Source organism: Ruegeria sp. CH8 (assembly GCF_056536985.1).
Window position 1 is genome coordinate 113,294 of the sequence record NZ_JBQFQR010000001.1, and the last position, 112,398, is coordinate 225,691.

Here is a 112,398-nt window from a genome sequence, read left to right on the forward strand (position 1 = left end):
TCGGTCAGGTCCTGAACCTCGGATTCCCAGAACTTCTGATCGTCTTCGGACATACCGTCTGCCTTGGCTTTCTTGATTTGGTCCATGCCGTCGCGGCGAACGTTGCGGATCGAAACACGGGCATGCTCGGCATATTGACCAGCGACCTTGCCCAGTTCACGGCGGCGCTCTTCGTTCAGCTCCGGAATCGGCAGCATGATAATGGTGCCGTTCAGCTGAGGGTTGATCCCCAGACCACTTTCACGGATGGCCTTTTCGACCTTGCCGACCAACCCTTTGTCCCAGACATTAACCGTGACCATACGCGGCTCGGGTACGTTAACTGTTCCGACTTGGTTGATTGGTGTCATAGAGCCATAAGCATCCACCATGACAGGCTCCAACATCGAAGCCGACGCGCGCCCGGTCCGAAGCGAGGCGAATTCGGTTCTGAGATTGGACATTGCGCCTTCCATGCGCCGTTTCAGATCATCGGTATCCAGTACAAAATCGTCAGACATGCTGCTCACTCCCCGTCTTCAGGTGCTGTTTGCATGGCTCATAAGCCATCGCAGTTGGGATGTATAGCAATGATGATGCGGAAATGCGCCAATGACCAGAGGTGTTTCCGGCATTTTCTGGGAGTTTCAGAGACAAAAAGACTGATCGGCGCGCGGGTCGACCGGTCTTGATGTAAGTCTTGCCGATCAGGCGTTTACGTCGACGACGACGCGGCCCTTTACCTGACCCTTCAGGATATCCGCTCCCAATTGCGGCAGATCATTCAGGGTTGCGGGGTGAACCATAGCTTCAAGCTTGTCCATGGGCAGGTCCTTAGCGATGCGCTGCCAGGCACGAACGCGGTTGTCGTACGGCTGCATGACGCTGTCGATACCCAGCAGATTAACTCCGCGCAGCAGGAACGGAATCACCGTTGCAGGCAAGCCAGCACCACCGGCCAAGCCAACCGCAGCAACCGAAGCGCCGTATTTCATCTGGCCCAGCACGCGCGCCAGCATTTCGCCGCCCACCGCATCGACACAACCGGCCCAGGTCTCACTTTCCAGCGGGCGTTTGGTGGTCTCGTTCAGTTCCTCACGCGGTACGATCGTGGTCGCCCCCAGAGACTTCAGGTAATCACCTGTTTCAGGGCGCCCGGTGACGGCTGCGACTTCATAACCCAGATTGGCCAGAATGGCGGTTGCCACCGAGCCGACGCCACCCGCGGCACCGGTCACCAGAACCGGACCGTGGTCGGGCTTCATACCATGATCTTCCAGCGCCATCACCGCCAGCATCGCCGTGAAACCAGCCGTGCCCACGGCCATTGCCTGCCGCGCAGTCAGTCCTTCGGGCAGTGGCACCAGCCAATCGGCACGGGCGTTTGCCTTTTGCGAATAACCGCCCCAATGGGCTTCACCCACACGCCAGCCGGTCAGAACCACCTTGTCACCGGGCTTGTATCGATCATCCGAGGACGCCTCGACCGTACCGGCATAATCGATCCCCGGCACATGCGGGTAAGAGCGTACCAGCCCGCCGCCTTTGGAGGACGTGCACAAACCGTCCTTGTAATTCACCGTCGAGTACTCGACAGCCACCGTGACCTCACCCTGAGGCAGGTCTTCCATCGAAAGCTGTTTTACTGACGGGCTGGCCAGCCCGCTTTCCTCGTCTTTTTCCATGACCAATGCGTTGAACATCATATTTCCTTTCGTTTTCTACAAAACCAGGCCCGGTCTTCGCCTGACTAAAAATATCCCGGGGGAGTCGCGCAGCGACGGAGGCAGCGCCCCTAACCGCGCTCAAATCCAGAACTTCTCCTGTACAGTCGCACGGCGCATACCGTCCGGCGTTTCCACCTCGACAATTGTCCCGGCGTCCCAATGGCTCAACCGCAGCATTCCTATCGACACGTTGGTCGCAAAATCCGGAGACCAAGCGGCGGAGGTCACCTGCCCCACCCGTTTACCACCGGCGAATACTAGCCACGGACGGTCACAGGGCGGCACAGCGTCGCCCTCGATGGCGATCGGACGGAGCTGCTGTACGGGACCTTCCTTGGCCACGCGAAGCAAGGCGTCGCGGCCAATGCATCCGATAGCCGTATGGGTATTGCAGAACTTGCCCAACCCGCATTCATGAGGTGTGTTGTCATCGGTCATGTCATTGCCATAGGACAGCAACCCGCCTTCGATCCGTTCGATCAGGTTGGGACAGCCCGCCCGTACCTGCAGGTCTTCGCCAGCGGCAAACAGAGCATTCCACAACGGCATTCCGATGTCTGAGCCTTCGACGTAAATCTCGAACCCACCCTGTTTGGAATAGCCCGACCGCGCCACCGCCAGATCGCGGCCCTGAAATTCGAACATGTCGAATTTAAAGAACCGGATATCGCGTACACGGTCACCAAAGACACGCGACATCAACTCATCCGCCTTCGGCCCCTGTACGGCCAGCGGAGACACGTCCGGTTCATCCACCAGAACGTCCAGACGATACCCGTTCGCGATACCCTTGACCCACAGCAACAAGTCACTGTCGGCAATGGAAATCCACCAGCGGTCATCTGAAAGCTTCACCGCGACCGGATCATTGAGCATCCCACCAGTTTCATCAACGATGGGCACATAATAACACTGCCCTGGCAGCATCCCCCGCAAATCGCGCGGCGTCAGCATCTGCATCAGTCGTGCGGCGTCCGGCCCACGCAGTTCTACCTGCCTTTCACAAGACACATCCCAGACCTGAACATGGGATTTTAGGTGGCGGTAGTCGGCCTCGACACTTTCGAAAACTGTCGGCAACAACATACGGTTATACACCGTATATCCTTTGACTCCGGCCGCTTCGACCCCATCGGAAAACGGAGTCCGACGCAACCGGCGGGATAGGGAAATCTGCGGCATTCAAGCCTCCTCAGGCATAAAAACCAAATCGCTTACAGGCGCAGCCGATCCGGTTTCGGTCAGCATCTGGTGCAACTGTCCACGATGGTGGGTCTGGTGGTTAAACATGTGGATCACACATTGCGCGTAAGGCAATGTAACATCAGCCTCTTTTGCCGCTGAGAACCAGGTGAAGTCACCGGTCAGCGGCGTGTCTTTCAGCGATCCCGCCCATTCGGAAATACGGGCATCAACGGTTTCCCACAGAGGCACCCAATCGGCCAGATCGGTGCATAACGAGACACTTTTGGGGATACCTCCGCCCGGCCCTTCACCGTTGTCAAAGCGCGACACCCAGATCCAGTTGCCCCACAACAAATGGTTCGCCGTCCCCATGATTGAGCCAAAAAATGCGCCCCGCTCCTTGGTTAGTTCTTCGGGTGCTAGTGCTTGCAGAAACCCCGATGACTGGCTGTTTTGCCATCGGTTATAACGTGCCATTTCTTGCGCATAGACCCCGTTGATCATCACTTTGGTCCATGCCAGTCGATCGGGCAGATCTCAGCCGACTTGCCACCGAAATCCCAGACGCGGCCATAGTCACGCACTTTGGACTTTGTTCCGCGCGCGACAATGATATCCGGACCCATCCAGTATTTCGAGTTCGACACCATCACCGGATGCTCAGGGTCCTTTCCCGACAGCATCTCAATCTCACCCTGAATCTTGCGGCCAATTGCAATCCGACGCTTGTTGCCGTTACGCTCAATCTGCACCGGAGCCCGCTCGGCGCCGATGATCTCACTCACCAGCATGGTGAACAGCCCGGTGGTGCCACCTGCCTGACCACTGAAGATTTGCAGCAGACCGTTATAGGCCTTGCCGCTGGCACGTTCGTCCACATAGGCCGCGACTTTCCACTGGCCCTCTCCCATGCGGCCCGGAATATCGACCAATAGCCCCACGTTCAGACCGGACAGGTCTTCGCCTTCATAATGACCTTCGTCGATGATAACCCCCATCCACGCGTGGCAGTGGCCCTCGGTTGGAGGATGCGCCCCAAGCGACACAACACACGGACAGAACACGTCGCATGAGCAATTCAGGATCAACTCACCCTTAATGGCCCAGTCCGTTGGACTCATCTCTCGCCGCTTGGGATTGGGCATACGGCTGTCAATGCGTTGGCTGATCGGCAGCCTGTCTGCTTCGGGTTTCCTGTTTTTAGCCATATACTTATCCTCCGTAAGTAAAGGGAAAGATCAGCAGGACAAGACCCCCTGCGATCAGTGCAAACCCCATCGGTCGTGTAATCGCATGACCTATCTGAGGCAGTTTCTCGAGAACCATGAACAGTGTCGCCAGACCCATCCACAACAGGCTCATGACGCCACCAACAAAGCCAAGCGCCATGAAGCCCCAGCAGCAACCGACGCAGAACGCACCCAGCCCCAGCCCCATACGCAGACCGCCAGTGAAGCCGGTTTTCCAATGGCCCAGGAAATAGGTCATCGGGGCGTGGCAGACACCGTGGCAGACCTCTTTCGCGCGGGTGAATTGAAAGGCGCCAGCTGTGATCATCAGGCCGCCGGCAAACCAGCCGGACTTTGCAATGCCCAGCATGTCAACGACGCCGCCGAACAGTAGAGCCAGTTGGACGCCGGTGATCAAAGCTGCGAATCCGACCCAGACGATGAAGTAACCGGCCAGGACACCGATCCAACCCGCTCGGGTGCCATTGGCGCTGCGGATCAGGTCCTCATAGCTGCGCAGAGTCGGTACCAGCGTCGGCAGCATCATTGCAGCCATCATGATTGCCCACATCCAGAACAGCGGGCCGAATTTGGCCATGGGCATATACATGTCCATGCGGGGGTCCATCGCGGCCATCGCTTGCCCCATCGGGCCTGGCCGACCGATCCAATCCAGATCCATATCGCGGCTCATGGTGAACATCATCCACCAGGCCCACAGGATCAGAATGTAGAATCCTAGCCACAATCCGCTGCGTAGAACTGCGCGACTCACGCTTCCCTCCCGACTCAGTCCTTGCTTTTCAAATGTCAGACTTTTAAATGTCAGACAAATAAAAATTTCACCGACGGCCTCTTGAACATGAAAATCGACCCTCAGAAACCAGCGGATTTATCGGCCCAGATCGCTCAGGCCATACGAGATGCTATCATATCGGGCGAGTTGATCGTGGACGAAAGGTTGCCCTCCGAGGCCGAGCTGTCCGACCAGTTCCAGGTGTCGCGCCCAACGGTGCGAGAGGCCCTCAAGCGTCTAGCAGCGCAATCGCTGATCCGAACACAGCGCGGCGCCAGTGGTGGTGCCTTCGTAAACCGGATCAGCTTTGAGGATGCCTATTCGCAGCAAATCACCACGTCCACGCTGCTGCTGTCGATGAATGCGATCAGTTTCGACACCGCCTGCGAGGCTCGCTTTGCGCTGGAACGCGCCTGTGCCCCACTGTCGGCGCAACGCCGCACCGCCGATCAGTTGGCCACCATGCGGGCCGAGATTTTTCGGCAGGCTCAACCTGGCCTGACGGATGAGGCGTTCTGTTCTTCCGACGTCGCCTTCCACCGTGCTCTGGTCGACGGGGCCGAAAACCCGGTTTTGTCCTATCAACTCGCCGGGGCGGTTGAGGCGATGCAGCCGCTGATGAACATGATCACGTTTACCGCCCGGTCCCGCGAGGAGATCATTGGCCTACACAACCGGATTGCCGATGCGTTGGAGGCCCGCGACGAGGCAAAAGTTGACGCCGCGCTGGTTGAACTAGAAAACTACACACGCAAACTGGCGCAGGACGTAGCCCAGCAACACCGCAAACCTGCGTGACGGAGATATGATGGTAACAGCGCTAAATGTAATCGCAGCCTTGTTGACGATAGGCTTTGGCCTGTTTGGCTTCCTGGCTCCGGCTTTTACCGCCGCATCACTGGATCTGACGCCGACCGACAGCAATATGGGCCTCAGCGAGATGCGTGCCTCGGTCGGCGGTTTGTTCGTGGTGACCGGTGCAGCTGTGCTGTGGCTGAACAACCCTATGGCCTACGCGATGCTGGGGGTTGTCTATGCGGGGGCGGCGTTGGGTCGGTTTGTCTCGGTCGTTCTGGACAATCCTCCAATCGTCAAGGCGGTAACGTTTGGAGGAATCGAACTGGCCCTGGCGCTGTGGCTGATCCTAGCGAACTTCAACAGAACCGCCTAACCGGTTGTTTTTTCAATCTCCGCCGTTCGAAAATCCCGGTTTGCATCCGCGCGTCTGCTCACCTATATAGAGTATGTCCTTCGGGACTATGGACATAAACGCGCTCGTAATAAGCGGATCGGACCCGGGGGCGGTACCCGGCGGCTCCACCAAAATCCTTCGTTTGAGGATCATGGGGCCGAAACAGGATCGACGAACGTCTAAAGGGGTTAGCCTTGTCTCGGCTGTCTGCCACCGTTATCGGCGAAACTAGTACAATTGCAAACGACAATCGTGCTCCGGTTGCAGTTGCTGCGTAAGCAGTAACAAGACCGAAACTTAAGCCCTTACGCCTAGCCGCGTAAGGCGGGGTTCGCAGGTACCTGGCAACAGAAACCTGCATTTTCCCTGTAATGTCTGTGGTTTAACTCTGATCTTGTGCACGTTCAGAGTTTTTTCACCCTTTCGTTTCATTCTCAGCCTAAAAGGAAAAGGAGAGCTGGGATGTCACACGCAGATGTACTCAGAAACTGGTATGCCGAGGTTTGGGAAAACGGAAACATTGATGCCATCGACCAGTTCTTTGCCCCCGATACTATGGCCGAGGGGCTGATCCCCGAAATGCAGGTCGGCGCTGACGATTTTCGCGATCTGGTTATGGCTTTTCGACATGTGCTGGGGGACATAAAGGTAGATCTTCCGAAAATCATCGAAGACGGCGATTGGGTGTCCGGGGTTTTGAATGTCAGTACCACCCGGGCGGATAACGGGGCTCCGTTGCAGGCCACCGGCAGCGTCATCGCGCGCATCAAAGATGGCCGCATGGTCGAGGCATATAACCAGTTCGACTTCATCTCGCTGTTCGAACAACTCGGGCAATTTCCGCAAGACACCCTGCCCGTCTGCATGACCGGGCAAAGGCTGGACTGGGCCTGACACAAGCAACGCAATCTTGACCCCTCGGGCGCTTGATCGTAAGCAGAAACCATGGGGTAAGATTGCGAACGCCCCGTGAGGCGCCAGCCCAAGTTTCGCATGTATCCGTTTGCACTAGGAGACATGCCATGCCCGCGCCTAACTCTATTACACCGAAACAGTTGCTGCGCCTGATCGGAACGCCACAGGCTCCGGTCTTAGTCGATATTTGCTTGGAACAGGACTTTGAGGACGATCCGTTTCTGATCCCCGGTTCCGTACGCCATGCCGCGATGGATATCGACGGCATTGCCCACCTTATAGGCAATCGTAAAGCAGTCATTATTTGTCAAAAGGGTAAGAAGCTCAGTCAGGGGGTCGTATCTTGGCTGCGCGGCAAAGGGTGCGAAGCCGAATTTTTAGAAGGTGGAATGTTTGGCTGGCGCGACATGGCGGATGCCCCAAGGATACCAGCCTCAGCATTGCCTGCAAGAGATGATGGCGGATCCGTCTGGGTCACCCGCCACCGGCCAAAAATCGATCGGATCGCCTGCCCATGGCTGATCCGCCGTTTCGTAGCCCCCGACGCGCAGTTTCTTTTCGTTGCCCCGTCCGAAGTTGAATCCACCGCTCAAGCCTTCGATGCGACACCGTTCGATATCGAAGGTACATTTTGGTCGCACCGAAACGACTACTGCACCTTTGACACCATGCTGGACGAGTTTAAGTTGCGAACTCCTGCCCTCGACCGGCTTGCCACGGTGGTCCGTGCCGCTGATACCAATCGTCATGAACTTGCACCCGAGGCGGCGGGTTTGCTAGCGGTTTCAGTGGGCCTCTCGCGCCAATACCGGGACGACCACCAGAACCTGGAGGCGGGTCTGCACTTTTATGACGCTTTGTATCGTTGGGCTAGGGACGGTTTCGAAGAACAACACGACTGGCCGACGGATCACAGATCATGACACCATCGATTGCGGAACTCGTCCGGGTGTTCGGCCGCATCGGATTGCTTTCCTTCGGAGGCCCGGCGGCGCAGATTTCGCTGATGCATCAGGAACTGGTCGAAAACCGTCCCTGGCTGGATGAGCAGACCTATCTGCGAGCCCTGTCGCTGTGCATGTTGCTGCCGGGTCCCGAGGCAATGCAACTGGCTACTTACGCAGGCTGGCGTCTGCGCGGAGTGACAGGCGGTTTGATCGCCGGAGCCTTGTTCGTGCTGCCCGGAGCCTGCGTTATCGCGATTCTAGTGGGGCTTTACGCCGCCTATGGTGATCTGCCTTTGGTTCAGGCCGGATTTCTGGGCGTAAAGGCGACGGTGATTGTGATCGTCCTGCAGGCGCTTCGGAACTTGTCGCGCAAGGCGCTTACCGATACGCAGCATCGCGCCATCGCGGGGCTTGGGTTTCTGGCTATATTTGCGCTGAACCTGCCCTTTCCACTGATCATTCTGGCCGCAGCGCTTTGGGGGTACGTAACGTTTGACGGTCAGCCACGAGCGGAGGCCATAACCCCTGCGCCCAAAGTCACAGGTACGTTTCGCACCGCTGCCTTTTGGCTGCTGATGTGGCTGGGGCCGCTGCTGGCACTGACCCTTACAGGGCAAAAGCTGCTGAGCGATCTGGGCTGGTTCTTTGCCCGCCTCGCTGTCGTCACTTTTGGCGGAGCTTATGCCGTGCTGGCATATATGACCCAGACCGTCGTGGACAAGTATCACTGGGTCAGCACGGATCAGATGATCGACGCGCTGGGTCTGGCGGAAACGACTCCGGGGCCATTGATTCTGGTGACCCAGTTTGTTGCCATGCTGACTGGCCAGATGACAGGTGGCGCCTCTCTGGCAATCGCGGCCGGAGCAGTTGCCTTATGGGCCACCTTTGTGCCTTGTTTTCTCTGGATTTTTCTTGCGGCGCCGTATCTGGACCAACTGGCCGCCCGTCCCAGATTGTCCGCCGCGCTGCACGGGATTACGGCTGCTGTGGTGGGTGTGATTCTCAATCTATCCGTATGGTTCAGTCTGAACGTTCTGTTTCAAAAAATCCCAGAAGCATCATTGGGACCGGTGACACTGCCCTGGCCCGACCTGAGCAGCCTGAATCCAGCCGCCCTGATCCTGACTTTGCTTGCTGGGCTATTGATTTTTAAGTTTAAATTTGGAATGGCAACAACATTGGCGATCATGGCCGCAATAGGAACGGGACTACATTTCGTTTAAACAATCCTCACACAGGCGGTCTTTCGTTTCCGATGAAATCCCCTATGCTGAGGTAACCACTTTTGAGGATGACACATGTCGCAAGACATCGACTATGGGAACCTGATGCACACCGCCATGCGCGGGCTCATCAAGACTGTTCTGACCAGCGTTTCCGACAATGGCCTGCCCGGGGCGCATCATTTCTTTATCACTTTCGACACCCGCCAGGACGGCGTCGAACTGGCCGATTGGCTGCGCGAGCGGTACCCCGAGGAAATGACTATCGTCATGCAGCACTGGTTCGAAAACCTTGAAGTTGGCGATGACGGGTTTGCGATCACGCTGAACTTTGGCGATGCGCCGGAACCGCTGTATATCCCCTATGCGTCGATCAAGACCTTCGTTGACCCCTCGGTCGAATTCGGGCTGCGGTTTGAAAGCCCCGAGGATGAGGAAGAAATTGAACCCATCGTCGAGGAATCGATTGAGGTTGAAGAAGAACCCAATCACCAGGACGCCGAGGTGGTCTCGCTGGACAGTTTCCGCAAGTAACCGCCCGGGGCTACTGCTTTTTCAGAAACGTCTCGACCGAGCGAGACTTTATCCCGTTGCGGAACCGTGAGAATGACAAGTCCAGACCGCCCTCTGCCAGAGTGCGGTCGAATTGCTGTAGCTCATAATCTCCGGTCTCGCCGATAAACAGCGAGAATACGGTCAGAGTGTTACCCTCAATCCGCCCCCAGACAAACGGTTCACCCTGCATCGGGTCCAACGGGACCTCATGCCCAAAAACGTTGCGCTTCATCGCGGCAGAATAGACATCGGCCCTGTCTGACTGCTTGAAATCTATCGAGAATTTCTGATCTTTGACCCGACCATCCGCCTTGTAGGTTGTGGTTGTCCAACTGACGTTGAAGCCATCTTTCAACTCTTCAATCGACACGCTCATGTCACGTGGCGTTTGGCTTCCGTCTTCATCCACAACATTGGCAGACCCTACGTAGCTGCCGACAAAGGGCGCAATATCCGCGGCGTAGGCTTTTAGACCCGTCAGAGCGAACAAAATCAGTAAGCCCAATGAAAAGGCAATGATTTTCAGGGGATAAGCTCGAACCAATGTACCCACCTTCGCCTCCAACATGTTGATCCGTCTATTGTAGCTGACCCGATAGCGCATACAATGCGTTTCGGACCGAATTTACCAATCCCTTCCTGCTATACCTCTGGCACCCTTGCGTTTATGGTGCGCGCAACTGGCCGATTGCACGATGACATTGTTACGGGTAAACGGCATGCGACTGCATACACAACGGAGTGACCGATGTCTCAGACCCGCACCGAATCCGACAGCTTTGGCCCGTTGGAAGTCCCCGCTGACAAGTATTGGGGCGCGCAGACGCAGCGTTCGATCATGAACTTCCCCATTGGCTGGGAAAAACAGCCCGTCGCCATCGTGCGCGCGCTGGGCGTGATCAAGAAAGCCTGCGCCATGGAGAACAAAGCCATCGGCAAGCTGGATGCGAAAATCGCCGACGCCGTCATTCAGGCCGCCGGAGAAGTGATCGAAGGCAAGTTTGACGACAATTTCCCGCTGGTCGTCTGGCAGACCGGGTCTGGCACCCAGTCGAACATGAACTCGAACGAGGTGATCGCCAACCGCGCGATCGAGATTCTGGGCGGCGTGATCGGATCGAAAGACCCGGTGCATCCGAATGACCATTGCAATATGGGTCAATCCTCGAACGACACGTTCCCGACCGCCATGCACATCGCCACCGCGATGAGCGTGCGTGACGTGCTGCTGCCGGGTCTGGAGAAATTTGCCTCGGCTCTGGAAGCCAAGGCGAAAGAGTTCACGGGTATAATCAAGATCGGCCGGACGCATACTCAGGATGCGACACCGCTGACGCTGGAGCAGGAATTCGGTGGTTACGCGCACCAGATCCGTCAGGGTATTGCCCGTGTTCACGCCTCGATGCCCGGTATCTATGAACTGGCCCAAGGCGGTACTGCCGTTGGCACCGGCCTGAACACTCATAACGGCTGGGATGAGGCTGTGGCCAAGAACATGGCGGACATCACCGGCCTGCCCTTCGTGACCGCACCGAATAAATTCGAAGCCTTGGCAGCGCACGACGCCATGGTCTTCCTGTCGGGCGCTTTGGCGACCATTGCGGGCTCTTGCTACAAGATCGCCAACGACATCCGCCTGCTGGGCTCTGGCCCCCGCTCGGGTCTGGGGGAGCTGATCTTACCGGAAAACGAGCCCGGCTCGTCCATCATGCCCGGCAAGGTAAACCCAACTCAGGCCGAAGCGCTGACACAAGTAGCAGCGCATGTGATGGGCAACGACGCGGCGATGAAATTCGCCGGTTCGCAGGGGCACTTCCAGCTGAACGTCTACAACCCGATGATGTCCTACAACCTGCTGCAGTCCATCCAACTGCTGGGCGACGCCACTGACAGCTTTACCGAGCGGATGCTGCTGGGCATCAAGGCCAATGAACCGCGCATCGACAAGCTGATGAAGGAATCGCTGATGCTGGTGACCGCTCTGGCGCCGACCATCGGCTATGACAACGCCACCACCGTCGCCAAAACCGCGCACAAGAATGGCACGACCCTCAAGGAAGAGGCCATCGCACTGGGCTTTGTCGATGAAGAGACCTTTGACGCCGTGGTTCGCCCTGAACACATGATCGGTCCCAAAGACTGATGGGCAAGCCGGTCAATCTGAACCGGTATCGAAAAGATAAAGCGCGGGCCGAGAAAAAGGCCCGCGCGGATCAGAACGCTGTCAAATTCGGCCGCAGCAAGGCTGAAAAGATCGAAGACAAATTCCACCAAGACAAACAGCGTCGCGACATTGACAATCACGAGTTGGATGAATGAGCGGCCGTCCGGTCAAACGATCACTGACCCTTAAGGGCCACCGCACTTCGGTGTCTCTGGAAGACGAATTCTGGCAGGCCTTTCGCGACATCGCCAAGTCAAAAGAAACCGCAATCAACGCCTTAGCGGCTGAGATTGACGTAGAACGCGACCCCGAGGTCGGGCTGGCCTCAGCCATTCGGGTGTTCATTCTTAACTGGTTCCGCGACGCCTCTTCTTCGTAGTTTCGAAGTGTATTGACGCTATAGGACGATTGTCCTACGCTCGCATTAGGACAATCGTCCTATTAGAGGAGAGCGGCGTTACATGTCAGGTCTCAGTACCAGCGAACAGATTGTCCAGGTCGCGGACGAGTTGTTTTATCAGAGCGGTTTTGCCCAGACCTCTTTCGCGGACATTGCCAAGGCGGTCCACATCTCTCGTGGAAATTTTTATTATCATTTCAAGACGAAGGATCAGATTCTCAAAGCGGTGATTGACCTGCGGTTAAGCACGACAAAGCAGATGCTGGACGATTGGGAGCAAGATTTCCCGGGCCCGAAGCAACGTATCCGGCAGTTCATCGGGATTATGATCATGAACCGCGCAAAGATAGCGCGGTACGGCTGCCCTGTCGGCACTCTGTGCACCGAATTGTCGAAACTTGAACACAGTGGACAAGACGACGCCAACCTGTTGTTCAACCTGTTCCGCGACTGGCTGGAACGGCAGTTTTCTGCGGCTGGCCTTTCGGAAGATGCACCGGAATTGGCTATGCGGCTGTTGGCACAAAGCCAGGGCATCGCAACGCTTGCGCAGGCTTATCAGGACGAGGCCTTCATCAACCGCGAGGTGCAGCAACTGAATATCTGGCTGGACCATCTTTTGCCACAACCCGACGCGACCTGAGGAAGGTTTCTCATGTATATAATTTTACTGCGCTTTTCCGAAAACAAGAACCTCGCCCCTGATCATATGGACGGGCACCGCGCCTGGCTGAAACAGGGTTTCGACACCGGTATGTTCCTGCTTGCCGGAAGTTTGAAGCCGGGCGTTGGTGGTGGCATTCTGGCCGTCGCAGACAGTCAGGATGCGGTGACCCATTTCGTCGATCAGGATCCTTTTGTTGTTGCCAATGTGGTGACAGCCGAGGTTCTTGAGTTGGAACCTGCCCACGCAGACACCCGCCTGAACTTTCTTTTGACCTGAGGTTTCCATGACCAAAATCGTTTCGGGCCCGGATGGCCAACCACGTTGTGCATGGTGTCAGGCAGCACCAGAGTTCTTTGAATACCACGACAACGAATGGGGTTACCCGGTGGCTGACGATCAACGCCTGTTCGAAAAACTGTGCCTTGAGAGCTTTCAGTCAGGCCTCAGTTGGCGCACTATTCTGGCCAAGCGTGAAAACTTCCGCAAAGCGTTTAAGCAGTTCGATTTCAACGCGGTAGCCAGGTTTGAGGAAGCGGATGTTGGACGTCTTCTGCAGGACGCGGGCATCATCCGGCATCGCGGCAAGATCGAAGCGGTCATCAACAACGCCCGCCGCGCGCAGGAGCTTGTGGCGACTGAAGGATCCATCGCCGCTTACGTCTGGCGGTATGAGGCAGACAATCCACCCGAGCCACAGACAGCGTCGACCTCAGCCGAATCCATTGCGATGTCGAAGGATTTGAAGAAACGCGGCTGGAAGTTCGTTGGCCCAACCACGGTGTTTGCCTTCATGCAGGCCATAGGGCTGGTGAACGACCACGCCATTGGGTGTTCCATGCGTGAAAAAGCGGCGCAAATGCGCCGCGAATTCACCAAGCCGGTTTAACGCCCCTTAGACCGAGGCGCGGAAGATCTTGTCGATGTTGCCACCCAGCGCAGCATTGAACTCGGCATCCGATTGCTGCTTCGACAGCCCCTCGGTCAGCGCGCGCGAGAACGAAGCAATCATCTTGCCGTTCTGATCCAGCAGATCACAGGCCTGCTCGGTCGAATAGCCGCCCGACAGCGCTACGACGCGGACCACGCGCGGGTGATCGGCCACTTCGTCATACAGGTTCGCCTGGCTGGGGATGGTCAGTTTCAGCATGATGTCCTGACCCTCGCCCAACTGATCGAGATTCTTCAGAATTTCGGCCTTCAGGATATCCTCGGCTTCGGCTTTGGTGTCCGAGTTGATGTTCACTTCGGGCTCGACAATCGGAACCATACCGGCGGCGACAACTTCACGGGCCACGTCGAACTGCTGGGCCACCACAGCGGCGATACCTTCGGCATTGGCTTCGTGGATCACCGAACGCTCTTTGGTGCCGAATACGCCATCGGCCTTGGCCAGAGTATCCGCCAGACCTGGGATCGGTTTCATCATCTGAACGCCGTTTGCCTGATCCTCCAGCCCTTTGTCGATCTTCAGGAACGGAACGATGCCTTTCTGCGACCACAGGTAATCTGCAACCTTGCGGCCGTCGATCTCTTCGCCCAGCGTGCGTTCAAACAGGATCGCGCCGATCACTTTGTCCTTGGTAAAGTCATCAGCCAGAATGATGCGGGCACGCATTTTCTGGATTTCACCGAACATCTCTTCGTCCGAGCTGTATTCCGAGGCCTCAACCCCGTAAAGCGCCAGCGCCTTGGGTGTCGAGCCGCCACTTTGATCCAGGGCTGCAATGAAACCCGCGCCGTTGGACATTTGTTCGCGCTGTTCTGCTTTGGACATAAGACTTTCCCGTTTAATGATGATTCCGCGTTTTCCATCGCATACAGCAAGGCGCAGAGTGATGGTAGTTTGTTAGCGCTCAACCACGCGCAGCCAAATGCCGTCCTTCGACCGCACCGTCAGATGTGCCACCGGAACGGGCGTGCGGCCCTCGACCAGTTCAAATCGGAAGTACCGCAGTAACATCGACAACAACAAGGGCCCTTCGACCATCGCAAACCCAGCCCCGGTGCAGACACGCGGGCCTGCCGAAAACGGGATAAAGGCCTGCCGCTGGCATGACTTGCCGTTGTCGGTGGACCAGCGGGTGGGGTCAAAATCGTCGGGGTGGTCCCAGAGACGTTCCTGCCGGTGCAGATGCCAGGGGCTGATTACGATCTGCGACCCTTCGGCGACCTCCCTGCCCCGGAATTGTTCCGGACAGGTCGCCTCTCGCACCATCATCGGCACCGGAGGATACAGGCGCAGCGCCTCGCGGAAGACATCCCGGCTAAGGCGCAGTTTGGATACGGTGGCAAAGCTGGGATCGTCCAGAAAGCCTGTCTCAGCGCTCAGCTTTTCCTGCCATTCAGGGTACAGCGCCATTAAGTAGAGGGTCCACGCTAATGCCGATGCACTGGTCTCATGCCCCGCTAAGAAGAAGATAGCGACCTGATCCACCATCTCTTGCGTGTCAAAACACTGTCCGGTTTCGGGGTCGGGCGTGGTCATGATCTTGGTGGCGAGATCGTCGGGAGCCTGACCCAAGGCAATCAGTTTTGCCCGCTCCGCTGTAAGGTGTTGGATCAACGCGCGGATATCCTTGGCGTTGTGGCGCGTTTTCCGAGCGTGCAAGCGCGGCACCCAACGCGGCAACGGGATAAATGCTGCGATGTTCAGCAAAGGTTGTTGCCGCTGATAGGCCCGAAACTTTTCGAACACCTGTGACGCCACCTCATTTTCGATAGGCACCGAGAAAAGGGTTCGGAAAATCACATCTGCAGCGGCGTGGCTTGTGAGTTCCTCGCATTCGATCACCTCACCCGCCTGCCCTTTCAACCGTGAAACGCAGGCTTCGGCGGCCTCCAGCATGGCCGGAAAGGTATCCTTCAGCCGTCCGCCCTCAAATGCCGGATCGATGATCCGGCGCTGTCTTTTCCAGGTCTCACCATTGGTCAGAAAGACCGAGTCTCCCAGCAGCGGGCGCAACCCCTCGCTGATGCGACCGGATTTGGGAAAATCGTCGGGGCGTTTCTTGAGAACCGTTTCCACAAGCTCGGGCTGGTTGATCATGTAAGATCGGAAGAACGGCGTGCGAAACTCAGCCATCCATGCGCGATAAAGCCGTTGCGGCTGCGCCGACAGCAGGTCCTTGCGGAACAGTTTCAGATACCGCCACAACGATACCTTGTCCGGACGAGGCGATGGCTTTGGCGGTTTCATGATCGCACCGATCTGTATTTCGAGATTGGCTGCTCGATCCGTGATTTCGAAGGCGCGCGCCCGTCAAACCGCTGGCCCAGGGTCAAAGGGCCTGCGGTGATACGGAAATAGTCGTAGTCTCTGGGGCGATCAAATGCGCAGAGATACTGGAAATGTAGCCGGAAAAAGCGCCAGCGCAGTTCCTGCCAACGCTCTGGTGACAGGGTTTGCGTGAATGCTGCCGAAAGGACCAAAGGCCAGCGCTTTTGGTCGATCGCCACGCCGCTGACACTCACCGGGTCACATAGGGCAAACGCACACCCGTCGCCAGGCGCGGACACATCAACCCAGGTGATATCGGGTTGCTCGGACAGGAATTGCAGATCAGTGCGCAGGTCTTCCGCGTCGGGCAGAAACGAAACCATCGGCACCACCTGCCCCAAAGTCAGAAAGGACAGTGCCGGTCGGGTATCAGACAGCCCGGCTTCGCGGATCAGATCAGCCAGAACCGTTACCCCAAGATGCGCGCCCGAGGAATGGCCGACGACCAGAACCTCGTCCACTTCGGCCTCAAGTGCGTTTCGAATATGAGAGGTGAATGCCCGCAACCGGGTCTTCAGTTCCACCGGAACAGCGCCGTTCTGCACGGCTGAATAGGCGTAGTCGTGCATCAGGTAATAGACAAACAGACGGTTGTCGATTTTGCGGAACCATTGCAGCAGGGTAAATGCGGCGGCAATCGATAGCACCAAGGCAAACCACTCTGCGATGGACCAAAGCAGCGCAGCCACGGCCCACGCCACCAAAAGCGCCACCGCCAATTGCACAATGAGCATTCCAACAGGGTAAAGCGCGGCGATCACCGGCCCCTTGCGCAGCCGCATCAGGCGCCACAACGCACCGGACCCGATATATGTCCACGCGGTCCGCACCAGTTGCAGATAGGTCGCGGGGATCGAGTTCGACATGCTGTCGCGTACGATATCCGACCAGACCAGAACGTCTATATCCGCCTCGACGTCGACACCGTCCTGATGAGAACGAACGTGCCAGCCGTATGGCCCCTCACCCGACTTTGGCGAAATTGAAACCTGATAGCCGGATATCTCTGCCTGCGCCCGGCTTTCCTTGCGGTACAGCTCGCGATATCGGCGCGGATGAATCGGATCATAGCCGGGAATGTAGAACACCCGACGCCTGCGCACCCGAGGCTGATTTGTGTGACTGCTCATGCCCTTACCTTCTGCGGCGCAGGTTAGCGGAGCCTTACCGGCAAGGTAAGTCGGATCAGCAAATTACCCGAAATTGGCCAGCGCCGGGAAGGTCTCCAACAGCCACCAGCTGAATTCGGTGAACAGGCCGGTGATCAGCATGATGCCGACGAACAGTAGCAGACCACCCATAACCTTCTCGATAGTGCCCATGTGGGGCTTGATCCAGTTCATCACCGACATCGACCGGTTCAGAAACATCGCCGCCAGCAGGAACGGAATGCCCAGTCCTGCGGCATAGACACCCAGCAACAAGGTGCCTCGTGCAACCGAGGCCTCTGACGCGGCCAGCGACAGGATCGCACCCAACTGCGGGCCAATGCACGGCGTCCATCCGAACGCAAATGCCAGCCCCAGAATATAGGCGCCAAAGACTGAGCCTCCGGAATCACCGGCGTCGATCCGCGCTTCTCGATCCAGGAAGGGAATGCGGAACACGTTCAGGAAGTGCAGGCCAAAGACGATCACGACCGCGCCTGACAGTTTGGCAAACAACACCTGATTCTGCAGCACAAACGCCCCGAAAGCCGAAGCCGTGAAACCCAGCAACAGGAACACCGTCGACAGGCCCAGCACAAAGAACAGCGCGGACATGGTCGCCTTGCGCCGTGCCGCTGCTTCATCCTGCATCTCGTTGATCGTAACGCCGCTCATATATGCCAGATAGGGTGGCACGATGGGCAGCACGCAAGGCGACAGAAAGCTGATCAACCCGCCCAGCATCGCGATGAACATGGCAGGCAGCAGGCCCGCGTCGATGATATCAATTCCGAACATGGATCAGCACATAGGGTATCAAACCAGCCGCGTCACGGGGCCATTCGGTCACATCCCCGTGCGTCGGTGCTGGACAGTCAGGCAAAGTGGAAATATCTCAACCTAATGTCAAATCCCACCGAAACGCTGGATGCGCTGGGTCTGTTGTGCCCCTTGCCCGTCCTGAAAGCCAGAAAACGCCTTAAATCCATGCCCTCAGGGGCGGTTTTGCGTGTATTGGCCGACGATCCGGCCGCCATCATCGACGTTCCGCATTTCTGCATCGAAAGCGGCCACCAACTGTTGTCGCAAGAGGACGCGGACGGGCACCAAATCTACCTTATCCAAAAAGCAGGCTGAGGCAGAAAAACATCCGGACCAAGAAAAAGGCGGGCCCGAAGCCCGCCTTTTCTACTATTGCCCCAATGACCACCAGCCGCGCCGTTTCGGCTTGGCGGGTTCGCTGGGCTGTTCGGGCTCTTCCGCCACAACCTCAAGAACAGGTTCCGGGGTCTCTTCGACCACCTCTTCTACTGCGATCTCTATGGTTTCCACAGCCTCAACCGCTTCCATAGTTTCAGCAACGGGTTCGGCCACTTCTTCGGCCTCCGGTTCGCTTGCTTCCTCAGACTCAGCCTCAGGTGCCTCTTCCGCAACCGGTTCCGCAGCCTCAACGGGTTCGGGCTGTTCGCTGGCCTCTTCTGCTTCGGGCTCCGTCACAGCCTCGGCTTCGGGCGCAGGGGTTTCCTCTGCCGCTTCAGCGACGGATTCAACTGGGCTTTCCTCCGCCGCTTCGACAGGGTCCGCATCCTTCTTGTTGCGGCGCGGAGCCCGGCGACGCTTGGGTTTTTCGGTTGTCTCTTCCTGAGCAGCCTCTTCCGCCTCGGGCTCTGACCCGGGCTCTTCATCCGCCTCAGCAGAAGCCTCTTCGTCGGTCGTGGCTTCAGGCGTTTCACCAGCCGTATTGCTCTTCTTGCGGCGACGACGACGACGCTTGCGCTTAGGCTTAGTCTCTTCGTCGGTCTGAACCGCTTCTTCTTCGACGACCGCTTCTTCTTCGTCCGCGTCCACCAAATCCATCAGCGAGGCATCCACAGACACCACCGGTGCGGTGGCCTCAGGCACGACGCGGCTGGCGGTCTTGAACTTCTCCATCGAGAAATCAGGGCTGACCAGATGCACATCACCTTCGACCCGAACCGACAGGCCATAACGCGCTTCGATCTGCGCGATATGTTCGCGTTTCTGGTTCATCAGGAAATTGGCGATGCTAACCGGGCAGCGCACCAGAACCTCGCGCGAGCGGCGGCGGGTGCCTTCCTCTTCGATCTGGCGCAGGATAGTCAGCGCCATGTTGTCGTCGGAACGGATCAAACCGGTGCCGTGGCACGACGGGCATGGCTGTGTAGTCGCCTCAAGCATACCGGGGCGCAGACGCTGACGGCTCATCTCCATCAGGCCAAAGCCGGAAATCCGGCCTACCTGAATGCGCGCGCGGTCGGTTTTGAGCTTTTCCTTCAGGCGCTTTTCGACGGCCGAGTTGTTCTTGCGCTCGTCCATGTCGATGAAGTCGATGACGATCAGACCGGCCAGGTCGCGCAGGCGCAGTTGACGTGCCACTTCCTCGGCAGCTTCCAGGTTGGTTTTGAGCGCGGTTTCCTCGATCGAACCTTCCTTGGTCGCCCGACCCGAGTTTACGTCGATCGCCACCAATGCTTCGGTCACGCCAATCACGATGTAGCCACCGGATTTCAGCTGCACTGTCGGGTTGAACATGCCCGTCAGGTAACTTTCCACCTGATAACGTGCGAACAGCGGCAGCGCGTCCTCATACCGTTTCACGTTCTTGGCGTGAGACGGCATGATCATCTTCATGAAGTCCTTGGCAATACGGTAACCGCCCTCGCCTTCGACCAGAACTTCGTCGATATCGCGATTATAGAGATCGCGGATCGAGCGTTTGATCAGATCGCCTTCTTCGTAGATTTTAGCGGGCGCGATGGATTGCAGCGTCAACTCACGGATCTGCTCCCACATCCGCTGCAGGTATTCATAGTCGCGCTTGATCTCGGATTTCGTGCGCTTGGCGCCTGCGGTTCGGATGATCAGGCCCGCTCCGGTCGGAACGTCGATTTCCGAGGCAATCTCTTTCAGTTTCTTACGGTCCGGCGCGTTGGTGATCTTGCGGCTGATCCCGCCACCACGCGCAGTGTTCGGCATCAGAACACAGTAGCGACCGGCCAGCGACAGGTAAGTGGTAAGCGCCGCTCCCTTGTTGCCGCGCTCTTCCTTGACGACCTGCACCAGCAGGACCTGACGAACCTTGATGACTTCCTGAATCTTGTAGCGACGCGGACGCGGTTTACGCGGCGGACGAATGTCCTCGCTGTCATCCTCATCGGCCACCGACTCGATGCTGTCATCCTTGGCGGACGCATCTGAGCGGGGTTCTTCCTCGGCCTCGTTGTCAGCTTCGGTTTTGTTCTCGTCTGCTGCGGTCTCTTCCGCCGGTGCGTCCTCGGCAGCACTCGCCTCATCAGGGGCACTCTCGACGTCAGCCTCGGCAGATGCCTCAACCGCTTCACCCTCGGGTTCTTCGGCTTCCGCCGTCGTCGTTTCCGGTGCGTCAATCACGCCTTCCTCGGCCTCAGCAGCGGGTTCCTCCGCAGCCGCAGCTTCCTCAGCGGAGGTTTCCGCCTCCTCCGACGCCTCATCAGAAGGCTCTTCGACCGGGGTCTCAGCGACATGATCCATCGGAGAGGTGCCTTCGGGAACCGACAGATCAGCGCCCTCTTCACCCTCATCCAGATCGATCGTTTCCATGCCCGAAGGCTCAGAAAAAACCTCAATCGTTTCGACCGGATCGTCCGACTTCACATCCGCTGCCTTGGTGCGCGACCGCGAGCGGCGCTTCTTGGGCTTGGCCTCTTCGGCCTCATCCCGGGCTTTCATCGCCTCGGCATAGGCGCGCTCTTCTTCCATAAGCGCTTCGCGGTCGGCGACCGGAATCTGGTAATAGTCCGGGTGAATTTCCGAGAACGCGAGGAAACCATGCCGGTTCCCGCCGTAATCAACGAAAGCCGCCTGCAGCGACGGTTCGACCCGTGTTACTTTTGCAAGGTAGATGTTGCCGGCAAGCTGGCGTTTGTTTTCGGATTCAAAGTCGAACTCCTCAACCTTGTTTCCGTCGACCACCACAACGCGGGTTTCTTCCGCGTGGGTGGCATCGATAAGCATTTTCTTAGCCATGTGTCCTTGGTGCACCGCGCCAAACGCGTTGTCCTGACCCGTCCGGGGGGACAGGCGCTTTTGGGGTGGTGTCTTGTCAGGGCGATATCGGACGGCGCGCGGCAGGGTCTGGCGCTGTGGCCCCCTGCCCGTATTCTCGATCGTTGCGCGCGCGTCATCGCGGTTCTTCTCCGACAGACGCGGCTCACCGCTGTCTGCCCATTTATTCCTTTCGCCCGCATCCACGGGCTCAGGCGTTCATTTGCCCCAACCTGGGGCCTAATCGGTCTGCTTTGCCTCGTGGGATTATCGCCATCCGCGGCAGAGCAGCGAAACTCAAAGATTCGGGACTTAGGGGCTGAAAACCGGCCCGGCCCGTTCGGACACAATAAAAGCAGTCCTGTGGAAAAGACAATGGGCAAACTGCACCAAGGGTCCCGAACACCGCTCAGGATCCCTTCATCTGGCCAAAAATTTCCCGGGGGAGTCGCCCAAAGGTCGGCGGGGGCAGAGCCCCCTGCCCGATTACAGGTAATCCGAACGCTGCAGGCCGTATTTGGCCATCTTCTCGTTAAGCGTTCGCCGCGGCAGACACAGTTCTTCCATCACAGACGCAATCGAACCTTTGTGTCGGCGCATTGTGTTATCGATCAGCATCCGCTCGAACGCTTCGACATACTCCTTAAGCGGTTTGCCCTCGGTCGTCATCACAGGCTGCATTTCCTCGTGATCCGACATCAGCAGCGACGCAATCGTGCCCGATCCGCGGCGAGACTGCAGCACGGCGCGTTCGGCAATATTGATCAGTTGTCGCACGTTGCCCGGCCAAGGTGCCTGCAGCAGTTGCGCGGCTTCTTGGGCGCTGACCTGCGGTGCATCACAGCCGTATTCCTCGGCAAACTGCTCGCTAAGGCGGGTGAATAGCGTCAGGATGTCCTCGCCGCGCTGGCGCAGCGGGGGCATAGTGATCCGCAGAGCAGCCAAACGGTAGAACAGGTCTGGGCGCAGCACGTCTTCGCTGGTTTTTCCGGCCTCTTGCAGATTGGAAATCGCGACGATCCGTGTCTCAGCTGGCGTTCCCTGATCGTTCATGACGCTCAGCAGCCGAGCCTGTAGCGTGTCGCTGAGTGCTTCAACGTCTTCAAGAACCAGAGTACCCCCGCGCGCCTCCTCAATGGCCGGCAATTGGGCATCTTCAGGCAGCATCGGGCCAAACAAACGTTTGGACAGAATCTCTTCTTCCAACGCCGCACAGGACACCAGAACGAATTTCTTACCAGCCCGGCTGCCGACAGCATGCAGGGCGTGCGCAACTAGCGTCTTGCCAGTGCCAGTCTCGCCGTCGATCAGAACGTGGCCATCCGCCTGCCCCAAATCCAGAATGTCTTCGCGAAGACGTTCCATCACCGGGCTGGCACCGATCAACTTGTTCATGATCTGGGTGCCATCCGACAGCTCACGCCGCAACGCCCGATTGTCCAGCGTAAGACGGCGTGCATTGCTGGCGCGTTTGGCCAGTTCGGACATGCGATCGGGGTTGAAAGGCTTTTCAAGGAAGTCAAAAGCTCCGACGCGCATCGCCTCAACCGCCATCGGAACGTCACCGTGACCCGTAATCATGATGACCGGCAAAGTGCTGTCCGCACCCATAAGCTTTTTCAGCAGTTGAATGCCGTCCATGCCAGGCATCTTGATGTCCGAGATGACAATACCCGGATAGTCCGGCCCCAGTACTTTCAGGGCATCCTCGGCGCTCGAGAAGGTTTCGGTGTCATATCCAGACAGTGCCAGCCATTGGCTGATCGACTGGCGCATGTCCTGTTCGTCATCAACAATGGCGATTTTCATGGCCTGTGCCATAGTAATTCCTTTGTTATTCAGCGGCCTCAAGGCCATCGCTTCCCAGTATCGGCAACTGCATCTCAAACACCGCACCACCTTGCTGGCTGTTGCGGGCAGTCAGCCGTCCCCCGTGGTCGTTCACGATACCAGAAGAGATGGCAAGTCCCAAACCGACCCCATCTCCAGGCTGCTTGGTGGTATAAAACGGTTCAAACAGGTTCTCGATATTTTCGATTCCGTGACCATTGTCGCGCACGGTCAGCACCGCCATGTCACCCGCCGCCAGGATGATTTCCACATCCGGCTCTGATACAGATTTGGTGGCATCCAGCGCGTTGCGCAAGAGGTTGACCATAACCTGTTCTATCCGCATCCGATCCCCCATCACTATAACAGGTTCCTCAGGAAGAATTTGAGTTATTTTTACATCGCGTTGCCGCAGTTGCGGCTCCATCATAGACAGGGATGAGGCCAGTGCTTCACCAAGATTTACAGGGGAAAACGCGTCCGCACCCTTGCGTGCGTAAGATTTGAGCTGCCGTGTAATCGCGCCCATCCGTTCGATCAGACCGTCGATGCGGCCAAAGCTGGCCAAGGCCTCTTCGGGGCGGTTCCTGCGCAGCAGTAAACGCGCCCCCGCCAGATAGGTTTTCATTGCAGCCAGTGGTTGATTCAGCTCATGACTGACGGCCGCCGACATCTCACCCAGAGCGGCCAGTTTCGAACTTTGCGCTAGCGTCTGCTCAGCAACTTCCAGTGTCTTTTCAACCCGTTCCCGCTCAGCAATTTCCCGCTGTAGCCGCATGTTCAATGCGCGAAGCTCTGCCGACTCACGCTGGAACAATGCCATCCGGAACGTTGCCCGACGGCTAAGCGCGTAAAAGGCCAGCGCCAAAAGAATCGCAAATCCCATGATCTCGAGCGCAAGGACGCTGTTCACCTTTTCCCTGATCGAGGCATAAGTCGTGAACGATGTCATTTGCCAACCACGGAACGGAATGCGCGTTTCCATTCGCATCACGGCCTCGCCCTGAAGGTAGGCATCAGGCGGTAGAGGAGCGGTCCAATCCGCTGTTGCCCGGATCGCGCGCTGGATCGCGCCCTCCGGTGGCTGACGCAGCATGGCCGCGTTTTCGTCTAGCCCGCGCCACTGCGGCTCGGTCGACAAAATGATGGTTCCTGTGCTGTCTGTCACCATCACCGCATCTGAGATACCGGCCCAGGTCAGCTCGAATTTGTGCAGATCGACTTCGACGACAATTACACCAAGTACATCGCCATTGGCGTCGATGCGGCGGGAATAGACAAAGCTGTAGCCACCAGACTCCTTCGGAATAACCGAAAATATAGTGGCATTCGAGCGTAAGGCATCAATGAAATAGGGCGAGCTGCGATGCGCTTCTCCCAGCCTGTTTCTGTCTGTTGCCGCCCGCGCAAGACCATCCCGGTCCAACAGCATCAAGGATGCGGCACCGATCTCTTCTACAAATGAGATTAAGCGCTGGCTAGACAAGGAATAATCACTGGACTGGAGCGCCGAGATCAACGTGGGATCGCGGGACAGAAGCTGGGGTACAATCGCATTTCTGCGAAGTTCACTCAGCAGGTTGCCAGAGTACAACGCCAGACGCACTTCGGCGCGGTTACGGGTCGACTCCGTGAACCTGTCGGTCAACAGACGGTTCGTAACCCAGATCGTCGCGCACGCGGCAACCAGAAGAGCGATCACAGCCAAGCGCAGGCGCCACCCAAGAGGGGCACCGCGAAACGGTTTTTTCAAAAAGGACCGGCCAGATTGAACATCGGAGCTCATCCGTGAAAATTACGCTTGCTGAAGCGTAACCTCAAGTCACGCTGGCGCGAGAACACCGGACAATGCGCGGAACAATGCCGTTCCATCGGTGCCTCCGTGGCCTGCATCGGCCGCGCGTTCCGGGTGGGGCATCATCCCGAGAACTCTGCGGTTTTCCGATAGGATACCGGCGATGTCACCGACCGATCCATTCGGATTCTCGGTATAGGTGAATGCGATCCGGTCCTGATCCTGAAGCGTGGACAATGTGGCGTCGTCAGCAAAATAGTTTCCGTCATGGTGGGCGATCGGAATCCCGATCACGTCGCCTGCGTTATAGCCTTGGGTAAAGGCGCTGTCGCTGGTTTCCACCTTAAGGCCGACGGTCTTGCAGATGTACTTCAAGCCAGCGTTACGCAGCAGGGCGCCGGGCAGAATTCCGGTCTCGGTCAGAATCTGAAACCCGTTGCAGACACCCACGGCGTAACCGCCACGGTTTGTGTGATCGACCACGGCCTTGCAGATCGGCGACTGCGCGGCGATGGCACCACAGCGTAGGTAGTCACCGTACGAGAACCCGCCGGGTACACCCACGATGTCGATACCCTCGGGCAGCGCGGCGTCCTTGTGCCAGACCATATCGACCTGAAACCCGGCCTGTTCAAAAGCCACTGCAAGGTCCCGGTCACAGTTCGAACCGGGGAAAACGATGACGGCTGCGCGCATTGCGGACCCTCCTAACAGACAAAATCGGTGACCACGGCAACACCGGGTGGCGCTGGGTGGTCAAAGGCGGCAAGCTCGTCACTCACCTGGTTCAGAGTTATTTTTCGCGTCACCAGCGGGCTGAGATCAACACGGCCCCCGGAAATCAGCGACAACAGCGACGGATAGCGCCAGCTTGGCATCCCGCGGGTGCCGTAGATGGCCAGTTGCCCGGAATACAGCACGTCCATCGGCAGAGACATGTTCGAATGCTGTCCGGTCGGCATCCCGATCTGCACCATGCGGCCCAGCTTGCGCAGTGAGTTTACGGCAGCAACGGTGGTGGTTTCGATCCCCAGCGCCTCAATCGCGATATGCGCCCCGCCGTTGGTGATTTCTTTCACGGCCTCCGGCGCATTACTGGTGGCCGCATCGACGATCGCATCGGCACCAAGGCTTTTGGCATAGGCCAGCTTGTCGTCCGCGATATCGACCACCACGACGCGCGCGCCCAACGCTTTGCCTAGCAAAAGCGTTGAGATTCCTACACCGCCGCCTCCAAACACAGCCAGCCACTCACCGCCCTGTATCTGAGCTCGACCGACCAATGCCTGCCACGCGGTGGTTACCCGGCAGCCCAAGGCCGCTGCGATTTCCGGTGCAAGCGTGTCCGGCAGGGCAGTCAAGTTGGCGTCAGCATGCGCGACGGCAATGTATTCGGCAAAGGCCCCGTCGCAGGTAAAACCGGGCACCACCTGATCCGAGCAGATCGTCTGATGACCCTGCGCACAATCCGGGCAATGGCCGCAGGCTAGAATGAAGGGCGCGATCACCCTGTCCCCGACCTTCCAACGATTTACACGTGCACCAACCGCGACAACCTCGCCGCAGTATTCATGCCCGGGTGTTATCGGCAAGATCACATCGGGGTCAGACCCCGACCACGCGTGCCAATCCGACCGGCAAACGCCGCAGGCCAGCACCCGGACGACAACGCCGTCCTCGGCCGGTTCCGGGTCGGGAATGGTCGTCAACTCCAACGGCTGACGATAGGTGATCAGACGGGCTGCCCGCATCAAGTCAGACCAGTTCGATCTCGTAGCGTTCGATAACGGTGTTGGCCAACAGCTTTTCGCACATCTCGGTGATGTCGGCCTCGGTCGCGCCTTCGGCCAGTTCAAGGTCGATCACCTTGCCCTGACGCACGCCTTCGACCTGATCAAAGCCCATGGCGCCCAAAGCGTGCCGTACGGCCTCACCCTGCGGGTCGAGGACCCCGTTCTTCAGCATCACATGCACCCGTGCTTTCATTCCCGCAACTCCAGCTGAGGGCCGTGGTTTCAGGCCCGTTCCGTTGCGCGGGGGATAGCGTGCGAAACAGCGTTCGACAACCCTTGTCAGAATACAGTTTGACGCAGGTTGGCGGATCAGCTTCCGCCGCTCAGACTGGGAAAGCGCGCTTCTATTGCGTTAAACGTGCCGGTCAGCACCATCTCAACGGCAACGGCGACAAGGATAATCGCCATGACGCGGGTGATCACGTTGATCATGGTCGGTCCAAAAAACCTTGAGATCGGGTCAGCGAACAGCAATCCCAAGCCAACGATCGCACATGCAATCAGCACCGCGGACCCCAAGGTTACAATCTCGGCCCCGTCCGACAACGTGTGAGCAAAGACAATCGTGGTCGCGATGGTCCCCGGTCCGATTGTCAGGGGAATCGCCAGCGGCACGACGGCGATGTTGCTTTTCTTCCGCGCGCCCTCTTCTACTGCCTGCTGATCGCCCTGTGGCCGGTCCGAGGCGTTCAGCATCGACATGCCCACCCCCAGAATGATCAACCCACCGGCAATGCGGAACGAGGGGATGTCGATGCCGAAGATGGCCAACACCTCTTCGCCTACCAGCACAGCGATCAGGGCCACGATCACAACGGTGCCCGTCACGATCAGCGCAACGCGCTTGCGCTCGGACGCCGAATAGCCTTCGGTCATGCTCAGGAAAATTGGGATGCCGTAAAGCGGGTTAAAAATCGCCAGCAGCGCCGCGAGGAACTTCAGAAAGACAGCCTGATCGAACAATTCGGCCATGTCGGGACCACCCTGGTTGTACCTGCCCCGACAATGCGAAGGACCGGGCGCGCTGTCAAACCACTAGAGCAAAAGAAAAAAGCGCCGTCTGAATGGACAGCGCTTTCAACATAACTGCACCGAAACGCTTAGTTGATCAGCGTCGGCTTGGTCACGTTGCTTTTCGGCAAGACGCCCAGACGGCGCGCGACCTCGGAATAGGCATCGGTCAGACTGCCCAGATCGCGGCGGAACACGTCCTTGTCCAGCTTCTGACCGGTCTCGATATCCCACAAGCGGCAGCTGTCGGGGCTGATCTCATCCGCGATGATAAGACGCTGATAGTCACCATCATAAACGCGGCCTATTTCGATTTTGAAGTCGACCAGACGGATCCCAACTGCCAGCATGACGCCGCTCATGAAGTCATTCACCCGCAGCGCGAGGCTGAGGATGTCCTCCATGTCCTGCTGGCTGGCCCAGCCAAAGGCGGCGATATGCTCCTCGGTGACCAGAGGATCACCCAGCGCGTCGTCTTTGTAGCAGTATTCCACGATCGGACGCGGCAGTTGCGTGCCCTCGGCAATGCCCAGACGTTTCGACATCGACCCGGCCGCATAGTTGCGCACGATCACTTCCAACGGCACGATCTCGCAGCTGCGCACCAGTTGTTCACGCATGTTCAGACGGCGGATAAAGTGGGTCGGCACGCCAATCTGGGCCAGACCATTCATGAAGAACTCGCTCAGGCGGTTGTTCAGCACGCCCTTGCCGTCGATCACGTCCTTTTTCTCGGCGTTGAACGCGGTGGCGTCATCCTTGAAATACTGAACGATGGTGCCTGGCTCGGGTCCTTCGTACAGAATCTTGGCCTTACCTTCATAGATTTTCTTGCGACGCGCCATAAGCGACCTTTCCACTCTGAACAGAGGGAATGAGTCCCCTCACGTTGGCGTTCTCATAGTGCAAGCCCCCCTTTCCCGCAAGTTTACTGACCCGAGGGGCTTTGACGCAGCGCAATTCCCTTGCGAACAGCTGCACGTATAGTCATATCATCAGGGAAGAAGTTGTAATCCAAGGGGTCCCCAACCAATGACCACGTTTGACGAACGCGAAAACGCCTTTGAAGCCAAATTTGCTCATGATGAGGAAATGCAGTTCAAGGCACAGGCCCGCTGCAACAAGCTGCTTGGCTTGTGGGCCGCAGAGAAGCTGGGTAAATCCGGTGCAGATGCCGAAGACTACGCTAAAACCGTCGTGATCGCCGATATGGAAGAAGTTGGCCACGAAGACGTTGTGCGCAAAGTTTCCGGCGACCTGGGTGCTCTGTCCTCGGACGAAGAAATCCGGGCCAAGATGGCCGAGCTTCTGCCCGAAGCCAAATCGCAGGTCCTCAGCGAAACAGACTAAGGCCTTAGCGCCTACCTCATGATCTTCATGAGATTTATGAATTTGATTTAACGCCCCGGTCGTGAGACACGGGGCGTCTCTTATATTTATCAGGCTTTTTTGCCTTTTTTGGAACACCCCAATGACAAATGCACTGAGCAAGCTACTCGAAACCAACGATGCTATTCTGGCGGATGGGGCAACAGGAACCAACCTGTTCAACATGGGCCTACAATCAGGCGACGCACCCGAGCTGTGGAACGTGGATTCGCCCGAAAAGATCCGGGCGCTTTACCAAGGTTGGGTAGATGCGGGCAGCGATCTGTTCCTCACTAACACTTTTGGTGGAACCGCCGCGCGTCTGAAACTGCATGACGCGCAGGATCGGGTGGCCGAACTGAACCGCATTGGTGCTGAATTGGGTCGCGAAATCGCCGATAAGGCCGGACGCACTGTTGTCGTGGCCGGGTCGGTTGGTCCGACCGGTGAGATCATGGAACCCGTCGGAAGCCTGTCGCACGCGGACGCCGTTGAAATGTTCCATGAGCAGGCCGAGGCGCTCAAGGAAGGTGGCGCAGACGTTCTGTGGGTCGAAACGATCAGCGCCCCCGAAGAATTCCGCGCAGCGACCGAGGCGTTTGCCTTGGCCGACATGCCGTGGTGCGGTACCATGAGCTTTGACACTGCCGGGCGCACCATGATGGGTGTCACATCTGCCGATCTGGCGCAGTTGGTCGAAACCCTGACGAACCCACCGATTGCCTTCGGCGCCAATTGCGGTACCGGCTCGTCCGATATCATGCGCACTGTTCTGGGATTTGTTGCCCAGGGAACCGAGCGTTCGCTGATTTCCAAAGGTAACGCAGGCATTCCGAAATATTTGGATGGCAGCATCCACTACGACGGAACACCCGAACTGATGGCGCAATATGCTGTTATGGCACGCGATGCAGGGGCCACCATAATTGGCGGTTGCTGCGGTACCATGCCGGTCCATATTCGAAAAATGCGCGAGGCCCTGGATACCACGCCGCGCGGATCACGCCCGACGCTGGACCAGATCACCGATGCTCTGGGGCCGTTTTCCTCAGCGTCGGATGGCACCGGCGACGATGCCGCGCCAGAGCGGCGCACTCGACGCCGCCGTCGCGCCTAAGCTTCAGCGCCCCTCGAATTTCGGGGGGCGTTTTTCCATGAAGGCCACGACACCTTCGGCAAAATCGCGGCTGCGCCCGCAATCGCCCTGCAAATGCGCCTCAATCGCCAGTTGTTGCGGCAGCGTTTTTTCATAGGTCCCACGAATGGCCTTTTTGATCGCTCCGAATCCGGCCGTGGGGCCGCTGGCAAGATACGCCGCGCGCTTGCGCCAATGGGCGTCGAACGTGTCGTCGGGCACGGCCTCCCAGATCAGGCCCCAGTCATCCGCCTGCCGCGCGCTGATCTTGTCGGCGAATAGTGCGGCGCCCATGGCCTTGGCGAACCCCATCTGACGCGGCGAAAACCACGTTCCCCCTGCGTCAGGCAACAAGCCAATCCGGGCAAAGGCCTGAAGGAAATATGCACTTTCGGTTGCGATCACCACATCTGCGCAAAGCGCAAGGTTCGCCCCTGCCCCGGCGGCCGGCCCGTTAACGGCGGCAATGGTGGGAACCGGACAATCATAGATCGACTCCAACATCGGCTCGTATTCATCGCGCAGCGTCCGTTCAAGATCGATCTTGCCAGTGCTGGAGGCATCCCCGAGGTCCTGGCCCGAACAAAACGCACCGCCGGACCCAGTCAAAACAATTGCCCGCGCGTGACGTGCTGCATGCTTCATGGCGTGCGTGATCTCGGCCCGCATCTGGGCCGTCAGTGCATTCAGCTTGTCGGGACGGTTCAGGGTAACAACCGCCAGATCGTCCGTGATGTCCAGCAGGACTGTTTCGTATTCCATGAACCCCTCCCCAAAAATTCCGGTCTTTTCGGAACCCTGACCGAAATGCAGTGGAAGGAAAAGCAGAACCCTGGGTCAGTCTTCAAGAATTTGGCGCAAACGCTCTTTCTCGGCGTCGGTCAATTTGTCCTTTTCACCGCTAGCCTGAACCTGAGATCGCTTGCGCAGAAAGCTCCACCCCATCGCCGCAGCGATCAGCAACATAATCGGGCCCGCCAACCACAACATCAGGTTCGAGCCTGACGTGGTCGGTTTCAGCAACACATATTCACCGTAACGATCTACGATGAAGGCAATCGCCTCCTGATCCGTGTCACCGGCGACCAATCGCTCCCGAAGAAGCAGGCGCAGGTCGCGCGCCAGTTCGGCGTTGCTTTCGTCAATGCTTTCGTTACGACACACCAGACAGCGCAGCCCGGTGCTCAGGTCCCGGGCCCTTTGTTCCAGCACCGGATCATCCAGCACCTCGTCGGGCTGCACGGCGAATAAAGGCGACGCGATCAGAGTCAGGATCAGGATAAGACGTTTCATTCCGCAGGTACTCCACCCGTTGGCGCCTTGCGCGCACCGGCTGCAACCCGGAACCGGCGGTCCGACAGGCTGAGCAAACCGCCCAGAGCCATAAGGATACACCCGCCCCAAATCCAGTTCGCCAGCGGCTTGATATAAGTCCGCATGACCCAGCCGCCATCGGCTTGCTGGTCGCCGATTACCACATAGAGGTCGCCAAGGAACCGATAGTCGATCGCTGCCTCGGTGGTGGGCATCCGCGCGACCGGATAGTCCCGTTTTTCAGGATGAAGCGTGCCCATGGGGCGTCCATTCTTTTCAACTCGCACATCTGCCATGGTCGAGAAATAGTTCGGCCCTTCCACGCGTCGCACATCTTCCAGGGTCAGGGTGAACTGCCCGACCTCGAACGGCTGACCCGCTTGCGCGACGCGGATGTCTTCGACCTCCCACGCGGTCAGGCCGGCAATGGCAAACATGGTCACGCCCAGACCGGTATGCGCCACGGCCTTGCCCCAATCTGCACCGGGTAAACGGACCAAGCGCTTGAGGCTGCCTTTGCGGCCCGTGCGGCTCCACAAATCGATGGCGGCGCCAAAGGTGATCCATGCGCCAAGGAACAGACCAACCGGCCCCAGCGCACTGAGCCCCGTTTGCATCGCCCAGACCAGCAAGGCCAAAGCCAGCGCCAGCAGGAAGGCGTAGCGCAGGGAATAAGCGGTCTTGCCAAGCTTGCCGCGTTTCCACGGCAACATCGCACCCACTGGCAGTGTAATGCCCAAAGCAACCATGAACGGTGTGAAGGCCGAGTTGAAGAACGGCGCCCCGACCGACAGTTTGCGGTCAAACGCCATTTCGGCCACCATCGGCCACATCGTCCCGACGAACACGACGAAACAGCTAACAGCCAGCAGGATATTATTCAGTATCAGCGCGCTTTCGCGGCTGACCATGCCAAAGACGCCCTTGGCCTCCATCGCTTGCGCGCGCGCGGCAAACAAGGTCAGAGACCCGCCAATGAAGATCACCAGAATGAACAGGATGAACACACCGCGTTCGGGGTCATTGGCGAATGCGTGAACCGACGTCAGCAACCCCGACCGCACAATAAATGTGCCGATCAGCGAGAAACCAAAGGCAATGATCGCCAGCAGAATGGTCCAGCTTTTCAACGCTTCGCGCTTTTCCACCACGATAGCTGAGTGCAGAAGCGCTGCAGCCAAAAGCCACGGCATGAACGAGGCATTTTCGACAGGGTCCCAGAACCAGAACCCGCCCCAGCCGAGTTCGTAGTACGCCCACCATGACCCCAGCGCGATGCCGATGGTCAAAAACACCCAGGCGGCCAGCGTCCACGGCCGCACCCAGCGGCCCCATGCGGCATCCACGCGCCCCTCAATCAAGGCAGCGACGGCAAAGCTGAAGGCCATGCTCAAACCCACGTAACCCAGATACAGGAACGGCGGATGAAAGGCCAAACCGGGGTCCTGCAACAGCGGGTTCAGATCGCGCCCGTCAAACGGAGCCACGATCAACCGGTCAAACGGGTTCGAGGTGAACAGAATGAAGGCAAAGAACGCCACAGCGATCGCGGACTGAACCGCCAGAACCCGCGCTTTCAACGTGGGTGGCAGACCGCCTCCAAAAAACGCGGCCATGGCACCGAACAACGAGACGATCAGTACCCACAACAACATCGAGCCCTCGTGGTTCCCCCATGTGCCACTGATCTTGTACAGCATCGGTTTGGCCGAATGGCTGTTTTCAACCACCACTCGCAGCGAGAAATCCGAGGTCACAAACGCCCAGACCAGCGCCCAGAAAGAGAACCCCACCAGCAGGAACTGAAGGATGGCCGCAGGTTCGGCAAAGGACATCCATCCAGGCCACCGTTTGGCGGCACCAATCAGCGGAACCACCGACTGCACGATGGCAACCAGAAAAGCGAGGATCAGGGCAAAGTGGCCAAGTTCTGTAATCATGGCCCCGGATATAATCCCGTTGCCGGGCAAGCACCAATCACTTTCGCCCCTTTGGGGCGAGCATAGTGTCGCGGGTCAGGCCACGCGTTTACGCCTCCAATCCTCCAGTGCCGGGTTAACGTCCGGATGGCCTGCGCTTTCCGCCAAATCAACGTCTGTCCCCGGATCGGCAGCCCCGAATTCATCGCTGCGCATGAATTTCAACGCCCGCAAGTTTTCCAGCACCTGTGGGGTGCGCTGCATCGTGGCGGTGATTTCTCGTTGCATGTCCTGAACCTTGGCCTGATGACGTGCACCGAAATAAAACGACACGATCACCCCAAGCAGCCACCACAACGGTTCCGGCACCAAGGCGATCCCTTGCATCCGCGCCGCGAACCACAACGGATCGACCATCGCGGCGATGAACAAACTCAGCGTCCCCAGCGCCATCGCCGGACGCGGCAACCGATTGAGCCCGTCCATGAACCGATCAAACGCCCCCTTTTGCGGCGCCTGAAATTCCTGACCGAACTGAAGCATTGCCTTTTGCTGCAACGTCAGGCCGCGCTCGGCCCCGTTTTCGGCATTTTCCCGAAATAATTCAGTGGTTTCGCGCACGACGTTGCGCCCGCTGCCAAACAGAAACGTCAAGACGTTCGAGATCAATCCCATCCCGCAACCCTCCTTTGAAAATCTGCATCGCTCAGGTGATAGGTTGGTGAGACAAATTCCTCGGCCCGGCGAATCCACCCGCCTTTACCACCAGCCCGGCTCCGGGCGTATTTGCGGGAAGCGGGTCGGTGATCGGCCAGACGAAAGTAAAAGTTGCGCCGTGCAACCCCATAGGCATCGCGTAAGGCAACCGGATCAGGGTCCGCCGCATTCTCACAGGCCCGCGCAGTTTTCGGCCCAACGACACCGTCCACCGCGATCCCAAACCTCATCTCGCGCAGCAGACGTTGAAGGATCTTGACCGCCTGCTCCCCCGCGTTGACGTACATGTCAAATACAGTTGAGTGCAGAACCTGCGGTAGCAGGCTCAATCGGGGCTGCTCAAAGTAATGCTGTACAAAAATATCGACGGCATGCGATTTGCTGAGCATTCGCACATCGGCACTATTGATTGCCCCATCACCTGACAGATCCAGCCCGAGACGCCGAATGGTGTGAATGGTCACACCGTATTTGGTCGCCCCGCCGGGATCGTCCGGATCATCCACAAACCCGCCTTCACGCGCCACGATTTCAGTTGCAATCTGTCGCACCGTCTGCATCGCACCCTCCGCCTTTGGTCCGACACACGGTTTCTCAAACCTATTAAGTTCGCCCGACGAAACAGGGCGCTGCCCGCCTGTTGCGCGCAACGCCCCGTTTCATCTTTTCCGAAATACTCCCGCCGGAGGCATAAAGCGCTGCTGTGTTCAGCTTTCGTCAGCTTCCTGGTAAACGCCTTGCTCTTTCAGAGCATCCACAACCTCTTTCGGCATGTAGGTTTCATCGTGTTTCGCAAGGATTTCAGTGGCTTCGAAAACACCATTCACATAAGATCCCGTGCCCACCATGCCCTGATTTTCGGCAAACAGATCAGGCAGCACGCCAGTAAACGCCACCGGCACGCTCTCGCCTCCATCAGTCACGACAAAATGCACCGTCTCGCCCTGCCCGCGTATGATCGAGCCTTCCTCGACCAGACCACCGATGCGGAACACTTCGGTCGGTTTCGGCGGCTCGGCGATCACCTGGCTGGGTGAGCGGAAAAAGTTGATACCGTCCTGCAACGCATACCCAATCAACCCCGTGGCCACAACTAGGGCCACGGCGGCCAGCAAAATGACTTGTACACGACGGCGTTTCTTGAGCGTTTTCATTTCGTCCTCACGGGAACAACGGGGCCATCATCAGGCCCGCAGTTTCATCCTCACCTAACATCAGGTTGGCGTTCTGCAAGGCTTGGCCACTGCTACCTTTTGTCAGGTTATCCAATGCGCCAATCACGATGGCGCGACGTTCGATCCGGTCGCCAACAACACCGATATGGCAGAAATTCGAGCCCCGTACATGGTGGGTCGAGGGTGTCTCGCCAAACGGCAACATCTGGATAAACGGTTCATTCTTATAGGCTTTGACCAGTGCTTCATACACACTGGCTGGATCGCCCTTAACATAGGTCGTCGCCAGAATGCCCCGGTTGGCCGGGATCAGGTGCGGCGTGAACTGCACATGCACGGTCCGACCTGCCAAGGCCGAGAACTCCTGATCGAACTCACCCAGATGCCGGTGGGTGCCGCCGACGGCATAGGCATTGTACCCCTCGCTGAGTTCAGCGTGCAGAAGGTTTTCTTTCAGCGACCGACCTGCGCCCGACACGGCGCATTTCAGGTCCAGCACGATATCGTCCAGATCAATCACACCGGCCGTGATCAGTGGCCGCAGCACATACTGACCCGTTGCCGCATTACACCCTGTGCCTGCCACCAGCCGCGCCGCACGAATATCGTCGCGATAGAATTCGGTCAGGCCATAAACAGCCTCTTCTTGCTGTTCCAAGGCCACGTGCGGGTTGCCGTACCACTTTTCGTACTCTTCCGCTTCCCGCAGACGGAAATCCGCAGACAGGTCGATGATTTTCAGGTTTCTCGGCAGGTCGCGAATGACCTCCTGGCTGGTCTTGTGTGGCAACGCGCAGAAACACAGATCGATCTGCGAGAAATCAATCTCACTGATCTTGCACAGGTCCGGCAGGTCCATGTGACGCAAATGCGGAAAGACCTGCGCCATCGACATCCCGGCCTTACGCTCGGCGGCCAGAGCGGTGATTTCCATGTTCGGGTGCTCGGCGATCAGCCGCACCAGTTCGGCGCCGGTATAGCCGGAAGCACCCAGAATTGCGATTTTATGGGTCATGTCAGACCTCTTGTTCCAAAGTGTCACATATCACGACCGCCGATGCGACGGCCTTCGAATAAAGGAGAATGCGGCAAGCCGTCCTTGACCTAAGTCAGGCGGCCTCGAACGTGATTTGTCGTCGGAGGAACTGCGTAGCCCGATCACTGACAAATCCTGGCTTGCCGGTTGTTAGAAAGCCACCTTGGCCCTCACCCTGCATTTTCGGGTGCCGTTGCAGGTAGTCCGCAAGGCTTTCAGCCACCAAAGCACCCTGACTGAACACCTGAACGTCCGGGCCCAAGGCGGCCTGAAAGGTTTCGGCCATCAGCGGATAATGGGTGCAGCCCAGTATCGCGGCCTGAGGTTCCGGCATTTTCCGTTTCAGCGCATCCACATGGCTGCGCACCAACGCTTCGGCCAGAATCATATCGCCGTCTTCGATGGCATCGACAACACCGCCACAGGCCTGTGCTTCGACGTCCACACCAATTGCGCGAAACGCCAGTTCCCGCTGGAAAGCGCGGCTGGAGACCGTCGCAGGCGTGGCAAAAAGCGCCACATGTTTCACGGCAACCTCACGTGGAGGGCTATTGTCACCCCATTGCCGCTCGGTCAGGGCTTCGATCAGCGGCACAAAAACGCCGAGAACGCGTTTGCCATCGGGCACACCCTCTTCCTGCATCCGGCGCAACGCGGCGGCACTGGCGGTGTTGCAAGCCAGAATCACCAGATCACAGCCGCGATTCCACAGGTCGTAAACGGCGCGGCGCGTCAGGTCATAGATATTCTCGGCATCGCGCACGCCATAGGGCGCATGGGCGCTGTCCGCAAAATACAGGAAATCCACGTCCGGCAGACGTTTCTGCGCGGCGTCAAGAACGGTCAGACCGCCCAATCCAGAATCAAAGATGCCTACTGCCATTTGCCCCTTTAGGCGCGATGCCGTTCCTCAAACTCGTAGCCGTAGTCGTAAGACTTCAGCGGCGTTGGGGAAAGCTCATACGTGGCTTTGCGCAAGAAATCCATCATCTTGCGTGTATCCTTGGCCAAAGGGTCTAGAACGTCGCGCCCGATGGGGTCGCCAATGACAACCTTGACCGGCGTATCAACGCGTTTTTTAAACTCTTTTATCAGCAGCCCCATGCGCAAAGTGCTGTGCAAATGGCTGGCGATCTGGAACAGACGCGAGGTGTGACCGTCAAAGAAAACCGGAACGACCGTAGCGTTCGACTTGGCCACCATCCGCGCCGTAAATCCGCGCCAACCCGGGTCCATTGGGTGTGAGAACGGCTTCACCCCTGTGCTTACCGTACCACCCGGGAAAATCCCGATCGCGCCGCCCTCACCCAGATAATTCAGCGCGGTTTTCCGCGTCTCAAGGTTCAGCTTCATTGCCTCTTTGGTCTCGTCAAACGAGATCGGCAGGATGATGCGGTTTATGTCCTCGGCCTTGCGGAACACGCGATGGGCCAAAATTCGGAAATCACCGCGCGTCTCGGACAACATGTGCCCCATTATGAGGCCATCCAAAATGCCGTATGGGTGATTGGCGATCAGGATCAGCGGGCCGGTTTTCGGAATGTTCGACAGACCCCCGCCGACGACATCCAGCGACAGACCATAGCGATCTACCATCACAGACCAGAAATCACGTCCATCGGTCACTTCTTTCTCATAACCATCCGCGCGCTTAATCAGACGCAAACGGCCTGTGGTGTTCTCCATCAGTTTGATCACCATCTTCCCGCCCTTGGTTTCGGCGGAATGGGCATAAGAAATGTCACGAGCGACGTGGCGGCGCGAGGGCATTCGAGTCTCCGAGGTTTGCTGCCTGCAAGATAGGTTTAAGCAACAATTTTGCCTAGGTTTCGTGACAAGACCGTGACGATTTACTCGGCAGCTGCGCGCAGTTCAGGCCCGCCGTCACGGATCACGGCCAGCAGTTCCTCGCGCCGTTTGGCGGCTTTGGTCTCATTGGCACGCAACACCGGCCCGAATCCGCGAATGTCCAGCGGCAGTTGCGCAAGTGCAATAACAGCATCCCGCGTCTGTGGTGTAACAAGCGGCGTTATCTCTTTGATATCCCATTCATATTGCTTGATCAGGCTCCGCTCCGTCCGCCGTTCGGCACTGTAACCGAAGATATCCAGCGGTGTCCCGCGCAGAACTTTCAGTTTGGCCAGAACCTTCATCGGCTTCAGCAACCACTCCCCAAAGGCCCGTTTCTTCGGCCGACCGTCCGATCCGGTGCCACCCAGAATCGGCGGTGCCAGATGAAAGGTCATTTTGAAATCCCCATCAAACTCAGCCGTTGCCTTTTCTCGGCTGTCCAGCATCAACCGGGCAACCTCGTATTCATCCTTATAAGACAGAAGCTTGTGATAGCCTTTCGCCACGGCCTTGCGGATACCTTCATCGTCAAACGCATTGACCAGTTTGAGATACCGCTTGGCCAGACGACCGCTTTGATAGGCAGTCAGGTGCCGCACACGGAAATCGATGATCTGATCCAGAGTTTTCGGCATTTCAGCCTTATTAGGCTCGAGAATCCCAGCAACCTCCTGCGGATGCAGCACGGCCCAGCGACCGATGTCGAACGCGCGTTTGTTGCGCTCGACCGCCGTGCCGTTCAGTTCGATGGCGGACAAGATGGCCTCATGGCTGACCGGCAGCAGACCGCGTTGCCATGCTGCGCCAAAAATCATCATGTTGGAATAGATCGAATCCCCCATCACCGCACGCGCCAGTTCGGTTGCATCGAACAGCGAGACACCTTCTTTCAACCGCGCCTGCAAGGACAATCTGAGCCGATCACCCGGTATGCGAAACTCGGTATCGCGGGTGAAGTCGCCGGTGACCGTTTCATGAGAATTGACGACAGCCCCGGTTTGACCCGCCCGCGTCAATCCCAGCGTCTTCGCCCCTGCGGACACCACCAGATCGCCACCGATCAACGCGTGCGCTTCGCCCGTAGCCACACGAATGGCGCTAATATCCTCGGGGCGGTTGGCCAGACGACAGTTGATATGCACGGCGCCGCCCTTTTGGGCCAGGCCTGCCATCTCCATCATGCCCGCGCCTTTGCCGTCGATCTGTGCGGCCTGGGCCAGAATGGCACCCAAGGTCACAACGCCTGTGCCACCGACCCCGGTGATCACCACGTTATGCGTCCCCTTAATTTCGGGCAGCACGGGTTGGGGCAGATCCGGCAGGTCGATCTCGGTCGTTGCTTCTTTGCGGATTTGCGCGCCTTCTAACGTTACAAACGACGGGCAAAACCCTTTGAGGCAAGAGAAATCCTTGTTGCAGCTGGATTGATCGATGGCCCGTTTCCGGCCCAATTCGGTTTCTTTCGGCACGATCGAGACGCAGTTCGACTGCACCCCGCAGTCACCGCAGCCTTCGCAGATATCGGTGTTGATAAAGACCCTTTTGTCCGGGTCCGGGAATGCGCCTTTTTTGCGCCGCCGCCGCTTCTCGGCCGCGCAGGTCTGGACGTAAACGATGACCGAAACGCCTTCGATCTCGCGGAACTGCTGCTGTACCTGCATCAGTTTGGCGCGTTCGAAGGTACCAACTCCGGCAGGCAGGGCCTTGAAATTCAAGTCTTCTTCTTCGTCATAAACCACCGCGACATGCTGAACGCCCATGGCTTTGACCTCGGCCACGATCCGTTCTGCGGTTAGGCCGCCTTCGTTCTCCTGCCCGCCGGTCATCGCGACGGCATCATTGTAGAGGATCTTGAAGGTGATATTCGTCCCTGCCGCCAAGGCCGCCCGTATCGCCTGAACTCCCGAGTGGTTATAGGTGCCGTCGCCAAGGTTTTGGAACACGTGTTTGGTAGTCGAAAATGGCGCCTCGCCGATCCAGTTCGCGCCCTCACCGCCCATCTGGGTAAAGCCAGTAGTTTCCCGGTCCATCCACTGCACCATGTAATGACAGCCGATACCCGCATAAGCACGACTGCCATCGGGCAACCGGGTTGAGCTGTTATGCGGGCAACCGGAACAGAAATACGGCAGGCGTGTCGCGATTTCTTCGGCATTGTCGGCACGGCGGGCTTCAGAAAGCCTGGCAAGCCCGGCACGGACACCGTCGGTATCGCGACCTTCTTCAATCAGAATTCCGCCCAGTTTCTCGGCGATCATGATCGGGTCTAGTGCGCCACACGTCGGGAACAACTCCTCGCGATGCAGGGTCCCGGCCCCGCCTTTGTACCAGCCATAGACGCGACGACCGCGGCGATCGTCAAAGATGGCCTCTTTGACCTGCACCTCAATCAGTTTTCGTTTTTCTTCAACGATAACAATCAGGTCTAGCCCTTCGGCCCAATAATGGAACCCGGCCATGTCCAGCGGGAAGGTCTGACCAATCTTGTAGGTGGTGATGCCCAAACGCTCGGCTTCACCCTCGTTGATGTTCAAAAGAGACATCGCGTGTGTCAGGTCCAACCAGTTCTTGCCCGCCGCAACAAAGCCGATCTTGGCCCCTGGCTTGCCCCAGACCCGCCGGTCCATCTTGTTGACGCGCGCGAATGTCTCTGCCGCGAAGCGCTTGAAATCGATGACCCGCCCTTCCTGCAGGTGCGGCGTGTCGCCCAGACGGATGTTCAGTCCACCTTCGGGCATGTCGAACTCGGGCACGACCAAATTCATCCGGTCGGCGCTGCCATCTACGACCGAAGTCACCTCGATCGTGTCTTTCATAGTCTTCAGCCCGACCCAAAGCCCTGAGAACCGGCTGAGCGCGAACCCATAAACGCCGTAATCCAGAACCTCCTGAACCCCCGCCGGGCTGACAATGGGCATGTACATGTCAACCAGAGACCACTCGGACTGGTGCAAAACGGTCGAGCTCTCGCCAGTATGGTCGTCACCCATTGCCATCAGCACACCGCCGTGTTCGGCGGTGCCCGCCATGTTGGCATGGCGCATTACATCGCCGGACCTGTCCACGCCCGGCCCTTTGCCGTACCAGAGGCCGAACACACCGTCGAACCGCCCGTCCCCGCGCAGCCCCGCTTGTTGACTGCCCCACAGGGCTGTCGCGGCCAGATCTTCATTCAGGCCATATTGGAAGGTGACGTCGCTTTCGGCGAGTTGTTTCCGGGCTCGCATCATCTGTTGGTCCACGGCACCCAATGGAGAACCGCGGTACCCAGTCACGAGACCTGCAGTGTTTAACCCTGCCTGCGTGTCCCGCGCCTTTTGGATCAGCATCAGGCGTACCAGCGCTTGTGTGCCGTTCAAAAGGATAGGGTTCTTTTCCAGATCGAACCGGTCATTCAGCGATATTTGTGGCTGACTCATCAGACGCCTCCCCTCGTCAGATCAGTGTGCTACATTTTCACCCATTTTAGGTCATAATTTCTGACCCGTATAGAGTTTATCCGCTGAAGCCAAAGGATTTCAGCCTTTGAATGTGGAAGTTGTTACCTATTTCATATAGGCGTTCCGAAAGATAACGAAAGTTGCGGCGATGGATTGGGACAAGCTTAGGATATTTCACGCAGTGGCGGATGCAGGCAGCCTAACTCATGCGGGTGACAAACTGAACCTGTCGCAATCGGCCGTCAGCCGCCAGATCAGGGCACTGGAAGAGTCGCTTGATTCCACTCTGTTTCACCGCCACGCGCGCGGGTTGATCTTGACCGAACAAGGTGAGTTGCTGTTCGATGCAACCTCAGCCATGTCCAAACGTCTTGACGCCGCTGCCGCGCGCATCCGCGACAGCGAAGAAGAAGTCTTTGGCGTTTTGCGTGTAACAACCACTTTCGGCTTCGGTACGCTGTGGCTGGCCCCGCGCCTGCCGAAACTTTACGACCAATACCCCGACCTCAACATAGACTTGATGTTGGAAGAACGCGTTCTGGACCTTCCCATGCGCGAGGCCGACGTGGCCATTCGGATGAAGGAACCCAGCCAAGCTGATCTGGTCCGCAAGCGACTGATGACAGTACAGATGATGCTGTACGCCACTCAGGAGTATATCGAAACACACGGAGGGATGCTGGGTTCTTTGGACGAGATCAAAGATCACCGGCTTATCTGTCAAACGCCTTCGGCCCCGCAGGTCGGGGCCAGCGCATCAATGGTACGGCACCTGATGACGTATAATCCCGGCTCGCTGCTGACTGTGAACAACTATTTTGGCGTTTTACAGGGTGTGCTGCACAATCTTGGCATCGGCGTTTTGCCGGACTACGTCACGCAGGATTTTCCGCATCTGGTGCCGGTTCTGTCCGATATCGAAACCGCTGACGTTCCCGTCTACCTCGCCTACCCCGAGGAGTTGCGCCATTCCAAGCGCGTCGCGGCATTCCGCGACTTCGTTCAGGACGAGATCATCGCCCAACGCAAACAGTTGAAGCAGATGGGAAAACTCTAGCTATGCACACTCGGCATAGCGGACATGTTCGGCAATCAGTCTGAAACATCTTGATCGTTCACAAACTGATCCCTAAATGAGCACTCGAAGGCGGTGATGCTGAAACGCTCATCATCTTCATACCTCCCTGTTGGACTACGGCCGAGCTTAGTGCTCGGCCTTTTTTTTGCTTTTGGGCCACGTATGCAGCTCCGGTTGGCAAAACATCTGGGAAACTCGGGTACTTAGACCTATGATCACGAAAAAATCACGACGACTTGTGTTCGAGGACAGATTCGATGTTTCAACCCCTTCGCCTATTGTTGGCGATAATTTCCGTTATTTTCTTTACTGGGCCTGTTCTGGCACAGGAAAACGGCGCAACCAGTTCCGCTAGCACCGTTAGCATTCCCGATGATTTGACGCCTGAGCAGGTGGACGATCTGGTCGCGCGCATGTCTGACGATCAGGTCCGTGCCATCCTGTTGGAACGTCTGGATGCGGTCGCCGAACAAAAAGCCGCCGAAGCTGAGGACCGGGAAGATCCGATTAAAGAAATAAACGCGATCTGGGCCGCGATGGTGGCCTCATGGACGCATGTAATTGTCACCATACCCAATCTTTTCAGCGCTCAGGCACATGCAGTCGACAATTTTGTTGGCACCTTTGGGACAAACGGTGCTTTCGTTCTGATGGGATTAGTTCTGAGTGTACTGATCGTCGGGTTCGTCGCAGAAAAGCTGTTCGGTTTTCTTACTCGCAAGTGGCATAGACCTCCCGCAGCCGAAGACGAGAATGATCTTTGGGGTGCCGTTCGGTACCTCTTCGGCCGGTTTTGCCGTGAAATAGCAGGCTTGGTTGTATTCTATGTGGTGATACGTGCTGTCGGACGAGGCCTTTTGAGCCCGGAACAGTTAACCTACGCCGCGCCCTTCGTTTTCTACCTGATCTGGATTCCCCGTCTTGGAGCGGCCGCATCGCGGTTCATTTTAGCTCCGAACCAGCCGCATTATCGGCTTGTCAATATTGACGACCATTGGGCCAAGTACCTGCACCGCAATCTGATCGGTCTTTTGATCCTGATCGGGCTGACGCTGTTTATCCTGCATTTCAACAGGCTGAACGGCGTCACGGGAGGCGAAACGCGCATTGGATTCTGGCTCAATGCAGGGATTCATATCTATATCGGCGTTATTGCCTGGAAGGCGCGTGAAGGTCTGTCGCAGATGATGCTGGGCACCGACCCAGACCGCACCAAATTCGACGAGGAAGTAGCACATTACTACCCCTATTTTGCGATCGGCGTCTCAGCCGTGATCTGGCTTCTGGTTGAATTCCTTGCAGCGCATCGCGATCCCATGATCCGCAACCTGCTTTTGAAAGGCGCGCATTTCACAACCATGTTCTGGCTGCTGATTGCGCCAGCGTTGGATACCCTGATCCGCGGCTTGGTGCGCCATCTGCAGCCACCGATGATGGGCGAAGGCCCAGTGGCCGAGCGGGCGTATAAATCCACGAAACGCAGCTATATCCGTATTGGTCGGGTTCTGGCTGGGATATTGGTCATCCTAATGATTGCGAGGGCATGGGACCTGGACCTCCAGGAAATCGCGGGTGGCGGTGATGAATCCGGCAGCAAGCTGATCCAGTTCTTCATCATCATTGCCGTCGGCTACATCCTGAACGAGGTCGTCTCGCTCTGGATCAACCGTCGCCTGGCCAAGGAACAAACCGCCTCCGAACAAAGCCCTGATGAAGAGGCTGGCGAAGGTGGTGGTTCTGGCGGGTCGCGTCTGGCGACAGTTCTGCCCCTTCTGCGTGTGACCGCACAGGCCGCCATTGCGGTGATCTTTGTCCTGCTCGCTTTGGGTGCGCTGGGGATCAACATCACGCCGCTTCTTGCGGGTGCCGGTGTTCTGGGGCTGGCCATCGGCTTTGGTGCCCAGAAACTGGTGGCCGATATCGTCGGCGGCATCTTCTTCCTTGTCGATGATGCCTTCCGTGTCGGCGAATATGTCGATGTGGGCGGCACCACTGGTACGGTCGAGAAAATCTCGATCCGCTCAATGCAGTTGCGCCACCATCGCGGCCCCGTTCACACCATTCCTTACGGTGAGATTCAGAAGCTGACCAATTACAGCCGCGACTGGGTCATCATGAAACTGAAATTCACCGTGCCCTTCGACACCGACCCCAACAAGGTAAAGAAGATCTTCAAGAAGATCGGTGCCGAGATGATGGAGGACGAGACCCACAAGGACGGTTTCCTGCAGCCCTTCAAGTCTCAGGGTGTGTTCGACTTTGACGATGTGGGCATGATCATTCGTGGTAAATTCATGGCCAAGCCGGGCAAGCAGTTCACGCTGCGCAAGGAAATCTTCAACCGGGTCAAAGCCGCGTTCAAGGAAAACGGCATCGACTTTGCCCGCCGCGAGGTGCGCGTTGCGATCCCCGGTCTGGATGACGCCGATCACCTGACCGAGGAACAAAAGGCCGCCATCGGCGCTGCAGCCGGAGAGGCCGCCAACCAGCAAGCCGAACAACAGGCGCAGAAACCCGGCTCGGCACACGGCGCGCCGGAATAATCCGGAACCCTTTGAAATCCAGAATGGCCGTCCTGCTGACCCAGCCGGGCGGCCATTTATTAACCCGCAGACCGCGTCAAACTATGCCTTGCGGGTCTTAACCCTTTCCACGGGCGCGCCCTTGCCCTAAAAGGCGCGCAATCTCGGCCCACTTGGACACAGGACAGAAGATGCAAGAGCCCGCAATCACACCCGATCTGATCGCCGCACATGGGCTCAAGCCCGACGAATTCGACATGATCCTTGAGATCATCGGGCGTGAGCCGACATTCACCGAACTGGGCATCTTTTCGGCCATGTGGAACGAGCACTGTTCTTACAAATCCTCCAAAAAGTGGCTGCGCACCCTGCCCACCTCGGGTCCCCAGGTAATCTGCGGACCGGGTGAGAACGCGGGCGTGGTTGATATCGGCGACGGTCAGGCCGTGGTTTTCAAGATGGAAAGCCACAATCACCCGTCCTACATCGAACCCTATCAGGGCGCGGCAACCGGTGTTGGTGGCATCCTGCGTGACGTCTTCACCATGGGTGCACGTCCTATTGCCTCGATGAACGCTCTGTCCTTTGGCGAACCCGGCCACCACAAGACCCGTCGACTGGTCAACGGCGTGGTCGAAGGCATCGGCGGCTATGGCAACTGCTTTGGCGTTCCCTGCGTCGGCGGCGAAGTCCGCTTCCACCCGGCCTATAACGGCAACTGTCTTGTGAACGCATTCGCCGCCGGTCTGGCCGACAGCGACAAGATTTTCTACTCGGCAGCCTCGGGCGTGGGTATGCCCGTCGTCTATCTGGGTGCCAAAACCGGGCGTGACGGTGTTGGCGGTGCAACCATGGCATCGGCCGAGTTCGACGACACGATCGAAGAAAAACGCCCAACCGTTCAGGTCGGCGACCCCTTCACCGAAAAGCGCCTGATGGAGGCCACGCTAGAGTTGATGCAGACTGGCGCCGTGATCTCGATTCAGGATATGGGTGCCGCTGGCCTGACCTGTTCCGCTGTTGAGATGGGCGACAAAGGTGGTCTGGGCGTGCGTCTGGATCTGGAGAACGTTCCTCAGCGCGAAGAGAACATGACCGCATATGAAATGATGCTGTCCGAGTCTCAGGAACGCATGCTGATGGTTCTGAAGCCTGAATTGGAGGCTGAAGCCCGCGCCGTGTTCGAGAAATGGGACCTCGACTTCGCCATTGTTGGCGAGACCATCGCCGAAGACCGCTTCCTGATCGTCCATAATGGTGAGGTCAAAGCCGATCTGGTCCTGTCGAAACTATCCTCGACCGCGCCGGAATATGACCGCCCGTGGGTTGCGACGCCCGAAGCCGAAGAGCTTTCAGAAGTGCCTCAGATCGACCCGATCGACGGCCTTCGCGCCCTGCTCACCTCCCCCAACTATGCGGGCAAGCAGTGGGTGTATGAACAATATGACACCATGGTCATGGCCGATACTTCTCGCACGCCCGGACTGGGTGCTGGCATGGTCCGCGTCCACGGCACCGATAAGGCGCTTGCTTTCACCAGCGACGTGACCCCGCGCTATGTGCGCGCCAACCCTGTTGAAGGCGGCAAGCAGGCCGTAGCCGAAGCCTATCGGAACCTGACCGCCGTAGGTGCCAAACCGCTGGCGACCACCGACAACCTGAACTTCGGCAACCCGGAGAAGCCCGAGATCATGGGCCAGTTCGTTGGCGCCATTCAGGGTATTGGTGAGGCCGTCGCCGCACTGGATATGCCAATCGTCTCGGGCAACGTCTCGCTGTATAACGAGACCGATGGTCAGGCGATCCTGCCGACCCCTACAATTGGCGCGGTTGGTCTGCTGTCCCACACCGATGAGATCATCGGAAACGAAGTCCGTGAGGGTCACGTGGCTCTGGTCATCGGCGAAACCAACGGCCATCTGGGTCAATCCGCTTTGCTGGCCGAGGTCTTCAACCGCGAAGACGGCGACGCGCCGCATGTCGATCTGGACGCCGAAAAACGCAACGGTGACTTCATCCGCGCCAATCGCGAGATGATCAAAGCCTGCACCGACTTGGGCGATGGCGGCCTGGCACTGGCAGCCTTCGAACTGGCCGAGGCCGCAGGCGTGGGTGTCCACCTCGACGATGCCTCGACCGAGTTCCTGTTCGGCGAAGATCAGGCCCGCTATCTGGTCGCCTGTAACTTCGATCAGGCCGAGGCGCTGATGATTGCAGCCGGTCAAGCCGGCGTTCCGCTGGTTTCTGTTGGTCGCTTTACAGGTGACAGCGTACGCATCGGCAACACCGAGGCCGCGCTTGAGGACCTGACCGCCACCTTCCGCAGCAGCTTTGCCGAGGCCGTGGCCTGACTATTGATCACGATTTGATCGCAAAACCTGCGTCCTGATGGGTGCGGGTTTTGTCGTTTTCAGCCCCCCTTCACACCCTTGCGCGCCCCGCCTTGGCGCTCTACATCTTGGGAAAGACCTTCAGGAGTAACCTACATGCCGATGAGCGCCCACGAAATCGAACACCTGCTGCGCGAAGCCTTTCCGGATGCGGAAATTCAGGTCGGCGGGCATGACGGCGTACACATGTCCGCCATGGTAGTGGACGAGAGCTTTCGAGGGAAAAACCGGGTTCAACAGCAACGCGCGGTCTATGCGGCGCTGAAGGGCAAGATGGACGGCCCGGACGGAGAGCTGCACGCGCTGGCGTTGACAACAAAAGTGCCTGAATGAGCACAGCTTTTTGGGCATACTCGATTTGGGGCGTTGTGCTGTTTGCCATCATCGGCGTGTACATGGTGGCGATTTTCAGACGTAGCAAATCAAATCGAAAGCCGGTTACCCGGACTCCCAAAGGTGCGCCTCCCAGCCAAAACGCTACACTGGTTGCTTCAAGCTTTAACGGCCTTAATGGGGATCAAGGACAAGCTGGACTAATTCCAAGAGACCCTCATGAATACGCCGAAGCCATGGCTCCGAAAAAATGAATGGCTGGCTGTTCTGGATAGGCGCAATAGCAACATTGGTTGTTGCCGCAGCCCTGATCGAAGCCTATGTGAAGCGGAACAGGAAACGTAACCTCGCCGACATGCGTCCGGACCCGGACAAGATCAGCAAGGTTGGTGGCATCGAAAGATACGGGCTGGACCCACTGGCCCTGGCGCAAGCCGAACACCGACGGTTGGAGGAAGAAGGATGGACCTCTGACCCGTCACAGAAGGAAACGACCACCGCGGATGCGGGTGAAGAGGACAAGCAAGATGAGCGACGTTAAAACTCAGATCGACGAAACCGTCAAAGCCAACGATGTGGTGCTGTACATGAAAGGCACCAAGGAAATGCCGCAATGTGGGTTCTCGTCCCGCGTGGCCGGTGTTCTGAACTACATGGGTGTGAACTACACCGATGTGAACGTTCTGGCCGATGAAGAGGTACGTCAGGGCATCAAGGACTATTCTGACTGGCCGACCGTGCCGCAGCTTTTCGTTAAAGGTGAGTTCGTCGGCGGTTGCGACATCATCACCGAGATGACCCTGTCGGGCGAGCTGGATACTCTGTTTGACGACAATGGCGTCGGTTATAACAAAGAAGCTGCAGACAAGATCCGCGAAGCGAACGCCTGATCAGCGGCTGCTGCAGTTTTGTAGAACGATTTGCTCGCTGGCGGCATCCGAACCTGCCGCCAGATAGCCCACGGTGGCGTCCCAGCCTTTGGAACGTAAGATGTACGTCCCTGCCCCTCCTGACGATTCGTAGCGAATGCCTGATCCGCTTTCGGTCTGCTGCAAGGTGACCAGTTGATTGTCCACGACCATCGCCGCTGCGCTAGAGCCGTCCGGAGCGTTGAAATAGGCAACTTCCAAAGGAACTCCGTTATCGCAGGTAAATGTGACCGGCAGAATGTCGATCTCAGCCCAAGCCAAACCGGCTGGCAGCGTCATGATTGCGGCACAGGTTAGGGTTCTGACAGCGCTCATTCGGAAGACCTTTCTTCGATCACAGAGGCCAGAGCTTCTGCCCGCGCGGCCAATTCCGCCAGGGTATCCGTCACCGAAGGCGGCACAACGGCCACCTCAATGCGCTCTGGCTCTGGTGGCGGCATGTTTCTAAGCGCGTGTAACTCTGCTTCGACAGAGGCCAGCTTAGCTTCGAGCGCCATGATTTTTTCTTCCGTCCCGGCTGTTTTATCCGCCAACATCAAACCGGCCATCAAAAGCATCCGCGATTCAGGCATGCGGCCGATCTGATCAGACAGAACCTGTGCTTCGTCATCCAGCATCTTGGCTGCGGAATGCAGAAAAGCCTCTTCGCCTTCCTGACAAGAGACGTCAAAGCCGCGTCCACCGATTTGAATGGTAACTTCGGGCATTATTCCACCTCTCCTTCCGCCAGTTTCGCTTGCGACAACAGCGGTTCAAGTCTGGCCAAAACTGCGTGTGCCTCGGCCGCATCCGTTGCCTGCGCGGCGCGCGTCGCCTCAAGCTCGGCCACTGTGGCGCGATTGAGCAGATCAGCGTCGGGAAGGCCATCTTCGGCCGCAGCGCGTAGTTCGTCCACCGATTGGCGCAGTTGCTCGTTCGCTTTGCGCATCCGCTGCAAATCATCATCCAGCCGTGACATTGCTGCCCCGTGACTGGCGCGTTCTGCACGCAGCATGTCCAACTCAGTGCTCAATTCGGACACGCGCTCGCTATCGGCCAGCTCCGATCTAAGGCGTTGGTTTTCTGCCTCAACGGCCTGCGCAGCACTGACCGCCGCCGCCAGTTGAGCATTTTCAGCTTTGAGCGCTTCAAGCTCATCCTGATTTTCCAGCGCCGCCTTGGCCGCCGCCAATTCCGCACGGGCGGCCTCGACCGAGGCCAGCTTTGCGGTCGCCGCTGCCAGCTGTTCGCGCAACGCTCCATTTTCGGGATCTTCAACCGGCGCCGTCCGCAGGCTTTCCATGTCGGCGCGCATAGCGTCGACTTCCCGTTCGTGACGTTCCTTCAGTGTTTTCAGACGTTCTTCCAACTGCGCATTGGCGACGCGTTCGTCATCCAGTGCCGCACGCAGGGTATCATCCGCACCCACGCCCACCGAGGCCACATCCCTCAGCGCCTCAACTCCGGTTCCGATCCGATCCATCGCGGCAATGATACGGCGCTGTAGTTCTTCGATCTGGCTCATGCCCCTGCCACCTCTTAACCAAGGTTCCTTGCTTCTCAGTTGTGTCCGAATCAACATCAACCGTGTCTTGGCCTAGTCTAACCCAACGCGGTGGAAAATACCCACTGTTTGCTTTCAACAACTTGGGCCGGGTTCTTGAACCATACAAAAGTCAGAAAACCCGGTTCCGCTTGCACTTTGGGGGGTGGATGGTATTGAGCGCCCATCTGCCTGTAATCCAAAGGAACAACGCCCGTGGACCTGACTGCGCTGCGCAATGCAAACCCCGAACACTGGGACAAAGCTGCGGCCATCCGCACCCTGACCCTTGACGCCGTCGCCGCCGCCAATTCCGGCCATTCCGGTATGCCGATGGGCATGGCCGATGTTGCGACCGTGCTGTTCGAAAAGCACCTGAAATTCGACGCCTCGGCCCCAAGCTGGCCCGACCGTGACCGGTTCATCCTGTCGGCGGGACATGGCTCGATGCTGATCTACTCACTGCTGTATCTCACGGGTCATTCGGACGTCACGCTGGACGAGATCAAGAACTTCCGCCAGCTGGGCGCGAAGACTGCAGGCCATCCTGAAAACTTCCTTGTCGACGGGATCGAGACCACAACCGGCCCGCTGGGTCAGGGCATCTCGAACGCTGTGGGCTTTGCCATGGCCGAGGAAATCCAGCGCGCGCATTATGGCAAGAAGGTCGTGGACCACTACACCTATGTGATCGCGGGCGACGGGTGCCTTATGGAAGGCGTCAGCCAAGAGGCTATTACTCTGGCCGGTCGTCACGAGTTGAGCAAGCTGATCGTCTTCTGGGACAACAACAACATCACCATCGACGGCACCGTGGATATGGCTGACCGCACCGATCAGGTGCGCCGTTTCGCGGCCTCGGGCTGGCATGTGATCGAGATCGACGGTCATGACCCACAGGCAATCGACGCTGCCATCGTTCAGGCGAAGAAGTCGAACAAGCCGACCATGATCGCATGTGAAAGCCACATCGCTCTGGGTCACGCTGCGCAGGACACTTCAAAAGGTCACGGCGCGCTGACTGATCAGGATCAGCTGAAGGCCGCGAAAGACGGTTACGGTTGGCCGCATGACGCGTTCGAAGTCCCGGCTAATGTGAAATCCGCATGGGAAGCCATCGGTGCCCGCGGTGCTGCCGAGCGTGCCGAATGGGAAGAGCGTTTCGCGCAGCTGTCCGAGCGTAAGCAGGCCGAGTTCAACCGCGCCTATGCGTTCGAAGCGCCGAAGAAACTGGCCGGCGCCATCCGTTCGTTCAAGAAACAGATGTCGGAAGACCAGCCGAAACTGGCCACCCGCGCTTCGTCCGAGAAGGTTCTGAACGTTGTGAACCCGATCATGACCGAGACCGTTGGCGGCTCGGCCGACCTGACCGGTTCGAACAACACCAAATCGGCCGATATGGGCGTGTTCCTGCCGGAAAACCGCAAGGGCCGCTATATCCACTACGGTATCCGTGAACACGGCATGGCCGCTGCGATGAACGGCATGGCGCTGCATGGCGGCATTCGCCCCTATGGCGGCACCTTCATGGCTTTCACCGACTATGCCCGCCCGTCCATGCGTCTGGCCGCGCTGATGAAAGTGCCGTCGGTCTTCGTGATGACCCATGACTCGATCGGTCTGGGCGAAGATGGCCCGACCCACCAGCCGGTCGAGCATCTGGCTATTTCGCGCGCGACGCCGAACACCTATGTGTTCCGCCCCGCCGACACGGTTGAAACCGCCGAAGCCTGGGAATTGGCGCTGACCTTCAAAGAAAGCCCCTCGGTCCTGTCGCTGACCCGTCAGGGCGTGGCAACAGTGCGGAAAGACCACAAAACCAAGAACCTGGTTGCACAGGGAGCCTACGTTCTGGCCGAAGCCGAGGGCAAGCGTCAGGCCATCCTGATCGCCACCGGCTCCGAGGTTTCGCTGGCGATGGAAGCCAAGGCGATGCTCGAGGCTGATGGCATCGGAACCCGCGTCGTCTCGATGCCCTGCATGGAGCTGTTCGCTGAGCAGGACGAAGCCTACCGCAAACGCGTTCTGCCCGCTGGTGCGGTTCGTGTCGGCATCGAGGCTGCCGTCCGCGCCGGAGGTTGGGACCGCTGGCTGCTGGGCGAGCGTGGCCGCGAAGCCAAAGCCGGTTTCATCGGCATGTCGGGCTTTGGTGCGTCTGCGCCTGCAGGTGAACTGTACAAGCACTTCGGCATCACCGCCGAGGCGACCGTGGCCAAGGTCAAGGAACTGCTGGGTTAAATCTGCTCAGAGAAGAACAACAAAAGGCGACCCATCCGGTCGCCTTTTTTCATGTTGGTGACGTCACGGATTGGTGAGCTGTTGTGAAGGCCATCATCCTACACCCTGCCCCTACCCCGGCTAAGTCAGGTGCATTCTGTCAGGAACAGGGAGCACAGACATGTTACGCAAAACGGCTATTCTTCTCACAACGTTCGTCGCGGCATCTTCTGCCGCAGCTGGTTCGTTTGCATCCAAGGAAGAAATCCAAAACGCAATGAGCGACCACACTTACCAAGGTGGCATGTTGTCGGGCGCGTTCACTGAGTTTTACGCCGCAGACGGCACCATCAAAGGCGACGGGTACACTGGCGTTTGGAAAGCCACCGATAACGGGATGTGCTTTCAATACGGCACCGATCCTGAGAACTGCTGGGATCTCAAAATCGATGGCGCAGCTGTGACCCTGTACAAAGACGGAAAAGTGGACGGCGCAGGTGTCGTCGTCAAAGGCAACCCGAACGAATACTGACATGTGCTGCCCCGTGGCGAAAAACGCCACGGGAAAAACTCAGTGCTTCTTCAACAGTTTCGTTGCCAGGGGGATCAAAACCATGCCCCAAGCCAGACCAAACACTCCGTCCATGGTCGCTTTGGCGATCCATTCGACGGCACCTTCGTACTGCGCTGACACCATGTGTCCGACAGCATAGGCCCAATCGTGGATGTGATGGCCCAGCCAACCAAAGCCCAGAACCTCCATCCCGTGGATGACAATCGACCCGCCGACCCACAGCATTGCGGCAGTCCCGACAATCGACAGAGTCTTCATCACGCCCGGCATCGCTTTGACCAAACCGCGCCCTAGTCCGCGGCCAATGGGTGTCGGAGCATTTTGAGCCAGATAAAGGCCCACATCATCCATTTTCACGATAAGCGCGACCGAGCCATAAACGGCAACCGTCACACCAATCCCCACAACAGCCAGCGTCGCGGCCTGCATCCACAGGTTCGGGGCCTCGATTGCAGCCAGCGCAATGGTCATAATCTCAGCAGACAGGATGAAATCAGTCTTGATTGCACCTTTGACCTTCTGCTCCTCAAGATGACCGGGGTCGCGCACGTTCATGTCTTCGTCGATGGCGTGGCTGCCATGCGGGAACAGGACGTGGAAAATCTTCTCGGCCCCTTCGAAACATAAATACGACCCACCCAACATCAGCAAAGGCGTGATCAGCCACGGCGCGAAATTGGCCAGCAACAAAGCCACCGGCAGCAACAGCACGATCTTGTTGAAAATCGACCCGCGCGCAATACGCCAGATGATCGGCAACTCGCGCGCTGGCGCAAAGCCCTGAACGTATTTCGGAGTGACCGCCGCATCGTCGATGATCACGCCGGCCGTCTTGGCGCCAGCCTTGCCCGCCGCCGCAACCACGTCGTCCACCGATGACGCCGCAACCTTGGCTATTCCAGCCACATCATCCAAAAGGGCCAACAGACCGCTCATCGCGCATCCTTTCCAGTATCCTGCCGCAACCGGACCCTACCCGATCCCTCAGCTAGCGCAAGCGTTAGCGCAATCTCATGAGGTTTGCGCTAACACCTTAAAAATATGCCGCTTTTAGTCTTTTGAGATTCAAGTTTCACCGCTATATGGCCTGCAAAGCAAGCGCATTTGGAGACGTCATATGACCATCAAGGTCGGTATCAATGGTTTTGGCCGCATCGGCCGCTGCACCCTGTCGCACATCGCCGCGTCAGGCCGTAACGACATCGAAGTGATCAAGGTTAACGCGACCGGCCCGCTGGAAACAACCGCGCATCTGCTGAAATACGACAGTGTACATGGCCGTTTCCCCCGTGACATCGCTATCAATGGCAACACCATGGATCTGGGCCGTGGCCCGATGGAGATGTTTTCGACCTACGACATGAACGAGCTGGACTGGGAAGGCTGCGACGTCGTTCTGGAATGCACCGGAAAATTCAATGACGGTCTGAAAGCCAAAACTCACCTGGAGCGTGGCGCCAGCAAAGTTCTGCTGTCCGCACCGGGTAAGAATGTCGACAAAACCATCGTGTTCGGAGTGAACCACAACACTCTGACTGCAAACGACAATATGGTTTCGAACGGATCCTGCACCACGAACTGCCTTGCTCCGCTTGCCAAGGTTCTGGACGAAGGTCTGGGCATCGAAAACGGCATCATGACCACGATCCACGCCTATACCGGTGACCAGCCGACACTGGACCGTCGTCACAGCGACCTGTACCGCGCTCGCGCTGCAGCAATGTCGATGATCCCGACTTCGACAGGTGCCGCCAAAGCCCTGGGTGAGGTTCTGCCGAACCTCAAAGGCCGTCTGGACGGCTCGGCGATCCGCGTTCCCACCCCGAACGTCTCGGCTGTTGACCTCACCTTCCGCTCCTCGCGCGAAGTGACCGTCGAAGAGGTTAACGAGATCGTCCGCGAAGCCGCACAAGGCCCGATGCAGCGCGTTCTCGGCTATGAGCCCGCGCCGCTGGTTTCGACCGATTTCAACCACACCGAAGAAAGCTCGATCTTCGCACCGGATCAAACCCGCGTTGTGGATGGCCGACTGGTTCGCGTTCTGGCCTGGTATGACAACGAATGGGGCTTCTCGGTTCGTATGGCCGATGTCGCAGTTGCCATGGGTCGCCTTAACTAAGACCGGTTTGAAATCTTGAACCTTTTTGCCCGCTCAGGTTATCTGGGCGGGCATTTTCGTTTGGGGCCAACATGACCAACCAAATCGCTTTCTGGCTCGGCCTCTTGATCCTTGGTGCGATCATTATCGACTATGCCATTTTTGGCCCCGAGCATTTGCTGTTTCTCGGAAAAAAGCTCTACGACTTTCTTGATTGGCTCGCTTTCTGGCGCTGACAGAGGTTTTTCTTGACATTTTCGTTTTTCCCGCGATGTTAGCGCTAACTCAATCAACCCGATATTCGAACGGAGCAGAAAATGACACTCAAGCTGGCAATCAACGGATTCGGGCGGATCGGACGCGGCGTTCTGCGCGCGGTGATGGAGACCGGGCGCACGGATGTGGAAATTGTTGCGATCAACGATCTGGCGAAACCCGAAATGAACGCGCATCTGTTTGAGTTTGACAGCGTGCATGGTCGTTACCCCAACACAGTCACGTTGTCCGAAGCAGGCCTGGACGTTGGTGCCGGTCCCATCCGTCTGACCAGCGAGCGTGACCCCGAGGCGCTGAACTGGTCGGATGTCGACGTGGTTTTGGAGTGCACCGGCGTGTTCCGCACACGCGAAGCTGCCGAACGTCATCTGAAAAACGGTTCGAAAAAAGTGCTGATCTCGGCGCCTGCGCGCGGTGATGGCGCGGTTAAAACGGTTGTGTTTGGCGTAAACGAGCACGAACTGACCGCCGAGGACACGGTGGTATCGAACGCTTCGTGCACCACGAACTGCCTGTCTCCGGTGGCCGCTGCGCTGGACGCTGGACTGGGCATCCTGCATGGCAACATGACCACCGTTCACGCCTATACCGCCAGCCAGCCGGTCCACGATACCGCTGGCAAGGACCCTTACCTGTCACGCGCCGCGGCTTTGTCGATGATCCCGACCACAACTGGCGCAGCCGCTGCCGTTGGGCTGGTTCTGCCACAACTGGCGGGGAAACTGACCGGTCAAGCGATCCGCGTCCCTACGCCCAACGTTTCCGTCGTTGATCTGGTGGCCGAGGTCTCACGCCCTACCTCCGAAGAAGAGGTCAATGCGCTGTTCGTCGAAGCTGCTGCCAAAATCCCCGGCGTTCTGGCCGCAGAAAGCCGCCCGCTGGTGTCAATGGATTTCAACCACGACGCCCACAGCTCAACCGTGTCGCTCGCGGAAACCAAAGTCACCGACGGCACGCTGGTGCGCGTGCTAGCGTGGTACGACAATGAATGGGGATTCTCTAACCGGATGCTGGACACAGCAGCCGCTATGGGCGCCCTAGCCTAACCTTTCACGCAGGGCGTCATTAACCCGGGGCGTGACGAATTTCGACACGTCCCCGTTCAGCCGCGCGATCTCTTTCACCAGTTTCGATGCGATGGCCTGATGCCGCGCCTCGGCCATCAGGAACACGGTCTCGATTGAGTTGTCCAGCGCGCGGTTCATGCCAACCATCTGGAATTCATACTCGAAATCCGCCACAGCCCGCAACCCTCGCACGATGATCTGAGCACCCACGTCGCGGGCGCAATCGATCAGCAGGTTTTCAAACGGATGTGCGACAATCTCGGTCCCAGTCTGTTCGGACAGATGCGCACATTCTGCCTCAATCATGGCAACGCGCTCTTCCAGAGTGAACATCGGCCCTTTGTCCCGATTGATGGCGACGCCGATCACCAACTTGTCCACCAGCGCCGAGGCACGGCGGATAATGTCAATATGGCCCAAAGTGATCGGGTCAAAGGTACCAGGATATAATGCAACCCGCATTACGCCCTCCTGCGCAAAAAAATTTCTGCGCAAGCAAACATAAACTTGATGCAGGTGCAAGCGATCTGTTCGGAGTTCCGGGCCGTCAGTGGCCCATAATCATGCCTTGCAACGCATCTTTTTCCATCGCCAATTCCGCTAGCTGCGCCTTAACCACGTCGCCAAGCGTCACGATTCCGACCAGCTTGCCTTCTTCAACCACCGGCATGTGGCGAAAGCGGCCTTCGGTCATGCTGGCCATGATATCCTGAACAGTGGCCTGCCGCGTCGTCGTAATCAGGTCTTGAGTCATATAAGAACTGACTGGTTGGTTCAGGCACCCGCTCCCGCTTGCGGCCAGTTCCCGGACGATATCGCGTTCGGACAAAATTCCGGCTGCGGTCTGCCCACCATCCTCTGACACAACAACGGTACCGATACGTTTTTCAGCAAGAATCTTCGAAGCTTCTGAGACTGTCGCCGAAGGTTCGACCGTCACCACGCCTTCTGTTGCCTTGGATTTCAGAATGGCCTGTACGAGCATGAAGAACACCTCCGAAATAATAATCTTATTCCAAAGCGTTGCGCGATTGAGTCGACCTGTCAAGCATCGGCATCGGCTTCTAGCCGCGCAACTTCGTCACGGATGCCGTGCGTCAGGGCGTCGGCAAAGCGGTTTAACCGTTCGTTACGCTGGTCGCCCTGATGCCGCACAAGGTAGAAACTTCGGGTCAAACTTACTTGATCCGTCAGGATTTTCCGCAGGTTCCGGTGGAAGGGCAACGTGAAGTCATGGGCCACACCCACCCCGGTGCCAAGCGACACCTGACGCAGTTGAACCGAAACCGAATTCGATGCAAGCGCGACACGGTCAACGCCGATATCGTTGAGATAGTCCAGTTCGCGGTCAAAGATCATGTCCGGGATGTATCCAATCAACCTGTGGCCTTTTAGATCCGCGACAGAGTGAATGGGTTCTTGGCGCTCCAAGTAATCCAGTGTTGCCACGAGGTGCAATTTGTAATCGCTGATCCGTTTGACCAGAAGCTTTCCTGCGGTTGGTGCACTGACGGTCAATGCCATATCTGCTTCGCGCCGGGACAGGTTGATGATCCGCGGCAACGCCAGAATCTGGATATCAAGATCGGGGTTGGCATCGCTGATTTTCGCGCAAACCTGCGGCAGCAGATAATTCGCGCTGCCATCGGGCGCTCCGATCCGGATCTGACCGCTCAGCGATTTGGTCGAGCCTACCACAGCACCCGCTGCTGCACGCATTGCTTCTTCGGCCTGCAGGCCGTGATCCAACAGGCGCTCTCCCGCTGACGTCAGCACGTATCCCTGTTGGGACTTTGTGAACAGGGTTGCGTCCAACGTCGCCTCTAACCGGGCAATGCGCCGTCCAACCGTAGCCGGGTCGATCTTCAGGATGCGCCCTGCAGAAGACAGGCTTTCTTCGCGCGCGACCTCCAGAAAAACACGCATGTCATCCCAATTCGGGTTCATGTTCCACCTTTTGCATTTTTGCAAAGCTCTTTTGAGACATTGCCTCTGTTCGCAGAATTTTTGCAAGCCTATTGTGCGCTCAAATCTATCGGAGGAGCTATCGATGCAAGATCTGACCCACTTCCTGAATGGCGAGATGACCGCCGGAACCTCAGGTCGTTTCGACGACGTGTTCAACCCGGCAACCGGCGAGGTTCAGTATCGCTGCCCGATGGCCAGTGTTGCGGAAACCACCGCCGCCATCGAGGCTGCCGCTGCGGCGCAACCCGCCTGGGGCGCAACTAACCCACAGAAGCGTGCGCGCGTGATGATGGCCATGGTCGGCCTGATGAACCGCGACATGGACAAACTGGCCGAAGCACTGAGCCGCGAGCACGGCAAAACAATCCCCGATGCCAAAGGCGACCTGCAGCGTGGTCTGGAAGTGATCGAATACTGCATCGGCGCACCTCAGATGCTGAAGGGTGAATTCACCGACAGCGCGGGCCCCGGTATCGACATGTACTCGATGCGTCAGCCTCTGGGTGTTGTCGGCTCGATCATGCCTTTCAACTTCCCCGCCATGATGCCGCTGTGGCACGTTGGTCCGGCACTAGCCTGCGGCAACGCCGTGGTTCTGAAGCCTTCCGAGCGTGACCCCTCGGTACCGCTGATGCTGGCCGAACTGTTCGTCGAAGCCGGTCTGCCCAAGGGTGTCTTCCAGGTCGTCAACGGCGACAAGGAGGCCGTGGACACCATCCTCGACAGCGAGATCATTCAGGGCGTCAGCTTTGTAGGTTCTACCCCGATCGCACAGTATATTTACAGTCGCGCAACCGCCAACGGCAAGCGTGCACAATGCTTCGGCGGCGCCAAGAACCACATGATCGTAATGCCCGACGCGGATCTGGATCAGGCGGCTGACGCGCTGGTTGGTGCTGGTTTCGGCGCAGCAGGCGAACGCTGCATGGCGGTTTCGGTTGCTGTTCCGGTTGGTGAAGAGACCGCCGACGCGCTGATCGAAAAACTGATCCCGCGCATTGAAAAACTGAAGGTTGGCCCCTACACCGCCGGCGACGACGTGGACATGGGCCCCGTTGTTACCGCCGCTGCGAAAGAGCGCATCCTCGGCCTGATCAACTCAGGCGTTGAGCAAGGTGCCAAGCTGGTTGTCGACAACCGCGATTTCAGCTTGCAGGGCTATGAGGACGGCTTCTTTGTCGGCCCGCACCTGTTCGACCACGTCACGCCCGAGATGGACATCTACAAGCAGGAAATTTTCGGCCCTGTTCTGTCGACTGTCCGCGCTGGTTCCTACGAAGAGGCGATTGGCCTGGCAATGGATCACGAATACGGCAACGGCACTGCGATCTTCACTCGTGACGGTGACACCGCGCGTGACTTTGCCAGCCGGATCAACATCGGCATGGTCGGCGTCAACGTTCCAATCCCGGTTCCGCTGGCCTACCACACCTTTGGCGGCTGGAAGAAATCCATGTTCGGTGACCTGAACCAGCACGGTCCGGACAGCTTCAAGTTCTACACCCGCACCAAGACCGTCACCGCGCGCTGGCCCTCGGGCATCAAAGAAGGTGGCGAGTTCAACTTCAAGGCAATGGACTGATCCACTGCTGAATTCTGTATGAACCGAACCCGGCCTGTCACAGGCCGGGTTTTTTCGGCGAAGCGCCGCCAAAACAATCGATTTCACGATAAATTCAGCTTGCGCACCCTAGAAAATTGGCGCGATGGCCAATACTTTACAGCAAATTATTGCTCGAGCAGTTCCTGAACCGGAGGCCAATTTGTCAAATCCCCGCATGACTCGTCGCTCTGCATTGTTGGGCGCAGCGTCTCTTCTGGCGACGCCAGCCATTGTACGTGCGCAAAGCAGCGACGCATTCCCGACCGATGAAGAAGCGATTAGCACGCAACTGCCGGTCCGCCGCAACGTGTCGTCGTTCTCGCAACAGAACTGGCAGGATCACTTCGACCAGTTGGGCGTTGGTTGTCTGCTGGCCGACATCACCAGCCGCGCGGTTCACTATTGGAGTCCGGATGGAACCTACAAACTATATCCCAGCTCGGTACCTATGAGTGAAGAGCTGACAAAGCGCGGCTACACCAAGGTCGTACGCAAGACCGAAAACCCAAGCTGGACGCCAACTGCCAATATGCGTGAACGCGACCCGACCCTGCCGGCTCGCGTGGAAGGTGGTGATCCGGGTAATCCGCTGGGCACGCGTGCGATGTATCTGGGTTGGCCCGCTTATCTGGTGCACGGCACCCACGATACACGCAAGATTGGTCGCCAAAGCTCATCGGGATGTATTGGCCTGTATAATCAGCATGTAGAGGAACTGTATCCTCTGGTGCAGATCGGAACTCAAGTCAGACTGATCTGACGAACAAAACCCCGGCCATCAGGACCGGGGCTTTTTCTTTCGCGGGGGGGCGTTATTCTGGCAGGATTACTGCATCTACAACATGTATAACGCCATTGCTGGCTTCGATGTCGGCCTGCACGACCTTAGCGTCATTAACTTTAACGCCGTTCCGTGCATTTACACTCAGACGGTCGCCTTGCACGGTCAGAACCTTGGCCCGTTTACCGGCAATATCACCCGACATCACCTTGGCCGGAACCACATGATAGGTCAGGATTTCGACTAACTGATCCTTGTTTTCCGGCTGCAACAGCGTCTCGACAGTACCTTCCGGCAGCGCGGCAAAAGCCTCATCTGTCGGGGCGAAAACGGTGAATGGACCATCGCCTTTCAGCGTATCTACCAAACCCGCGGCTTGAACCGCAGCGACCAAAGTGTTGAACGATCCGGCCGATACTGCGGTGTCAACGATGTCAGCGGCCTGCGCCTTTACAGGTAGGGCAAGGGCTAGTGCGGCGGCGGCGCCCATGAATGTGCGGCGAAACATGGCTGTTGTCTCCTCTCCAGCTTGTTATGGAAAGAGTTACGGAGACTCAGCCAGCGCGGATCACTTTTCTTTTATTTGCACCCAGATACTTTGCGCACGGCCTTCCTTCAGAAATGGTAGTGCTTCAACCGCATCAGGACGAGACTGTTGCAAGTAATACCCGGGCCAAAGCATTGAATAGGCGCCGGATTGCAGCAAAACGTGCAACATGTACTGCTCCCCCCAACCCGGGCAGTCATAGAAGAACCGCTTGGGGTATTCATAGGGCAGAAAAACATCGTGGACATGGATCACCACACCCGGTTTCAGCGCCGGTATGATGCGGCAGAAAAGATGCGCAACGTCGTTGCTCATCCGAACTACATGGCTGGAGTCGACGAACAGAACGTCACCAGCCTCAAGCTGATCGAACAGCGCCGGGTCAACTTCCTCCAGCCGTTTCTGTTCGAAGTGATCAACAACATGCGCGATGTCGGCACGCGGATAGGGGTCAATCGCGGTGATGTGCGTGTCCAACCCGCCATCGGTAATCGCTTGACGCGTTACGCGGGTTGAGTTGCCGCAGCCGACTTCGATCACCCGCTTCGGTGCAAACCGCCGGATAATCAGGTACAGCGCGTCAGCGTCGGGGCTGTCATAGTAACCGTTGCCGATCTGATAGCCGGTCTGATTGCGTGCCGGGTCCTTTAGCGCCTCCAACGCCTCGGCATGTTGGCCGTACTCGGCAACAAACTGGCCGATACCGAACCCGTCCATCCCAGGTGACAAGGCATAAGCCGGGCGGGTCAACCCGCCTGCCCGTTCAAACGCCTCAAGCCGGGCGCGTTCGTCGTTTTCAACGGCCTTGTCGACCAGCTTCACCCCCAACTCATCCAGGGCCTCATTGATCTTGGGGAATTTTCTGGGTTTCACGAGCGGCTCCACTATCCTGTCGCTTGTTCCTTACCGCTGCTTGCCGGGCCTCTGCAAGGCGGGCTGCGTCAAACGCTTGGCAAAACAGGAATTTCCGTATTCACTGGTACGAACAAGTAAGCGAGGGCCGTTATGCAGCAAGAGTATACGCTGGGCATCGAAGAAGAGTATCTGCTGGTCGATCGCGACAGCCTTGAGCTTGCCGAAGCCCCTGCCGCCTTGATGGAGGCGTGCCAAGCAGATTTCGAAGGACAGGTCAGCCCCGAATTCCTGCAGTGCCAGATCGAGGTCGGCACCCGCCCCCACACGACGGTCAAGTCGGCCCGCGAGGACCTGAAACGCCTGCGATCCTGTGTGGCGGAACGCGCCGCCGAATATAACCTCGCCCCGATTGCGGTGTCCTGTCATCCATTCGCCGACTGGAAGAAACAGCACCACACCCGCAAGGATCGCTATGACGCGCTTCATCATGCGCTGGGCGGCGTCGCGCGGAGGATGCTGATCTGTGGGATGCATGTGCATGTAGGGGTCGAGGACCCTGCCCTGCGCGCCGACCTGATGCCGCAGCTTTCGTATTTCCTGCCGCACCTGCTCGCGCTGTCGACCTCTTCTCCTTATTGGAACGGAGAGGATACGGGGCTGTCCTCTTACCGCCTGACCGTGTTCGACAACCTGCCGCGCACTGGCCTGCCTCCGGTTCTGGCCAGTTGGTCTGATTACGAACGTACAACCGGCATTCTGGTGGAACTTGGCGTAATTGAGGATACGACGAAGATTTGGTGGGACCTGCGCCCGTCACACCGATTCCCGACGCTGGAAACCCGGATCATGGATGTACAGCCGCGGCTGGAACATACGCTGTCGCTGGCCGTTCTGGTACAGGCCCTGACCCGCATGTTATGTCGCCTGAAAGACCGAAACCTGCGCTGGCGGCATTACGACCAGTTTCTGATCGGCGAAAACCGCTGGCGCGCGCAGCGTTACGGCGTCGGCGAAGGTCTGATCGATTTCGGTGACCGCTCGATCAAACCTATGCCCGAACTGATGGGTGAACTCATGGGTATGTTGGCAGAAGATGCCGAGGCGCTGGGCACCATGACAGAGCTGGCTCGCCTGCAGCAGATTGCACAAACCGGCACCTCAGCCACGCGACAACGCCGCACATACGCCGAGGCCGTGGCAAAGGGCGACAATCCGGGCAAGGCGGTGGTCCGGCATCTGATCGAAGAATATCACATGGACCTTTGACATATCAGTGCGTGATTGCTGGCCCTGCAAAACTTCTGTAAGAATTCAGAAATAAACAGTCGTTCAATTCATTCGACAGCGTGGGAGGCAACCCTTGGATTTTGCACTGACAGAAGAGCAAACCGCGATCTTCGATATGGCCTACGATTTCGGGCAGGACAACATCGCACCCTACGCCCGCCAGTGGGAGGCCGACGGCACTATCCCCAAAGACCTCTGGCCCCAGATCGGAGAGCTGGGGTTCGGTGGCCTCTATGTCTCGGAAGACAGCGGCGGTTCGGGCCTGTCTCGTCTGGATGCCACATTAGTGTTTGAGGCACTTTCGATGGCCTGCCCGTCGGTCGCGGCGTTCCTGTCGATCCACAATATGTGCGCCAAGATGCTGGACAGCTTCGCCAGCGACGATCTGAAATCCCGCATCATGCCCGATGTGCTGAGCCTGAAAACAGTGCTCAGCTACTGCCTTACTGAACCCGGATCGGGCTCGGACGCTGCCGCGTTGAAAACCCGAGCGGATCGCACCAATGAAGGCTACACACTGAACGGCACCAAGGCCTTTATCTCGGGCGGAGGTTATTCTGACGCTTATGTCTGCATGGTGCGCACCGGTCAGGATGGCCCCAAGGGAATCTCGACGGTCTATGTTGAAGACGGCACCTCCGGCCTCACCTTTGGCGCGCTGGAACAGAAGATGGGCTGGAAAAGCCAGCCCACGGCGCAGGTGCAGTTCGACGACTGCAAAATCCCGGCAGGCAACCTTGTTGGCACTGAGGGCGACGGTTTCAAATATGCGATGATGGGGCTGGATGGCGGGCGGTTGAACATCGCCTCCTGCTCGCTGGGGGCCGCGCAGACCGGGCTGAACATGACCCTGCAATACATGTCGGAACGCAAAGCCTTTGGCCAATCCATCGACCAATTTCAGGCGCTGCAATTCCGGCTGGCCGATATGGAGATCGAACTGCAAGCCGCCCGCACCTTCCTGCGGCAGGCGGCTTGGAAACTGGATCAGGGCACACCAGATGCGACCAAATTCTGCGCCATGGCCAAGAAATTCGTAACCGAGACCGGGTCCAAGGTTGTGGACCAGTGTCTGCAACTGCATGGTGGCTACGGGTATCTGGCGGACTATGGAATCGAGAAACTGGTCCGCGATCTCCGCGTGCATCAGATTCTGGAAGGCACGAACGAAATCATGCGGGTCATTGTCGCCCGACAAATGCTTGCAGACCGCTGAGGAGCCCATGCCTGACATCGACATCCGTATCACTGGCCGCGCCGGGCGCATCACCCTGACCCGCCCCAAAGCACTGAACGCGCTGACCTATGATATGTGCATGGCGATCGACACGGCGCTGCGGAACTGGCGTGAAGACGACGCTGTGGATCTGGTGATCATGGATGCCGAGGGCGACAAGGCCTTTTGCGCAGGCGGAGACATTGCCGACCTCTACGCAACCGGCATCAAGGGGATTTACGATTACGGCCGCACTTTCTGGCGGGATGAATACCGTCTGAACGCGCTGATCTTTGAATACTCCAAACCGGTCGTCAGTTTCCTTCAAGGTTTCACTATGGGTGGCGGCGTTGGCATCGGCTGCCACGGCAGTCATCGCGTCGTTGGTGAAAGCTCTCGGATCGCTCTGCCTGAATGTTCCATTGGCCTGGTTCCGGATGTCGGCAGCACTTTGATGCTGGCGCTGGCCCCCGGTCGGCTGGGTGAGTATCTGGGCACCACCAGTCACCGAATGGGGCCCGGAGACGCCATCTTTGCCGGTTTCGCTGATCATTACATTCCCCTCGCCGAGTGGTCCGATCTGATTGAGATGCTCGAGGCATCGGGGGACACCGAGATGCTGCAGAAACACTCGGCGGTGCCACCCAAAAGCGAGTTGGAGCAACAGCAACCTGAGATCGATGCCAGTTTTGACGGTGAAACTCTCGGGGACATCCTGAACACCCTGACCCATTCCGATCACTCAGTAGCCATTGAGGCGCGCAAATTCATGGACCGTAATTCGCCTCTTTCCATGGCGTGTACGGTTGAGATGCTACACCGTTTGCGCACCCCCAGCCTGACACAGCGCAAAGCGCTGGAGTTGGAATACCGCTATACCTTCAGGGCAATGGAGCACGGAGATTTTCTGGAAGGCATTCGCGCCCAGATCATTGACAAGGACCGCACACCGCGCTGGCAGTTTGCCGATCAGGTCGTGCCAGCGGTCACTGTGTCAAAGATGTTGCAGCCACTGGGCAAAGACATGCTGACTTTTGAGGAGACATAAGAGATGAAAATCGGGTTTATCGGGCTTGGTAACATGGGCAACCCAATGGCCACCAACCTGGCCAAGGCCGGGCATGAGGTGACGGGTTTTGACATGGCCGATGTTGATGTTGCGGGCGTCACCATGGCCGGTTCGGGTGCCGATGCGGCCGCAGGTGCCGACATCGTCATCACGATGCTTCCGAACGGACAAATCCTGCGCGCAGTGGCAAATGAAATCATCCCTGTGATGCAGTCTGGGTCTGTTTGGATCGACTGTTCGACAGTTGACGTTGACAGCGCCCGCGTCGTTGCAGATCAGGCAAAAGAGGCCGGTGTCCTCGCGGTTGATGCTCCGGTCTCGGGCGGGATCGGTGGCGCGGCCGCTGGCACGCTGACCTTCATGGCCGGCGGCAGCGACGATGCCTTTGCCAAGGCCGAGCCCCTGTTTGACATCATGGGCCAGAAAGCCGTTCATTGCGGCGAATCCGGTGCCGGTCAGGCCGCGAAAATCTGCAACAACATGATCCTGGGCGTCACCATGATCGCCACTTGCGAGGCCTTTGCGCTGGCTGACAAACTGGGGCTGGACCGGCAAAAGATGTTTGACGTTGTCAGCACGTCGTCGGGCTATAGCTGGACGATGAATGCCTATTGCCCTGCCGCAGGCGTCGGCCCGACCAGCCCGGCGGATAACGAATACAAGCCCGGCTTTGCCGCCGAACTGATGCTGAAGGATCTGCGGCTCAGCCAACGGGCTGCGGAGAGCGCGGATGCGGACACGCCGATGGGTCAGGTTGCTACCGCGCTCTATGAGAAATTCGTCGAGGCCGAAGACGGGCTAGGAATGGACTTCTCGGCCATGTTGCCGAGGTTCGAAAAACGCGGACGAGGCTAAGAGCGGACCCCATGGGCGGCTTCCTGCCCATGGGGTTGACCCGCAGACCGGCTGCGGCCATCTATCCTTGGCCACAGTGTTCACGCGAAAGGAAGCAAGATGTCGCGCGTATTTACCATTTCGACGGCAATTCTGGCGCTTGCGCTCAGCTCTGGCATGACCATGGCCGGGAACGGCAAAGGCAAAGCCGGACACTGCCCGCCGGGTCTGGCAAAGAAAGCCGTGCCCTGCGTGCCGCCGGGACAGGTCAAAAACCTGTATCGTACGGGTGACTACATCAATCGGGACTATCGTTGGATCAACGATCCTTACCGCTATGGTCTGAACCGAGGCAGCTACATCCGTGCTGGCGACTATGTCTATCGCGTTGATCCGGACACACGAAAGGTGCTGAACCTGATCGGAGCGGTGGTCGACATCCTATACTGAGAATCGCGCCCCTATTCCGCCGCGACCCGCGCCCCATCCAGCATTTGTTTCAGATACCGGCCGGTATGACTGCGTTCGACGGCGGCCACATCCTCGGGCGTTCCGGTCGCCACGATCGCGCCCCCGCCATCACCGCCTTCGGGTCCGATGTCGATGATATGGTCGGCGGTTTTCACGACGTCCAGATTGTGTTCGATCACAACAACCGTGTTCCCCTGATCCACCAATTCGTGCAGCACTTCCAACAGCTTACGAACGTCTTCGAAATGCAGCCCAGTGGTCGGTTCATCCAAGATATACAGCGTCCGCCCTGTTGAACGTTTCGACAACTCCTTGGACAGCTTGACCCGCTGCGCCTCACCACCGGACAGTGTGGTCGCCTGTTGACCGACCTTGATATAGCCCAGACCAACTCGTGCCAATGCGTCCATCTTGTCACGGATCGACGGCACGGCCTTAAAAAACTCCTGCGCGTCTTCCACTGTCATATCAAGGACATCGGCGATAGACTTGCCCTTGAACTTGATCTCCAGCGTTTCGCGGTTATAACGCGCACCTTTGCAGGTTTCGCAGGTCACATAGACGTCGGGCAGAAAGTGCATCTCGATCTTGATGACACCATCGCCCTGACAGGCTTCGCACCGGCCACCTTTGACATTAAAACTGAACCGCCCGGGCTTGTAGCCGCGCGCCTTCGCCTCGGGCAGACCAGCGAACCAGTCACGGATTGGGGTGAAGGCCCCGGTGTAAGTCGCTGGATTCGAACGCGGAGTCCGCCCAATCGGGCGCTGGTCAATGTCAATGACCTTGTCCAGATGCTCCAGCCCTTTGATTGTCTCACAGGGCGCAGGTGTCTGCCGCGCACCGTTCAGGCGCATCGAGGCGGTTTTGAACAGCGTTTCAATCGTCAGGGTCGACTTACCGCCGCCGGACACGCCGGTCACACAGACGAACTTGCCCAGCGGAAAATCTGCGGTAACGTTCTTCAGGTTGTTCCCGGTCGCCTTGACCACCGAGACCTTTTTCTTATTCCCCTTGCGCCGTTTCGACGGAACGGAGATCTCGCGCGTACCGGCCAGATATTGACCGGTCATTGAGGCCGCGTCGGATGCGATCTGTTCGGGCGTGCCTTCGCTGACCACCTGTCCGCCATGTACACCGGCTCCGGGGCCGATATCGAAGACGTAGTCCGCCTCGCGAATGGCCTCTTCGTCATGTTCGACGACGATCACGGTATTGCCCTGATCGCGTAGGTTCTTAAGCGTGCCCAGAAGGCGATCATTGTCTCGCTGGTGCAGGCCAATCGAAGGTTCGTCCAGCACATACAGAACCCCGGTCAGGCCGGACCCGATCTGGCTGGCCAGACGGATACGCTGGCTTTCACCGCCAGAAAGAGTGCCACTTGAACGGGACAGCGTAAGGTATTCCAAACCCACATTATTCAGGAAACCCAGACGTTCGCGAATTTCTTTCAGAATCGCTCGCGCAATCTCGTTCTTCTGAACGCTAAGATGGTTCGGCGCATCCTCAACCCAGGCCAAAGCCTCTTTGATCGACATCTGCACAACCTGCCCAACATGCAGACCAGCGATCTTAACCGCCAGAGCCTCTGGACGCAGGCGATACCCTTCGCACGAGCCACACGGTCGGTTGTTCTGGTAGCGTTCAAACTCTTCCCGAATCCAAGCACTGTCGGTCTCGCGATAGCGCCGCTCCATATTGGGGATCACGCCCTCAAAGCTGCGGGTGACCTGATAGACCCGTCCACCTTCGTCGTAACGGAACTGGATTTCCTCGTCGCCCGACCCACGCAAGAAAACCTGCTGCACTTTCGCGGGCAAGTCTTTCCACGGCGTGTTCTTGTCAAACTTGTAGTGGCGCGCAATGGCCTCGATTGTTTGCAGGAAATAGGGCGACTTGCCTTTGCGCCACGGGGCCAAGGCTCCGTCATAGAGTTTCAACGTCTGGTCCGGCACCACAAGCCGTTCGTCAAAGAACAGCTCGACGCCCAGCCCGTCGCAGTCCGGACAGGCCCCGAACGGCGCGTTGAACGAAAAAAGGCGCGGTTCGATCTCGGGGATCGTGAACCCGCTGACCGGACAGGCGAAATTCTCGCTGAAGGTAATGCGTTCGGGGTCACCCTCACGCGGTGCGGTTTCCAGAATCGCAATGCCATCCGCCAAATCCAGAGCGGTCCGCAGGCTATCGGCCAGACGTGTCTCCATCCCTTGCCGAACGACCAGACGATCAACAACGACGTCGATATCGTGGCGGAATTTCTTGTCCAGCGTGGGCGGCTCGTCGAGTTCATAGAACTCACCATCCACCTTCACGCGCTGAAAACCCTGCTTGCGGAGTTCAAGGAACTCTTTTTTGTATTCCCCCTTCCGGTCCCGCACGATGGGCGCCAGAAGGTAGCCGCGCGTTCCCTCCTCTTCGCCCTTGATGCGGTCAACCATGTCTTGCACCTGTTGCGCCTCAATCGGCTGACCGGTGGCGGGGCTGTAGGGCGTGCCCGCACGGGCAAACAGCAGACGAAGATAGTCGTAAATCTCGGTGACCGTACCAACGGTTGAGCGTGGGTTCTTCGACGTGGTTTTCTGTTCGATCGAAATCGCCGGAGACAGGCCGCTGATGTGATCCACATCCGGCTTTTCCATCATGTCTAGGAACTGGCGCGCATAGGCCGATAGGCTTTCGACATAACGACGTTGACCTTCAGCATAGATCGTATCAAAGGCCAACGAAGACTTGCCCGAGCCTGACAACCCGGTGATCACAACCAACTGGTCGCGCGGGATATCCACGTCGATTCCCTTGAGGTTATGCTCGCGCGCGCCGCGCACCTCAATATTCTTAAGCTCAGCCATTTTGGCCCCCAACACACAAGTGTCCTAGAAATAGGCGAGCCACACCGAGTCTCCAACAGAAAAGTTAGAACAAAGTGTGAACTACCGGATTATTGCCGACATCTCCTGACATCAAAACCCCGAAACAAAACATGGCCCCAAAAAGGGGTGGAAATTTCATCGCTTTCGGAAGGAAATGGCGCGGTTGACGGGGCTCGAACCCGCGACCCCCGGCGTGACAGGCCGGTACTCTAACCAACTGAGCTACAACCGCGCATCTATTTCATGGCCTTTATCCTGGACCAAGGATGGCAGCGATGGCGCGGTTGACGGGGCTCGAACCCGCGACCCCCGGCGTGACAGGCCGGTACTCTAACCAACTGAGCTACAACCGCCCGCTGCCCGTTCGTTGCTGAACGTTGGGGTGTATTATGGCTACGCTCGGGCAGCGTCAAGCGGCGTTTTGAAGTTTTTTCCGAATTCGCGAATTTTCCCTGACGAGAGGCAACTACGTACCGGTCTGAGTTGCACCAATATCCCCAGGTGCCGTGCATTTCCGGCGACGCTGAAATACCTCGCCCCCTATTCAACCTTCGAATGTGTCACCGACGCAACAGCACAGTGAAATTGCTGCGACGCAATACACATCCCCAATACTGAAATGTAGTGCTGCACCCGCAAAGTGTTCTCATTTAGACACTTTGCAAAACAATAAAACAAACGGAGAAGAAACGTGAAAAACGTGTTTATTTACTGCATGTTGACCGCATCTATTTCAACTACGGCGGCCCATGCAGTAGAGGTAACTGGTGGTTATCTGGATTTGGGGTACTCGACTTTTACAGACAGTGACTTTGGAAATTCATTCAACCTCAACGGGTCTGGCGAATTGGCCTTCTCACGCTCATTCAGCACGCAATTGGACCTTGGCGGGTATCGTTTTCAGGACGCCGACGAAAACGCGTCCAGCTGGACCCTGCATGCCAATTTGCACACAAGCGTTAGCGCTTCTCTTGGCGCCTACTATGGGCGTGACTACGTAGATGGACCAGACCTTGAATTCTATGGTGTCGAAGCCGGTTTTGACGCCGGGCCAGCCGAAGTCGAGGCATATCTCGGTCGTCAGCAAGTGGTCGATTTTTCTGATGTTGATGGAACGCTCTTTGGTATCGCCGTTTCGACGGACGTTAGCGACCAATGGCAGTTCACTCTCAGCTATGACTTGATAGACAACCTCTACGGCCTGCTCGACTATGACCTCTACACGATTGGTGCAGACTACTACGTGAGGGAAAACGCCATGATCTATGGAAATCTTGGGTTTGCTCATATTTCGACCCCTATCGCGTCTGGTAGCTCAAACGAAGCTTATGTCGCCGTGGGGGTTCGCATGAACCTCGGCAACAAACGCGGCACGACCTTTAGCCGACGTGGCGTTGTAGACAAGCTTCCGGGCCTCTAACCTGCTGTCATGGGGTAGTTCCCAACGCAAACTGCATTTGCGGCAACTGCAAGTGCCGCGTTTTTCCGGTCGACAAATCTGTCGGCCGGCCTCTTGCGCAGGCTGAGGACTCTCTGTAATACGCCGCCTTACGGGTGATTAGCTCAGTGGTAGAGCGCTTCGTTCACATCGAAGATGTCAGGAGTTCAAATCTCTTATCACCCACCATCACTTTCGCAATTGTTGAGCGCCACTAATTTGGTTCGCAGGTCTGAAAAGACGGCAATTGACCTGACGCTCGAAAAAGAACCTCGCTGTTTCGGCCATTTTGATCATTACGTTGGGCAACTTGCGTTTACTCAGAGACCGAGCTACGGCTATGCCCAATACTCTGTGAGCCAAACGAGCAGGTTTATTGAAGACGATCATTCACATTGGAATGCCTAAGACAGGCAGTACGGCGCTCCAAAAGGCCCTTTGCGGTGCACGCAAAGAGTTGGCCAAAAATGGTGTGCTATATCCAATTCAAGGCAAACAAGTGAACCACGGGCTGCTTGCTGGTGCAGTTCGCCCTTATGAGGTTGCTCCGAGACGTTTTCGAAGATTTTCGGAACAAGAACTCAACTCACGCGTTGAGGTTTTTCTTGAAAAATTGAAAAGTCAGATTTCAGGGCACGATTCTGATCTTTTAATTCTCTCTTCCGAATACCTATGGCCTGTGGGTCAATACCATGCCGGGCTGGAAAAGCTCCGGTTTTTGCTGAAGCAGGTCGGAATCGAAAATCCGGAATTCGTCGCGTATGTCAGGGGGCCATCCAGCTACTATTTGTCCGCTACTCAGCAGCGTTTAAGAGCATCCTCTACGTTTCGACAGCCCGGAAACTACAACATAACTGCCAATCTTGACGCATATTCAGAGTTTTTCTCGAATTCGCAATTCTCCGTTCGCTTGTTCAACCGCGAAGCTTTGGTCGGCGGCGACATTATTTCTGACTTTATGTCGCTGCATAGGCCAGACCTGCAGGGAATCGTATCGAAGGCCGCAAAAAAAATCTCGACCAATGAATCGCTGTCTGCTGAAGGAATGGTGTTGATGCAGCAGTTTCGAAGGCATTTCTACGCGGACCAAGATGACCGAATTAACAAGCAAACACTAAGGTTCATTAATCAGTTACGCCGTGTAGAGAAGAGGTTAAACCTGCCTCGTCCCATGCTTCGACCTGAGGTCGCCGAATATACAGATTATTCAGGCACTGGGCCATTAGACCTACGAGATCGCTATGGCATCGTTTTCCCGAATCTAGACTATAGCCGCCTTGAGAGAGGTGAGTTCGCTAAAAAGCCTCAGGTCGGAGATGACGTTCAGGACGTTGTACAAGTAAGCGATGAACAACTGGAGCAGATGGTAAGCCGCCTTTTGCAGACCTATCTCAGTTTAAATCCCACCCTTAGAAAATGGTTGCGATCCTTGCCTTTTGGTAAAACGGCTTAATCCACTTTAGCCAATTTCAGAACGTCGCGCAGATAGGTCGATCATTTCTTGAGCAACCGTGATACACGGCAGCAGGAACAAGCCTATTCAAAATCTAAGGTTACACCTTTTGCAGCTGAAAAACGCAAGAAAGCAAATGTGATAGATGAATGACGGGGCTGTCGCCCCGTCTCTCCCATTTCAGATCAATGCGCAGTTGCCGAAGGCAAAGCGTCCTCAGACGCCTTAGCAGCGGCCGCCGCGGCTTCTTCCGCAGCCTCGTCCCACTCAATCGGCTCAGGCTTGCGCACGAGAGAATGTTCCAGAACCTCCGAAACGTGTTTGACCGGAATGATTTCCAGTCCCTCTTTCACGTTATCCGGAATTTCTGCCAGATCTTTCTCGTTTTCTTCGGGGATCAGAACCGTTTTGATTCCACCGCGCAGCGCTGCCAGCAGCTTCTCTTTCAGCCCGCCAATCGGCATTGCATTGCCGCGTAGCGAAACTTCACCGGTCATTGCGATATCCTTGCGCACGGGAATCCCGGTCAGCACCGACACGATCGAAGTGACCATTGCCAGACCGGCACTCGGGCCGTCCTTTGGCGTCGCCCCATCCGGAACGTGGACGTGGATATCCAACGTGTCGAACTTCGGCGGCTTCACCCCGATCCGGGGCGAGATTGACCTGACATAAGACGAAGCCGCATCGATGGATTCCTTCATCACGTCGCCCAGCTTACCAGTGGTCTTCATCCGCCCCTTGCCGGGCAGTTTCAGCGCCTCGATATGCAACAGGTCGCCACCGACCGACGTCCACGCCAGGCCGGTGACAACACCGACCTGATCGTCCTGTTCGGCCAGACCATAACGGAACTTGGGCACGCCCAGGAACTCATCAAGATTGTCGGGCGTCACAGTGACCTCTTCCGCCTGCTTCTTGATGATCTTGGTCAGCGATTTCCGCGCCACCTTGGCGATTTCACGCTCGAGGTTCCGCACGCCCGCCTCGCGGGTGTAAGTGCGGATGATTTTCTGCAATGCCTCATCGGTGAGTTCAAATTCCTTGGCCTTCAGACCATGGTTTTTGACCTGCTTGCCGATCAGGTGCTGCTTGGCGATCTCGCTCTTTTCCTCTTCGGTGTAACCGGCCAGAGGGATGATCTCCATCCGGTCCAGCAGAGGCCCAGGCATGTTGTAACTGTTTGACGTGGTCAGGAACATCACGTTGGACAGGTCATATTCGACTTCCAAATAGTGATCCATGAACGTGCTGTTCTGTTCCGGGTCCAACACCTCAAGCATGGCTGAGGCCGGGTCACCACGGAAGTCCTGCCCCATCTTGTCGATCTCGTCGAGCAGGATGAGCGGGTTCGTGGTTTTCGCCTTTTTCAGTGCCTGGATGATCTTACCAGGCATCGAGCCGATATAGGTCCGACGGTGACCCCTGATCTCGGATTCATCACGTACACCACCCAACGAGATGCGGATAAACTCGCGCCCCGTGGCCTTGGCAACCGATTTCCCCAGCGATGTCTTACCCACACCCGGAGGGCCAACAAGGCACAGGATTGGGCCTTTCAGCTTTTTCGAACGCTGCTGTACCGCGAGGTATTCGACGATCCGTTCTTTGACCTTCTCAAGCCCATAGTGATCAGCGTCCAGAATGTCCTGCGCGCGACCCAAATCCTTTTTGACGCGGGACTTGGTGCCCCACGGCAGCGACAGGATCCAGTCCAGATAGTTGCGCACGACGGTGGCCTCAGCCGACATCGGGCTCATGTTACGCAACTTTTTCAGCTCGCCTTCAGCCTTTTCGCGCGCCTCTTTCGACAGCTTGGTCTCATTGATCTTGGCTTCCAGCTCGGCGACTTCGTTGCTGCCATCCTCACCATCGCCAAGTTCCTTCTGAATGGCCTTCATCTGCTCATTCAGATAATACTCTCGCTGCGTCTTCTCCATCTGGGATTTGACGCGGGTCTTGATCTTTTTCTCGACCTGCAGAACGGACATTTCACCCTGCATCAGGCCATAGACCTTCTCAAGCCGCTCACTGACTGAGAGCGTTTCCAGCAGTTCCTGCTTTTGCTCTACCTCAATGCCCAGATGGCCTGACACAAGGTCGGCCAGCTTAGCAGGCTCGGTGGTTTCACCGACGGCTGTCAGAGCTTCTTCGGGGATGTTCTTGCGGACTTTGGCATAACGCTCGAACTCATCCGCGACGGTGCGCAGAAGCGCTTCGGTCGTCGTGACATCGCCCGGAATTTCGGTCAGATACTCGGCGCGGGCTTCGAAAAACTCTTCGTTTTCAAGAAATTCGGTAATCTGCACGCGCGCCTGCCCTTCGACCAGCACCTTTACGGTGCCATCGGGCAGCTTCAGCAATTGCAGAACATTGGCCAGAACGCCGGAACGGTAAATACCGTCAATGGCCGGATCATCATCACCGGGGTCAATCTGGCTGGACAGCAGAATCTGCTTGTCGTCCTGCATCACTTCTTCCAGTGCGCGGACGGATTTTTCCCGACCCACGAACAGCGGCACGATCATATGTGGGAACACCACGATATCGCGCAGCGGAAGTACGGGGTATGAGGAATTCAGAGGCTCTTGCATGCTCAATCCTTATCGTTGGCAAGATGGCTCCGGTCCCTGAATAAGGCAACGCTTGGCCATCTCCTGTCTTGGACGATAAAGGTGGGGCCTCATCGCCCTTTTTCAACCTTACCGTCGTTTATCGCGTTTCAGAATGACCCGAGGTTTTCCGGACTGCAAGGCGTCCGGTGGACATATCCACCGATTTTAAAAAAACATACCAACCGAGTTGAAAAAGCGCGCGCTAGAACACCCTTTGGACCGCGCGGGACAGGAAAAAGCCGTGACCGTCTTGATTCCTACACTCCAACCCCTTTTTCGAGGAATGGCAGGTGAACCCACCAAATTCTCCGGTTACGCCATATTCGGCCCTGCTGAATCCGTCGCGATTTCGGTTGAGCGGTTGGCACATCATCTGAACCGGTCCGGTATTCAACATGAAGAAATCATGCCCCCAATCCGACTGGCAATCCGCAGGGCGCGGCATGGCGGGGGTGCCCCGGCGTTCAATAATGGTGCAGTAAATGTCCGATCCATTCAGTTCTTGCCCGACCGAGCATTGGATGTTTTCGGACGGCGTTTCAAACGTCCAGACATCTGCATGAGAGACTGACGTTAACAATGCGAAAAAGGCTGAAAAAAGCACAAATCGAGGCATAAGAACCACCAATATAAAACCTGAAACTGACTTGATTAATCTGAGCCTAAACTAGCAAGACAACAGCGTTTTGTCACCAACGGTCCGCTTGTCAGAGCGGCTCGATATCTCCCTGCGCCCGCTGCGCGTGGAACTCGGCCTGCCATGCTTCGAACGTACCCGCCGCGATGGCATCACGCATGCCCTGCATGATTTCCTGAAAGTAATGCAGGTTGTGCCAGGTCAGCAGCATGCCCGAGATCATCTCGTTCGAGCGGAACACATGGTGCAGATACGCGCGGGAATAGTTCGAACAGGCCGGGCATGTGCAATGCTCGTCCAACGGGCGCGGATCATCGGCGTGGCGGGCGTTTTTGATGTTCACGACACCATGCCGGGTAAACACCTGCCCTGTGCGGCCTGAACGTGAAGGCAGCACGCAATCCATCATGTCGATGCCGCGCGCAACGGCGCCCACGATATCGTCGGGTTTGCCAACGCCCATCAGGTAGCGCGGCCTGTCGACCGGCAGGAAATCGGGGGCGTAGTCGAGGCAATCGAACATGGCCTCCTGCCCCTCGCCCACGGCCAGACCACCGACAGCATAGCCTTCGAACCCGATCTGCTTGAGCGCCTCGGCGCTTTCCTCGCGCAGGTCCTGTTCCAAACCGCCTTGCATGATGCCGAACAATGCATGGCCCGGGCGATCTCCGAACGCTTCACGCGACCGCTCGGCCCACCGCATCGACAGGCGCATCGACTCGGCGATGCGATCCCGATCCGCAGGCAAGGCTGGGCATTCATCGAAACACATGACGATGTCCGAGCCCAGCAGACGCTGGATCTCCATCGACCGCTCGGGCGTCAGTTCATGCTTGGACCCGTCCACGTGAGATTTGAAGGTCACGCCTTTTTCGGTCAGTTTCCGAAGCCCGGCCAGCGACATGACCTGAAATCCACCCGAGTCTGTCAAGATCGGACGTTTCCAATTCATGAACTTGTGCAAACCGCCCAATCGGTCGATGCGTTCCGCCGTGGGCCGCAGCATCAGGTGATAGGTGTTGCCCAATAGGATATCCGCCCCGGTGGCGCGTACGCTTTCTGGCATCATCGCCTTGACCGTCGCCGCAGTACCCACAGGCATAAAGGCGGGCGTCCGCACCTCGCCACGCGGTGTATTGATCACGCCGGTTCTGGCCTTGCCGTCGGTGGCTTTCAGGTCAAAAGAAAAACGCTCGGTCATGGGGTTGCCTCGGGGTCGCTGAAACGGGTGGGATGTGCCTGATCTGTCGGACCATTGCAACCCGTCAGGGCAGTGACGCGACGCGCTCTGTAAACAGATGCACGACCCCTGCCCCGTCCACATCCCGGCACACGCGGATCGCGGGCCGGGACAGATCGGGACGGGTCGCGCCCATCTCTGGCCCCTCAGTCACCACGCTCAGGCCGGTTTCAACCATCTCGAACATCGGCTCGTGTGTGCAGGCAATCACCGCAGTTGAATCGTGCAGGCCGCAGCCTTCCAGCCCGCCGACCTCTTTGTAGAAATTCAGATAGAACTTTGAGATATCGCGCAGAAACCCACCCATATCTTGGGACCTTTTGGCCAGCGCCTCGAAATCGGCGGTTTCATAGAGGGTTTTCAACGTCACATCTAACCCCACCAGAATGGTTTCCGGCGGCGCGGCAAAGACAATATCGGCGGCCCGGGCGTCGTGGTAGATATTGGCCTCAGCGTGTGGATTCACATTGCCGGGACAAAAAACCGCGCCACCCATGACAACCAACCGACTGATATTGAGAGCAAACTCAGGGTCTAACTGCATCGCCAGCGCGACATTAGTCAACGGGCCAACCACACAGACGACCAACTCGCCTTTTTGGCGGCGCGCCGTATCAACCAGAAACTCGGCCGCAGACATATCGTGGTTTGCGCCGATTTCAGGAATTTCACTAATGTCGCCAAAGCCCTCTGGGCCGTGCACGTGTTCGGACGGGGCGTGATGACTCTGCCCCAGCGCGTGTGAGGCACCCTCGGCCACCGGAGCGTCCAGGCCCAGTTTATCCAACAAAAACCGTGCATTGCGGCTGGACTGATGTACATGGGTGTTGCCGAACACCGTGGTTAGCCCAATCAGGTCAATTTCGGGCGCGGCAACGGCATAAGCAATCGCCATGGCATCGTCGATGCCGGGGTCTGTATCGAGGATCAGTTTCATCCCTGCCCGATACCGCAAACACGATAGGATGCAAAGCGGTCACATTCCGTAACATCCAACTTGCATCCGTAACTTCATAGATTTGCTTCTATGATCTTTCACCCCATACCAGAATTGAAATCGGGCGACTCAATCCCCACATGTATACTATAGTACACAATAAAAGAGGACAGATATGATAGGCATTAACGAAGACCAGATTATTGGATTGTTGACGTCAAACATCATTTATTTGCTGGCAGCGGTTTTGATCATCGTTGTCATTTTCAAGGGCATCAAGATCGTTCCGCAATCTGAGAAATACGTGGTCGAACGGTTCGGACGCCTGCACTCGGTGCTTGGTCCGGGCATCAACTTTATCGTTCCTTTTCTGGATGTTGCCCGCCACAAGATATCCATCCTTGAGCGCCAGTTACCAAATGCAACGCAGGATGCGATCACCAAAGACAACGTTTTGGTGCAGATCGACACCTCGGTGTTTTACCGCATTCTCGAACCTGAAAAGACGGTGTATCGTATTCGTGACGTAGATGGTGCGATTGCGACAACCGTGGCTGGTATCGTTCGGGCGGAAATCGGTAAAATGGATCTGGATGAGGTCCAATCGAACCGTGCGCAGCTGATCACCCGCATTCAGGAAAGCGTCGAAACCGCCGTTGATGACTGGGGCATCGAAGTGACCCGCGCCGAGATTCTGGACGTGAACCTGGATCAGGCAACCCGTGACGCGATGTTGCAACAGCTGAACGCCGAGCGCGCCCGCCGCGCACAGGTGACCGAAGCTGAAGGCCAGAAGCGTGCAGTTGAACTCAGCGCCGATGCCGAGTTGTATGCCGCCGAGCAAACCGCAAAGGCCCGCCGCATCCAGGCCGAGGCTGAGGCTTATGCAACCGGCGTCGTTGCTAAGGCGATTCAGGACAACGGCATCGAGGCCGCGCAGTACCAGGTTGCCCTGAAACAGGTCGAGGCACTGAACGCCTTGGGCAATGGCACCGGATCGCAAACCATCGTTGTGCCCGCCAACGCGCTTGAGGCCTTTGGCGATGCCTTCAAGATGCTGAGAGGAGGAAAATAATGGCCGATCCCTTCTGGCTGACCTGGTGGATCTGGCTGGCCGCAGCGCTGGCGCTTGGGATTCTCGAGATTGTCCTGCCCGGATTTATCTTTTTGGGCTTTGCAATCGGGGCAGCCATCACCGGGTTGCTTCTGGTCATCCCGGGAATGGTACCCTCGCTGCCGGTTTTGTTGCTGATTTTCGCGGCATTGTCCTTGATCGCGTGGTTGGTGCTGCGGCGTGTCTACTCCCTGCCCCATTGTCAGGTGAAAACCTTCCGGCACGACATCAATGACTAAGACATGCAGGCGCCCCTCAGGGGGCGTCATTGCACCTCTGGACGCTGCCTCAGGCTTTCCCTATATAATTGCTCAGGAACCAGACCCGAGGCACGAATGACTCATCCGAGTGAACATCTGGAAGGCACACCGCTGATTGCGCCTTCGTCCATTGAGCATCCCCTGTACGACGCAGTGGTAGAAGCCTGCCGTACGGTCTTTGACCCTGAAATACCGGTCAATATCTACGATCTGGGTTTGATCTACACGATAGACATCACGCAGGAAAACGCGGTGAAGGTCATCATGACGTTGACTGCCCCAGGTTGTCCGGTTGCCGGGGACATGCCCGGATGGATCGTCGAAGCGATTGAACCCGTCGCAGGTATCAAGGAAGTTGACGTCGAACTGACATGGGAACCGCCCTGGGGCATGGAGATGATGTCAGACGAGGCGCGACTGGAACTTGGCTTTATGTAAGCCTGGCGAAATAACCCCCTGTCGCAAAAGATTTATCTTTCTGTTACTAACCCGTCGGAAAACCGTTACCAACTCTGGGAATAGTCCTGGCGTGCTGTTATTTGCATCCCATTGCGCCACAGCACAGGCCGGGAGGATTTTCACGTCCCCCATGGTCCCCGGCCGGACGACATGAATAAGAGACCGCTCTTGCCCGGGAGCGGTCTTTTCTTATTGTATTGAAAGGGTTACTGAACGCCACACTCAGACTTGATTTTAGCGGCACGCTCATCCAGCGCATTTACATAATCGCCGGCTAACATGGACAGCCTCTTGTTTTCAGTGCCGGTCACCAATCCCAAAAGCGCCCCGGCGGGAGTAAGGGCAGCTACACTTTCAAGCTGTTGATCCTGCGCGTGTTTTTTCTCGGCCGCAATCGCGCGTAAATCACCTTCCGCGGTGGCGCAATTGACCGGATGCGTTTTTTGCGCAGTTTCGGCCAACGCCGCACCTGCAGCCAGCGCAAGAATAGACGCCAATACTATGTTTTTGCGCATAACTTTGCCTTTAACCATCCCACCTCACCTTATTCCAGACCGTCTGAAAACCGATACGCTCAGCTAAGGTCACCTGCTTTCAAAAGGCAAGCACCATTCCTTGGACGGCAGAAAAGTTAGGTAAGCAGCACTGCTATGCCTTGAGCCATCGCCCTGTCAGCACTAAATTGGGATTTACGCGCGACAACGGAGATCACAATGTTCGGCATTCCCGGCAAACAGGCCGTGACTATGACGCCCAAAGCGGCAGAGCAGATTGTCCGCCTGATGAAATCAGGTGGTCACGCTGGCTTGCGCATTGGAGTCAAAAAAGGCGGTTGCGCCGGCATGGAATACACCATGGACTATGTCGATCAGGCTGACCCGAATGACGAGGTCGTCGAACAGGACGGCGCGCGGGTCATAATCGCACCGATGGCCCAGATGTTCCTGTTCGGGACTGAGATCGATTATGAAGTCTCTCTGCTGGAATCGGGTTTCAAGTTCCGCAACCCGAACGTTGTCGATGCCTGCGGTTGCGGCGAGTCGATCAAGTTCGACGAAGGGCTGACGCCCCAATCCTAAGATGCCTGAAGGTGGACGTAGGTCTCATTGAACCGGCGCGTCAGATGATCGCCGGCGCGAATGGTCTTATCAGAGTTCGGCGGTGCCACATTGGTATCGTAGGACGGGTTGAAAAACAGCGGCACGGACAGGCGTTCCTGCGAACCTCCCACAACGCGGTGTAGAGTGGCCTTGACTTGACCCGCCGTCCAGAACTCCAGCATTTCACCAAAATTGATGATGAAGGTCTCCGGCGCGGCCTCGACCTTTGCCCAGCTGTGGTCGGGCATCCGAACTTCAAGCCCCGAGGTGCCGTCAGTCGCCAGCAGGGTCAGACAGCCGTAATCCGTATGGGCACCGATGCCAAAGTCGCGCTCTCCGGCCCAATCCGGGCGTTGCGGATAGAAATTGCCGCGCAACAACGCCATCGGAGTATCAAACGCGGTGTCAAAGCTATTCTCTTCGCGCCCCAGCGCAACGGCAATCGCGCGCAGAACCCGCATCGCAACCGCGCAGGCATCCGTGTAATAGGTCTGGATCGTGCCCTTGAACGCGGTCGGACGATCCGGCCACAGGTTTGGGGCATACACACCCAGATCCGCAGCCGCATATGGGCTGTTCGCAGGCAATTCATAACCGCAATCGAACACCTCTTTGAAATCGGGGTTCGCTTCTGGATCAACCTGCTCGGATCGCGACGCGCCCCAGCCGCGATTGGATCCGGTCAGAGCCATATCAACCCGTTTCTTCTCGACCTCTGGCAGATGAAAGAACTCACGATACGCGCCCAAAACCTGACGCACACGGTCACTATCCAGCCCGGTATTTGAGACGGTCAGAAAACCCACCTCACCCACCGCGCGCAGCAGCTTGGCAAGTTCGACTGGATCACGTTGGTCCAGCTTTGTCAGATCAAGGTTGTCGATCATACGCCCGTTCCTTTCCGCGCGCGGACACTGCCGTTTTGCAGCCCGCTCTGCAACCGGAATTGTCAGCCCGGGCTGGCGGTGCTATCGGGTTTGAAGAACAACTATACTTCAGGGAGATTGGGACATGCGGCGTAAGCTGGCGGCTGGCAATTGGAAAATGAACGGAACCACGGCGGCACTGAGCGAATTGGAGGCTCTGGTCCGCGCATTCCCCAATCCAACTGTAGACGTTCTGATCTGCCCACCTGCCACCCTTCTGCACCGAGCGGCTGAGTCTGTGCGTGACACGGGAATCACAGTCGGCGGTCAGGATTGCCATGCGGCGACGTCTGGCGCACACACCGGCGATATCAGTGCGGACATGCTGTTGGACGCCGGTGCAAACGCAGTCATTCTAGGCCATTCCGAGCGCCGTGAAGATCACGGCGAACAGAACGAAGATGTACGTGTCAAGGCCCGCGCCGCAATGGAAGCCGGTCTGAAGGCTATCATCTGCGTCGGAGAGAGCCTGGAACAGCGCGAGGCCGCCAATACTCTGGACATCATCGGCGGCCAGATGTCAGGCTCGATCCCCGACCAGTCGACCGGTGAGAACCTAGTCGTCGCCTATGAACCCATCTGGGCCATTGGCACCGGCAAGGTACCCACGCTGAACGAAATCGGAGAGGTTCACGACTTTATCCGTACCCGCCTGGAACGGCGTTTTGGTGAAGGCGTCGGTCGGTCCGTGCGTTTGCTCTATGGCGGCTCCGTCAATCCGTCGAACGCAGAAGATATATTTGGCGTTTCGAACGTCGACGGTGCGCTGGTCGGCGGTGCCAGCCTGAAGGCGCAGGATTTCTCTGGCATCATCAACGCCCTGCAAAAGGCCTGAGTACACGCTCAGGCCAGTTTCATTGTCACCAGACCGGTCACGATCAGAATCGCCGCGATAATACGCGCGGCGTTTACTGTTTCGCCCAACAGCATGATGCCGACCAGAAACGCGCCCACCGCGCCGATTCCCGTCCAAATAACATAGGCCGTGCCCAGCGGTAGCGTCCGCATTGCCATGGCTAACAAGCCGAATGATCCGATCATAGACACGCCCATGATGACGGTCGGCCAAAGCCGGGTGAAACCGGCGGATTGCTTCATTGCAACGGCCCAAACGATTTCCAGCAGGCCAGCGAGTAACAGAAATATCCAGGACATAAGGACACCTCATTGACGTTCGGGTCGTCCCGAATGATCACCCGGTATGGGGAGGTCGTCCTCAGCCTTTAACGTGGGAATGCGAGGCGAATCTTCAAGTGGCCTACAAAGAAAAAGGCCGGGCAGATCGCGCTGCCCGGCCTGAACGCAGGATACCCCTGCTAGTTCGTTACAATTTCTGGCCCCATGAAGGTGTTGGGCAGGAACGTCGATATCCACGGGATATACGTCACCATGATCAGGAAGACGAACAACACCGCCAGGAACGGCAGCGCCGCCTTTACGACGCTCATCATCGGCATCCCGGCCACGCCCGAGGTCACGAACAGGTTCAAACCAACCGGAGGCGTAATCATCCCGATCTCCATGTTCACCACCATGATGATACCCAGATGAATCGGGTCGATGCCCAGTTCGATGGCAATCGGGAACACCAGCGGCGCGACGATCACCAACAGGCCCGAGGGCTCCATGAACTGACCGCCGATCAGCAGGATCACGTTGACAACAATCAGGAAGGTCACCGGCCCCAGCCCCGCCGACAGCATGGCGTTCGCGATATGTTGCGGCACCTGTTCGTCCGTCAGCACGTGTTTGAGGATCAGCGCGTTGGCAATCACGAACAGCAGCGTGACGGTCAGTTTACCAGCCTCGAACAGCGTGTGCTTGGTATCGGGGTGGAAAAAAGCCGTAAGCAGCGCATAGGGTTTCTTCAAAAGCGAAAGGTTCGCCGTACCCTCGTCAGTGCTGAGCGGCCCCATGTCCTTGTAGACAAAGCTGGCGATGAAGAAGGCATAGACTGCAGCCACCGCAGCGGCCTCGGTCGGGGTAAAGATACCGCCATAGATACCACCCAGAATGATCACGATCAGGAACAAACCCCAACCGGCTTCGCGCGCCGAGGTAAATACTTCGCCCCAGCCCTTCCAGTCTCCTTTCGGCAGATTCTTGACCTTGGCCATGACATAGATGGTGACCATCAGCATCAGGCCGGCCATCAGACCCGGAATGACGCCCGCCAGGAACATACGTCCAACCGAAACCTCAACGGCTGCGGCATAGACAACCATCACAATCGACGGCGGGATCAGGATGCCTAGCGTACCGGCATTACAGATCACACCTGCGGCGAACTCCTTGGAATAGCCAACTTGACGCATCCCGGCGATGACGATCGAACCGATGGCCACCACTGTCGCCGGAGATGAGCCCGACAGCGCTGCGAACAACATACAGGCGAACACACCCGCAATCGCCAGACCGCCCGGCAAGTGCCCCACACAAGCAATCGAGAACCGGATGATCCGCCGCGCCACGCCGCCCGTCGTCATGAATGACGAGGCCAGAATAAAGAAGGGGATCGCCAGCAGGGTAAAGTGCCCCTCAAACGCCTCGAACAACGTACCCGCGACCGAGGCCAGCGAACTGTCGGAATAGATCAGCAGGAACAGGGTAGAGCTGAGGCCCAGAGCCACCGCAATCGGAACCCCGATCAACAGCAGGCCAATGACCATCGAGAAAAGAAGTACTACGTCCATTATTCATGCTCCCCCTGCTGAGCGCGCACTTCTTCGATTTCGTCCTCAACCTCATGGCTGGCGACGATACGATCGGTCTCGCCGCGCCAAATCTCCACCGCGACCTGTGCAAAGCGGATCACCAGCAGCAACATCGACAGCGGTAGAATGAAATAGGGAACGACCTTTGGCAGTTTCTCGTAATACTCGCCGTAGTTGATCATGTCTTCCAGGAACCGCAGCGGTGCGACCATGGGGATGTCGTCAACCTCGTAGAAGCTCTGACTACGGGCGTCGAAATTGAACCCGGTCGGGAACCAGCGGCCCGAGGTGGGTGGAAGGTCGGCGAACACGGCCCAATAGTCATAGGCGCCTTTCAGCATCAACAGCGAGAACACCAAACAGCAAGCCACAGCGATCAACGCCAAAATCCGGCGCGGCGCCGGGGACAGCATGTTCAGAATAGCATCCACACCCAGATGCGCGTGTTTCTTCACCGCGTAAGACGCGCCCAGCAGTACCAGCCAGCCAAAGGTGAAAACTGTCAGCTCAAGCGCCCACAGGATGTTGGAATTAAATACGAACCGCGCGATCACGTTGGCAAATGTCACGGCCGTCATAAGGCCCAGCAACAACGCAATCAGGGTTTCTTCGATATGGTCGACCAGCCCGCCTTGGCCGGGTTTCGCACCAGACATCATTCTGTCCCCGCATTTTTTGAGATGAGAGTGATTGGGGCGGGCCTTTCACGGCCCGCCCGGCCTGCGCGTCGATAACTCCCCAGTCCCGGACGCGCGGCCTGTTCCGAGTTTAGAACCCGGCGTTGATGGCCTGAGCGGCGTCGATCTTGTCCTGACCTACGTCGTCCGCGAATTTGTCCCAAACCGGTTTCATCGCATCGACCCAGGCCTGACGCTGTTCTGGGTTCAGCTCACGGATGATGCCGCCTGCGTCGGTGATCGAGGCTTTGGCTGCTTCGTTCACCGCAAAGGCTTCCTTGTTCCGGGTCTCGGTCACTTCGGCCAGAATGGTCATGAACTGATCGCGAACCTCCGGGTCAAGGCTGTCCAGCCAGTCCACCGAGGTCACGACGAGATAGTCAATGATCCCGTGGTTGGTCTCGGTGATGCCATCCTGAACCTCAAAGAATTTCTTCCCGTAGATGTTCGACCAGGTGTTTTCCTGCCCGTCAACAACGCCCTGTTGCAGCGCGCCATACACTTCCGAGAAGGCCATTTTCTGCGGGCTGCCGCCAATGGCTTCCATCTGCGCAACCAGCACGTCAGAGGACTGAACGCGGAACTTCAGACCGTCCGCATCAGACGGGCTTTCCAGTGGCTTGTTCGCCGACATCTGCTTCATGCCATTGTGCCAGAAGGCCAGACCCTGCAGACCGCGACGCTGCATACTGTCCTTCATCGCCTGACCGTCATCTGACGCCTGAAACGCGTCCACAGCATCGATGTTCTTGAACATGAACGGCAGGTCGAACAGGCGGAACTGTTTGGTGAACTTTTCGAATTTCGACAGCGAGGGCGCGGCCAGTTGCACGTCGCCTTGCAACATCGCCTCAAGCACCTTGTCGTCGTTGTACAGCGTGGAGTTCGGATAGACCTCCATGCACATCACACCGTTCATCTCGTCATTCACCCGCTGCTCCAGCAGTGATGCCGCAATGCCCTTGGGGTGCTTGTCAGAGTTCGTCACATGCGCGAACTTCACGACGATCTCACCATCCTCGCAGGCCGCCATGCCTGCGGTTGCGGTTACGGTCAGTGCAACTGCCGTTGCAGCCGTTGTCAGGAATTTCATCAGTCTTTTCCTCCCAGACTTACTTTGTCGTTCAATAGGCACCTGCTTGGCACCGTATGAGGCGAAGTGAACCGAATCGGAGGTTACGGCTCAACGTTTTGTTTCCTGTCGCGCATTTGCAGATTTTTTTGCTTTAAAACAAAAGATTAAAAGGAGCAGGTTAAACTCCTCTTTTAAACCCCGGCACCCGCTGTGCGAAATTCCGCACAACCCCCGCGCCCGTTGTGCGGAAATCCGCACTCTTCTCGAATCAGCTCCGCAGAATCACTTCGTTGAAAGGTCGTACCATCCGCAGCCCGCATCAGCGGGCTGCCCGGCCCAACGACTTTAACCGCATGAAAATGCGGTCAAAGGGGGCGGGAGCGGTTCTGATCACCTGCGATAATCTTCGGGGCGAATCTGATACCGGGCCAGCTTGTCATAGAACGTTTTGCGCGGAAGTTTCAGCGCTTTTGCCGCATCCGAGGCCTTGCCGTTGTGCCGACCCAAAGCCGCAATCAGTAATGATCGCTCCACCCGCGCCATCTGCTCGCCCAACCCCAGATCGGTGGCCTGCGAAACCTCTTCCGGCATCCCCAGCACAAAACGCATGGCCGCCGACATCAACGATCGCGCGTTCCCCGGCCAATCACTGGCCATCAGCGAGGCCAGATGCTCCGATGAAATCTCAGGCTCCGCGATACCTGCCTGTTCGGCAGCCTGCGCCACGTAGTGTCGAAAGATCACTGGAATGTCTTCAGGGCGCTCGGCCAGCGAAGGAATCCGCACCCGCATCACGTCCAACCGATAGAATAGGTCCGCATGAAACCGCCCCTCTGACGACAGCGCAGCCAGATCGGCCGTCGTGCCAGCCAGAATACGCGCGCCGATGCCCTGTTCGACCGCTTCTAGCGCGGCGTATTGCGTCGCCTCGGGCATTGCCGAGATCTCGTCAAGGAACAGTGATCCTCCGGCCGCATCCTCGCAAACCTGAACCAGCGCATCGGGCGTCAAACCGGCCGAGGGTCGTTTCACAAATGGTCCCTGCCCCTGCGGCGACATCAGATGCACTACCTCGGCCACCTTGGAAATCCCACTGCCCGCAGGGCCGGTAACCAGAACCTCGGCCCCGGTGGGTGCAACGCTTCTCACGCGCTCCCTCAAAGCTTCCGCTTGAGCGGATAGGCCGAACAACAGCCGAGCAGCGGGGTCGCCACGTTCCAGCTCGTGTTTCAACGCGCGTTGTTCCAGAATCTGAGTGCGCGCTGCAAAGGCCTTGCCCAACACCTCCAGAAGGTCGGCGGCAGCACAGGGCTTTTCCAGAAAGTCGAACGCCCCCTGTCCCATGGCGCGCACAGCCATCGGAATGTCGCCCTCACCGGTCAGAAGGATGACCGGCAGGTCCGGATCGATCTCATGCGCGTAGGTCAGCAGATGAAACCCGTCCCGCCCCGGCATCCGAATATCCGAGATGATAACGCCAGGAAAATCAGCGCGGATATGATCCTTGGCCGCTACAAACGACCCCGCTGTGACTGGTGCGTAATCGGCCAGTTCCAATGTCTGCGCCAAGGCCTCGCGCACGGCGGCGTCATCGTCGACCAATAATACCTTGCGAGTCATGCCACCTCGTCTTCCCGATAGTACTCAAGTTCTACAGTGAACGTCGCGCCGGTCTGCGCGTTCGTACCGCGAATATTCCCCCCAAAACTCTGGACCAATCCATACGAGATCGAAAGACCCAGCCCCATCCCCTCAGACGACCCAACCGCTTTGGTCGAATAGAATGGTTCGAACAGTTTCTCGGTGTTTTCAATGCCTGGTCCTATATCGCGCACTGTCACGGTCAGCCTGTCTGCGGCCTCAATCGCAATGCGGATCAGTCGTTCGTCCTGCTGGCTCATCGCGTCGGCGGCGTTGTTGATCAGGTTCACAAAGACCTGAACCAGCCGCACCTCGCCGCCCCACGCATAGACCGGCCCATCGGGCGGCTGCCAGTCCATCGTAACCCCTTCGGCACGCAGCCGCGCCTCGGTCAGCTCCACAGCCGTGTCGATCACCTGAACCAGATCAACCTTGCCCATAGGCTCGCTTTCGTTGCGGGCAAAGGCGCGCAGGTTCTTGATAATCCGCGCCATCCGGGCGGCCATGTCAGAAATGCGCGTGAGATTCTCAGAGACCTTTTCCTCACGCCCCCGCGACAGGAAGGCCGCCCCGTTGTCGGCAAATTGTCGGATCGCCATCAAAGGTTGATTCAGCTCATGACTGATACCCGCCGACATCTGCCCCAGAGCACTGAGTTTACCGGCTTGAATAAGCTCCTCTTGCGCGTGCTTCAGCGCTGTCTCCGCCTCCTGGCGCTCATGTACCTCACGGCGCAAAGCGGTGTTTGCGGCGGTTAAGGCCCGGGTTCGCTGGGCAACGCGACTTTCCAGCACCGCGTTGGCTTCGGCCAGAGTACGCCTGCGCTCTGTCGCCAGAAACAGCAATGCACCAAAGGCCAGACAGATCGCCGCAACAGTTGCCGCCTGCAAACCGGCCAAACGCCGAGCAGGAGCGACATCGACCAGCACCTCAGCCGTCATGTCGATAACAGGCAGCTCCAGCATTAAGTGCAACGCACGGCTGGGCAAGTAGCGGCCCCAGTTAAGGCTCCAAAGCTCGTGCGGCCCAACCCGGGTTGCGGCGAAATCCACCTCACCGCCCTCAGGAGGCGTCAACCCTTGTTGTCCTTCGGCACGGCGCCAGAACAACAAATCAGACCTGTTCGAGATAAAGACCACACCGTCGCCATCGATGAAAAACACCGCCTCGGTGCTGCCTCGCCAGGTTTGCTCAACGTCTTGCACGTCAGCAATAACCATCAGCGCGCCTTCAACCTGGCCCGAGGCATCAAAGGCCGGGGCCGCGTAGGAATAAATCCTGTCACCGCTGATCGGCAGGACGCCATGCGCGCTGCCCAAAGCCCCCTGCAGAGCACGCTGAAAGGCAAGGTGCTCGGCCATATTATCCTGCTCAACGGGTTGTGCCGAGACCAGTACTTGACCGTTTCGGTCCAGATACATCATGTTCACGGCTGCGGTCTTGTCCGCCACGTCCAGCAATATCGCGCGGGCGGTCTGTTTCTGCACCGGGGTTTCAAGCGCTCGCAGTGTCGGATGATTTGCCATCAGTACGGCCAGTTCCTGATAGACCTGCATCTGCGTGCTTAGCCGGTCAGCGGCCAGTTCAAGGTCGGCCTCGGCCTTTTCGCTCAGCTGAGACAGCGCCTGCCGATAGCCATAAGACCACACTCCGGCGGACAACAGCCCGACGGCACACAGAAATCCAAGGATCACCCAAACCCGTTGCATGGTATAGGGTCTTGCATTCAGCGCGCCACATGGCAAGTCTGCCGCGCATGAAGACACTGTCCCAATCCCCGCTTGATCAGGATTTCGTGCAAAACCCCTATCCGTTTTATGACAGGGCACGAGCCGAAGGAGATTTTGTTTTCTGGGACGAGTACGACAAGGTCGCGGCGGTTTCGCACAGGGCCGTTCAGACACTTTTGAAAGACCGTCGTTTCGGCCGCGAAGCACCCGCCGAACTGAAAAGCCCCTGCCCTGCGCATCTGGAGGCATGGCTGGTCACCGAAGAAAACTCATTGCTTGAAGTCGAACCGCCGCGGCACACACGCATTCGGTCCCTTGTCATGCGGGCTTTCACATCGCGGGCAATCACCGCTCTGGAACCGTTCATTCAAGACCTCAGCCACAGGCTGATCGACAAGTTCCCCGACGCACCGTTTGATCTGCTTAACGCCTATTGCACACAGGTTCCGGTCAAAACGATCTGCCGCCTTCTGGGCGTGCCCGAGGACATGTCGCCCGATCTGTTGCACTGGTCGCACGCGATGGTCGCAATGTATCAAGCCGGTCGCACACGCCAGACCGAAGACGCGGCAGAGGCCGCTGCGAAGGACTTCACTGCCTTTCTCGACGATTACATCCGGCAACGCCGCTCTGATCCGCGCGACGATCTGATCACCCGCCTGATCGCCGCAGAAGAAGACGGCGAGAAACTCACGCATGACGAGCTAATCGCCACCTGCATTCTAGTGCTGAACGCAGGGCACGAGGCAACGGTTCACTCCCTTGGCAATGGGGTTAAAACAGTGCTGCAACTGGGGCTTGATCCGACAGGATATGCACCGGACAAACTGGTGGAAGAAATCCTACGCTACGATCCACCACTGCACATGTTCATGCGCTACGCCTATGAAGAGGTCGAACTGTTCGGCCATACCTTCAAACGGGGTGATGAGGTTGCGCTGTTGTTGGGGGCTGCAAACCGAGACCCCTCGGTCTGGGCCGAACCAGACCGTTTTGATCCGACCCGCCCGATCGTAACTAACGCCAGTTTCGGCGGCGGGCTGCATTTCTGCGTCGGCGCCCCATTGGCGCGGCTGGAGATGCGGATTGCGCTGAGGATCCTGTTCACCCATTGCCCGAACCTGTGCCTCAGCGGCGCCCCGGAATACTCGAACACCTATCACTTCCACGGGCTGACCCGGCTGATGGTTCAGGTCTGACTGGCCTCAGCTTTCGATCAGCGCGTTCAGGGGCAGCATGGTGGTGGACTTGATCTCCTCCATTGACAGTAGCGCGGTCACGTTGTGGACACGCACCTCGGAAATCAGGGTCTGATAGAATTCGTCATAGGCCCGCGCGTTTTTTACCCGCACCTTGAGGATATAATCGATGTCGCCCGCCAATCGGTGTGCCTCTTGCACTTCAGGGCGATCGCGCAGAGCTTTGAGGAACCTGCGCTGCCAGTCGGCCTCGTGCTCAGAGGTGCGGATCAAAACAAAGAAGGTCGCCTCGAATCCCAGCGCTTCGGCGTCCAGTAAAACGGTCTGCTGGCCGATGACTCCGGCCCCTTTCAGCTTGCGAATGCGATTCCAGACCGGGGTCTTGGAACTGCCAACACGGGCTGCTATTTCGTCCAGCGATTGGCTGGCGTCGCGCTGTAGCTCGACCAGAATTTTCCGATCCGTGTCATCAATCCGCACCGACATTCCATTTTTCCCTTCGTTTCAAAACTCACGTCCCATTTGGAGCCATCGACGGAACGTTTGTTCTTATTTAAGCACCCATATGGCGCAATACTGGGAATATTTCCTATATTGCAGGTCAAGTCAAACCAAGCGGAACGGAACATGCAAGCAACGCAATCATATGATGGCACAGGGCACGTCGACTTTGTCGGCGCGGGTCCCGGCGATCCGGAATTGCTGACGCTCAAGGCGCTGAATGCTTTTGAGCGCGCTGATATCGTGCTGCATGATCGCCTTATCAGCGCCGAGGTTTTGGCGCTGGCGGGTAAGTCCGCTGTTCTGGTCGATGTCGGCAAAGCGGGTTTTGGTCCCTCGTGGAAACAAGAAGACATTGACGCACTGCTGGTCGACTACGCAGTAAAAGACCACCACGTCGTGCGCCTGAAATCTGGCGACCCCACTGTTTTTGGCCGTCTGGATGAAGAGATCGAAGCGGTCGAGGCCGCAGGCATCTCGTGGCAGATCGTTCCGGGCATCACCGCGGCATCGGCTGCGGTTGCAGGGATCGGTCAAAGCCTGACCCGCCGGGGTCGGAATTCCTCGGTTCGGTTCCTGACCGGCCACGACATGAAAGGGTTTGCCGATCACGATTGGATCGCGCTGGCACGCCCCGGTTCTGTCGCGGCGATCTATATGGGCAAGAAATCCGCCCGTTTCATTCAGGGCCGCTTGATCATGCACGGTGCCGACCGCGAAACACCGGTTACGCTGGTAGAAAACGCTTCGCGCACCGATCAACGCGTTCTGGCCACCAATCTGGACCAATTGCCCACCGATTTGAGCGCCGCCGAAATGGACGGCCCCACCCTAACCTTTTACGGCCTCGCACCGCGCCAAGCGGCCAAGGCCCTGACCGAATTCAAGAAGGAGCACGCCTGATGGCCCGCGCTTTTACCCCTAAAGTGGTCACCGCCAACGACCTGTTGGAAGGCGACGTTATCTACCAGACCGAAGACGACCGCTGGTCGCGCGAACTGGCTGACGCCGAACTGATCACGGACGAAGCACACGCGCAGGTTCGCCTGCTGGACGCTTCACGTCAGGCCAGCAAGATCGTCGGTGCCTATCTGGCCGATGCCGTCGCAGGCGACAACGGCCCCGAACCCACACATTTCCGCGAGGAGTTCCGCCGCACCGGACCCTCGAACTATGCCCATGGCAAGCAGGAAACAGCAACGCAGCCCCGGGCCTGACCCTCGGCCCTCTCTCTCCCCTTCATGGCCCCAAGGTTCGGGGCTGCAACCAAGGACAGCTAATCATGTATCGCTACTCCGAGTTCGACACAGCATTTTTGGCAGAACGTAACGCGCAGTTCCGCGCGCAGGTCGAGCGCCGCATTGACGGCTCGCTGACTGAAGACGAATTCAAGCCGTTGCGCCTGATGAACGGCCTGTATCTGCAACTGCACGCATACATGCTGCGGGTCGCCATTCCCTATGGAACCCTGAACAGCGCGCAGATGCGCCAGTTGGCACTGCTGGCTGAAAAGTGGGACAAGGGCTATGGCCACTTCACCACCCGTCAGAACATCCAGTACAACTGGCCAAAGCTGAACGACGTTCCGGATATGCTAGACGCGCTGGCCGAGGTTGGGATGCACGCCATTCAGACTTCGGGCAATACCATCCGCAACGTGACTGCCGACCATTTCGCCGGTGCTGCTGCGGATGAGGTCGCCGATCCGCGCCCCTATGCCGAACTGCTGCGCCAGTGGTCCACAGACCACCCGGAATTCCAGTTCATGCCGCGTAAGTTCAAGATCGCCATCACGGGGTCCGATAACGACCGTGCCGTGATCAAGGCGCATGACATCGGCCTGCAACTGGTCGAACGTGACGGCGTTCTGGGCGCCCGCGTCATCGTGGGCGGCGGTCTGGGTCGTACCCCGATGATCGGCAAAGAGCTGTCCGAATTCGTCGCCTTTGACGACTTGCTGGCTTATCTGGAAGCCACCGTCTCCGTGTGGAACCAGATCGGTCGTCGCGACAACAAATACAAAGCGCGTATCAAGATCACCGTGCATGAGAACGGTATCGACACCATCCGCGCCAAGGTCAACGAGCGCTTCCTGCAGGTTCGCCCGCAGTTCAAAGGTGCGGACATGAACCTGTTGGAAGAGATCAAGGGCCACTTCGCGGCACCTGCTTTCCGCGACGGCTCGGTTGCCTCGTTCGAAAGCGCCTACACCAACGATCCGGTTTTCCGGTCGTGGGTCGACACCAACATCGCACCGCACAAGAATGCGGACCACGCGATCGTCACGATCTCGATCAAGAAACACGGCGCAACGCCAGGTGATGCGACTGCCGAGCAGATGCGCGTGATGGCCGATCTGGCCGAAGAGTTCGCCTATGACGAGCTGCGCATTAGCCATGAGCAGAACGTGATCCTGCCGCATGTCCACAAGTCGGACCTGCCTGCGATCCACGCGAAGCTGAAGGAATACGAACTGGCAACCGCCAATATCGGCCTAATCAGCGATATCATCGCCTGCCCCGGCATGGATTACTGCGCGCTGGCCACGGCCCGTTCGATCCCGGTTGCTCAGGAAATCGCGACCCGGTTCGAAGACCTGAAGCTGGAACACGACATCGGTCACCTGAAGATCAAGATCTCGGGCTGCATCAACGCATGTGGTCACCACCACGTGGGTCATATCGGCATCCTGGGTTTGGATCGTGCAGGCGTTGAGAACTACCAGATCACTCTGGGTGGTGACGGCACCGAGAACGCGGCCATTGGCGACCGCACCGGTCCGGGCTTTGCCTATGACGAAATCGTGCCCGCCGTGGAACGCGTCGTCGATACATATCTGGAACAACGCGAAAGCAGCGAGGAAACATTCCTGCAGACCTATCGTCGGGTGGGCATGGCGCCGTTCAAGGCGGCCCTCTACCCCGAGGCGCAGGCCAATGCCGCTTGACCTGATCCAGACGGAACTGGGTAAGGATCGCGCTGAACTGACCGAAACGGTCAACGCGCTGAACGCCCAGTTCCGCCACCACAGTGCGCATGACGTGATGCACGGCGCCATTGAAGAGATCGAGGAGCTTGCTCTGGTCTCAAGCTTTGGTGCGGAATCAGTGGTATTGCTGCATATGGCAGCGGTGGTCGATAAGATGACCCCGGTGCTGTTTGTAGACACGCAGATGCTGTTCACCGAAACGCTGGAGTACCAGCAGGAGGTGAGCGAACGTCTGGGCCTGAAAAACGTCCACGTCATCCGCGCCGAGGATGAGGACGTGCAGCGCGACGACCCTTATGGCGCATTGCGCCTGCGGGATATGGATGCGTGCTGTAACCTGCGCAAGACCTTCCCGCTGCAAAAAGCTCTGGCGGGGTACGATGGCTGGATCACCGGACGCAAACGGTTCCAGTCGGGCAGTCGCGCTGCGCTCGATTTCTTTGAGGTCGAGGACGGCACAGGCCGGATCAAGGTCAACCCGCTGGCTCATTGGGCGCCCGAGGACGTGCGCGCCTATATGGATGAAAACAATCTGCCCCGGCATCCGCTGGTGGCCAAAGGATACCCCTCGATCGGCTGTGCGCCCTGCACCTCGCCGGTCAAAGAGGGCGAAGACCCCCGCGCCGGACGCTGGCGCGATCAGAACAAAGAAGAATGCGGCATCCATTTTGTCGATGGCAAGATGGTGCGCGCCGGAGAGAAAACATGAACGTAATCGTATCGGATACGGGGTTTGCCCCCGATGACTGGACCGACGGCTTTGTCACGCTGGAAGACGCGGCCAATGATGTGGTCGCGCTGGATGTGGCCTCGGACACCGACCCGGATGAACTGATTGAGCGGTTGGGCAGCGCGCAGATGGTGCGCGTGAACTTCCCGTCTTCGGCGGACGGTCGCGGCTTTACCATCGCCCGCGTTCTGCGCCTGAAAGGCTTTACCGGCCGCCTGCGTGCCAAAGGGCATGTGCTGGCTGACCAATATGCCATGGCCCGCCGCAGCGGCTTTGACGAGGTCGAGATCGACGACGCCTTGGCCGCCCGTCAACCCGAGGATCAATGGCTGGCCCGCGCCAACTGGAAAGACCACAGCTATCAGGCCCGCCTGCGCGGTTAAGACCGCCATTGCCAGCCTTAAAAAAGGACGTGTGGGCAACTGCCCCCTTTTCCTGACTTGGATCAAAGATTAAACGGAGATGTCGGTTTACCTCACCGACTGTGAAACGATGACAGAGATGAAGCCCGTGACCGAAGCTACCGCCGTGAAGGCCCCCGTTCTGCCGGATGCGCAGACCGTTCAAGAAGTGAAACATTGGACCGACAGCCTGTTCTCGTTCAAGGTGTCGCGCCCTGCCTCGCTGCGCTTCCGCTCGGGCGAGTTCGTAATGATCGGCCTGCTGGGCGACAATGGCAAACCGCTGCTGCGCGCCTATTCAATCGCCTCGCCGTCGTGGGACGAAGAGCTGGAGTTCTACTCGATCAAGGTGCAAGACGGCCCGCTGACATCGAAACTTCAACACATCAAGCCCGGCGACCAGATCATCCTGCGGCCCAAGCCCGTCGGAACACTGGTCCATGACGCCCTGCTGCCCGGCAAGCGCCTGTGGTTCTTTGCCACCGGCACCGGCTTTGCGCCCTTCGCCTCGTTGCTGCGAGAACCGCAGACTTACGAAGATTATGACGAGGTCATCATCACCCACACCTGCCGTGAAGTGGCTGAACTGGAATATGGCCGTCAGCTGATCGAAAGCATCCGTCAGGACGAGATGCTGGCCGAACTGATTGGCGAAGGTTTTGCTGACAAAATCCGCTATTACCCGACCACCACCCGGGAAGAGAGCCCCAAGATGGGCCGCATCACCAACCTGCTGAAAGACGGCACCGTATTTGCCGATCTGGGCATCGAGGGCGGCATCCAGCCGGACACCGACCGTGCCATGGTGTGTGGTTCGCTGGCCTTCAACCTGGACATCAAGGCCATTTTGGAAGAGTTCGGCCTGCGCGAAGGCGCCAATTCCGAGCCCAAGGAATTCGTGATCGAAAAGGCCTTTGTCGGCTGATCCAATCGCGCGGGCCTCTGGAATAACCGTGGCCCGCGCATAAACCTGCTGTTAAACCTGATTTATTGAGCCCTTTCGGCAAGGTTGGCGCTTGAATCAAGACGCGCAGCAGTCTAAATTCCGGGCTCGAAATTCTGCAATTATCAAAGGAATGAACCCATAGCCCGCAGACCTCACAACGCGCCGCCGCAACGAGATACAGGCCCGCGCGTCAATGAAAAGATCCGTGCCCCCGAAATTCGCCTGATTGGCGCTGATGGTGACAACGTCGGGGTGGTTCATCCCGCCAAAGCCATGCAACTTGCGGCCGATGCCGGCCTTGACCTGGTTGAGATTTCGCCCAACGCGAACCCACCGGTCTGCAAGATCATGGACTTCGGCAAGTTCAAGTACGAACAGCAGAAACGCGAAAGCGAAGCCCGCAAGAAGCAAAAAGTCATCGAGGTGAAAGAGGTCAAGTTCCGGCCCAACACCGACACCCATGACTATGACGTCAAAATGAAGAACGTCTTCAAGTTCTTGGAAAAGGGTGACAAAGTCAAAGTCACTCTGCGTTTCCGTGGTCGTGAAATGGCGCACCAGAATCTGGGCCGTGAGCTGCTGGAACGTGTTGCTGAAGACATCAAGGAGCTGGGCAAGGTCGAGAACATGCCCAAGATGGAAGGCCGTCAGATGATCATGATGATCGGCCCTCTACCGCAGAAATAAGGTCTTAATCGACCACAAAGTCAAAGCCCCCTCGTTTGAGGGGGCTTTTTCTATGTGCTGTCAGATCACCGCTGACATTGCCTTGCTCAGCTTGCCGACCAACTCGTCAATCTGCGCCTCTTCGATGATGAACGGCGGTGCCAGCAGGATGTGGTCGCCCAACCGACCGTCACGGGTGCCAGACATCGGATAGCAAATCAGACCTTCGGCCAAGGCGGCCTTCTTGATCTTCCCCGCCACACCAAGCGCCGGATCGAACGGCGTTTTGGTGTCGCGATCTGCGACCAATTCTATGCCTCGAAACAATCCACGGCCCCGAATGTTTCCAACATTCGGATGTTGCCCCAATGCAGCCTCAAGCGCCGATTGCAACTTCTCACCCATGACACCCGCCCTTGCAGGCAAATCACGCTCGGTCAACTCACGCACAACGGCCAGTGAAGCAGCCGTCGCAACCGGATGGCCAATATAAGTATGACCGTGTTGAAAGAACCCAGACCCGTCGCGGATGGCTTCGTATATTCTGCGCGTGCACATCATCGCACCAATCGGTTGGTAACCGGCCCCCAACCCTTTGGCGATGCACAGGATATCCGGCGCCACTCCATCGTGATCACAGGCGAACAGGTGCCCCGTCCGGCCCATACCGCACATCACCTCATCCAGAATCAGCATCACGCCATACTGGTCACAGATTTCTCGGATACGTTTGAAATACCCCTCGACGGCAGGTACCGCGCCCAGAGTCGCCCCGACGACCGGTTCGGCCATGAAAGCCATCACGGTCCCGGGCCCCAACCGCAGGATTTCGGCCTCCAACTCATTGGCGACGCGCTGCCCGTAGTCATGGCTGCTTTCGTTATCCGGCTTTTCCGCGTATTCATAGCAAGGCGCGATGTGGGTCATATCAATCAACATCGGCGCGAATTGCGCCCGTCGCCATGCGTTCCCTCCGGCTGACAAGGCGCCCAAAGTGTTGCCGTGATAGCTCTGCCGACGGGCAATCACATGACGCCGCTCGGGCTGACCGATCTCCAGATAATACTGCCGCGCCAGTTTGATCGCCGCCTCGGTCGCCTCGGACCCGCCCGAGACGAAATACACCCGATCCAGATCGCCCGGGGCCTGTTCGACCAGCAAATCTGCCAGCGCCTCGGCCGGCTCCGAGGTCATGAAACCTGTATGGGCAAAGGCGATCTTTTCAACCTGCTCCTGCACGGCCCGGATCACCGCCGGATCGGAGTGGCCCAGACAGGACACAGCCGCATCCCCGCAATCCAGATACCGGCGACCCTGTGTATCAATCAGATAGCACCCGTCTCCGCCTGCAACGACCGGCAGGTCCGATTTCGTGTGGCGTGGGAATACGTGACTCATTCGACTGCCCCTTCCAACATGGCAATAAGCGCCGTCACCGACGCGGCGTTGTCTTTCCAAAGATTTCCGTTCTGGTCGGTCAGACTGTTTTCAAAGCCCACCCGAACGTCTCCACCCTGCCGGACTGCGTGCACCAAACAGGCATGTTCCTGCGCACCAAAGGCGCAAACCATCCAGGGCGATGTACCTGTCGGAAACTGATCCAAATCCTTCGGCGAGGATTGCTGACCGGACGTATACCGCCCCAAAACCAGAATGCGATCCACCTGACCGTCCCGTACAATCCCGGTCTTTTGCCACTGCGCCAACAGCGTGGCGTCATCGGCATCGTACAAGATGTGCTGCACCCGCGTTTCCTGCTCGGCGCACAGCCCATAAACATGCGACGCAAGTTCGGGCACCTGCGCGATTTCCCGGACTGACACCGAGGCCCAACTCGGCCGTACTTGTTCCAGACAGGCCAACTGCGCAGGCACATCGAACAGGCCCGCCGCCTCGGTCGTGATCTGGATATCCATTCCCGGAACGGCCCGGCGCAGTTCGGTCATCGTTTCTAGGTATTGACCGGCGTCCAGAGAATGCCGCCCCTGCTTGTCGCGAATATGCAAATGCAGCCCTTGCGCCCCGGCCTCAAAACAGGCGCGCGCAGTGTCCACGATTTGATCAATCGAGACTGGCAATTCCGGGTGATCCGACCGGCCCCGCCGCGCACCATTCGGCGCGACCAGCACATAGGGGCGACGGGAAGTTTCAGTTTTTATTCGCGTGTCTGACATGCTCATACCTTGGATAACATTTGCCATCTAATCCAGCGCGTTTCGTTTTTTACTTGTTATTTTCATAACATTTGTTTTTCATTTCCAATGGAAAACACACCAAACCAAATCACCGATCGGCTACGCCAGGACATCGGGCGGATGCCATCGGCCCTGCAAGCCGCCGCCAAGTACGTCATCGACCATCCCGGAGATTTCGGGCTGGACCCGATCCGCACTACGGCGACCAGAATCGGCGTCAGTTCGAATGTTCTGGTCCGCTTGGCGCATCGCATGGGTTTTGACAGTTTCGAAGCTTTGCGCACCCCTTTCCGCAACGCATTGGTCACGGATCGCGAAGGCGAACTGGGGCAGGACTGGCTGACCACCATGCAAACCGAGGACGCCTTCAGCAACGCCCAGGCCAAACTTGCCCAGAACGAACAAAACGTAGTCGCTCGATCCTTGCGTCTGATGAAGCCCGAAAAGACGCGCGAGGCCGTCCGGCACATCACGACATCCCGCAGGTGTTTCGTCACGGCGACGCGCGCAAGCTACGCGCTGGCTTATTACTTTTCCTATACGGGTCGAATGGCGCACCCGGGCATACAACTGGTGCCACGCCATATCGGGTCCGCCGCCGACGACCTGTTGGATGCTGACCAAAACGATTGTCTCGTCGCTATCACCGTCCACCCCTATTCGGCGGACACCATTCAGTCGATGCGGTTTGCAAAACAACAAGGTCTGCGCCTGATCCAGATCTCGGACAGCAACGTGATCGCCCCTGGGGTCGAGCCCGACATCGCCTTCACCGTCAGCACCCGCGCTCTGTACCCGTTTTCCTGCTTCACCGGAGCGATGGCTGTTCTGGAATGCCTGCTGGGTCACCTCTTCGATGCCGGAGGAGACGCGGCGCGGCAGCGGATCGAGGCCTATGAAAAAGCGCGCGAGGACACTGGGGCCTACTGGCAACCCGCCAAACCCCCAAGACTGCGCCGCACATAAAAAGCCCCGGCCTTTCACCGGGGCTTTGCTCATTCACTGCGCCTTACATGCAGGCTTCGACGGCTCGTTTGGTCATGACGCCGACCAGATGCGAACGGTATTCCTTGCTACCATGCAGATCGGCGATCATGTTGGCCGGGTTGATACGCAAATCCATCAGTGCATCAGCACGGAATTCTTTGTTGAGCGCCTCCTCTGCCTCAGACCAACGGAACACGCCATCCTCGCTTGCCCCGGTGACAGCAACTCGCACACCGTCGGCAAAACGCGCCACGTAGACGCCTACCAAAGCAAACCGCGAGGCCGGTTGCAGAAACTTCTGGTAGCTTGCCGCCTGTGGTACCGGAAACCGAACCGAGGTGACGATCTCACCCTCGTCCAAAGCGGTCGAGAACATCCCCTCAAAGAAATCGTCCGCCGCGATCTGCCGCGCATTGGTGACGACGGTCGCACCCGATCCCAACACTGCAGCCGGATAACAGGCCGCCGGATCGTTATTGGCAATCGACCCGCCAATGGTGCCGCGATTGCGCACCGCCGGATCACCGATCTGACCCGCCAACGCCGCAAGGGCGGGATAGCTGCCCGCGGCTTCGGACGCGACCGAGGCATGAGTGGTCGCCCCGCCAACGGCTACCGAGCCGTCATCTTCGACACAAACGCCCTGCATCTCTGCAATCCCGCTTACTGACACGAGCTTGGACGGTGCCGCCAGCCGCTGTTTCAACGTTGGGATCAGGGTCTGCCCGCCCCCCAACGCCTGAGCATCCTCGCTCCCCAATGCGGCAACCGCATCAGCAATGGTCGAGGGCTTCTCAAATTCGAAATTGTACATTTCGTCTTCCTTTCCGAAAGGCACTCCTTTGCCCTTCATCTTTTTGGAAATACTCCGGGGAGCGCGAGGGGCTGGCCCCTCGCACTCCAACCTCTCAACTTAGCTGTTCATCGCCGCCCAGACGCGCGACGGGCTTACCGGCATGTCGATGTGATCGATCGCCTTACCGCCCGAATTCATCGCATCCAGAACCGCGTTGACCACCGCTGGCGGCGAGCCGATCGCACCAGCCTCACCACAGCCCTTCACACCCAGCGGGTTATGCGTACAGGGCGTCTGGCTGGAATGGTCCACACCGTAAAACGGCACGTCATCAGCACGCGGCATGGCGTAATCCATATAGGACGCGCTCAACAGCTGGCCGTTTTCGTCATAGGCGCAGTTCTCTAACAACGCCTGGCCGATGCCCTGACCGATGCCTCCATGCACCTGGCCGTCCACGATCATCGGGTTGACGATGTTCCCAAAGTCATCGGCGGCAGTGAAGGCCTCGATGGTGACCTGACCGGTTTCCGGATCAACCTCGACCTCACAGGCATAGGCACCTGCCGGGAAGGTGAAGTTGGCCGGGTCATAAAACGCGGTTTCCTCCAACCCAGGCTCGACCTCCAGAGGATAGTTATGCGGCACATAGGCAGTCAGAGTCACATCGCCCCAAGCGACCGACTTGTCGGTGCCCGCGACGCTGAACTGACCGTCCTTCAACTCGATGTCCGCCTCGGACGCTTCTAGCAGGTGGGCCGCGATCCGCTTGGCCTTCTCGATAACCTTCTCGGTCGCTTTGACCATGGCCGAACCACAAACCGCCAATGACCGGGACCCATAGGTGCCCATGCCAAACGGGATTTTTGAAGTATCGCCATGCACGATCTCAACCATCGACTCGTCGATACCGATCATGTCGGCCACAACCTGCGGGAAGGCGGTCTCGTGCCCCTGCCCGTGGCTGTGCGCACCCACCATGACACTGATCGAGCCGGTGGCGTTCACCCGAACGGTCGCCGCATCATAGAGACCCGCGCGGGCCCCCAGCATACCAACGATGTTCGAGGGTGCGATGCCACAGGCCTCGATATAGCAGTTGATGCCCAGACCCCGCAGCTTGCCATTGGCCTCGCTCTGCGCCCGGCGGGCGGCAAAGCCTGCCAGATCGGCGGCGGCCTCAAGCTTGTCCATTGTCCCGTTATAATCCCCGGTGTCATAGGTCAGCGCGACCGGTGTGTCATAGGGGAACTGAGTGACGAAGTTCTGGCGGCGCAGCGCAATCGGATCGACCCCCAGCTCACGCGCGGCCTTGTCTACAACACGCTCCAACTGATAGGTCGCCTCGGGGCGGCCAGCGCCACGATAGGCATCCACCGGCACCGTGTTGGTGAACATCGCCTTCACATTCACCTGAATGACCGGCGTCTTGTAGTTGCCCGCCATCAGCGTACCGTGCAGCCAGGTCGGAACCGAGCTGGAGAAGGTCGACAGATAGGCCCCCAGATTGGCAAAGGTGTTGGTACGCAGGCCGATAAAGTTATTGTCGGCATCCAGCGCCAACTCAATCTTGCTGACATGGTCTCGACCGTGGGCGTCCGACATGAACGCCTCGGACCGGCTTGATGTCCATTTGACCGGGCGGTTGCAGGCCTTGGCGGCAAAGGTACAAAACGCCTCTTCCGCATAGTGGAAAATTTTGGTGCCGAACCCGCCACCTACATCCGGGGCCACCACACGCACTTTGTGCTCAGGCAAGCCCAGCACAAAGGCGCACATCAGCAGGCGGATCACATGCGGATTTTGCGAGGTGGTATAAAGCGTGTACTCATCCGTCCCACGCTTGTACTCACCCACCGCCACGCGCGGTTCCATCGGGTTGGCGACCAGGCGGTTGTTCACCAGATCCAGAGTGGTCACGTGCGCCGCGTTAACAAAGACCTCATTCACCTTGGCGTCATCGGCCTCGCCCAATTGCCAGTCATAGCAGATGTTATTCTTCAGATCGTCATGGACCAGCGTCGCGCCATCTTGCGCGGCGGCTTTCATGTCGATTACGGCGGGCAGTTCTTCAATGTCCACATCGATCGCCTCGGCCGCGTCGCGGGCTTGTTCGAGGCTATCGGCCACAACGGCTGCAATTGGATCGCCCACATGGCGTACCTTACCTTGCGCCAGAATCGGGTGCGGCGGCTCTTGCATCGGCGCGCCGTGTTTGTCGGTCACTTCCCAGCCGCAGGGCATCCCGCCCACGCCCTCGAAATCTTTGCCGGTGAACACCTTGACCACGCCGGGCATGGCCTCAGCCGCCGATGTATCCACGTTGTTCAAACGACCATGCGCGATATCCGAGCGCAGAAAATACACATAAGCCTGTCCAGCCACGTTAATGTCGTCGGTATAATTGCCCGCTCCGGTCAGAAAGCGTACGTCCTCGCGCCGCTTGGAACTGGCTCCGATGCCACTGTCTTTGGGCATTGCTTGTTCTCCTCCCATAAACGGATGCTGATGCACCCTATGTCATCCCACGGGCGTCTCCTCTTACGCCCGCAGTGGCATCATTCTGCAGCGATGCTGCCCGCGTCCTGACCGGATGCGGCCATGATCGCCTTGACGATATTGTGGTAGCCGGTGCAGCGGCACAGATTGCCTTCCAGATACTTGCGGATCTCTGCTTCGGTCGGGCGCGGGTTATCCTTCAGCAGCGCTGCGGCGCTCATCACCATGCCCGGTGTACAGAAGCCGCACTGAAGACCATGATGATCCTGAAACGCCTGTTGGATCACGTTCAGCGAGCCATCCGAATTCGCCTGACCCTCGATCGTGCCGACATCGGCCCCATCCGCCTCAAGCGCCAGCATGTTACAGGATTTGACTGCCTCGCCATTCACGTGAACCACACACGCGCCACATTGCGCGGTATCGCAGCCCACATGGGTTCCGGTCAGCGACAGGTGATCACGCAGAAAGCTGGACAGAAGCGTCCGGCCCTCGACATCACCGCTCACGGATTTTCCGTTCACGGTCATTGAGACCTGTGTCATATGTTCCTCCCAAAATGAAACTCTCCCTGCGCCGAGTTAAACACGGGAAAATTTGTTTGAGAACAAAAATATTTAGCGACTGTTTTGGTCGGTCATCCGGACGATCGCCAATATCTATTTCGTTGAACCGGAAAGGCAAATAACCGCAGCTTTACCCTTTTCGCCCTGCCCTTGGTTGCGGTCGCGTCGGGATTTCCTTGAGCAGTCCGCCAACCCCCATTGCAGCAATATCCCCGCCAGTCGTTTTGATGCCGCAGGCCACGCGAGACAGGACCCAATCCGCCCCGTTTAACGCCGGAGACCGCGCGCACCCCGGCAACCCGATCACCGGACGTTCGCCGAGTGACCCCAAAAACAGCAGGTTCCCCGGATCAACCGGCATACCGAAACGATCTACCTGCCCACCCGCAGCGCGCACCGCCTCGGGGGCGACATCAGAAACATCCGAGGTGGCCGAGCCGGTGAGGATCATCAACACATCGCCCCGCGTTTCTCTGATTGCGGTCGCAAGTGCTTCAGTCCGGTGTGGTACAACACGCACATCGGCCAACTCTAACCCAAGCGCCTCTACCCGCCCCTGAATGGCGGCGATGCCTTTCTCGTTCGGCGGTCCACCGGGGATGTCGGTCACCACAAGACCGGCGTTTCGGTAGACGGGTGTGGCCAGACGGATCGCGCGCTGTGCCAGTCGCGACACCTCAAGAACGTCGCCCCCCGGAACTGCGTAGGAAATCACCTTGATCGTCGCAACCATGCCGCCCGCGTTCATCTGCTGGTATTGCGGCACGGTGGCTACAGTGATCATCGGGTTGACTTGATTGAACGCTTCAAGTGCCGCGACATCCAGCACCGCGACACCCGGACCATCTGCCAACAGGTTCACCCGTCCGGTGAAGGGTTGCGTCAAGCGCAAGGCTGCTGCTTTGGGATCAGGGACCAGAGCGTCGGCCAGCATCCCGGCCGCTTTGTCTTCGTGGCAATCACCGGGATCAAGTCGGGCAACCGTGACGGAACTGTGCCCAGCATCCGCCAATGCCTTCTGATGCTCGGCTGTCAACAACAGACCTTTGCGCAGCTTGGTTTCTCCAACCTTTACGGAGTGCGCGAGGATTGCACCGGCTGCCTGATCAACGGGAACGGGGCCGAATTTCACGCTTTGCCCCGCAAAACGGCGGTCATCTGAGCCAGAATGGATACCGCGATTTCCGACGGGTCCGCAGCGCCTATATCCAGACCGATAGGCCCGTGAATGCGCGCAATCTGTTCGTCGGTGAAACCCGCCTCTTTCATCCTCGCCACCCGTTTGGCATGGGTCCGGGACGAGCCGAGAGCACCAATATAGAAGGCATTTGCCTTCAGCGCAGATTGCAGCGCCGGATCGTCCAGCTTGGGGTCATGGGTCAACAATACCACCGCAGTGCGCGCGTCCATCCCCAGTTTGGCAACCGCTTCGTCCGGCCAGTCTGTCAGGATCGTCTCACCGGGAAAACGCGTACTGGACGCAAAGGCATCGCGCGGATCGATAATGGCCGGGTCGTATCCGGCGATCCGCGCCATTGGCACCAAGGCCTGCGCGATATGCACCGCGCCGACGATAATCAGCCGCAGCGGCGGGTTGTGCACCGCGACGAACGTCTGTCCGTCTTCCTCGAACCCTGACCGATCCATACGCAATCGATCGGCATATACATTGCGCCGCAGCGCGCGGTGTCCGGTTTCGATATTCACCTCATAGGCCACGGGCTCACGCCGGGCACGAGCCTCGACCAATTCGCGCAACATGGTTTCGGGCAGCACCCTTCCAACAGGTTCGACCAGAACCCGAATAGTACCGCCACAAGCCAGCCCAACGGCAAAGGCGTCCTCATCGCTGACGCCAAACTCCAACAGCCGCGCTTCGCCTTCGTCGATCGCCTCTAGGGCCTCGACCACAACCGCGCCTTCGACACATCCACCTGAGACTGACCCTTCGATGCGACTGTCACCACCGATGACCAGCTGAGCCCCGACACGCCGAGGCGCGCTGCCCCAGGTCTCGACCACCGTGGCCAAGGCAACAGGTCTTCCTTCGCTGTACCAGCGCAAGGCCGTTTCTGAGCTGTTGTCGAATCTGTCCATTGCACCCTCCCGGAGTGTACAGACCCAACATAGGAAGGTTTGGCCGGATGAAAAGGAACCGATACCGCCGGATCTTTGTAACCGCGCTAATTAGTTGAAACTTTGGTGCAAACCCGCTTGGATTTCTGGTATTGCCGCAAGGGATTGATTGTCAATCAACCTGATTCTAGCCTACACGCACATACGGTGCATTCCGGTATGCGCATATTTATATTTCACAAGGGAGACAGAGAGTTGAAACGCATTTTTACACTCGGAACGGCAATCGGACTGCTGGCTTCAACCGCAGTCAGCGCGGATACTTTCCTGCGTTATGGTGAGGTTGAAGGATGGAAAGTCTTCATCGACCAAGACAAGAAGTCTTGCCTGATCGAGGCGGTGGATGACGCTGAGAACGTGGTTCAGATGGGTCTGACCGAAGACCGCAGTGTTGGCTATGTCGGCGTTTTCACCAAGGCCAAGACCGACATTAAACGCGGCGAGAAAGAAGCCGTAGCCATCCTGCTGGGAGACAACATCTATCTGGGTGAAGCCACCGGCATGAAAGGTAATATCACCAAAGGGTATTCTGGCGGATATGTTCTGTCTGACGATCCTCAGTTCGCGGATGACATCGCCAAGCAGAAGGTCATGGTCGTGTTTCCTGAGAAAGAGTTTGCCTTCACCGTCGATCTGACTGGCACCTACAAGGCCATGGAAATGGCGCGTAAGTGCAACGAAGAACAGGTGGCTGGCTAATCACCCCGAAGGCGCGGTCATCAGCCGCGCTTTCTCTCCCACGTCGTCAGGTTTTGAGATAACGGTTGCAAGGTCCTCTAAAGACGCGATCGAGTGACCTGCGCGAAAGCTGTCCACATGCGGCAGCATCGCCGCTACACCCTGAGCCTTCGGGGCAAACCCGTCCCAGCGCAGCAACGGATTGAGCCAGATCAGACGGCGCGAAGACAGGTGTAGCCGCTCAATCTCTTTCCCAAGTGCCTCGGGATCACCTTGGTCCAGACCGTCCGAGATCAGCAGCACCACCGCACCCTGCCCCATCACCCGCCGTGACCAGTCGCGATTAAAGGCATGCAGGCATTCTCCGATGCGCGTGCCGCCTTCCCAATCCTGCGCTTCGGCCCCAGCCGCAGCCAAAGCCGCATCGACGTCCCGTTGATTCAGATGGCGCGTGATGTTTGTTAAACGGGTTCCAAAGGTAAAAGCATGGACCCTGGCCCATCCGGCCCCTTTGGCGTTCGAAACGGTGTGAAGGAAATGCAGGATGATCCGACTGTACTGGCTCATTGACCCCGAGATATCGCAGAGCACCACAAGGTTGGGCCAACGGGGTTTAGGTTTTAGCCATGCAATTTCGTACAATTCCCCACCCTGACGCATGGCAGAGCGCAAAGTACGTGCACGGTCAATACGGTGGCCAAGGTGACTGGCCTGTCCCCGGCGCGACTCGATGGGTTTCACCGGAAGGGTCATCCGCGCCAGTATACGTTTTGCCTGAGCAATCTCAGCGGTGCTCATCTGTTCGAAATCAAGGCTGCGCAACCGTTCCTCGGATGATGCGGTTTGTGAGGCATCAATCTCAAGTTCGGTTTCTTCCTCGGACTCGGAAGGTTCCGAAAGGTCACGTTCGACACCGTCCAGCAACGCCTCAGCCGCGCGTTTTTCGGCGGCATCGGCTTTGCGCTCTTCCTGTACACCCCGAATGGCGGGCAGCATCATCGCCATCATGTGTTCCATGTAACGCGGATCGCGCCAGTACAGCCGAAAGACCTGTGCGAACACTGTCCGATGCTCGGGCCGGTTCACGAAACAGGCGTGTAAGGTCCAGTAGAAATCCCGCTTTTCGGTGAAGCCTGCTGCCTGCACCGCCCGAATCGCATCAACCACCCGGCCCGTTCCAATCGGCAACCCGGCTTTCCGCAACGCTCGGGCAAAATGGGTGATGTTCTGCGCGAGTTTGGGGTTGTCCGGGATATCGATAGGGAGTTGTTCAGCCACTATCGTTCATGGGGGCGCTGCCCCCATACCCTCGGAGTATTTGGAAAAAGCTGAAGCATCAGGCGGGCTCCAGCGTTGCTTTCGCCTCATCCAGAATCCGTTTTGCCTCGGACCCTTGTAGTTTCTGGATATCGTCCTGGTATTTGAGGATCGCACCCAGCGTGTCGCCGATTACTTCAGGGCTGAGGTTGATCACGTCCAGCGCCAACAGGCACTTGGCCCAGTCGATGGTCTCGGCCACGCCGGGTTTTTTGAACAGGTCTTCGGTGCGCAGGTGCTGAACGAAGGCGACCACCTCGCGACTGAGTGCCTCAGCAGCCTCAGGTGCGCGGGCGTGCAGGATTTGAATTTCCCGTTCAAAATCGGGGTAGTCGACCCAATGGTACAAGCAGCGGCGTTTCAGCGCGTCATGCACCTCGCGCGTTCGGTTCGAGGTGACGATGACAATTGGCGGTTCTGGTGCTTTGACGGTTCCGAGTTCTGGAATAGTGACCTGAAAATCACTGAGGGCCTCCAGCAGAAAGGCTTCAAACGGTTCATCCGTACGGTCCAACTCGTCAATCAACAGAACGGGGGCACCGCTTTCATCCGGGCGCATGGCCTGCAGCAACGGGCGTTCGATCAGATATTCATCCGAGAACAACTCAGTTTGCAACGCGTTGCGGTCTGCACCGCCAGAAGCTTCCGCTGTACGGATCGCTACCATCTGTGCGGGAAAGTTCCATTCGTAGACGGCCGAGCACGCATCCAGCCCCTCGTAACACTGCAGCCGGATCAGGCGGCGGTTCAGGCCCGAGGCAAGCGCCTTTGCGATCTCGGTCTTTCCCACCCCTGCCTCACCTTCAAGAAACAGCGGGCGCCCGAGTTTCAGCGACAAGAACACAACGGTGGCAAGAGCGCGCCCGCAGACATAGCCCTGCGCATCCAGCATGTTCTGCACGGCGTCGATGGAATTTGGCTGCGTCATATTCAAATCTCTCCCTCGCCACAAAAGGTCACGGCAGCGCACGCACGTCAAGGCCATGGTCTTTCCGGGACTTACGACGATCCGGCGCGCTGACAAGGTCTTTCCCGGCGGCGGCCTGTGTGATAGCGGAGGCGCCATGACCGATAGCATCACGATCCGCCGCCCCGACGACTGGCACCTGCACTTGCGCGATGGCGCGATGTTGCAGGCCGTCCTGCCCGAAACCGCGCGCCATTTTGCCCGTGCGATCATCATGCCCAACCTCGTGCCGCCAGTGGTGCGCGGTGATCAGGCCGCCGCTTATCGCGACCGCATCATGGCCGCGCTGCCCGAGGGCATGACGTTCGAACCGCTGATGACCCTCTACCTGACCGAGGATACGGATGCGGATGATGTAGCCGCCGCCCACGCCAGCGGATTGGTCAAGGCGGTTAAGCTGTACCCGGCGGGTGCCACAACAAACTCGGCCTCGGGTGTGCGGGATTTCGACAAAGTGCGTCCGGTCCTCGAAAAGATGGCCGAGATCGGTCTGCCCATGTGTGTCCACGGCGAAGTCACCGATGCTGAGATCGACATCTTTGACCGCGAGGCCGTGTTTATCAACCGCGTTCTGGACCCAATCCGCAAGGCCACTCCGGGTCTGCGTGTGGTGATGGAGCATATCACCACTGCCAACGGCGTAGACTACGTAAAGGCCAACGAGACCGATCTGGGCGCGACCATCACCGCGCACCATCTGATCATCAATCGCAATCACATTCTGGTGGGCGGCATCAAGCCACATTACTACTGTTTGCCCGTCGCCAAGCGGGAAGAGCACCGGCTGGCGTTGCTGGCCGCTGCGACCTCAGGAGATAAGCGGTATTTCCTGGGCACGGACAGCGCGCCGCATACTGATGCGAATAAAGAAATGGCCTGTGGCTGCGCCGGTTGCTTTACGGCCACAAACACCATGTCGCTGGTGGCTGAGATGTTTGACCGAGAAGGCGCATTGGACAAGCTGGAAGGGTTCGTTTCGCTGAACGGGCCTGCGTTCTACGGCCTGCCGGTGAACCAGGACAGCATCACCCTGACCAAGGGCGCGCCGGTTGAATACCCCGACAAAATCGAGTCCGAAGATGGTCCGGTGACTGTCTTCGAGCCGGGCTTTCCGCTGCACTGGCGCGTGGTTTAAACCGCCAGTCTTTGTGCAAGATCGCGGGCGCGACCACCGGTGCGCAGCATCGACCAGATCGCGTCCGCCTCTTCTTCTCCGATCAGCTTGGCGGCCTTGCCGCGCACCCGGTCTTCACGGTCCGATAGAGTCATCGGTGTCAAAAGATCGTGAGTTGCCTCAAGCCGAGCGCCGTCACGGCGCAATAGGGTAAGATGCGCTTGCGTTTCTGAAAGCGTTTCATCCGCCGCTACAGACACCCGATCCCGAAGGGATTTCAGGCGCGGATCTGCGCAGACCTTGTCGGTGTAGCTGCCGGGCAGCGCCGTGTCATAGCCAAGAGCTTGCATCGCAATCACCGTTCTGTACGAGAACTTGGCCCCCAAACCGGTGGTCGGAGACATCTGGTTGCACACGCTCATCCAACGCGGATGGGTCTTGATCTTGATCTCGGCCACCTCGGGTTCGGCGATGTCCAGATCAAGCGCGGCCTCAAGCGCGGCGTGCAGGCCGTGGCAGCAGGCGTGGAACTTGTGGCTGATGCTTTCGAACAACCACTCCTCACCCAGCCCAGCCAAAGCGGCTGGCGCATCCCCCTCGCCTTTATGCGTCGTGCCAAAGCCGTACGGCCCCTCCAACGCGTCCATGTTGGGCTCGAAACCCTTTGCGATCAACAAAGCGGTTTCAACCCCGGTCGAGGCCGCAAGACCCGCGTTATACGGTTTACCCATGGTGCCGAATTGCGCTTTGAGGCCTGCGGCCCGGGTCGCCGTCAGCCCCAACACTTTCCGCATTTGTGTGACGTCAAAACCAAGAACGCGACCCGCCGCCACGCCGGCCCCAAATGCACCGGCCGTGGCGGTCTGGTGAAACCCCGCCTGATAATGATCGCGGCCCAGCCACAGGCCCATGCGGATCGAGACCTCCATCCCCACCAGCGCGGCCTCAAGAAAATCAACAAGAATGCGATCATCCCATTCGCTCAGCGCCAAGGCCGTGGGCAATACAGCAACGGAAGGATGGCCGATATGGGCGAAATGGGTGTCATCGTAGTCCAGCGCATGCGACACGGTGCCGTTGACTAGGGCCGCCCCGCGCATCGGAGCCGCTCCGCCACCAAACAGATGCGCCTGCGCCGCGCCCTCTTCACCCAACACAAGATCACGTACGGCTTTTGAAACCGGCTCATCAACTCCGGCGCGTCCCACGGCAATCCAGTCCAATGCGGAAAGTGAGGTGACAACCCGCGTCTGCAAGGTTGTCTCGACCGAGCCTGCTGCGAATGCGGCCAGTGAAGTGGAAAAATCGCTCATAGGCGCAGTCTAGCGTGCGCCATTTGCGGGTAAAGACCTA

Annotated in this window: 115 protein-coding genes, 3 tRNA genes and 1 other RNA gene (2 of these 119 only partly in view); 54 read left to right on the plus strand and 65 right to left on the minus strand. The window is 57.9% G+C overall.

What is annotated here, in order from left to right; translation table 11 throughout:
• From frr to ACR0ER_RS00595, 6 genes are all read right to left on the minus strand, one after another.
• On the minus strand, positions 1-500 hold the 5' portion of the coding sequence (gene frr, locus ACR0ER_RS00570; protein WP_170330031.1) for a ribosome recycling factor. The gene continues 64 nt to the left of window position 1, outside the view; the window shows 500 of its 564 coding nt (coding positions 1-500); its start codon is at positions 498-500; its stop codon lies off the left edge, out of view.
• A 186-nt stretch (positions 501-686) separates the two neighbouring features.
• On the minus strand, positions 687-1,682 hold the full coding sequence (gene acuI, locus ACR0ER_RS00575) for an acryloyl-CoA reductase (protein ID WP_480767265.1): 996 nt from the start codon (positions 1,680-1,682) through the stop codon (positions 687-689).
• A gap of 102 nt (positions 1,683-1,784) precedes the next feature.
• A complete protein-coding gene (locus tag ACR0ER_RS00580; protein WP_480767266.1) occupies positions 1,785-2,888 on the minus strand; it encodes a dimethylsulfoniopropionate demethylase in 1,104 nt (367 codons plus the stop codon).
• Entirely contained in the window at positions 2,889-3,395 is a 507-nt protein-coding gene (locus ACR0ER_RS00585) for a DinB family protein (RefSeq protein WP_480767267.1), read from the minus strand.
• Positions 3,395-4,099, minus strand: a complete 705-nt coding sequence (locus tag ACR0ER_RS00590; protein ID WP_480767268.1) for a DUF1326 domain-containing protein — start codon at positions 4,097-4,099, stop codon at positions 3,395-3,397. The genes ACR0ER_RS00585 and ACR0ER_RS00590 overlap by 1 nt, the downstream gene beginning before the upstream one ends.
• A gap of 4 nt (positions 4,100-4,103) precedes the next feature.
• Entirely contained in the window at positions 4,104-4,895 is a 792-nt protein-coding gene (locus ACR0ER_RS00595) for a DUF2182 domain-containing protein (RefSeq protein WP_480767269.1), read from the minus strand.
• Positions 4,896-4,982: 87 nt separating this feature from the next.
• On the opposite strand from ACR0ER_RS00595, the gene ACR0ER_RS00600 reads away from it, so the two are divergent.
• The 7 genes from ACR0ER_RS00600 (at position 4,983) to ACR0ER_RS00630 (ending at position 9,730) form a co-directional block, all read left to right on the plus strand.
• Positions 4,983-5,714, plus strand: a complete 732-nt coding sequence (locus ACR0ER_RS00600; RefSeq protein ID WP_480767270.1) for a FadR/GntR family transcriptional regulator — start codon at positions 4,983-4,985, stop codon at positions 5,712-5,714.
• Between the two features lie 10 nt (positions 5,715-5,724).
• Positions 5,725-6,087 carry a DUF4345 family protein gene (locus ACR0ER_RS00605; RefSeq protein ID WP_480767271.1) on the plus strand — a complete coding sequence of 121 codons (363 nt, stop codon included), beginning with the start codon at positions 5,725-5,727 and terminating at the stop codon, positions 6,085-6,087.
• Positions 6,088-6,123: 36 nt separating this feature from the next.
• Positions 6,124-6,470: a transfer-messenger RNA gene (gene ssrA, locus ACR0ER_RS00610) on the plus strand.
• A 100-nt stretch (positions 6,471-6,570) separates the two neighbouring features.
• Positions 6,571-7,002: an ester cyclase gene (locus ACR0ER_RS00615; protein ID WP_480767272.1), complete on the plus strand. Its 432-nt coding sequence runs from the start codon at positions 6,571-6,573 to the stop codon at positions 7,000-7,002.
• A gap of 128 nt (positions 7,003-7,130) precedes the next feature.
• A complete protein-coding gene (locus ACR0ER_RS00620) occupies positions 7,131-7,946 on the plus strand; it encodes a chromate resistance protein ChrB domain-containing protein (RefSeq protein WP_480767273.1) in 816 nt (271 codons plus the stop codon).
• Entirely contained in the window at positions 7,943-9,196 is a 1,254-nt protein-coding gene (gene chrA / locus ACR0ER_RS00625) for a chromate efflux transporter (protein ID WP_480767274.1), read from the plus strand. Before ACR0ER_RS00620 ends, chrA begins: the two co-directional genes overlap by 4 nt.
• A gap of 75 nt (positions 9,197-9,271) precedes the next feature.
• Complete coding sequence (locus tag ACR0ER_RS00630) at positions 9,272-9,730, plus strand: SspB family protein (RefSeq protein WP_170330020.1); 459 nt, start codon at positions 9,272-9,274, stop codon at positions 9,728-9,730.
• A 10-nt stretch (positions 9,731-9,740) separates the two neighbouring features.
• Here ACR0ER_RS00630 and ACR0ER_RS00635 read toward each other — a convergent pair whose 3' ends face one another.
• Positions 9,741-10,271 carry a hypothetical protein gene (locus ACR0ER_RS00635; RefSeq protein WP_480767502.1) on the minus strand — a complete coding sequence of 177 codons (531 nt, stop codon included), beginning with the start codon at positions 10,269-10,271 and terminating at the stop codon, positions 9,741-9,743.
• A gap of 228 nt (positions 10,272-10,499) precedes the next feature.
• On the opposite strand from ACR0ER_RS00635, the gene fumC reads away from it, so the two are divergent.
• The 6 genes from fumC (at position 10,500) to ACR0ER_RS00665 (ending at position 13,868) form a co-directional block, all read left to right on the plus strand.
• Positions 10,500-11,894, plus strand: a complete 1,395-nt coding sequence (fumC, locus tag ACR0ER_RS00640) for a class II fumarate hydratase (protein WP_480767275.1) — start codon at positions 10,500-10,502, stop codon at positions 11,892-11,894.
• Positions 11,894-12,070 (plus strand): DUF4169 family protein, encoded by a 177-nt coding sequence (locus tag ACR0ER_RS00645; protein WP_480767276.1) that lies wholly within the window; start codon positions 11,894-11,896, stop codon positions 12,068-12,070. Before fumC ends, ACR0ER_RS00645 begins: the two co-directional genes overlap by 1 nt.
• Complete coding sequence (locus ACR0ER_RS00650) at positions 12,067-12,294, plus strand: ribbon-helix-helix domain-containing protein (protein WP_480767277.1); 228 nt, start codon at positions 12,067-12,069, stop codon at positions 12,292-12,294. Before ACR0ER_RS00645 ends, ACR0ER_RS00650 begins: the two co-directional genes overlap by 4 nt.
• An 82-nt stretch (positions 12,295-12,376) precedes the next feature.
• Positions 12,377-12,958: a TetR/AcrR family transcriptional regulator gene (locus tag ACR0ER_RS00655; RefSeq protein WP_480767278.1), complete on the plus strand. Its 582-nt coding sequence runs from the start codon at positions 12,377-12,379 to the stop codon at positions 12,956-12,958.
• Between the two features lie 12 nt (positions 12,959-12,970).
• Positions 12,971-13,258, plus strand: coding sequence for a YciI family protein (locus ACR0ER_RS00660; RefSeq protein WP_480767279.1), 288 nt, complete (start codon positions 12,971-12,973; stop codon positions 13,256-13,258).
• Between the two features lie 7 nt (positions 13,259-13,265).
• Positions 13,266-13,868, plus strand: a complete 603-nt coding sequence (locus ACR0ER_RS00665; protein ID WP_480767280.1) for a DNA-3-methyladenine glycosylase I — start codon at positions 13,266-13,268, stop codon at positions 13,866-13,868.
• 6 nt (positions 13,869-13,874) lie between these two features.
• On the opposite strand, the gene ACR0ER_RS00670 is transcribed toward ACR0ER_RS00665, so the two are convergent.
• The 4 genes from ACR0ER_RS00670 to ACR0ER_RS00685 form a co-directional block, all read right to left on the minus strand.
• Positions 13,875-14,756: a fructose bisphosphate aldolase gene (locus ACR0ER_RS00670; protein ID WP_480767281.1), complete on the minus strand. Its 882-nt coding sequence runs from the start codon at positions 14,754-14,756 to the stop codon at positions 13,875-13,877.
• Between the two features lie 72 nt (positions 14,757-14,828).
• On the minus strand, positions 14,829-16,178 hold the full coding sequence (locus tag ACR0ER_RS00675; RefSeq protein WP_480767282.1) for a cytochrome P450: 1,350 nt from the start codon (positions 16,176-16,178) through the stop codon (positions 14,829-14,831).
• Positions 16,175-17,389 (minus strand): hypothetical protein, encoded by a 1,215-nt coding sequence (locus ACR0ER_RS00680; RefSeq protein WP_480767283.1) that lies wholly within the window; start codon positions 17,387-17,389, stop codon positions 16,175-16,177. Before ACR0ER_RS00680 ends, ACR0ER_RS00675 begins: the two co-directional genes overlap by 4 nt.
• Positions 17,390-17,452: 63 nt before the next feature.
• A complete protein-coding gene (locus ACR0ER_RS00685; RefSeq protein WP_480767284.1) occupies positions 17,453-18,205 on the minus strand; it encodes a cytochrome c biogenesis CcdA family protein in 753 nt (250 codons plus the stop codon).
• Positions 18,206-18,310: 105 nt separating this feature from the next.
• Between ACR0ER_RS00685 and ACR0ER_RS00690 the strand changes: the two genes are divergently transcribed.
• Positions 18,311-18,544, plus strand: coding sequence for a sulfurtransferase TusA family protein (locus ACR0ER_RS00690; RefSeq protein WP_480767285.1), 234 nt, complete (start codon positions 18,311-18,313; stop codon positions 18,542-18,544).
• A gap of 54 nt (positions 18,545-18,598) precedes the next feature.
• Here the strand turns inward: ACR0ER_RS00690 and ACR0ER_RS00695 are convergent, their stop codons facing one another.
• From ACR0ER_RS00695 to purC, 8 genes are all read right to left on the minus strand, one after another.
• Positions 18,599-21,433, minus strand: coding sequence for an Rne/Rng family ribonuclease (locus tag ACR0ER_RS00695; protein ID WP_480767503.1), 2,835 nt, complete (start codon positions 21,431-21,433; stop codon positions 18,599-18,601).
• Between the two features lie 504 nt (positions 21,434-21,937).
• Entirely contained in the window at positions 21,938-23,272 is a 1,335-nt protein-coding gene (locus tag ACR0ER_RS00700) for a sigma-54-dependent transcriptional regulator (protein WP_480767286.1), read from the minus strand.
• Positions 23,273-23,285: 13 nt separating this feature from the next.
• On the minus strand, positions 23,286-25,067 hold the full coding sequence (locus ACR0ER_RS00705) for a sensor histidine kinase (protein ID WP_480767287.1): 1,782 nt from the start codon (positions 25,065-25,067) through the stop codon (positions 23,286-23,288).
• Between the two features lie 36 nt (positions 25,068-25,103).
• Positions 25,104-25,772 carry a phosphoribosylformylglycinamidine synthase subunit PurQ gene (gene purQ, locus ACR0ER_RS00710; protein ID WP_170330005.1) on the minus strand — a complete coding sequence of 223 codons (669 nt, stop codon included), beginning with the start codon at positions 25,770-25,772 and terminating at the stop codon, positions 25,104-25,106.
• Positions 25,773-25,783: 11 nt separating this feature from the next.
• The gene (locus ACR0ER_RS00715; protein ID WP_480767288.1) at positions 25,784-26,827 is read right to left on the minus strand and encodes a zinc-dependent alcohol dehydrogenase family protein; all 1,044 of its coding nucleotides are present in this window, start codon (positions 26,825-26,827) and stop codon (positions 25,784-25,786) included.
• Positions 26,828-26,831: 4 nt separating this feature from the next.
• The gene (purS, locus tag ACR0ER_RS00720; RefSeq protein WP_109311572.1) at positions 26,832-27,062 is read right to left on the minus strand and encodes a phosphoribosylformylglycinamidine synthase subunit PurS; all 231 of its coding nucleotides are present in this window, start codon (positions 27,060-27,062) and stop codon (positions 26,832-26,834) included.
• A gap of 116 nt (positions 27,063-27,178) precedes the next feature.
• Positions 27,179-27,841, minus strand: a complete 663-nt coding sequence (locus ACR0ER_RS00725; protein ID WP_480767289.1) for a MarC family protein — start codon at positions 27,839-27,841, stop codon at positions 27,179-27,181.
• 128 nt (positions 27,842-27,969) lie between these two features.
• On the minus strand, positions 27,970-28,725 hold the full coding sequence (gene purC, locus ACR0ER_RS00730) for a phosphoribosylaminoimidazolesuccinocarboxamide synthase (RefSeq protein ID WP_170324827.1): 756 nt from the start codon (positions 28,723-28,725) through the stop codon (positions 27,970-27,972).
• A gap of 187 nt (positions 28,726-28,912) precedes the next feature.
• Between purC and ACR0ER_RS00735 the strand changes: the two genes are divergently transcribed.
• Positions 28,913-29,230: a DUF1476 domain-containing protein gene (locus tag ACR0ER_RS00735; RefSeq protein ID WP_170330002.1), complete on the plus strand. Its 318-nt coding sequence runs from the start codon at positions 28,913-28,915 to the stop codon at positions 29,228-29,230.
• 121 nt (positions 29,231-29,351) lie between these two features.
• Positions 29,352-30,365 carry a betaine--homocysteine S-methyltransferase gene (gene bmt, locus ACR0ER_RS00740; RefSeq protein WP_480767290.1) on the plus strand — a complete coding sequence of 338 codons (1,014 nt, stop codon included), beginning with the start codon at positions 29,352-29,354 and terminating at the stop codon, positions 30,363-30,365.
• A gap of 3 nt (positions 30,366-30,368) precedes the next feature.
• On the opposite strand, the gene ACR0ER_RS00745 is transcribed toward bmt, so the two are convergent.
• The 10 genes from ACR0ER_RS00745 to ACR0ER_RS00790 all read right to left on the minus strand — a co-directional run bounded on the left by ACR0ER_RS00745 (position 30,369) and on the right by ACR0ER_RS00790 (position 41,814).
• Positions 30,369-31,145 carry an enoyl-CoA hydratase-related protein gene (locus ACR0ER_RS00745; protein ID WP_480767291.1) on the minus strand — a complete coding sequence of 259 codons (777 nt, stop codon included), beginning with the start codon at positions 31,143-31,145 and terminating at the stop codon, positions 30,369-30,371.
• Positions 31,146-31,220: 75 nt separating this feature from the next.
• Positions 31,221-31,676, minus strand: a complete 456-nt coding sequence (locus ACR0ER_RS00750) for a cytochrome c-type biogenesis protein (RefSeq protein ID WP_480767292.1) — start codon at positions 31,674-31,676, stop codon at positions 31,221-31,223.
• A complete protein-coding gene (locus tag ACR0ER_RS00755) occupies positions 31,673-33,637 on the minus strand; it encodes a heme lyase CcmF/NrfE family subunit (protein ID WP_480767293.1) in 1,965 nt (654 codons plus the stop codon). The genes ACR0ER_RS00750 and ACR0ER_RS00755 overlap by 4 nt, the downstream gene beginning before the upstream one ends.
• A gap of 75 nt (positions 33,638-33,712) precedes the next feature.
• On the minus strand, positions 33,713-34,291 hold the full coding sequence (locus ACR0ER_RS00760) for a holin family protein (RefSeq protein WP_480767294.1): 579 nt from the start codon (positions 34,289-34,291) through the stop codon (positions 33,713-33,715).
• A complete protein-coding gene (locus ACR0ER_RS00765; protein ID WP_480767295.1) occupies positions 34,282-34,893 on the minus strand; it encodes a holin-associated N-acetylmuramidase in 612 nt (203 codons plus the stop codon). The genes ACR0ER_RS00760 and ACR0ER_RS00765 overlap by 10 nt, the downstream gene beginning before the upstream one ends.
• Before the next feature lie 147 nt (positions 34,894-35,040).
• The gene (gene ccmE / locus ACR0ER_RS00770) at positions 35,041-35,487 is read right to left on the minus strand and encodes a cytochrome c maturation protein CcmE (protein WP_480767296.1); all 447 of its coding nucleotides are present in this window, start codon (positions 35,485-35,487) and stop codon (positions 35,041-35,043) included.
• A 7-nt stretch (positions 35,488-35,494) separates the two neighbouring features.
• On the minus strand, positions 35,495-36,523 hold the full coding sequence (gene argC / locus ACR0ER_RS00775) for an N-acetyl-gamma-glutamyl-phosphate reductase (RefSeq protein WP_480767297.1): 1,029 nt from the start codon (positions 36,521-36,523) through the stop codon (positions 35,495-35,497).
• Between the two features lie 94 nt (positions 36,524-36,617).
• Complete coding sequence (locus tag ACR0ER_RS00780) at positions 36,618-37,427, minus strand: glutamate racemase (RefSeq protein ID WP_480767298.1); 810 nt, start codon at positions 37,425-37,427, stop codon at positions 36,618-36,620.
• Positions 37,428-37,435: 8 nt separating this feature from the next.
• Entirely contained in the window at positions 37,436-38,314 is an 879-nt protein-coding gene (locus ACR0ER_RS00785; protein WP_480767299.1) for a lysophospholipid acyltransferase family protein, read from the minus strand.
• 80 nt (positions 38,315-38,394) lie between these two features.
• The gene (locus tag ACR0ER_RS00790; protein WP_480767300.1) at positions 38,395-41,814 is read right to left on the minus strand and encodes an indolepyruvate ferredoxin oxidoreductase family protein; all 3,420 of its coding nucleotides are present in this window, start codon (positions 41,812-41,814) and stop codon (positions 38,395-38,397) included.
• Positions 41,815-41,983: 169 nt separating this feature from the next.
• On the opposite strand from ACR0ER_RS00790, the gene ACR0ER_RS00795 reads away from it, so the two are divergent.
• The 7 genes from ACR0ER_RS00795 (at position 41,984) to grxD (ending at position 49,048) form a co-directional block, all read left to right on the plus strand.
• Positions 41,984-42,892, plus strand: a complete 909-nt coding sequence (locus ACR0ER_RS00795) for a LysR family transcriptional regulator (protein WP_170329990.1) — start codon at positions 41,984-41,986, stop codon at positions 42,890-42,892.
• Between the two features lie 278 nt (positions 42,893-43,170).
• The gene (locus ACR0ER_RS00800; protein WP_480767301.1) at positions 43,171-45,456 is read left to right on the plus strand and encodes a mechanosensitive ion channel family protein; all 2,286 of its coding nucleotides are present in this window, start codon (positions 43,171-43,173) and stop codon (positions 45,454-45,456) included.
• A 170-nt stretch (positions 45,457-45,626) separates the two neighbouring features.
• Positions 45,627-47,786: a phosphoribosylformylglycinamidine synthase subunit PurL gene (gene purL, locus ACR0ER_RS00805; RefSeq protein WP_480767302.1), complete on the plus strand. Its 2,160-nt coding sequence runs from the start codon at positions 45,627-45,629 to the stop codon at positions 47,784-47,786.
• Positions 47,787-47,921: 135 nt separating this feature from the next.
• A complete protein-coding gene (locus ACR0ER_RS00810; protein ID WP_155147029.1) occupies positions 47,922-48,158 on the plus strand; it encodes a BolA/IbaG family iron-sulfur metabolism protein in 237 nt (78 codons plus the stop codon).
• Positions 48,155-48,412: a hypothetical protein gene (locus ACR0ER_RS00815; RefSeq protein ID WP_480767303.1), complete on the plus strand. Its 258-nt coding sequence runs from the start codon at positions 48,155-48,157 to the stop codon at positions 48,410-48,412. The genes ACR0ER_RS00810 and ACR0ER_RS00815 overlap by 4 nt, the downstream gene beginning before the upstream one ends.
• Complete coding sequence (locus ACR0ER_RS00820; RefSeq protein WP_480767304.1) at positions 48,409-48,699, plus strand: hypothetical protein; 291 nt, start codon at positions 48,409-48,411, stop codon at positions 48,697-48,699. Before ACR0ER_RS00815 ends, ACR0ER_RS00820 begins: the two co-directional genes overlap by 4 nt.
• Positions 48,686-49,048, plus strand: a complete 363-nt coding sequence (gene grxD, locus ACR0ER_RS00825) for a Grx4 family monothiol glutaredoxin (RefSeq protein WP_480767305.1) — start codon at positions 48,686-48,688, stop codon at positions 49,046-49,048. The genes ACR0ER_RS00820 and grxD overlap by 14 nt, the downstream gene beginning before the upstream one ends.
• On the opposite strand, the gene ACR0ER_RS00830 is transcribed toward grxD, so the two are convergent.
• The 3 genes from ACR0ER_RS00830 to ACR0ER_RS00840 are packed head-to-tail and all read right to left on the minus strand — an operon-like array spanning position 49,049 to position 50,591.
• Positions 49,049-49,402, minus strand: a complete 354-nt coding sequence (locus ACR0ER_RS00830) for an MliC family protein (protein WP_480767306.1) — start codon at positions 49,400-49,402, stop codon at positions 49,049-49,051.
• Positions 49,399-49,794: a cell division protein ZapA gene (locus ACR0ER_RS00835; RefSeq protein ID WP_170329983.1), complete on the minus strand. Its 396-nt coding sequence runs from the start codon at positions 49,792-49,794 to the stop codon at positions 49,399-49,401. Before ACR0ER_RS00835 ends, ACR0ER_RS00830 begins: the two co-directional genes overlap by 4 nt.
• Entirely contained in the window at positions 49,794-50,591 is a 798-nt protein-coding gene (locus tag ACR0ER_RS00840; protein WP_480767307.1) for a hypothetical protein, read from the minus strand. The genes ACR0ER_RS00835 and ACR0ER_RS00840 overlap by 1 nt, the downstream gene beginning before the upstream one ends.
• Before the next feature lie 234 nt (positions 50,592-50,825).
• On the opposite strand from ACR0ER_RS00840, the gene tkt reads away from it, so the two are divergent.
• Complete coding sequence (tkt, locus tag ACR0ER_RS00845; RefSeq protein ID WP_480767308.1) at positions 50,826-52,847, plus strand: transketolase; 2,022 nt, start codon at positions 50,826-50,828, stop codon at positions 52,845-52,847.
• Positions 52,848-53,007: 160 nt separating this feature from the next.
• Positions 53,008-53,358 carry a hypothetical protein gene (locus ACR0ER_RS00850; protein ID WP_480767309.1) on the plus strand — a complete coding sequence of 117 codons (351 nt, stop codon included), beginning with the start codon at positions 53,008-53,010 and terminating at the stop codon, positions 53,356-53,358.
• A 39-nt stretch (positions 53,359-53,397) separates the two neighbouring features.
• On the opposite strand, the gene ACR0ER_RS00855 is transcribed toward ACR0ER_RS00850, so the two are convergent.
• Positions 53,398-54,336, minus strand: coding sequence for a DUF808 domain-containing protein (locus tag ACR0ER_RS00855; RefSeq protein WP_480767310.1), 939 nt, complete (start codon positions 54,334-54,336; stop codon positions 53,398-53,400).
• Between the two features lie 181 nt (positions 54,337-54,517).
• On the opposite strand from ACR0ER_RS00855, the gene gap (ACR0ER_RS00860) reads away from it, so the two are divergent.
• From gap (ACR0ER_RS00860) to gap (ACR0ER_RS00870), 3 genes are all read left to right on the plus strand, one after another.
• Positions 54,518-55,519 carry a type I glyceraldehyde-3-phosphate dehydrogenase gene (gap, locus tag ACR0ER_RS00860; RefSeq protein ID WP_480767311.1) on the plus strand — a complete coding sequence of 334 codons (1,002 nt, stop codon included), beginning with the start codon at positions 54,518-54,520 and terminating at the stop codon, positions 55,517-55,519.
• A 71-nt stretch (positions 55,520-55,590) separates the two neighbouring features.
• Entirely contained in the window at positions 55,591-55,734 is a 144-nt protein-coding gene (locus ACR0ER_RS00865; protein ID WP_480767312.1) for a hypothetical protein, read from the plus strand.
• Between the two features lie 81 nt (positions 55,735-55,815).
• Positions 55,816-56,820: a type I glyceraldehyde-3-phosphate dehydrogenase gene (gene gap / locus ACR0ER_RS00870; RefSeq protein ID WP_480767313.1), complete on the plus strand. Its 1,005-nt coding sequence runs from the start codon at positions 55,816-55,818 to the stop codon at positions 56,818-56,820.
• Here gap (ACR0ER_RS00870) and coaD read toward each other — a convergent pair.
• From coaD to ACR0ER_RS00885, 3 genes are all read right to left on the minus strand, one after another.
• Positions 56,812-57,303 carry a pantetheine-phosphate adenylyltransferase gene (gene coaD, locus ACR0ER_RS00875; RefSeq protein ID WP_170329975.1) on the minus strand — a complete coding sequence of 164 codons (492 nt, stop codon included), beginning with the start codon at positions 57,301-57,303 and terminating at the stop codon, positions 56,812-56,814. The genes gap (ACR0ER_RS00870) and coaD overlap by 9 nt on opposite strands.
• 85 nt (positions 57,304-57,388) lie before the next feature.
• The gene (locus ACR0ER_RS00880; protein ID WP_480767314.1) at positions 57,389-57,826 is read right to left on the minus strand and encodes a CBS domain-containing protein; all 438 of its coding nucleotides are present in this window, start codon (positions 57,824-57,826) and stop codon (positions 57,389-57,391) included.
• A gap of 59 nt (positions 57,827-57,885) precedes the next feature.
• Entirely contained in the window at positions 57,886-58,788 is a 903-nt protein-coding gene (locus ACR0ER_RS00885; protein ID WP_480767315.1) for a LysR family transcriptional regulator, read from the minus strand.
• Between the two features lie 103 nt (positions 58,789-58,891).
• Here ACR0ER_RS00885 and ACR0ER_RS00890 point away from each other — a divergent pair, with 103 nt between their 5' ends.
• Both ACR0ER_RS00890 and ACR0ER_RS00895 read left to right on the plus strand, forming a co-directional pair.
• Positions 58,892-60,391, plus strand: coding sequence for a CoA-acylating methylmalonate-semialdehyde dehydrogenase (locus ACR0ER_RS00890; protein WP_170329972.1), 1,500 nt, complete (start codon positions 58,892-58,894; stop codon positions 60,389-60,391).
• 196 nt (positions 60,392-60,587) lie between these two features.
• Entirely contained in the window at positions 60,588-61,172 is a 585-nt protein-coding gene (locus tag ACR0ER_RS00895; RefSeq protein WP_480767504.1) for a L,D-transpeptidase, read from the plus strand.
• 52 nt (positions 61,173-61,224) lie between these two features.
• Here ACR0ER_RS00895 and ACR0ER_RS00900 read toward each other — a convergent pair whose 3' ends face one another.
• Together ACR0ER_RS00900 and ACR0ER_RS00905 are read right to left on the minus strand one after the other, a co-directional pair.
• Positions 61,225-61,701 carry a fasciclin domain-containing protein gene (locus ACR0ER_RS00900; protein WP_480767316.1) on the minus strand — a complete coding sequence of 159 codons (477 nt, stop codon included), beginning with the start codon at positions 61,699-61,701 and terminating at the stop codon, positions 61,225-61,227.
• A 60-nt stretch (positions 61,702-61,761) separates the two neighbouring features.
• Entirely contained in the window at positions 61,762-62,613 is an 852-nt protein-coding gene (locus ACR0ER_RS00905; protein ID WP_480767317.1) for a class I SAM-dependent methyltransferase, read from the minus strand.
• 132 nt (positions 62,614-62,745) lie between these two features.
• Between ACR0ER_RS00905 and ACR0ER_RS00910 the strand changes: the two genes are divergently transcribed.
• From ACR0ER_RS00910 to ACR0ER_RS00930, 5 genes are all read left to right on the plus strand, one after another.
• Positions 62,746-63,861 carry a carboxylate-amine ligase gene (locus tag ACR0ER_RS00910; RefSeq protein ID WP_480767318.1) on the plus strand — a complete coding sequence of 372 codons (1,116 nt, stop codon included), beginning with the start codon at positions 62,746-62,748 and terminating at the stop codon, positions 63,859-63,861.
• Between the two features lie 94 nt (positions 63,862-63,955).
• Positions 63,956-65,098, plus strand: coding sequence for an acyl-CoA dehydrogenase family protein (locus tag ACR0ER_RS00915; protein WP_480767319.1), 1,143 nt, complete (start codon positions 63,956-63,958; stop codon positions 65,096-65,098).
• A 7-nt stretch (positions 65,099-65,105) separates the two neighbouring features.
• On the plus strand, positions 65,106-66,146 hold the full coding sequence (locus ACR0ER_RS00920) for an enoyl-CoA hydratase/isomerase family protein (RefSeq protein ID WP_480767320.1): 1,041 nt from the start codon (positions 65,106-65,108) through the stop codon (positions 66,144-66,146).
• Between the two features lie 3 nt (positions 66,147-66,149).
• Positions 66,150-67,022 (plus strand): 3-hydroxyisobutyrate dehydrogenase, encoded by an 873-nt coding sequence (mmsB, locus tag ACR0ER_RS00925; RefSeq protein WP_480767321.1) that lies wholly within the window; start codon positions 66,150-66,152, stop codon positions 67,020-67,022.
• Positions 67,023-67,121: 99 nt separating this feature from the next.
• Positions 67,122-67,451, plus strand: coding sequence for a hypothetical protein (locus ACR0ER_RS00930; protein ID WP_480767322.1), 330 nt, complete (start codon positions 67,122-67,124; stop codon positions 67,449-67,451).
• Positions 67,452-67,462: 11 nt separating this feature from the next.
• On the opposite strand, the gene uvrA is transcribed toward ACR0ER_RS00930, so the two are convergent.
• The 3 genes from uvrA to ACR0ER_RS00945 form a co-directional block, all read right to left on the minus strand.
• Positions 67,463-70,321, minus strand: coding sequence for an excinuclease ABC subunit UvrA (gene uvrA / locus ACR0ER_RS00935; RefSeq protein ID WP_480767323.1), 2,859 nt, complete (start codon positions 70,319-70,321; stop codon positions 67,463-67,465).
• 176 nt (positions 70,322-70,497) lie between these two features.
• A tRNA-Asp gene (locus tag ACR0ER_RS00940) sits at positions 70,498-70,574 on the minus strand.
• Positions 70,575-70,618: 44 nt separating this feature from the next.
• A tRNA-Asp gene (locus ACR0ER_RS00945) sits at positions 70,619-70,695 on the minus strand.
• 338 nt (positions 70,696-71,033) lie between these two features.
• Here ACR0ER_RS00945 and ACR0ER_RS00950 point away from each other — a divergent pair.
• The 3 genes from ACR0ER_RS00950 (at position 71,034) to ACR0ER_RS00960 (ending at position 73,233) form a co-directional block, all read left to right on the plus strand.
• Positions 71,034-71,762, plus strand: coding sequence for a porin (locus tag ACR0ER_RS00950; protein ID WP_480767324.1), 729 nt, complete (start codon positions 71,034-71,036; stop codon positions 71,760-71,762).
• A 132-nt stretch (positions 71,763-71,894) separates the two neighbouring features.
• A tRNA-Val gene (locus ACR0ER_RS00955) sits at positions 71,895-71,969 on the plus strand.
• Positions 71,970-72,156: 187 nt separating this feature from the next.
• Positions 72,157-73,233, plus strand: coding sequence for a hypothetical protein (locus tag ACR0ER_RS00960; RefSeq protein WP_480767325.1), 1,077 nt, complete (start codon positions 72,157-72,159; stop codon positions 73,231-73,233).
• Between the two features lie 185 nt (positions 73,234-73,418).
• Here the strand turns inward: ACR0ER_RS00960 and lon are convergent, their stop codons facing one another.
• From lon to ACR0ER_RS00980, 4 genes are all read right to left on the minus strand, one after another.
• Positions 73,419-75,827 carry an endopeptidase La gene (gene lon, locus ACR0ER_RS00965; RefSeq protein WP_480767326.1) on the minus strand — a complete coding sequence of 803 codons (2,409 nt, stop codon included), beginning with the start codon at positions 75,825-75,827 and terminating at the stop codon, positions 73,419-73,421.
• A gap of 223 nt (positions 75,828-76,050) precedes the next feature.
• Positions 76,051-76,464, minus strand: coding sequence for a DUF6636 domain-containing protein (locus ACR0ER_RS00970; RefSeq protein WP_480767327.1), 414 nt, complete (start codon positions 76,462-76,464; stop codon positions 76,051-76,053).
• A 91-nt stretch (positions 76,465-76,555) separates the two neighbouring features.
• Positions 76,556-77,686 carry a tRNA guanosine(34) transglycosylase Tgt gene (gene tgt / locus ACR0ER_RS00975; RefSeq protein ID WP_480767328.1) on the minus strand — a complete coding sequence of 377 codons (1,131 nt, stop codon included), beginning with the start codon at positions 77,684-77,686 and terminating at the stop codon, positions 76,556-76,558.
• A 64-nt stretch (positions 77,687-77,750) separates the two neighbouring features.
• The gene (locus ACR0ER_RS00980; protein ID WP_480767329.1) at positions 77,751-78,662 is read right to left on the minus strand and encodes a nucleoside hydrolase; all 912 of its coding nucleotides are present in this window, start codon (positions 78,660-78,662) and stop codon (positions 77,751-77,753) included.
• 184 nt (positions 78,663-78,846) lie between these two features.
• Between ACR0ER_RS00980 and ACR0ER_RS00985 the strand changes: the two genes are divergently transcribed.
• From ACR0ER_RS00985 to ACR0ER_RS00995, 3 genes are all read left to right on the plus strand, one after another.
• Entirely contained in the window at positions 78,847-79,737 is an 891-nt protein-coding gene (locus tag ACR0ER_RS00985; RefSeq protein ID WP_170330220.1) for an SPFH domain-containing protein, read from the plus strand.
• Positions 79,737-80,015, plus strand: coding sequence for an NfeD family protein (locus ACR0ER_RS00990; RefSeq protein WP_480767330.1), 279 nt, complete (start codon positions 79,737-79,739; stop codon positions 80,013-80,015). Before ACR0ER_RS00985 ends, ACR0ER_RS00990 begins: the two co-directional genes overlap by 1 nt.
• Positions 80,016-80,111: 96 nt before the next feature.
• Positions 80,112-80,474, plus strand: a complete 363-nt coding sequence (locus ACR0ER_RS00995; RefSeq protein ID WP_170329956.1) for an SUF system Fe-S cluster assembly protein — start codon at positions 80,112-80,114, stop codon at positions 80,472-80,474.
• A 227-nt stretch (positions 80,475-80,701) separates the two neighbouring features.
• On the opposite strand, the gene ACR0ER_RS01000 is transcribed toward ACR0ER_RS00995, so the two are convergent.
• A complete protein-coding gene (locus ACR0ER_RS01000; RefSeq protein ID WP_254437905.1) occupies positions 80,702-81,028 on the minus strand; it encodes a hypothetical protein in 327 nt (108 codons plus the stop codon).
• A 180-nt stretch (positions 81,029-81,208) separates the two neighbouring features.
• On the opposite strand from ACR0ER_RS01000, the gene ACR0ER_RS01005 reads away from it, so the two are divergent.
• Positions 81,209-81,574, plus strand: coding sequence for a HesB/IscA family protein (locus ACR0ER_RS01005; protein ID WP_170329955.1), 366 nt, complete (start codon positions 81,209-81,211; stop codon positions 81,572-81,574).
• On the opposite strand, the gene ACR0ER_RS01010 is transcribed toward ACR0ER_RS01005, so the two are convergent.
• On the minus strand, positions 81,571-82,482 hold the full coding sequence (locus ACR0ER_RS01010) for an isopenicillin N synthase family dioxygenase (protein ID WP_480767331.1): 912 nt from the start codon (positions 82,480-82,482) through the stop codon (positions 81,571-81,573). The genes ACR0ER_RS01005 and ACR0ER_RS01010 overlap by 4 nt on opposite strands.
• 124 nt (positions 82,483-82,606) lie before the next feature.
• Here ACR0ER_RS01010 and tpiA point away from each other — a divergent pair, with 124 nt between their 5' ends.
• A complete protein-coding gene (tpiA, locus tag ACR0ER_RS01015; protein ID WP_480767332.1) occupies positions 82,607-83,356 on the plus strand; it encodes a triose-phosphate isomerase in 750 nt (249 codons plus the stop codon).
• 8 nt (positions 83,357-83,364) lie between these two features.
• On the opposite strand, the gene ACR0ER_RS01020 is transcribed toward tpiA, so the two are convergent.
• The 6 genes from ACR0ER_RS01020 to ACR0ER_RS01045 all read right to left on the minus strand — a co-directional run bounded on the left by ACR0ER_RS01020 (position 83,365) and on the right by ACR0ER_RS01045 (position 90,337).
• On the minus strand, positions 83,365-83,676 hold the full coding sequence (locus ACR0ER_RS01020) for a DMT family transporter (RefSeq protein ID WP_480767333.1): 312 nt from the start codon (positions 83,674-83,676) through the stop codon (positions 83,365-83,367).
• A 161-nt stretch (positions 83,677-83,837) separates the two neighbouring features.
• Positions 83,838-85,214 carry a TRAP transporter large permease gene (locus tag ACR0ER_RS01025; RefSeq protein WP_480767334.1) on the minus strand — a complete coding sequence of 459 codons (1,377 nt, stop codon included), beginning with the start codon at positions 85,212-85,214 and terminating at the stop codon, positions 83,838-83,840.
• Positions 85,214-85,891: a TRAP transporter small permease gene (locus ACR0ER_RS01030; protein WP_480767335.1), complete on the minus strand. Its 678-nt coding sequence runs from the start codon at positions 85,889-85,891 to the stop codon at positions 85,214-85,216. Before ACR0ER_RS01030 ends, ACR0ER_RS01025 begins: the two co-directional genes overlap by 1 nt.
• 112 nt (positions 85,892-86,003) lie before the next feature.
• Positions 86,004-87,005, minus strand: a complete 1,002-nt coding sequence (locus ACR0ER_RS01035) for a DctP family TRAP transporter solute-binding subunit (RefSeq protein WP_217359377.1) — start codon at positions 87,003-87,005, stop codon at positions 86,004-86,006.
• 372 nt (positions 87,006-87,377) lie between these two features.
• Complete coding sequence (locus tag ACR0ER_RS01040) at positions 87,378-88,607, minus strand: sigma-54-dependent transcriptional regulator (protein ID WP_480767336.1); 1,230 nt, start codon at positions 88,605-88,607, stop codon at positions 87,378-87,380.
• Positions 88,604-90,337: a sensor histidine kinase gene (locus ACR0ER_RS01045; protein WP_480767337.1), complete on the minus strand. Its 1,734-nt coding sequence runs from the start codon at positions 90,335-90,337 to the stop codon at positions 88,604-88,606. Before ACR0ER_RS01045 ends, ACR0ER_RS01040 begins: the two co-directional genes overlap by 4 nt.
• Before the next feature lie 47 nt (positions 90,338-90,384).
• Here ACR0ER_RS01045 and ACR0ER_RS01050 point away from each other — a divergent pair, with 47 nt between their 5' ends.
• The gene (locus tag ACR0ER_RS01050) at positions 90,385-91,557 is read left to right on the plus strand and encodes a cytochrome P450 (protein WP_480767505.1); all 1,173 of its coding nucleotides are present in this window, start codon (positions 90,385-90,387) and stop codon (positions 91,555-91,557) included.
• Positions 91,558-91,563: 6 nt separating this feature from the next.
• On the opposite strand, the gene ACR0ER_RS01055 is transcribed toward ACR0ER_RS01050, so the two are convergent.
• Positions 91,564-92,043 carry an Lrp/AsnC family transcriptional regulator gene (locus ACR0ER_RS01055; RefSeq protein ID WP_170329947.1) on the minus strand — a complete coding sequence of 160 codons (480 nt, stop codon included), beginning with the start codon at positions 92,041-92,043 and terminating at the stop codon, positions 91,564-91,566.
• Positions 92,044-92,184: 141 nt separating this feature from the next.
• On the opposite strand from ACR0ER_RS01055, the gene cobA reads away from it, so the two are divergent.
• The 7 genes from cobA to infC all read left to right on the plus strand — a co-directional run bounded on the left by cobA (position 92,185) and on the right by infC (position 97,811).
• Positions 92,185-92,961: a uroporphyrinogen-III C-methyltransferase gene (gene cobA / locus ACR0ER_RS01060; RefSeq protein ID WP_480767338.1), complete on the plus strand. Its 777-nt coding sequence runs from the start codon at positions 92,185-92,187 to the stop codon at positions 92,959-92,961.
• On the plus strand, positions 92,961-93,275 hold the full coding sequence (locus ACR0ER_RS01065; protein WP_170329945.1) for a DUF2849 domain-containing protein: 315 nt from the start codon (positions 92,961-92,963) through the stop codon (positions 93,273-93,275). The genes cobA and ACR0ER_RS01065 overlap by 1 nt, the downstream gene beginning before the upstream one ends.
• A 65-nt stretch (positions 93,276-93,340) precedes the next feature.
• Positions 93,341-95,005 (plus strand): nitrite/sulfite reductase, encoded by a 1,665-nt coding sequence (locus tag ACR0ER_RS01070; protein WP_480767339.1) that lies wholly within the window; start codon positions 93,341-93,343, stop codon positions 95,003-95,005.
• Complete coding sequence (locus ACR0ER_RS01075) at positions 94,995-95,756, plus strand: phosphoadenylyl-sulfate reductase (protein WP_480767340.1); 762 nt, start codon at positions 94,995-94,997, stop codon at positions 95,754-95,756. Before ACR0ER_RS01070 ends, ACR0ER_RS01075 begins: the two co-directional genes overlap by 11 nt.
• Positions 95,753-96,160, plus strand: a complete 408-nt coding sequence (locus tag ACR0ER_RS01080; protein WP_480767341.1) for a DUF934 domain-containing protein — start codon at positions 95,753-95,755, stop codon at positions 96,158-96,160. Before ACR0ER_RS01075 ends, ACR0ER_RS01080 begins: the two co-directional genes overlap by 4 nt.
• A 109-nt stretch (positions 96,161-96,269) precedes the next feature.
• On the plus strand, positions 96,270-97,103 hold the full coding sequence (locus ACR0ER_RS01085) for a ferredoxin--NADP reductase (RefSeq protein WP_170330217.1): 834 nt from the start codon (positions 96,270-96,272) through the stop codon (positions 97,101-97,103).
• Positions 97,104-97,349: 246 nt separating this feature from the next.
• Positions 97,350-97,811: a translation initiation factor IF-3 gene (gene infC / locus ACR0ER_RS01090; RefSeq protein WP_480767506.1), complete on the plus strand. Its 462-nt coding sequence runs from the start codon at positions 97,350-97,352 to the stop codon at positions 97,809-97,811.
• A 60-nt stretch (positions 97,812-97,871) separates the two neighbouring features.
• Here the strand turns inward: infC and ACR0ER_RS01095 are convergent, their stop codons facing one another.
• Both ACR0ER_RS01095 and ACR0ER_RS01100 read right to left on the minus strand, forming a co-directional pair.
• Positions 97,872-99,188 carry an aspartate aminotransferase family protein gene (locus ACR0ER_RS01095; RefSeq protein ID WP_480767342.1) on the minus strand — a complete coding sequence of 439 codons (1,317 nt, stop codon included), beginning with the start codon at positions 99,186-99,188 and terminating at the stop codon, positions 97,872-97,874.
• Entirely contained in the window at positions 99,185-99,964 is a 780-nt protein-coding gene (locus ACR0ER_RS01100) for a beta-keto acid cleavage family enzyme (protein ID WP_480767343.1), read from the minus strand. Before ACR0ER_RS01100 ends, ACR0ER_RS01095 begins: the two co-directional genes overlap by 4 nt.
• Positions 99,965-100,105: 141 nt before the next feature.
• Here ACR0ER_RS01100 and ACR0ER_RS01105 point away from each other — a divergent pair, with 141 nt between their 5' ends.
• Positions 100,106-100,951, plus strand: coding sequence for a MurR/RpiR family transcriptional regulator (locus tag ACR0ER_RS01105; RefSeq protein WP_480767344.1), 846 nt, complete (start codon positions 100,106-100,108; stop codon positions 100,949-100,951).
• 43 nt (positions 100,952-100,994) lie between these two features.
• Here the strand turns inward: ACR0ER_RS01105 and ACR0ER_RS01110 are convergent, their stop codons facing one another.
• From ACR0ER_RS01110 to ACR0ER_RS01130, 5 genes are all read right to left on the minus strand, one after another.
• On the minus strand, positions 100,995-101,786 hold the full coding sequence (locus ACR0ER_RS01110) for an FAD binding domain-containing protein (RefSeq protein ID WP_480767345.1): 792 nt from the start codon (positions 101,784-101,786) through the stop codon (positions 100,995-100,997).
• 99 nt (positions 101,787-101,885) lie between these two features.
• A complete protein-coding gene (locus ACR0ER_RS01115; RefSeq protein ID WP_480767346.1) occupies positions 101,886-104,246 on the minus strand; it encodes a xanthine dehydrogenase family protein molybdopterin-binding subunit in 2,361 nt (786 codons plus the stop codon).
• Positions 104,247-104,326: 80 nt separating this feature from the next.
• Positions 104,327-104,812: a (2Fe-2S)-binding protein gene (locus tag ACR0ER_RS01120; protein ID WP_480767347.1), complete on the minus strand. Its 486-nt coding sequence runs from the start codon at positions 104,810-104,812 to the stop codon at positions 104,327-104,329.
• Between the two features lie 151 nt (positions 104,813-104,963).
• Positions 104,964-105,965 carry a molybdopterin-binding protein gene (locus tag ACR0ER_RS01125; RefSeq protein WP_480767348.1) on the minus strand — a complete coding sequence of 334 codons (1,002 nt, stop codon included), beginning with the start codon at positions 105,963-105,965 and terminating at the stop codon, positions 104,964-104,966.
• Positions 105,962-106,930, minus strand: coding sequence for an XdhC family protein (locus ACR0ER_RS01130; RefSeq protein ID WP_480767349.1), 969 nt, complete (start codon positions 106,928-106,930; stop codon positions 105,962-105,964). Before ACR0ER_RS01130 ends, ACR0ER_RS01125 begins: the two co-directional genes overlap by 4 nt.
• 234 nt (positions 106,931-107,164) lie before the next feature.
• On the opposite strand from ACR0ER_RS01130, the gene ACR0ER_RS01135 reads away from it, so the two are divergent.
• Positions 107,165-107,668 carry a hypothetical protein gene (locus tag ACR0ER_RS01135; RefSeq protein ID WP_480767350.1) on the plus strand — a complete coding sequence of 168 codons (504 nt, stop codon included), beginning with the start codon at positions 107,165-107,167 and terminating at the stop codon, positions 107,666-107,668.
• On the opposite strand, the gene ACR0ER_RS01140 is transcribed toward ACR0ER_RS01135, so the two are convergent.
• The gene (locus tag ACR0ER_RS01140; RefSeq protein WP_480767351.1) at positions 107,669-108,925 is read right to left on the minus strand and encodes a vWA domain-containing protein; all 1,257 of its coding nucleotides are present in this window, start codon (positions 108,923-108,925) and stop codon (positions 107,669-107,671) included.
• Positions 108,926-108,983: 58 nt separating this feature from the next.
• Positions 108,984-109,892 (minus strand): AAA family ATPase, encoded by a 909-nt coding sequence (locus ACR0ER_RS01145; RefSeq protein WP_480767352.1) that lies wholly within the window; start codon positions 109,890-109,892, stop codon positions 108,984-108,986.
• A 136-nt stretch (positions 109,893-110,028) separates the two neighbouring features.
• Here ACR0ER_RS01145 and pyrC point away from each other — a divergent pair, with 136 nt between their 5' ends.
• Positions 110,029-111,066, plus strand: a complete 1,038-nt coding sequence (gene pyrC, locus ACR0ER_RS01150; RefSeq protein ID WP_480767353.1) for a dihydroorotase — start codon at positions 110,029-110,031, stop codon at positions 111,064-111,066.
• On the opposite strand, the gene ACR0ER_RS01155 is transcribed toward pyrC, so the two are convergent.
• Both ACR0ER_RS01155 and ACR0ER_RS01160 read right to left on the minus strand, forming a co-directional pair.
• Positions 111,063-112,358 (minus strand): MmgE/PrpD family protein, encoded by a 1,296-nt coding sequence (locus ACR0ER_RS01155; protein ID WP_480767354.1) that lies wholly within the window; start codon positions 112,356-112,358, stop codon positions 111,063-111,065. The two genes, pyrC and ACR0ER_RS01155, sit on opposite strands and share 4 nt — an antisense overlap.
• A gap of 37 nt (positions 112,359-112,395) precedes the next feature.
• Positions 112,396-112,398, minus strand: the end of a protein-coding gene (locus ACR0ER_RS01160) for a type II toxin-antitoxin system RatA family toxin (protein ID WP_480767355.1). 444 nt of this gene lie beyond the right edge of the window; the window shows 3 of its 447 coding nt (coding positions 445-447); the start codon falls outside the window, past its right edge; its stop codon occupies positions 112,396-112,398.

Excerpts from the sequence above, each read along its gene's own strand:
- ACR0ER_RS00840 (WP_480767307.1), bottom strand. The coding sequence starts at position 50,591 with ATGAGCCAGATCGAAGAACTACAGCGCCGTATCATTGCCGCGATGGAT.
- ACR0ER_RS01070 (WP_480767339.1), top strand. The coding sequence starts at position 93,341 with ATGTATCGCTACTCCGAGTTCGACACAGCATTTTTGGCAGAACGTAAC.
- ACR0ER_RS00605 (WP_480767271.1), top strand. The coding sequence starts at position 5,725 with ATGGTAACAGCGCTAAATGTAATCGCAGCCTTGTTGACGATAGGCTTT.
- ACR0ER_RS00790 (WP_480767300.1), bottom strand. The coding sequence starts at position 41,814 with ATGAGTCAGCCACAAATATCGCTGAATGACCGGTTCGATCTGGAAAAG.
- cobA (WP_480767338.1), top strand. The coding sequence starts at position 92,185 with ATGCAAGCAACGCAATCATATGATGGCACAGGGCACGTCGACTTTGTC.
- ACR0ER_RS00930 (WP_480767322.1), top strand. The coding sequence starts at position 67,122 with ATGTCGCGCGTATTTACCATTTCGACGGCAATTCTGGCGCTTGCGCTC.
- ACR0ER_RS01030 (WP_480767335.1), bottom strand. The coding sequence starts at position 85,891 with ATGTCTGGTGCGAAACCCGGCCAAGGCGGGCTGGTCGACCATATCGAA.
- gap (WP_480767313.1), top strand. The coding sequence starts at position 55,816 with ATGACACTCAAGCTGGCAATCAACGGATTCGGGCGGATCGGACGCGGC.
- ACR0ER_RS01155 (WP_480767354.1), bottom strand. The coding sequence starts at position 112,358 with ATGAGCGATTTTTCCACTTCACTGGCCGCATTCGCAGCAGGCTCGGTC.
- ACR0ER_RS00655 (WP_480767278.1), top strand. The coding sequence starts at position 12,377 with ATGTCAGGTCTCAGTACCAGCGAACAGATTGTCCAGGTCGCGGACGAG.
- ACR0ER_RS00695 (WP_480767503.1), bottom strand. The coding sequence starts at position 21,433 with ATGGCTAAGAAAATGCTTATCGATGCCACCCACGCGGAAGAAACCCGC.
- ACR0ER_RS00760 (WP_480767294.1), bottom strand. The coding sequence starts at position 34,291 with ATGGGATTGATCTCGAACGTCTTGACGTTTCTGTTTGGCAGCGGGCGC.
- purL (WP_480767302.1), top strand. The coding sequence starts at position 45,627 with ATGCAAGAGCCCGCAATCACACCCGATCTGATCGCCGCACATGGGCTC.
- ACR0ER_RS01035 (WP_217359377.1), bottom strand. The coding sequence starts at position 87,005 with ATGAAATTCCTGACAACGGCTGCAACGGCAGTTGCACTGACCGTAACC.
- ACR0ER_RS00820 (WP_480767304.1), top strand. The coding sequence starts at position 48,409 with ATGAATGGCTGGCTGTTCTGGATAGGCGCAATAGCAACATTGGTTGTT.
- acuI (WP_480767265.1), bottom strand. The coding sequence starts at position 1,682 with ATGTTCAACGCATTGGTCATGGAAAAAGACGAGGAAAGCGGGCTGGCC.
- ACR0ER_RS00665 (WP_480767280.1), top strand. The coding sequence starts at position 13,266 with ATGACCAAAATCGTTTCGGGCCCGGATGGCCAACCACGTTGTGCATGG.
- ACR0ER_RS00660 (WP_480767279.1), top strand. The coding sequence starts at position 12,971 with ATGTATATAATTTTACTGCGCTTTTCCGAAAACAAGAACCTCGCCCCT.
- ACR0ER_RS00890 (WP_170329972.1), top strand. The coding sequence starts at position 58,892 with ATGCAAGATCTGACCCACTTCCTGAATGGCGAGATGACCGCCGGAACC.
- ACR0ER_RS01005 (WP_170329955.1), top strand. The coding sequence starts at position 81,209 with ATGTTCGGCATTCCCGGCAAACAGGCCGTGACTATGACGCCCAAAGCG.
- ACR0ER_RS00970 (WP_480767327.1), bottom strand. The coding sequence starts at position 76,464 with ATGCCTCGATTTGTGCTTTTTTCAGCCTTTTTCGCATTGTTAACGTCA.
- ACR0ER_RS00920 (WP_480767320.1), top strand. The coding sequence starts at position 65,106 with ATGCCTGACATCGACATCCGTATCACTGGCCGCGCCGGGCGCATCACC.
- ACR0ER_RS01040 (WP_480767336.1), bottom strand. The coding sequence starts at position 88,607 with ATGACTCGCAAGGTATTATTGGTCGACGATGACGCCGCCGTGCGCGAG.
- ACR0ER_RS00785 (WP_480767299.1), bottom strand. The coding sequence starts at position 38,314 with ATGCCCTCGCGCCGCCACGTCGCTCGTGACATTTCTTATGCCCATTCC.
- chrA (WP_480767274.1), top strand. The coding sequence starts at position 7,943 with ATGACACCATCGATTGCGGAACTCGTCCGGGTGTTCGGCCGCATCGGA.
- ACR0ER_RS00755 (WP_480767293.1), bottom strand. The coding sequence starts at position 33,637 with ATGATTACAGAACTTGGCCACTTTGCCCTGATCCTCGCTTTTCTGGTT.
- ACR0ER_RS00645 (WP_480767276.1), top strand. The coding sequence starts at position 11,894 with ATGGGCAAGCCGGTCAATCTGAACCGGTATCGAAAAGATAAAGCGCGG.
- ACR0ER_RS00715 (WP_480767288.1), bottom strand. The coding sequence starts at position 26,827 with ATGCGGGCAGCCCGTCTGATCACCTATCGTCAGCCGTTGGAGTTGACG.
- purC (WP_170324827.1), bottom strand. The coding sequence starts at position 28,725 with ATGGCGCGTCGCAAGAAAATCTATGAAGGTAAGGCCAAGATTCTGTAC.
- ACR0ER_RS00865 (WP_480767312.1), top strand. The coding sequence starts at position 55,591 with ATGACCAACCAAATCGCTTTCTGGCTCGGCCTCTTGATCCTTGGTGCG.
- ACR0ER_RS00810 (WP_155147029.1), top strand. The coding sequence starts at position 47,922 with ATGCCGATGAGCGCCCACGAAATCGAACACCTGCTGCGCGAAGCCTTT.
- ccmE (WP_480767296.1), bottom strand. The coding sequence starts at position 35,487 with ATGAAAACGCTCAAGAAACGCCGTCGTGTACAAGTCATTTTGCTGGCC.
- purS (WP_109311572.1), bottom strand. The coding sequence starts at position 27,062 with ATGAAAGCACGGGTGCATGTGATGCTGAAGAACGGGGTCCTCGACCCG.
- coaD (WP_170329975.1), bottom strand. The coding sequence starts at position 57,303 with ATGCGGGTTGCATTATATCCTGGTACCTTTGACCCGATCACTTTGGGC.
- ACR0ER_RS01145 (WP_480767352.1), bottom strand. The coding sequence starts at position 109,892 with ATGACGCAGCCAAATTCCATCGACGCCGTGCAGAACATGCTGGATGCG.
- gap (WP_480767311.1), top strand. The coding sequence starts at position 54,518 with ATGACCATCAAGGTCGGTATCAATGGTTTTGGCCGCATCGGCCGCTGC.
- ACR0ER_RS01025 (WP_480767334.1), bottom strand. The coding sequence starts at position 85,214 with ATGGACGTAGTACTTCTTTTCTCGATGGTCATTGGCCTGCTGTTGATC.
- tgt (WP_480767328.1), bottom strand. The coding sequence starts at position 77,686 with ATGACCGAGCGTTTTTCTTTTGACCTGAAAGCCACCGACGGCAAGGCC.
- ACR0ER_RS00700 (WP_480767286.1), bottom strand. The coding sequence starts at position 23,272 with ATGGCACAGGCCATGAAAATCGCCATTGTTGATGACGAACAGGACATG.
- ACR0ER_RS01080 (WP_480767341.1), top strand. The coding sequence starts at position 95,753 with ATGAACGTAATCGTATCGGATACGGGGTTTGCCCCCGATGACTGGACC.
- ACR0ER_RS00650 (WP_480767277.1), top strand. The coding sequence starts at position 12,067 with ATGAGCGGCCGTCCGGTCAAACGATCACTGACCCTTAAGGGCCACCGC.
- ACR0ER_RS00670 (WP_480767281.1), bottom strand. The coding sequence starts at position 14,756 with ATGTCCAAAGCAGAACAGCGCGAACAAATGTCCAACGGCGCGGGTTTC.
- ACR0ER_RS00895 (WP_480767504.1), top strand. The coding sequence starts at position 60,588 with ATGACTCGTCGCTCTGCATTGTTGGGCGCAGCGTCTCTTCTGGCGACG.
- ACR0ER_RS00995 (WP_170329956.1), top strand. The coding sequence starts at position 80,112 with ATGACTCATCCGAGTGAACATCTGGAAGGCACACCGCTGATTGCGCCT.
- grxD (WP_480767305.1), top strand. The coding sequence starts at position 48,686 with ATGAGCGACGTTAAAACTCAGATCGACGAAACCGTCAAAGCCAACGAT.
- ACR0ER_RS00900 (WP_480767316.1), bottom strand. The coding sequence starts at position 61,701 with ATGTTTCGCCGCACATTCATGGGCGCCGCCGCCGCACTAGCCCTTGCC.
- ACR0ER_RS01010 (WP_480767331.1), bottom strand. The coding sequence starts at position 82,482 with ATGATCGACAACCTTGATCTGACAAAGCTGGACCAACGTGATCCAGTC.
- ACR0ER_RS00750 (WP_480767292.1), bottom strand. The coding sequence starts at position 31,676 with ATGAAACGTCTTATCCTGATCCTGACTCTGATCGCGTCGCCTTTATTC.
- ACR0ER_RS01045 (WP_480767337.1), bottom strand. The coding sequence starts at position 90,337 with ATGCAACGGGTTTGGGTGATCCTTGGATTTCTGTGTGCCGTCGGGCTG.
- ACR0ER_RS01055 (WP_170329947.1), bottom strand. The coding sequence starts at position 92,043 with ATGTCGGTGCGGATTGATGACACGGATCGGAAAATTCTGGTCGAGCTA.
- ACR0ER_RS00815 (WP_480767303.1), top strand. The coding sequence starts at position 48,155 with ATGAGCACAGCTTTTTGGGCATACTCGATTTGGGGCGTTGTGCTGTTT.
- ACR0ER_RS00885 (WP_480767315.1), bottom strand. The coding sequence starts at position 58,788 with ATGAACCCGAATTGGGATGACATGCGTGTTTTTCTGGAGGTCGCGCGC.
- ACR0ER_RS01105 (WP_480767344.1), top strand. The coding sequence starts at position 100,106 with ATGCCATCGGCCCTGCAAGCCGCCGCCAAGTACGTCATCGACCATCCC.
- ACR0ER_RS01000 (WP_254437905.1), bottom strand. The coding sequence starts at position 81,028 with ATGGTTAAAGGCAAAGTTATGCGCAAAAACATAGTATTGGCGTCTATT.
- ACR0ER_RS01095 (WP_480767342.1), bottom strand. The coding sequence starts at position 99,188 with ATGAGTCACGTATTCCCACGCCACACGAAATCGGACCTGCCGGTCGTT.
- ACR0ER_RS01050 (WP_480767505.1), top strand. The coding sequence starts at position 90,385 with ATGAAGACACTGTCCCAATCCCCGCTTGATCAGGATTTCGTGCAAAAC.
- ACR0ER_RS00685 (WP_480767284.1), bottom strand. The coding sequence starts at position 18,205 with ATGTTCGGAATTGATATCATCGACGCGGGCCTGCTGCCTGCCATGTTC.
- ACR0ER_RS01120 (WP_480767347.1), bottom strand. The coding sequence starts at position 104,812 with ATGACACAGGTCTCAATGACCGTGAACGGAAAATCCGTGAGCGGTGAT.
- ACR0ER_RS00850 (WP_480767309.1), top strand. The coding sequence starts at position 53,008 with ATGTTACGCAAAACGGCTATTCTTCTCACAACGTTCGTCGCGGCATCT.
- uvrA (WP_480767323.1), bottom strand. The coding sequence starts at position 70,321 with ATGGCTGAGCTTAAGAATATTGAGGTGCGCGGCGCGCGCGAGCATAAC.
- mmsB (WP_480767321.1), top strand. The coding sequence starts at position 66,150 with ATGAAAATCGGGTTTATCGGGCTTGGTAACATGGGCAACCCAATGGCC.
- ACR0ER_RS01130 (WP_480767349.1), bottom strand. The coding sequence starts at position 106,930 with ATGGACAGATTCGACAACAGCTCAGAAACGGCCTTGCGCTGGTACAGC.
- ACR0ER_RS01100 (WP_480767343.1), bottom strand. The coding sequence starts at position 99,964 with ATGTCAGACACGCGAATAAAAACTGAAACTTCCCGTCGCCCCTATGTG.
- ACR0ER_RS00990 (WP_480767330.1), top strand. The coding sequence starts at position 79,737 with ATGGCCGATCCCTTCTGGCTGACCTGGTGGATCTGGCTGGCCGCAGCG.
- ACR0ER_RS00835 (WP_170329983.1), bottom strand. The coding sequence starts at position 49,794 with ATGCCCGAAGTTACCATTCAAATCGGTGGACGCGGCTTTGACGTCTCT.
- ACR0ER_RS00745 (WP_480767291.1), bottom strand. The coding sequence starts at position 31,145 with ATGGAATACGAAACAGTCCTGCTGGACATCACGGACGATCTGGCGGTT.
- ACR0ER_RS00780 (WP_480767298.1), bottom strand. The coding sequence starts at position 37,427 with ATGGCAGTAGGCATCTTTGATTCTGGATTGGGCGGTCTGACCGTTCTT.
- ACR0ER_RS01020 (WP_480767333.1), bottom strand. The coding sequence starts at position 83,676 with ATGTCCTGGATATTTCTGTTACTCGCTGGCCTGCTGGAAATCGTTTGG.
- ACR0ER_RS00800 (WP_480767301.1), top strand. The coding sequence starts at position 43,171 with ATGTTTCAACCCCTTCGCCTATTGTTGGCGATAATTTCCGTTATTTTC.
- bmt (WP_480767290.1), top strand. The coding sequence starts at position 29,352 with ATGACAAATGCACTGAGCAAGCTACTCGAAACCAACGATGCTATTCTG.
- ACR0ER_RS00725 (WP_480767289.1), bottom strand. The coding sequence starts at position 27,841 with ATGGCCGAATTGTTCGATCAGGCTGTCTTTCTGAAGTTCCTCGCGGCG.
- argC (WP_480767297.1), bottom strand. The coding sequence starts at position 36,523 with ATGACCCATAAAATCGCAATTCTGGGTGCTTCCGGCTATACCGGCGCC.
- ACR0ER_RS00585 (WP_480767267.1), bottom strand. The coding sequence starts at position 3,395 with ATGATCAACGGGGTCTATGCGCAAGAAATGGCACGTTATAACCGATGG.
- ACR0ER_RS00680 (WP_480767283.1), bottom strand. The coding sequence starts at position 17,389 with ATGAGCAGTCACACAAATCAGCCTCGGGTGCGCAGGCGTCGGGTGTTC.
- ACR0ER_RS01115 (WP_480767346.1), bottom strand. The coding sequence starts at position 104,246 with ATGCCCAAAGACAGTGGCATCGGAGCCAGTTCCAAGCGGCGCGAGGAC.
- ACR0ER_RS00765 (WP_480767295.1), bottom strand. The coding sequence starts at position 34,893 with ATGCAGACGGTGCGACAGATTGCAACTGAAATCGTGGCGCGTGAAGGC.
- ACR0ER_RS01075 (WP_480767340.1), top strand. The coding sequence starts at position 94,995 with ATGCCGCTTGACCTGATCCAGACGGAACTGGGTAAGGATCGCGCTGAA.
- ACR0ER_RS00580 (WP_480767266.1), bottom strand. The coding sequence starts at position 2,888 with ATGCCGCAGATTTCCCTATCCCGCCGGTTGCGTCGGACTCCGTTTTCC.
- ACR0ER_RS00910 (WP_480767318.1), top strand. The coding sequence starts at position 62,746 with ATGCAGCAAGAGTATACGCTGGGCATCGAAGAAGAGTATCTGCTGGTC.
- purQ (WP_170330005.1), bottom strand. The coding sequence starts at position 25,772 with ATGCGCGCAGCCGTCATCGTTTTCCCCGGTTCGAACTGTGACCGGGAC.
- ACR0ER_RS00590 (WP_480767268.1), bottom strand. The coding sequence starts at position 4,099 with ATGGCTAAAAACAGGAAACCCGAAGCAGACAGGCTGCCGATCAGCCAA.
- ACR0ER_RS00880 (WP_480767314.1), bottom strand. The coding sequence starts at position 57,826 with ATGCTCGTACAGGCCATTCTGAAATCCAAGGCAACAGAAGGCGTGGTG.
- ACR0ER_RS00795 (WP_170329990.1), top strand. The coding sequence starts at position 41,984 with ATGGATTGGGACAAGCTTAGGATATTTCACGCAGTGGCGGATGCAGGC.
- pyrC (WP_480767353.1), top strand. The coding sequence starts at position 110,029 with ATGACCGATAGCATCACGATCCGCCGCCCCGACGACTGGCACCTGCAC.
- ACR0ER_RS00735 (WP_170330002.1), top strand. The coding sequence starts at position 28,913 with ATGACCACGTTTGACGAACGCGAAAACGCCTTTGAAGCCAAATTTGCT.
- ACR0ER_RS00620 (WP_480767273.1), top strand. The coding sequence starts at position 7,131 with ATGCCCGCGCCTAACTCTATTACACCGAAACAGTTGCTGCGCCTGATC.
- ACR0ER_RS01110 (WP_480767345.1), bottom strand. The coding sequence starts at position 101,786 with ATGTACAATTTCGAATTTGAGAAGCCCTCGACCATTGCTGATGCGGTT.
- ACR0ER_RS00690 (WP_480767285.1), top strand. The coding sequence starts at position 18,311 with ATGTCAAATCCCACCGAAACGCTGGATGCGCTGGGTCTGTTGTGCCCC.
- ACR0ER_RS00830 (WP_480767306.1), bottom strand. The coding sequence starts at position 49,402 with ATGAGCGCTGTCAGAACCCTAACCTGTGCCGCAATCATGACGCTGCCA.
- ACR0ER_RS00980 (WP_480767329.1), bottom strand. The coding sequence starts at position 78,662 with ATGAAACTGATCCTCGATACAGACCCCGGCATCGACGATGCCATGGCG.
- ACR0ER_RS00705 (WP_480767287.1), bottom strand. The coding sequence starts at position 25,067 with ATGAGCTCCGATGTTCAATCTGGCCGGTCCTTTTTGAAAAAACCGTTT.
- tpiA (WP_480767332.1), top strand. The coding sequence starts at position 82,607 with ATGCGGCGTAAGCTGGCGGCTGGCAATTGGAAAATGAACGGAACCACG.
- ACR0ER_RS00615 (WP_480767272.1), top strand. The coding sequence starts at position 6,571 with ATGTCACACGCAGATGTACTCAGAAACTGGTATGCCGAGGTTTGGGAA.
- ACR0ER_RS00600 (WP_480767270.1), top strand. The coding sequence starts at position 4,983 with ATGAAAATCGACCCTCAGAAACCAGCGGATTTATCGGCCCAGATCGCT.
- lon (WP_480767326.1), bottom strand. The coding sequence starts at position 75,827 with ATGCAAGAGCCTCTGAATTCCTCATACCCCGTACTTCCGCTGCGCGAT.
- ACR0ER_RS00630 (WP_170330020.1), top strand. The coding sequence starts at position 9,272 with ATGTCGCAAGACATCGACTATGGGAACCTGATGCACACCGCCATGCGC.
- ACR0ER_RS00855 (WP_480767310.1), bottom strand. The coding sequence starts at position 54,336 with ATGAGCGGTCTGTTGGCCCTTTTGGATGATGTGGCTGGAATAGCCAAG.
- ACR0ER_RS01085 (WP_170330217.1), top strand. The coding sequence starts at position 96,270 with ATGACAGAGATGAAGCCCGTGACCGAAGCTACCGCCGTGAAGGCCCCC.
- ACR0ER_RS00675 (WP_480767282.1), bottom strand. The coding sequence starts at position 16,178 with ATGAAACCGCCAAAGCCATCGCCTCGTCCGGACAAGGTATCGTTGTGG.
- ACR0ER_RS01065 (WP_170329945.1), top strand. The coding sequence starts at position 92,961 with ATGGCCCGCGCTTTTACCCCTAAAGTGGTCACCGCCAACGACCTGTTG.
- fumC (WP_480767275.1), top strand. The coding sequence starts at position 10,500 with ATGTCTCAGACCCGCACCGAATCCGACAGCTTTGGCCCGTTGGAAGTC.